The organism is Cupriavidus sp. KK10 (assembly GCF_018223725.1).
Taxonomy (GTDB): domain Bacteria; phylum Pseudomonadota; class Gammaproteobacteria; order Burkholderiales; family Burkholderiaceae; genus Cupriavidus; species Cupriavidus necator.
In genome coordinates, this window is record NZ_CP073677.1 from 1,735,432 (window position 1) to 1,850,774 (window position 115,343).

The 115,343-nt window shown below is 66.5% G+C and carries 96 protein-coding genes, 3 rRNA genes and 2 pseudogenes (1 of these 101 running past the window's edge); 39 read left to right on the top strand and 62 right to left on the bottom strand.

All coding sequences use genetic code 11. The features are described 5' to 3' along the window. From KB879_RS08455 to KB879_RS08485, 7 genes are all read left to right on the top strand, one after another. Positions 1-160 carry the 3' portion of an efflux RND transporter periplasmic adaptor subunit gene (locus KB879_RS08455; RefSeq protein ID WP_013956648.1) on the top strand. Its footprint begins 992 nt before the window's first position, so the window shows 160 of its 1,152 coding nt (coding positions 993-1,152); its start codon lies beyond the left edge, outside the window; its stop codon occupies positions 158-160. A gap of 27 nt (positions 161-187) precedes the next feature. Beyond that, positions 188-3,349, top strand: a complete 3,162-nt coding sequence (locus KB879_RS08460; RefSeq protein ID WP_013956649.1) for an efflux RND transporter permease subunit — start codon at positions 188-190, stop codon at positions 3,347-3,349. Continuing rightward, positions 3,346-4,809, top strand: coding sequence for an AdeC/AdeK/OprM family multidrug efflux complex outer membrane factor (locus KB879_RS08465; protein WP_211981001.1), 1,464 nt, complete (start codon positions 3,346-3,348; stop codon positions 4,807-4,809). Before KB879_RS08460 ends, KB879_RS08465 begins: the two co-directional genes overlap by 4 nt. Positions 4,810-5,051: 242 nt before the next feature. Then, complete coding sequence (locus tag KB879_RS08470; RefSeq protein ID WP_211981002.1) at positions 5,052-7,376, top strand: molybdopterin cofactor-binding domain-containing protein; 2,325 nt, start codon at positions 5,052-5,054, stop codon at positions 7,374-7,376. Beyond that, positions 7,345-7,809: a (2Fe-2S)-binding protein gene (locus tag KB879_RS08475; protein ID WP_013956652.1), complete on the top strand. Its 465-nt coding sequence runs from the start codon at positions 7,345-7,347 to the stop codon at positions 7,807-7,809. Before KB879_RS08470 ends, KB879_RS08475 begins: the two co-directional genes overlap by 32 nt. 113 nt (positions 7,810-7,922) lie before the next feature. Next, the gene (locus tag KB879_RS08480; RefSeq protein WP_249221263.1) at positions 7,923-9,809 is read left to right on the top strand and encodes a preprotein translocase subunit YajC; all 1,887 of its coding nucleotides are present in this window, start codon (positions 7,923-7,925) and stop codon (positions 9,807-9,809) included. Continuing rightward, positions 9,806-11,410 carry a GMC oxidoreductase gene (locus tag KB879_RS08485; protein WP_211981003.1) on the top strand — a complete coding sequence of 535 codons (1,605 nt, stop codon included), beginning with the start codon at positions 9,806-9,808 and terminating at the stop codon, positions 11,408-11,410. The genes KB879_RS08480 and KB879_RS08485 overlap by 4 nt, the downstream gene beginning before the upstream one ends. A gap of 46 nt (positions 11,411-11,456) precedes the next feature. Here the strand turns inward: KB879_RS08485 and KB879_RS08490 are convergent, their stop codons facing one another. Beyond that, on the bottom strand, positions 11,457-12,980 hold the full coding sequence (locus KB879_RS08490) for an amidase (RefSeq protein WP_211981004.1): 1,524 nt from the start codon (positions 12,978-12,980) through the stop codon (positions 11,457-11,459). Between the two features lie 27 nt (positions 12,981-13,007). Then, positions 13,008-14,006 carry a tripartite tricarboxylate transporter substrate binding protein gene (locus KB879_RS08495; protein WP_153954788.1) on the bottom strand — a complete coding sequence of 333 codons (999 nt, stop codon included), beginning with the start codon at positions 14,004-14,006 and terminating at the stop codon, positions 13,008-13,010. A 169-nt stretch (positions 14,007-14,175) separates the two neighbouring features. Between KB879_RS08495 and KB879_RS08500 the strand changes: the two genes are divergently transcribed. From KB879_RS08500 to KB879_RS08510, 3 genes are all read left to right on the top strand, one after another. Beyond that, positions 14,176-15,096, top strand: coding sequence for a LysR substrate-binding domain-containing protein (locus tag KB879_RS08500; RefSeq protein WP_211981005.1), 921 nt, complete (start codon positions 14,176-14,178; stop codon positions 15,094-15,096). A 154-nt stretch (positions 15,097-15,250) separates the two neighbouring features. Next, complete coding sequence (locus KB879_RS08505) at positions 15,251-16,495, top strand: FAD-binding oxidoreductase (protein ID WP_211981006.1); 1,245 nt, start codon at positions 15,251-15,253, stop codon at positions 16,493-16,495. A gap of 34 nt (positions 16,496-16,529) precedes the next feature. Further along, positions 16,530-17,456, top strand: coding sequence for a DUF4922 domain-containing protein (locus tag KB879_RS08510; RefSeq protein ID WP_153954785.1), 927 nt, complete (start codon positions 16,530-16,532; stop codon positions 17,454-17,456). A 2-nt stretch (positions 17,457-17,458) separates the two neighbouring features. Here KB879_RS08510 and KB879_RS08515 read toward each other — a convergent pair whose 3' ends face one another. Then, on the bottom strand, positions 17,459-18,754 hold the full coding sequence (locus KB879_RS08515; protein ID WP_228772494.1) for a DUF3422 family protein: 1,296 nt from the start codon (positions 18,752-18,754) through the stop codon (positions 17,459-17,461). A 107-nt stretch (positions 18,755-18,861) separates the two neighbouring features. On the opposite strand from KB879_RS08515, the gene KB879_RS08520 reads away from it, so the two are divergent. Further along, positions 18,862-19,713: a LysR family transcriptional regulator gene (locus tag KB879_RS08520; protein ID WP_013956661.1), complete on the top strand. Its 852-nt coding sequence runs from the start codon at positions 18,862-18,864 to the stop codon at positions 19,711-19,713. Between the two features lie 239 nt (positions 19,714-19,952). Here the strand turns inward: KB879_RS08520 and KB879_RS08525 are convergent, their stop codons facing one another. From KB879_RS08525 to KB879_RS08535, 3 genes are all read right to left on the bottom strand, one after another. Further along, the gene (locus KB879_RS08525) at positions 19,953-20,927 is read right to left on the bottom strand and encodes a tripartite tricarboxylate transporter substrate binding protein (protein WP_013956662.1); all 975 of its coding nucleotides are present in this window, start codon (positions 20,925-20,927) and stop codon (positions 19,953-19,955) included. 88 nt (positions 20,928-21,015) lie between these two features. Continuing rightward, positions 21,016-21,774, bottom strand: a complete 759-nt coding sequence (locus tag KB879_RS08530) for an SDR family oxidoreductase (protein WP_211981007.1) — start codon at positions 21,772-21,774, stop codon at positions 21,016-21,018. Between the two features lie 47 nt (positions 21,775-21,821). Then, positions 21,822-22,775 (bottom strand): 2-hydroxyacid dehydrogenase, encoded by a 954-nt coding sequence (locus tag KB879_RS08535; RefSeq protein ID WP_013956664.1) that lies wholly within the window; start codon positions 22,773-22,775, stop codon positions 21,822-21,824. 108 nt (positions 22,776-22,883) lie between these two features. On the opposite strand from KB879_RS08535, the gene KB879_RS08540 reads away from it, so the two are divergent. Continuing rightward, positions 22,884-24,038, top strand: a complete 1,155-nt coding sequence (locus KB879_RS08540) for a citrate synthase family protein (RefSeq protein WP_153954783.1) — start codon at positions 22,884-22,886, stop codon at positions 24,036-24,038. 32 nt (positions 24,039-24,070) lie between these two features. Here the strand turns inward: KB879_RS08540 and KB879_RS08545 are convergent, their stop codons facing one another. Both KB879_RS08545 and KB879_RS08550 read right to left on the bottom strand, forming a co-directional pair. Continuing rightward, on the bottom strand, positions 24,071-24,634 hold the full coding sequence (locus KB879_RS08545) for a cytochrome c (RefSeq protein WP_228772493.1): 564 nt from the start codon (positions 24,632-24,634) through the stop codon (positions 24,071-24,073). A gap of 88 nt (positions 24,635-24,722) precedes the next feature. Then, positions 24,723-26,453, bottom strand: a complete 1,731-nt coding sequence (locus tag KB879_RS08550; protein WP_013956667.1) for a PQQ-binding-like beta-propeller repeat protein — start codon at positions 26,451-26,453, stop codon at positions 24,723-24,725. A gap of 354 nt (positions 26,454-26,807) precedes the next feature. On the opposite strand from KB879_RS08550, the gene KB879_RS08555 reads away from it, so the two are divergent. Next, the gene (locus tag KB879_RS08555) at positions 26,808-27,488 is read left to right on the top strand and encodes an ankyrin repeat domain-containing protein (RefSeq protein WP_153954781.1); all 681 of its coding nucleotides are present in this window, start codon (positions 26,808-26,810) and stop codon (positions 27,486-27,488) included. 11 nt (positions 27,489-27,499) lie between these two features. On the opposite strand, the gene KB879_RS08560 is transcribed toward KB879_RS08555, so the two are convergent. Further along, positions 27,500-28,564, bottom strand: a complete 1,065-nt coding sequence (locus KB879_RS08560) for a beta-propeller fold lactonase family protein (protein ID WP_013956670.1) — start codon at positions 28,562-28,564, stop codon at positions 27,500-27,502. A gap of 37 nt (positions 28,565-28,601) precedes the next feature. Next, entirely contained in the window at positions 28,602-30,923 is a 2,322-nt protein-coding gene (locus KB879_RS08565; protein WP_153954779.1) for a TonB-dependent receptor, read from the bottom strand. A 218-nt stretch (positions 30,924-31,141) separates the two neighbouring features. On the opposite strand from KB879_RS08565, the gene KB879_RS08570 reads away from it, so the two are divergent. The 4 genes from KB879_RS08570 (at position 31,142) to rrf (ending at position 37,418) form a co-directional block, all read left to right on the top strand. Then, on the top strand, positions 31,142-31,906 hold the full coding sequence (locus KB879_RS08570) for an NADPH-dependent F420 reductase (RefSeq protein WP_153954778.1): 765 nt from the start codon (positions 31,142-31,144) through the stop codon (positions 31,904-31,906). Between the two features lie 535 nt (positions 31,907-32,441). Continuing rightward, positions 32,442-33,973 (top strand): 16S ribosomal RNA (locus KB879_RS08575). Between the two features lie 325 nt (positions 33,974-34,298). Further along, positions 34,299-37,179: ribosomal RNA gene (locus KB879_RS08580) — 23S ribosomal RNA — on the top strand. A gap of 126 nt (positions 37,180-37,305) precedes the next feature. Then, positions 37,306-37,418 (top strand): 5S ribosomal RNA (rrf, locus tag KB879_RS08585). Together the 16S, 23S and 5S rRNA genes form the textbook arrangement of a ribosomal RNA operon. Positions 37,419-37,496: 78 nt before the next feature. Here rrf and KB879_RS08590 read toward each other — a convergent pair. The 8 genes from KB879_RS08590 to KB879_RS08625 form a co-directional block, all read right to left on the bottom strand. Beyond that, a complete protein-coding gene (locus KB879_RS08590) occupies positions 37,497-38,645 on the bottom strand; it encodes an MFS transporter (protein ID WP_013952404.1) in 1,149 nt (382 codons plus the stop codon). A gap of 283 nt (positions 38,646-38,928) precedes the next feature. Continuing rightward, positions 38,929-39,936 carry a tripartite tricarboxylate transporter substrate-binding protein gene (locus KB879_RS08595; protein WP_211981008.1) on the bottom strand — a complete coding sequence of 336 codons (1,008 nt, stop codon included), beginning with the start codon at positions 39,934-39,936 and terminating at the stop codon, positions 38,929-38,931. A gap of 174 nt (positions 39,937-40,110) precedes the next feature. Beyond that, positions 40,111-42,840: a nitrate reductase gene (locus KB879_RS08600; protein ID WP_013952406.1), complete on the bottom strand. Its 2,730-nt coding sequence runs from the start codon at positions 42,838-42,840 to the stop codon at positions 40,111-40,113. Positions 42,841-42,885: 45 nt separating this feature from the next. Then, positions 42,886-44,127: an NAD(P)/FAD-dependent oxidoreductase gene (locus KB879_RS08605; RefSeq protein ID WP_013952407.1), complete on the bottom strand. Its 1,242-nt coding sequence runs from the start codon at positions 44,125-44,127 to the stop codon at positions 42,886-42,888. A gap of 58 nt (positions 44,128-44,185) precedes the next feature. Then, positions 44,186-44,569: a nitrite reductase small subunit NirD gene (nirD, locus tag KB879_RS08610; RefSeq protein ID WP_041228566.1), complete on the bottom strand. Its 384-nt coding sequence runs from the start codon at positions 44,567-44,569 to the stop codon at positions 44,186-44,188. A gap of 26 nt (positions 44,570-44,595) precedes the next feature. Further along, the gene (gene nirB, locus KB879_RS08615; RefSeq protein WP_153956619.1) at positions 44,596-47,157 is read right to left on the bottom strand and encodes a nitrite reductase large subunit NirB; all 2,562 of its coding nucleotides are present in this window, start codon (positions 47,155-47,157) and stop codon (positions 44,596-44,598) included. 65 nt (positions 47,158-47,222) lie between these two features. After that, positions 47,223-48,542, bottom strand: coding sequence for an MFS transporter (locus KB879_RS08620; protein ID WP_013952410.1), 1,320 nt, complete (start codon positions 48,540-48,542; stop codon positions 47,223-47,225). A gap of 318 nt (positions 48,543-48,860) precedes the next feature. After that, positions 48,861-49,346: a helix-turn-helix domain-containing protein gene (locus KB879_RS08625; RefSeq protein WP_211981009.1), complete on the bottom strand. Its 486-nt coding sequence runs from the start codon at positions 49,344-49,346 to the stop codon at positions 48,861-48,863. 78 nt (positions 49,347-49,424) lie between these two features. Between KB879_RS08625 and KB879_RS08630 the strand changes: the two genes are divergently transcribed. Continuing rightward, entirely contained in the window at positions 49,425-50,006 is a 582-nt protein-coding gene (locus KB879_RS08630) for a GNAT family N-acetyltransferase (protein ID WP_153956620.1), read from the top strand. Positions 50,007-50,015: 9 nt separating this feature from the next. On the opposite strand, the gene KB879_RS08635 is transcribed toward KB879_RS08630, so the two are convergent. Together KB879_RS08635 and KB879_RS08640 are read right to left on the bottom strand one after the other, a co-directional pair. Further along, the gene (locus KB879_RS08635) at positions 50,016-50,891 is read right to left on the bottom strand and encodes a DMT family transporter (RefSeq protein WP_211981010.1); all 876 of its coding nucleotides are present in this window, start codon (positions 50,889-50,891) and stop codon (positions 50,016-50,018) included. 131 nt (positions 50,892-51,022) lie between these two features. Beyond that, positions 51,023-51,445, bottom strand: coding sequence for a Fur family transcriptional regulator (locus KB879_RS08640; RefSeq protein WP_153956622.1), 423 nt, complete (start codon positions 51,443-51,445; stop codon positions 51,023-51,025). A gap of 99 nt (positions 51,446-51,544) precedes the next feature. On the opposite strand from KB879_RS08640, the gene KB879_RS39255 reads away from it, so the two are divergent. The 3 genes from KB879_RS39255 to KB879_RS08650 are packed head-to-tail and all read left to right on the top strand — an operon-like array spanning position 51,545 to position 54,587. After that, positions 51,545-52,549 carry a TonB-dependent siderophore receptor gene (locus KB879_RS39255; protein ID WP_249221264.1) on the top strand — a complete coding sequence of 335 codons (1,005 nt, stop codon included), beginning with the start codon at positions 51,545-51,547 and terminating at the stop codon, positions 52,547-52,549. Continuing rightward, positions 52,495-53,367, top strand: a complete 873-nt coding sequence (locus tag KB879_RS39260; RefSeq protein WP_249221265.1) for a TonB-dependent siderophore receptor — start codon at positions 52,495-52,497, stop codon at positions 53,365-53,367. Before KB879_RS39255 ends, KB879_RS39260 begins: the two co-directional genes overlap by 55 nt. A gap of 2 nt (positions 53,368-53,369) precedes the next feature. Next, entirely contained in the window at positions 53,370-54,587 is a 1,218-nt protein-coding gene (locus tag KB879_RS08650) for a DUF1624 domain-containing protein (RefSeq protein ID WP_211981011.1), read from the top strand. Between the two features lie 27 nt (positions 54,588-54,614). Here KB879_RS08650 and KB879_RS08655 read toward each other — a convergent pair whose 3' ends face one another. From KB879_RS08655 to tnpA, 6 genes and pseudogenes are all read right to left on the bottom strand, one after another. After that, positions 54,615-56,420: an efflux transporter outer membrane subunit gene (locus KB879_RS08655; protein ID WP_041228568.1), complete on the bottom strand. Its 1,806-nt coding sequence runs from the start codon at positions 56,418-56,420 to the stop codon at positions 54,615-54,617. 39 nt (positions 56,421-56,459) lie between these two features. Further along, positions 56,460-58,421, bottom strand: a complete 1,962-nt coding sequence (locus tag KB879_RS08660; protein WP_211981012.1) for a glycosyltransferase — start codon at positions 58,419-58,421, stop codon at positions 56,460-56,462. A gap of 2 nt (positions 58,422-58,423) precedes the next feature. Continuing rightward, a complete protein-coding gene (locus KB879_RS08665) occupies positions 58,424-59,776 on the bottom strand; it encodes a hypothetical protein (RefSeq protein WP_211981013.1) in 1,353 nt (450 codons plus the stop codon). A 27-nt stretch (positions 59,777-59,803) separates the two neighbouring features. Beyond that, on the bottom strand, positions 59,804-61,195 hold the full coding sequence (locus KB879_RS08670; RefSeq protein WP_211981014.1) for an HlyD family secretion protein: 1,392 nt from the start codon (positions 61,193-61,195) through the stop codon (positions 59,804-59,806). A 633-nt stretch (positions 61,196-61,828) separates the two neighbouring features. Continuing rightward, a pseudogene (locus KB879_RS08675) lies at positions 61,829-62,920 on the bottom strand (IS5 family transposase). Between the two features lie 132 nt (positions 62,921-63,052). Beyond that, a pseudogene (tnpA, locus tag KB879_RS08680) lies at positions 63,053-63,352 on the bottom strand (IS200/IS605 family transposase); the annotation flags it as partial. Between the two features lie 51 nt (positions 63,353-63,403). On the opposite strand from tnpA, the gene KB879_RS08685 reads away from it, so the two are divergent. After that, the gene (locus tag KB879_RS08685; protein WP_211982147.1) at positions 63,404-64,564 is read left to right on the top strand and encodes an RNA-guided endonuclease TnpB family protein; all 1,161 of its coding nucleotides are present in this window, start codon (positions 63,404-63,406) and stop codon (positions 64,562-64,564) included. 145 nt (positions 64,565-64,709) lie between these two features. Here KB879_RS08685 and KB879_RS08690 read toward each other — a convergent pair whose 3' ends face one another. The 4 genes from KB879_RS08690 to KB879_RS08705 all read right to left on the bottom strand — a co-directional run bounded on the left by KB879_RS08690 (position 64,710) and on the right by KB879_RS08705 (position 68,175). Continuing rightward, entirely contained in the window at positions 64,710-66,176 is a 1,467-nt protein-coding gene (locus tag KB879_RS08690; RefSeq protein WP_153955053.1) for an MFS transporter, read from the bottom strand. Between the two features lie 180 nt (positions 66,177-66,356). Beyond that, complete coding sequence (locus tag KB879_RS08695) at positions 66,357-67,058, bottom strand: intradiol ring-cleavage dioxygenase (protein ID WP_153955054.1); 702 nt, start codon at positions 67,056-67,058, stop codon at positions 66,357-66,359. Positions 67,059-67,125: 67 nt separating this feature from the next. After that, on the bottom strand, positions 67,126-67,335 hold the full coding sequence (locus tag KB879_RS08700; RefSeq protein WP_041228569.1) for a hypothetical protein: 210 nt from the start codon (positions 67,333-67,335) through the stop codon (positions 67,126-67,128). A gap of 372 nt (positions 67,336-67,707) precedes the next feature. Further along, the gene (locus tag KB879_RS08705; RefSeq protein ID WP_041228570.1) at positions 67,708-68,175 is read right to left on the bottom strand and encodes a nucleoside deaminase; all 468 of its coding nucleotides are present in this window, start codon (positions 68,173-68,175) and stop codon (positions 67,708-67,710) included. A 265-nt stretch (positions 68,176-68,440) separates the two neighbouring features. On the opposite strand from KB879_RS08705, the gene KB879_RS08710 reads away from it, so the two are divergent. Then, complete coding sequence (locus tag KB879_RS08710; RefSeq protein ID WP_153955055.1) at positions 68,441-69,112, top strand: ankyrin repeat domain-containing protein; 672 nt, start codon at positions 68,441-68,443, stop codon at positions 69,110-69,112. Positions 69,113-69,187: 75 nt separating this feature from the next. Beyond that, positions 69,188-69,718, top strand: a complete 531-nt coding sequence (locus tag KB879_RS08715) for a MarR family winged helix-turn-helix transcriptional regulator (protein ID WP_013952430.1) — start codon at positions 69,188-69,190, stop codon at positions 69,716-69,718. Positions 69,719-69,757: 39 nt separating this feature from the next. Here KB879_RS08715 and KB879_RS08720 read toward each other — a convergent pair whose 3' ends face one another. From KB879_RS08720 to KB879_RS08765, 10 genes are all read right to left on the bottom strand, one after another. Next, a complete protein-coding gene (locus KB879_RS08720) occupies positions 69,758-70,273 on the bottom strand; it encodes a nuclear transport factor 2 family protein (RefSeq protein ID WP_228772516.1) in 516 nt (171 codons plus the stop codon). 35 nt (positions 70,274-70,308) lie between these two features. Continuing rightward, positions 70,309-71,598: an aromatic ring-hydroxylating dioxygenase subunit alpha gene (locus KB879_RS08725; RefSeq protein ID WP_013952432.1), complete on the bottom strand. Its 1,290-nt coding sequence runs from the start codon at positions 71,596-71,598 to the stop codon at positions 70,309-70,311. 10 nt (positions 71,599-71,608) lie between these two features. Beyond that, positions 71,609-72,889: an NAD(P)/FAD-dependent oxidoreductase gene (locus KB879_RS08730; protein ID WP_211981015.1), complete on the bottom strand. Its 1,281-nt coding sequence runs from the start codon at positions 72,887-72,889 to the stop codon at positions 71,609-71,611. Between the two features lie 11 nt (positions 72,890-72,900). Then, on the bottom strand, positions 72,901-73,206 hold the full coding sequence (locus KB879_RS08735) for a non-heme iron oxygenase ferredoxin subunit (protein ID WP_013952434.1): 306 nt from the start codon (positions 73,204-73,206) through the stop codon (positions 72,901-72,903). Between the two features lie 82 nt (positions 73,207-73,288). Then, the gene (locus KB879_RS08740; protein ID WP_211982149.1) at positions 73,289-74,335 is read right to left on the bottom strand and encodes a branched-chain amino acid ABC transporter permease; all 1,047 of its coding nucleotides are present in this window, start codon (positions 74,333-74,335) and stop codon (positions 73,289-73,291) included. Beyond that, positions 74,335-75,219, bottom strand: coding sequence for a branched-chain amino acid ABC transporter permease (locus KB879_RS08745; RefSeq protein WP_013952436.1), 885 nt, complete (start codon positions 75,217-75,219; stop codon positions 74,335-74,337). The genes KB879_RS08740 and KB879_RS08745 overlap by 1 nt, the downstream gene beginning before the upstream one ends. Positions 75,220-75,229: 10 nt before the next feature. Then, the gene (locus KB879_RS08750) at positions 75,230-75,967 is read right to left on the bottom strand and encodes an ABC transporter ATP-binding protein (protein WP_211981016.1); all 738 of its coding nucleotides are present in this window, start codon (positions 75,965-75,967) and stop codon (positions 75,230-75,232) included. Further along, positions 75,964-76,770, bottom strand: a complete 807-nt coding sequence (locus tag KB879_RS08755) for an ABC transporter ATP-binding protein (protein WP_211981017.1) — start codon at positions 76,768-76,770, stop codon at positions 75,964-75,966. The genes KB879_RS08750 and KB879_RS08755 overlap by 4 nt, the downstream gene beginning before the upstream one ends. Positions 76,771-76,777: 7 nt before the next feature. Then, a complete protein-coding gene (locus tag KB879_RS08760; RefSeq protein WP_211981018.1) occupies positions 76,778-77,995 on the bottom strand; it encodes an ABC transporter substrate-binding protein in 1,218 nt (405 codons plus the stop codon). Positions 77,996-78,165: 170 nt separating this feature from the next. Then, positions 78,166-79,770 carry an MFS transporter gene (locus tag KB879_RS08765; protein ID WP_211981019.1) on the bottom strand — a complete coding sequence of 535 codons (1,605 nt, stop codon included), beginning with the start codon at positions 79,768-79,770 and terminating at the stop codon, positions 78,166-78,168. Between the two features lie 439 nt (positions 79,771-80,209). Here KB879_RS08765 and KB879_RS08770 point away from each other — a divergent pair, with 439 nt between their 5' ends. The 8 genes from KB879_RS08770 to KB879_RS08805 are packed head-to-tail and all read left to right on the top strand — an operon-like array spanning position 80,210 to position 88,924. Continuing rightward, a complete protein-coding gene (locus KB879_RS08770) occupies positions 80,210-81,172 on the top strand; it encodes an amidohydrolase family protein (protein WP_013952441.1) in 963 nt (320 codons plus the stop codon). A 21-nt stretch (positions 81,173-81,193) separates the two neighbouring features. Continuing rightward, complete coding sequence (locus tag KB879_RS08775) at positions 81,194-81,946, top strand: Asp/Glu racemase (protein ID WP_013952442.1); 753 nt, start codon at positions 81,194-81,196, stop codon at positions 81,944-81,946. Positions 81,947-81,955: 9 nt separating this feature from the next. Further along, positions 81,956-82,783 (top strand): alpha/beta fold hydrolase, encoded by an 828-nt coding sequence (locus KB879_RS08780; protein ID WP_211981020.1) that lies wholly within the window; start codon positions 81,956-81,958, stop codon positions 82,781-82,783. A gap of 16 nt (positions 82,784-82,799) precedes the next feature. Further along, positions 82,800-83,855, top strand: coding sequence for a 2,5-dihydroxypyridine 5,6-dioxygenase (locus KB879_RS08785; RefSeq protein ID WP_153955059.1), 1,056 nt, complete (start codon positions 82,800-82,802; stop codon positions 83,853-83,855). A 2-nt stretch (positions 83,856-83,857) separates the two neighbouring features. Then, a complete protein-coding gene (locus KB879_RS08790; protein WP_153955060.1) occupies positions 83,858-84,484 on the top strand; it encodes an N-carbamoylsarcosine amidohydrolase in 627 nt (208 codons plus the stop codon). A gap of 33 nt (positions 84,485-84,517) precedes the next feature. Further along, positions 84,518-86,914, top strand: a complete 2,397-nt coding sequence (locus KB879_RS08795; protein ID WP_371827395.1) for a xanthine dehydrogenase family protein molybdopterin-binding subunit — start codon at positions 84,518-84,520, stop codon at positions 86,912-86,914. Between the two features lie 3 nt (positions 86,915-86,917). Further along, entirely contained in the window at positions 86,918-87,745 is an 828-nt protein-coding gene (locus KB879_RS08800) for a xanthine dehydrogenase family protein subunit M (RefSeq protein ID WP_211981021.1), read from the top strand. 9 nt (positions 87,746-87,754) lie between these two features. Continuing rightward, positions 87,755-88,924 carry a 2Fe-2S iron-sulfur cluster-binding protein gene (locus KB879_RS08805; RefSeq protein WP_211981022.1) on the top strand — a complete coding sequence of 390 codons (1,170 nt, stop codon included), beginning with the start codon at positions 87,755-87,757 and terminating at the stop codon, positions 88,922-88,924. 35 nt (positions 88,925-88,959) lie between these two features. Here KB879_RS08805 and KB879_RS08810 read toward each other — a convergent pair whose 3' ends face one another. Then, positions 88,960-89,556, bottom strand: coding sequence for a helix-turn-helix domain-containing protein (locus KB879_RS08810; protein ID WP_013952449.1), 597 nt, complete (start codon positions 89,554-89,556; stop codon positions 88,960-88,962). A gap of 104 nt (positions 89,557-89,660) precedes the next feature. On the opposite strand from KB879_RS08810, the gene kbl reads away from it, so the two are divergent. After that, positions 89,661-90,860: a glycine C-acetyltransferase gene (kbl, locus tag KB879_RS08815; RefSeq protein WP_013952450.1), complete on the top strand. Its 1,200-nt coding sequence runs from the start codon at positions 89,661-89,663 to the stop codon at positions 90,858-90,860. Then, a complete protein-coding gene (locus KB879_RS08820) occupies positions 90,860-91,816 on the top strand; it encodes an L-threonine 3-dehydrogenase (RefSeq protein ID WP_211981023.1) in 957 nt (318 codons plus the stop codon). Before kbl ends, KB879_RS08820 begins: the two co-directional genes overlap by 1 nt. A gap of 4 nt (positions 91,817-91,820) precedes the next feature. Here KB879_RS08820 and ccmI read toward each other — a convergent pair whose 3' ends face one another. The 20 genes from ccmI to KB879_RS08920 form a co-directional block, all read right to left on the bottom strand. Further along, the gene (ccmI, locus tag KB879_RS08825) at positions 91,821-93,026 is read right to left on the bottom strand and encodes a c-type cytochrome biogenesis protein CcmI (protein ID WP_211981024.1); all 1,206 of its coding nucleotides are present in this window, start codon (positions 93,024-93,026) and stop codon (positions 91,821-91,823) included. Continuing rightward, a complete protein-coding gene (locus tag KB879_RS08830; protein ID WP_013952453.1) occupies positions 93,023-93,493 on the bottom strand; it encodes a cytochrome c-type biogenesis protein in 471 nt (156 codons plus the stop codon). Before KB879_RS08830 ends, ccmI begins: the two co-directional genes overlap by 4 nt. Beyond that, positions 93,486-94,028 (bottom strand): DsbE family thiol:disulfide interchange protein, encoded by a 543-nt coding sequence (locus KB879_RS08835; RefSeq protein ID WP_013952454.1) that lies wholly within the window; start codon positions 94,026-94,028, stop codon positions 93,486-93,488. Before KB879_RS08835 ends, KB879_RS08830 begins: the two co-directional genes overlap by 8 nt. Further along, a complete protein-coding gene (locus KB879_RS08840) occupies positions 94,025-96,043 on the bottom strand; it encodes a heme lyase CcmF/NrfE family subunit (RefSeq protein ID WP_211981025.1) in 2,019 nt (672 codons plus the stop codon). The genes KB879_RS08835 and KB879_RS08840 overlap by 4 nt, the downstream gene beginning before the upstream one ends. Further along, complete coding sequence (gene ccmE, locus KB879_RS08845) at positions 96,040-96,513, bottom strand: cytochrome c maturation protein CcmE (protein ID WP_013952456.1); 474 nt, start codon at positions 96,511-96,513, stop codon at positions 96,040-96,042. Before ccmE ends, KB879_RS08840 begins: the two co-directional genes overlap by 4 nt. Then, positions 96,510-96,653: a heme exporter protein CcmD gene (gene ccmD / locus KB879_RS08850; RefSeq protein ID WP_013952457.1), complete on the bottom strand. Its 144-nt coding sequence runs from the start codon at positions 96,651-96,653 to the stop codon at positions 96,510-96,512. Before ccmD ends, ccmE begins: the two co-directional genes overlap by 4 nt. Next, on the bottom strand, positions 96,650-97,441 hold the full coding sequence (locus KB879_RS08855; RefSeq protein WP_013952458.1) for a heme ABC transporter permease: 792 nt from the start codon (positions 97,439-97,441) through the stop codon (positions 96,650-96,652). The genes ccmD and KB879_RS08855 overlap by 4 nt, the downstream gene beginning before the upstream one ends. Continuing rightward, positions 97,438-98,115, bottom strand: coding sequence for a heme exporter protein CcmB (ccmB, locus tag KB879_RS08860; protein WP_013952459.1), 678 nt, complete (start codon positions 98,113-98,115; stop codon positions 97,438-97,440). Before ccmB ends, KB879_RS08855 begins: the two co-directional genes overlap by 4 nt. Next, the gene (gene ccmA, locus KB879_RS08865; protein WP_013952460.1) at positions 98,112-98,792 is read right to left on the bottom strand and encodes a cytochrome c biogenesis heme-transporting ATPase CcmA; all 681 of its coding nucleotides are present in this window, start codon (positions 98,790-98,792) and stop codon (positions 98,112-98,114) included. Before ccmA ends, ccmB begins: the two co-directional genes overlap by 4 nt. A gap of 3 nt (positions 98,793-98,795) precedes the next feature. Continuing rightward, the gene (locus KB879_RS08870; RefSeq protein WP_041228817.1) at positions 98,796-99,383 is read right to left on the bottom strand and encodes a NapC/NirT family cytochrome c; all 588 of its coding nucleotides are present in this window, start codon (positions 99,381-99,383) and stop codon (positions 98,796-98,798) included. A gap of 12 nt (positions 99,384-99,395) precedes the next feature. Then, positions 99,396-99,884, bottom strand: a complete 489-nt coding sequence (locus KB879_RS08875) for a nitrate reductase cytochrome c-type subunit (RefSeq protein ID WP_013952462.1) — start codon at positions 99,882-99,884, stop codon at positions 99,396-99,398. Positions 99,885-99,908: 24 nt separating this feature from the next. Continuing rightward, positions 99,909-102,404, bottom strand: a complete 2,496-nt coding sequence (gene napA / locus KB879_RS08880) for a periplasmic nitrate reductase subunit alpha (RefSeq protein ID WP_013952463.1) — start codon at positions 102,402-102,404, stop codon at positions 99,909-99,911. Then, entirely contained in the window at positions 102,401-102,739 is a 339-nt protein-coding gene (locus KB879_RS08885; RefSeq protein ID WP_013952464.1) for a chaperone NapD, read from the bottom strand. Before KB879_RS08885 ends, napA begins: the two co-directional genes overlap by 4 nt. 107 nt (positions 102,740-102,846) lie before the next feature. Further along, positions 102,847-103,014, bottom strand: a complete 168-nt coding sequence (napE, locus tag KB879_RS08890; protein WP_013952465.1) for a periplasmic nitrate reductase, NapE protein — start codon at positions 103,012-103,014, stop codon at positions 102,847-102,849. A gap of 119 nt (positions 103,015-103,133) precedes the next feature. After that, positions 103,134-103,970, bottom strand: coding sequence for a hypothetical protein (locus tag KB879_RS08895; RefSeq protein WP_211981026.1), 837 nt, complete (start codon positions 103,968-103,970; stop codon positions 103,134-103,136). Between the two features lie 246 nt (positions 103,971-104,216). Further along, positions 104,217-105,434 carry a phosphoglycerate dehydrogenase gene (gene serA, locus KB879_RS08900; RefSeq protein ID WP_013952468.1) on the bottom strand — a complete coding sequence of 406 codons (1,218 nt, stop codon included), beginning with the start codon at positions 105,432-105,434 and terminating at the stop codon, positions 104,217-104,219. A gap of 110 nt (positions 105,435-105,544) precedes the next feature. Beyond that, positions 105,545-106,078, bottom strand: a complete 534-nt coding sequence (locus tag KB879_RS08905; protein WP_211981027.1) for a hypothetical protein — start codon at positions 106,076-106,078, stop codon at positions 105,545-105,547. A 128-nt stretch (positions 106,079-106,206) separates the two neighbouring features. Next, the gene (locus KB879_RS08910; protein WP_013952470.1) at positions 106,207-106,401 is read right to left on the bottom strand and encodes a hypothetical protein; all 195 of its coding nucleotides are present in this window, start codon (positions 106,399-106,401) and stop codon (positions 106,207-106,209) included. Between the two features lie 108 nt (positions 106,402-106,509). After that, positions 106,510-107,178, bottom strand: a complete 669-nt coding sequence (locus tag KB879_RS08915) for a hypothetical protein (protein ID WP_013952471.1) — start codon at positions 107,176-107,178, stop codon at positions 106,510-106,512. Positions 107,179-107,212: 34 nt separating this feature from the next. Further along, positions 107,213-108,433, bottom strand: a complete 1,221-nt coding sequence (locus KB879_RS08920) for a helix-turn-helix domain-containing protein (protein ID WP_211981028.1) — start codon at positions 108,431-108,433, stop codon at positions 107,213-107,215. Positions 108,434-108,531: 98 nt separating this feature from the next. Between KB879_RS08920 and KB879_RS08925 the strand changes: the two genes are divergently transcribed. Both KB879_RS08925 and KB879_RS08930 read left to right on the top strand, forming a co-directional pair. After that, a complete protein-coding gene (locus tag KB879_RS08925) occupies positions 108,532-109,308 on the top strand; it encodes a DUF899 domain-containing protein (protein ID WP_013952473.1) in 777 nt (258 codons plus the stop codon). Between the two features lie 8 nt (positions 109,309-109,316). After that, entirely contained in the window at positions 109,317-110,153 is an 837-nt protein-coding gene (locus KB879_RS08930) for a DUF2182 domain-containing protein (RefSeq protein WP_211981029.1), read from the top strand. Between the two features lie 10 nt (positions 110,154-110,163). On the opposite strand, the gene KB879_RS08935 is transcribed toward KB879_RS08930, so the two are convergent. Continuing rightward, entirely contained in the window at positions 110,164-111,030 is an 867-nt protein-coding gene (locus tag KB879_RS08935) for a LysR substrate-binding domain-containing protein (protein WP_041228576.1), read from the bottom strand. A gap of 243 nt (positions 111,031-111,273) precedes the next feature. Here KB879_RS08935 and psrA point away from each other — a divergent pair, with 243 nt between their 5' ends. The 3 genes from psrA (at position 111,274) to phnY (ending at position 115,279) form a co-directional block, all read left to right on the top strand. Then, the gene (gene psrA / locus KB879_RS08940) at positions 111,274-112,365 is read left to right on the top strand and encodes an iron-containing alcohol dehydrogenase PsrA (RefSeq protein ID WP_013952476.1); all 1,092 of its coding nucleotides are present in this window, start codon (positions 111,274-111,276) and stop codon (positions 112,363-112,365) included. A 77-nt stretch (positions 112,366-112,442) separates the two neighbouring features. Further along, a complete protein-coding gene (locus KB879_RS08945) occupies positions 112,443-113,747 on the top strand; it encodes an MFS transporter (RefSeq protein WP_153955064.1) in 1,305 nt (434 codons plus the stop codon). A gap of 86 nt (positions 113,748-113,833) precedes the next feature. Then, positions 113,834-115,279, top strand: a complete 1,446-nt coding sequence (gene phnY, locus KB879_RS08950) for a phosphonoacetaldehyde dehydrogenase (protein WP_153955065.1) — start codon at positions 113,834-113,836, stop codon at positions 115,277-115,279. Positions 115,280-115,343: the final 64 nt, after the last annotated feature.

Consider the following 115,343-nt stretch of genomic DNA (forward strand, 5'->3'; position numbering starts at 1 on the left):
CAAGTGGCTGGTTTCCGAGGGCCTCGGAGCCGGCGACCGCGTCATCGTTGAGGGCCTGCAGTTCGTGCGGCCAGGCGCGAAAGTGCGCGTCGCCCAGGCCGGGAGCGGCGCGGGCGCCCCGGTGGCCGCCGCGTCGGCCCCGTCCGCGGCCAAGCCCTGAGCGCGCTGCCAGGGCAAGGGAGTAGCCATGTCCAACTTCTTTATCGATCGGCCCATCTTCGCGTGGGTGATCGCCCTGGTCATCATGCTGGCCGGCGTGCTGTCGATCCGCGCGCTGCCCATCAGCCAATATCCGGCCATCGCGCCGCCCACCATCGCGATCTCGGTCAACTACCCCGGCGCCTCGGCCGAGACGGTGCAGGACACCGTGGTGCAGGTGATCGAGCAGCAGCTCAACGGCCTGGACCGCCTGCGCTACATCTCCTCGGAAAGCAATGCCGACGGCAGCATGACGATCACGGTGACCTTCGAGCAGGGCACCAATCCGGATATTGCCCAGGTGCAGGTGCAGAACAAGCTGGCACTGGCGCAGCCCCTGCTGCCGCAGGAAGTGCAGCAGCAAGGCATCCGCGTGACCAAGTCGGTGCGCAACTTCCTGGTCATCGTGGGCCTGATTTCCACTGACCCCAAGGTCACGCGGGAAGACCTGTCGAACTACATCGTCTCGAATCTCCAGGACCCGCTTTCGCGCACCTACGGCGTGGGCGACTTCCAGGTGTTCGGCGCGCAGTATGCGATGCGGGTATGGATCGACCCGGCCCGGCTCAACAGCTACCAGCTCACGCCGCTGGATGTGAGCACTGCCATCAGGGCGCAGAACGTCCAGGTGGCCTCCGGCCAGCTGGGCGGCCTGCCGGCGGTGCGGGGCCAGCAACTCAATGCCAGCGTGATCGGCAAGACCCGGCTGCAGACCGGCGAGCAGTTCGGCAACATCCTGCTCAAGGTCAACCCCGACGGCTCCCAGGTGCGCCTGAAGGACGTGGCAGAGGTGGGCCTGGGCGGGCAGGACTACAACATCAACGCGCAATACAACGGCCAGGCCGCCTCGGGCATTGCCGTGCGGCTGGCAGCGGGGGCCAACGCGCTGGAGACCGTGCGCGCCATCCGCAAGACGCTGGACGGGCTGGAGCCTTTCTTCCCGCCCGGGATGAAGGTGGTGTTCCCGTATGACACCTCGCCGGTGATCGCGGGCTCCATCCATGAAGTGGTGAAGACGCTGATGGAAGCCATCGTGCTGGTGTTCCTGGTGATGTACCTGTTCCTGCAGAACGTCCGCGCCACGCTGATCCCCACCATCGCCGTGCCGGTGGTGCTGCTGGGCACCTTCGGCGTGCTGGCGGCGTTCGGCTACACCATCAACACGCTGACCATGTTCGGCATGGTGCTGGCCATCGGGCTGCTGGTGGATGACGCCATCGTCGTGGTGGAGAACGTCGAACGCGTGATGGCGGAGGACGGCCTGCCGCCCAGGGAGGCCGCAAGGCGCTCCATGGGCCAGATCCAGGGCGCGCTGGTGGGCATTGCCATGGTGCTCTCGGCGGTGTTCCTGCCTATGGCGTTCTTCGGTGGCTCGACCGGCGTGATCTACCGGCAGTTCTCCATCACCATTGTCTCGTCCATGGTGCTGTCCGTGCTGGTCGCACTGATACTGACGCCGGCCCTGTGCGCGACCATGCTCCAGCCCATCGAAAAGGGCGACCATGGAGAGAACAAGGGCGGCTTCTTCGGCTGGTTCAACCGCAAATTCAACTCGACCGTCCAAAGCTACGAGCGCAGCGTGTCGGGCATCCTGAAGCGCCGCCTGCCTTTCCTGCTGATTTACGTGGCCATCCTGGTGGTGATGGGCTTCCTGTTCACGCGCATCCCCACATCGTTCCTGCCGGAGGAAGACCAGGGCGTGCTGTACGCCCAGGTGCAGACGCCGGCCGGCGCCACGGCCGAGCGCACGCAGAAGGTACTCGACCAGATGCGAGAGTACATGCTGAAGGAGGAGGGCGGCGTGGTGAGCTCCCTGTTCACCGTCAACGGCTTCAACTTTGCCGGTCGCGGCCAGAACTCGGGCCTGGCCTTCATCCTGCTCAAGCCATGGGAGCAGCGCAGCGGGGACAGCACCAGCGTGTTTGACCTGGCCGCGCGCGCGCAGCGCAAGTTCATGACCTTCCGCGATTCGATGTCGTTCGCGTTCGCCCCGCCCGCGGTGCAGGAACTGGGCAATGCCATCGGCTTTGACCTCTACCTGCAGGACCAGGCCGGCATTGGTCACGTGGCGCTGATGAACGCGCGTGACAAGTTCCTGGCGCTGGCCTCGCAAAGCCCGGTGCTGCAGCGCGTGCGTCCCAATGGCCTGAATGACCAGCCGCAGTACCAGCTGGTGATCGACGATGAAAAAGCGCGCGCGCTTCGCGTTTCGCTGGCAGACATCAACAGCACGGTGTCGATCGCGTGGGGTTCCAGCTACGTCAACGACTTTATCGACCGCGGCCGGGTCAAGCGCGTCTACGTGCAGGGCCGCCCGGATTCCCGGATGAATCCGGACGATATCGACAAGTGGTTCGTGCGCAACGACAAGGGCGAGATGGTGCCGTTCTCCGCCTTTGCCGACGGCAAGTGGGCCTATGGCTCGCCCAAGCTCCAGCGCTACAACGGCGTGGCGGCGGTGGAACTGCTGGGGGAGCCCGCGCCCGGGCGCAGCTCCGGCGAGGCCATGGCGGCGATCGAGGAGATCATGAAGCAGATGCCGCCGGGCGTAGGCTATGCCTGGACCGGCCTGTCCTATGAGGAACGGCTGTCGGGCTCGCAGGCGCCGGCGCTCTATGCGCTCTCGCTGCTGGTGGTGTTCCTGTGCCTGGCCGCGCTGTACGAGAGCTGGTCGATCCCGTTCTCGGTGATGCTGGTGGTGCCGCTCGGCGTGATCGGCGCACTGCTGGCCACGCTGGGGCGTGGCTTGTCCAATGACGTGTTCTTCCAGGTGGGCCTCTTGACCACAATCGGCCTGTCCGCCAAGAACGCCATCCTGATCGTGGAATTCGCCAGGAGCCAGTACGAACAGGGCAGGGGCCTGGTCGAGGCCACCGTGGAGGCGTGCCGCATGCGCCTGCGCCCCATCGTGATGACCTCGCTGGCCTTCATGCTCGGCGTGTTTCCGCTGGCCGTGTCGACCGGCGCCGGGGCCGGCAGCCAGCACGCCATCGGCACCGGCGTGATCGGCGGCATGATCACTGCCACGGTGCTGGCGATCTTCTGGGTGCCGCTGTTTTTCGTCGTCGTCACCTCCATGTTCGGGCGCAAGCGCAGGCCGGAGCCGCCGGGGCCGCATGTGGCCTCCCTGGAAGAAGAGGCGCTTGAATGAAGAAGACCTTGCTCTGCGCTGCCGCCATGGCCATGCTGGCCGGCTGCAGCCTGATCCCCAAATTCGAGCGGCCGGACTCGCCGGTGGAGGCAGCCTACCCGCAGGGCCCGGCCTACCTGCCTGCCGATGCCGCAGCCGATGCCGGCCAGGTGCCCGCGGTCGAGCTGGGCTGGCACGATTTCTTCGCTGATCCGCGCCTGCGCCGTTTCATCGAACTGGCGCTGCAGAACAACCGTGACCTGCGCGTGGCCGCCCTCAACGTGGAGGCGTTCGGTGCACAGTACCGCATCCAGCGCGCCGACCTGTTTCCCGCCATCGGCGCGGCCGCACAGGGCACGCGCCAGCGCATTCCCGCCGACCTGTCTCCCACCGGACAGCGGACGATCGGCAGCCAGTACGGCGTGTCGATAGGCACCACGGCATGGGAGATCGACCTGTTCGGCCGCCTGCGCAGCCTCAGCGAAGCCGCGCTCGAGCAATATTTCGCCAGCGACGAAGCGCGCCGCAGCGCCCAGATCTCGCTGGTGGCGAGCGTTGCCAGCGCCTACCTGACCCAGCGCGCCGATGAAGCCCTGCTGCAGCTCACCCGTGAAACGCTGGCCAATTACGAGCGCAGCTATGGCCTGACCCGGCGCAGCTACGAGGAAGGGATCGCTTCCCGGCTGGACCTGCGCCAGGCGCAGACCGCCGTGGAAACCGCCCGCGCGAGCCTTGCGCGCTATACCCGGCTGGTTGCCCAGGACCAGAATGCCCTGGTGCTGCTGCTCGGCACGTCCCCGCCCGCGGACCTGCCGGAAGGCCTGCCGCTGGAGCAGAAGCTGTTTGCCGATGTGCCGGCCGGACTGCCCTCAGACCTGCTGCAGAACCGTCCCGACGTGCTCGCGGCCGAGCACCGGCTGCGCTCCGCCAACGCCGACATCGGCGCCGCGCGTGCGGCGTTCTTCCCCAGTATCAGCCTGACCGCATCGGCGGGCACCGCCAGCAGCCAGCTTTCGGGCCTGTTCGCGGCAGGCTCCGGCACGTGGCTGTTCCAGCCGCGGATCAACCTGCCGCTGTTTACCGCCGGCAGCCTGCGGGCCAGCCTGGACTTCGCCACCATCCAGAAGGACGTCAACGTCGCCCAGTACGAGCGTACGGTGCAGACCGCCTTCCGCGAGGTCGCCGACGGGCTGGCGGCACGCGGCACCTACACCAGCCAGCTCCAGGCCCAGATCCGCTTCGTGGAAGCCGCCCAGGACGCCTATGGTCTGGCCGACCGGCGCTACCGCACCGGTGTCGACAGCTACCTTGCCGTGCTGGACGCGCAGCGCTCGCTTTACAACGCGCAGCAACTGCTGATCCAGGCACGGCTCGAGCAGCTGACCAGCGAAGTCAACCTGTACAAGGCCCTGGGCGGCGGCTGGCACGAGCCGACCGGCAAGCGCGCCGATACGTCTGCGGCAGCCGTCGGACCAAGCTGACGCGCTGGCCGGGCGGCCAGCCTGCGCCGTCGCGCGAGCATCGGCACGAACGGTCGGTGGCCTGCGTTGCACAGCCAATCCTGGTGCCGGACCCGCGATGGCGCCCAGGGAAGCGGGGCAAGTGTTGCGCGATAGCGCCAACCACGTGTTCGCATTCGCGCTGCGGCACTTCCCGACCTAATATAGGCCATGCCATCGGCGGCACGGGGCCTTTCTATGATGATCGATCCGCCAGTCTTGCCATGTTGACGCGCAGAGCCTTCCTGCTCGGCGGTGCGGGCGCTGCCGGTGCGCTGGTGATCGGATGGGCCTGGCTGCCGCCGCGCCAGCGCCTGGCGGGCGGCGAGCCGCTGGCCGTGCGCGACGGGCAGGTCGCGCTGAACGGCTGGGTCAAGGTGGCGTCCGACAACACCGTCACGGTTGTCATGAACAAGGCCGAGATGGGGCAGGGCGTGCATACCGGCGCGGCGATGCTGCTGGCCGAGGAGATGGAGGCCGACTGGTCGCAGATCCGCGTCGAGCCGTCGCCTGTCGACAACCTGTACAACAACATCGAGGGCGTGGTCGCCAACCTGCCATTCCGTCCGGACGATAAGGGGTGGCCCAGGCGCGCCGCCGAATGGTTCACGCGCAAGGGCGTGCGCGAGGTGGGCCTGATGTTCACCGGCGGCTCTACCAGCATCAGAGACCTGTGGACGCCGATGCGCGAGGCCGGCGCCGCTGCGCGCATGATGCTGTGCGCGGCAGCGGCGAAGCAGTGGGACGTCAAGGCGGAGGCGTGCCGCGCGCAGGCCGGCAAGGTGATGCATCCGTCGGGGCGCAGTGCCACCTTCGGCGAACTGGCCGCGGCAGCTGCGCGTGAGCCTTTGCCGCGCCAGGTCGAACTGAAGGATCCGGCCAGCTACAGGCTCATCGGCACCCGCGCGGCGCGCCTTGATGCCGCTGCCAAGCTCCATGGCACGGCCAGTTTCGGTATCGACGTGGTGGCGGACGCGATGGTCTACGCCAGCGTGCAGATGTGTCCGACCCTGGGCGGCACGCTGCAGGGATCCCCGCCCGACGACGTCAAGAAGTTGCCCGGCGTGCTCGACGTGGTCGCGCTGCCTCCGCTCCAGGGCGGCAGCGGCGGCGTGGCGGTGATCGCCAGCGATGCGTGGATCGCCATGCAGGCGGTGGAGAAGGTCCAGTGCAAGTGGGACGAGGGCGGGGCGCGGACCCTGTCGAGCGACGGCATCCGCGATACGCTGGTGAAGGCGCTTGACGCCTCCAACCCGCGCGTCTGGTACGAGCATGGCAATGGGCGCGCCATGAAGCAGGGCAAGCCCGCCATTCAGGTCTTGTACTCGGCGCCTTATCTCGCTCACGCCGCGCTGGAGCCGGTCAACTGCACGGTACTGGTCCAGGAGGACCGCGCCATCGTGTGGGCCGCCACGCAGATGCCCGGACTGGCTCGCCGCTGCGTGGCGAAGACGCTCAGGCTGGACACGGACAAGGTCGAAATGCGCCAGCAATCCATCGGCGGCGCCTTCGGGCGCCGGCTCGAAGTCGATTTCATCTGCCAGGCGGCCGCCATCGCCGCGCAGCGCAAGGGCGTGCCGGTGCAGACGATCTGGTCTCGCCCCGAGGACATGCGGCATGACTTCTACCGTCCGGCCAGCGTGTCGCGCTTCGAGGCCTGGCTCGACGGGAACCGCAAGGTCATTGCCGTGCGCAATATCTCGGCCAGCCAGTCAGTGCTGGAGGGCGTCGCGAAGCGCAACTTTGGCCTGCCCGACATCTTCGTGTCGCGGCTGGACAAGTCCACGGTGGAAGGCGCCTTCGACCAGGCTTATGACTGGCCGGACGTGTGGGTCGGCCACCAGACGGTGGACCTCGCCATCCCCGTGGGCTACTGGCGCTCGGTGGGGCACTCGCACCATGCCTTCTTCATGGAGAGCTTCGTCGACGAGCTGGCGGTGGCGGTCGGGGTGGACCCGCTCGACTACCGCATGAGCCTGCTCAGGGATGAGCGCCAGCGCGCGGTGCTGGAGCAGGCAAGAAAGATGTCGGGCTGGGGCCAGCCCCTGCGCAAGCAGCCTGGTGTGGTGAAGGTGGGGCGCGGCGTGGCCCTGCACGAGTCGTTCGGCAGCGTGGTGGCGCAGGTCGCCGAGGTGTCGGTGGACAACGCGGGGCAGGTCCGCGTGGATCGCGTTTACTGCGCCATCGATTGCGGCATGCCGGTCAACCCGACCCTGATCGAGCAGCAGGTCGAGGGCGGCATCGTGTTCGGGCTGTCGGCGGCGCTGTGGCAGAAGATCACGCTGAAGGCAGGTAAGGTGCAGGAGGACTACTACACCGCCTTTCCGGCCATGCGCCTGCGAGACTGCCCGGACATCCAGGTGCACGTGTTGCCTTCGATGCGCTCGCCACAGGGCGTGGGCGAGTCCACCACGCCGCCGATCGCGCCGGCGGTGGCGAACGCCTTGTTCCATGCGACCGGCGAGCGCTTGCGCGACCTGCCGCTGCTGAAGACCCTACCGCCTTCCGGAGCCTGCGATGCCCGACAATCAGATCAGTGTCAACGGTAAGAGCGTCGAAATCCGCTCGGACGGCTGCACGCCGCTGTTGTGGGTGCTGCGCTGCGAGCTCAAGCTGACGGGCACCAAGTTCGGCTGCGGCGTGGGGGTGTGCGGCGCCTGCGCGGTGCATGTCAACGGCAAGATGCTGCTGTCGTGCCAGCACCACGCGAGCGAGATGGAAGGGAAGAAGATCGTCACCATCGAAGGACTCGACGGCCCCGAGGCGAGCGCCCTGCGGGCGGCCTGGCTGAAGCACGAGGTGGTGCAGTGTGGCTACTGCCAGAGCGCGCAACTGATGGCGGCGAGCGCGCTGCTCAAGCGCACACGGAATCCGAAGGAGACGGAGATCGCCGACCAGATGAGCTGCGTGATCTGCCGGTGCGGCACGTACCCGCGGATCAGGCGGGCGATTGCGGAAGCGGTGGGGATGTTAAGGGGATGATGGTGGAACATTCCGGGTCAGCACCAGCGTCGCTATATCCGGGTGGTTCGCAAGCGGCGACCGATGCTGCCGGCTCCGCGGCGATCCCTTCCGCATCTGCTGCGACCGGGCGCGTGGAACTCTACACCCAAAGAACAATGGTGAACTGGCTGAGCCCGCTACAGCTGCCGTTCACCGCCATGCGCGTCGCCGTGGCGATGGCAATCGGCGCCTTTGCCGACCAGCGCATGGTGCAGGCGGCACTCACCACACTGAATCCGAATCCACCGCTCCCGGTGCCCGCTGACGAGCACGGCGGTGTCTGGGTCGACTATCTGGCCGACACCGGCGACGGTTGGAACTCGACCTACTCCATGGCCTTGTGCGTCAGTCACGCGGTGACGCTGCGCGAGCAAGGTGTGACGCTGCCGCGGGCAAAGGTGCTGTTGCTGGGCGGCGACCAGGTGTATCCGACGCCTGCTCATGATGGCTATCGGACGCGCTTCGTCGATCCTTTCCGGGCGGCGTTCCCTGCGCCAGTCGAGGCTGTTCACCCCGTGTACAGCGACCAGACGATCAAGTTGCCGCTGGACGCGCCGTGGATGGTCGCCACGCCTGGCAATCACGACTGGTACGATGGCTTGCGTGGCTTCGCCCGCTTGTTCTGCAGCGGCAAGCCCGTGGGCGGCTGGGAGACACGCCAGCGCACCGGCTACTATGCCTTGCAGCTGACCGGCGGCTGGTGGATCTGGGGCCTGGACCTGCAACTGGAGTCGGAAATCGACCGGCCGCAGCGCGAGTACTTCCAGAAGCTGTGCACGGCGCTGCAGCCCGGTGACCGCGTGGTCTTGTGCGCGCCCGAGGCGAGCTGGATCGACGAGATGGAGCGCGTGCGCCGCGGCGAGCGGCGGGCCATGCCTTCGATCGAGACCAAGACCCCGCGCTTTCGGAGCCTGAGCGAGATCGAGGGGATGCTGGGCGATCGGCTCGCACTGGTGCTGGCCGGCAACTCGCACCACTACGCGCACTACGTGCCGCGAGCGGGCACGGCGGGACCGCATCGCATCACCTGCGGCGGCGGCGGCGCATTTCTTCACGGCACACACCTGCTGCCGGATCCACCGAGGCCTATCGTGGTGGGTCCGGCCAGACAGTTCTACGAGCTGAAGTCGGCGTATCCGGAAAAGGCGACCGCCCGGAAATTGCGCAATCGCGCGTGGCAACTGCCTGCGCGCAACCTCTCGTTCTGTGCGCTGGTGGCGATCCTGTATTTGTTGTTCGACTGGAGCATTCAAAGCGCGAGCCTGGTATCTGTTCCCGGGCGCGATCAACGCGGCTTCGTGGGCAGGCTGGCCGGCCTCGAAGTGACATTCGGGAATATCGGCGAGATGTTCCACCAACTGTTCCGGGTCATGGCGCACAGTCCGGCGTCGGTGGTGTTCGCAGCGGCCATCGTCTTTAGTTGTGCTGCGCTGTCGACCAGGGATGTCAGGCGCGGCGTCCGGCTGGCGTGCGTTGTCGGCGCGTTGCACGGGCTGCTGCACCTGGCACTGGCAGTCGCGCTGCTATGGCTCGTCTTGCGCCTCAACTTCCATGTCTTTGGCGCCGACAACGCGCCCCCCGTCTTGCTGTTCGTGGTCGAGGCCATGCTGCTGGGCGGCGCCCTCGGCGGCCTGCTGTTTGGCGTCTGGATGGTGTTGGGCAATGCCCTGTGGCGTCTGCACCCCGAGGAGGTGTTCTCCTCCCAGCGCATCGCCGATTACAAGTGCTTCCTGCGGATGCGGTTCGAGGGGGGGCAATTGACAATCTACCCGCTCAAGCTGGAGAAGGTTTGCCGCCATTGGCAACTGGGCGAGGGCGTCGCGCGCCTGGCGAAGGTTAACAGCACCTGGCGCGTGCGCGCCCAGCCCGGCGCAGCCGGCCCCCGCTTCGTGCCGGCAGACGGCCAGGTATCGCCGCCGGAGGCGGTGCGGATGATTGAGGAGAAGCCAATCATCATCCAACGACAGGGAGCGTCATGATGAGCCATGCCCTGGCCTACGATGTCGTCGTCATCGGCAGCGGCTTCGGTGGTGCGGTCTCGGCGTGCCGGCTCGCGCAGGCCGGCCGCAAAGTGCTGGTGCTGGAGCGCGGCCGGCGCTGGAGCCCAGCGACTTACCCGCGCGACGAAAGTGATCCCTGGCTGTGGAACCAGGAGCGCGCCAATCGCTTCAATGGCTGGGCCGATATCCGGACATTCTCTGACGTATGGGTCATCGCCGGGGCCGGAGTCGGTGGCGGCTCGCTGATCTACGCCAACGTTTCCGTGGAAGCCAGGCCGGAAGCCTTTGAGCACGGCTGGCCGAAAGAGGTGACCTATGCCGGCCTGCAGGCCCACTACGAGGAGGTCGGGCGCATGCTCGCAGTGAGCGAAGTGCCGGATAACCAGTTGAGCGAGCGAACCCGGCTATTGCGCGAGGGCGCGGAAGCCTGCGGATGGGGCGGGCGCTTCCGTAAATTGCCGCTGGCGGTGACATTTTCCGAGCATTGGGACCCCACACGGCAAGACCCCCGCGATGACCGTCATTCGGAGAGATTCCTGAACCAGCACGGCAGGTGGCAGGGCACTTGTGTCCATTGCGGCAACTGCGACGTGGGGTGCCAGGTATCGGCCAGGAATACGCTGGACCTGAATTACCTGGCGGTGGCTGAAGACAATGGCGCCGAGATTCTCCCGTTGCACCTGGTAGACAGGATCGAGCCGCTGCAGCCGGGCTGGCGGGTCTGCTTCAGGAAGATCGACCCGGAAAACGAAACGACGAGCCCTGGCACAGTCACGGCCGCCAGGGTGATACTGGCCGCCGGCTCCATCGGCAGCACCGAGCTACTGCTGCGCTGTCGGGATGAGCATCGCACGCTGCCCGCTCTTTCACCAAGGTTGGGATTTGGCTGGGCCCACAATGGCGACTTCGTGACGCCAGCCTTCTATGGCAACAGGACGATCTCTCCTTCTCATGGCGTGACCATCTCCGCCGCGATCGACCTGCTGGACCACGACGGCCCGAACGGACAGGCGCTCTTCGTCGAGGACGGCGGCATCCCGAACCTCGCAGGCAACTTTATTCGACGCCATATGAAGAGAACGCGATCCCGCAAGCTGCGCGCCGTGTGGAAGGAGGTCGGAGGACTGTTTGACGACGGCGATCCGGTCGAGCGGATGATGCCCTGGTTCGGGCAAGGCGTGGACCCTGGCGATGGCCAGCTGAAGCTGGGCCGCAGGTGGTACGCGCCGTGGCGTCGGGTGCTGCGGCTCGACTGGTCGTATCAGGCATCGGTGGCCATTATCGAGGCCATGATTGCAGCGCATACGCAGCTCTCGGAAGCGACCGGCGGGGATCCGTGGGTGCCGCTCACCTGGCGACGGTGGCACAACCTGATCACCCCGCACCCGCTGGGAGGCTGCAACATGGGAACCTCCGCCGCGGACGGAGTCGTCGATGCATGGGGCCGGGTATTTGGCTACAAGGGTCTCTATGTCATGGACGGTGCGATCGTCCCGCGCCCGCTCGGCCTGAACCCTTCGCGCACCATCGCTGCGCTCGCGGAGCGTAACGTGGCGATGCTCTTGCGCGAGCAGGATTGATGCGGGGGCCGCGACGCTCGCATTCCTGTGTCTTCAGCCCCTTTGCCTATACCGCAGAAACGCCGCCCGATTGCTGCGCTGTGCCAGAGGCCGGCGGCGCGGTGACAATCGAGCGCAGCGACGGGTTGGCGGGCCTGAGGGCGGCGAGGTCGGGAACGGGGCGGCGCAACGCTGGCAGCATGGCAAACGCAGCTTCCATCGCCTGGGCCGCGCCCAGCGTTTCCAGGTCGCCCCGGAAGCGGCCGGTCACCTGCAGCCCGAACGGCATGCCGGCCTCGTCCGTGCCGCACGGCAGGGAAATGGCAGGGTGCGTAGTCAGTGTCACGACATAGGTCAAGGCCAGCCAGCGGTAATAATTTTCCTGTTTCTCGCCATTGATGGTGTCCGCGAACAGCCTGGTCCATGCGAAGGGCGATACCGGCGTGGTTGGCGACAGGATCAGGTCGTATTCCTGGTAGGCCCCCTGGAAGCGCTGCAGGATACGGGTCTGCTCGGCCTGCGCCCATGCGCTGTCGCCCAGTGACATCTTCGCGCCGAGCTCGTAGTTGGCGCGGGTATTGGGGCCGAGAGAGGCGGGGTCGCGCTGGTAGGCGTCATGCAAGCCGGCGACAAAGCTCTCGGCGCGCAGGACATCGAAGCAGCGGTGCACATCGCCAAGATCGAAGCGGACCTCGTCGCATTGCCGGAACAGGTGGCGCATCTCTGCGATCCTGGCGCGGAACACGCGGCGGACACCGTCGTCGACCGCGCAGCTGCCGAAGTCTTCGGTCCAGCCGACCCGCAAGCTCGACAGGTCCACCGGTGCCGGCGACAGGTACGCTGCGGCGTCCACCGCGTAGCTCAAGGGATCGGTCACCGACACCCCGGCCGAAGCCGCCAGCTGCAGGCAGGTATCGGCAACGGTGCGTCCCATCGGCCCGACCACCGAGATCGGCGTCCAGCCCAGCAGTTTGCGCGAGTTGGGGACGATGCCCGGCGAGGGCCGGAATCCGACCACGCCGCACTTGGCCGCGGGAATGCGCAGCGAGCCACCGGTGTCCGACCCGGTGCAGACCGGCAGGAAGTCCGCGGCCAGCGCCGCGGCCGAGCCGCCGGAGGAGCCGCCCGCATTGAGGTTCGGGTTGAAAGGATTGCCGGTCGCGCCCCAGACCGCGTTGCGCGAGTTCGCGCCGGCGCCCATTTCGGGAATATTGGTCTTGCCCACCACGATGGCACCGGCCGCCCGCAGCCGTTTCACCAGCACGTTGTCGTCGGTTGGCACGTGGTTGCGGAACAGCGGCGAGCCATAGGTGGTCAGCAGGCCCTCGGTGGCCTCCAGGTCCTTGACCCCTAACGGCAGCCCGTGCAGCAGCCCGAGTGGTTCGCCCCGCAGCATGGCCTGTTCGGCGGCGCGCGCTTCCTTGCGGGCGCGCTCGAAGCAGGTTGCCGTGATGGCATTGATCAGCGGGTTATAGGTCTCGATGCGCGCGATGCACGCCTCCAGCAGTTCTACCGGCGAGATTTCCCTGGAGCCGATCAGTCGTCGGAGTTCGACCGCCGAGGCCGAGGTCAGTCTGTCTTGCGTGGTCATGGAACAGGTGTCTCCGGGGCCTTGCTGTCAGTCAAGCTTGATATGGGCGCGTTGCGCGATGGCACGCATCTGCGGGATTTCCTTGTCGATCATGGCCGCGACCTGCTTGCCGGGCGCGTAGAAGGGCTCGATGCCGTTCTCCGCCAGCTGGCTGCGCGTTGCCGGATCGGCGATGGTGTCTGCCAGTGCCTTTTCCAGCCTGGCCCGGACCTCCGCTGGCAGGCCGCGAGGCGCGACCAGCGCGATCCAGGTACTGGTGTCCATGCCCGGATAGCCGCTTTCGGCGACGGTCGGCACATTCGGCAGCAGCGACGAGCGCTTCGCCGTAGTGACCGCAATGGCCTTGATCTTGCCGGACTTGAGCTGTGGAATGGCCGCAGCCACCGTATCCACGCTGAAGGGGATCTGGCCCCCCATCAGGTCGGTCATCGCCGGCGCGCTGCCCTTATAGGGCACATGCAGCAGTTTGGTGCCGGTGAGGTTCAGCAGCTCTTCGCCGGCAAAGTGGGCAGTGGTGCCGGCGCCGAATGAGCCGTAGGAATACTTGCCCGGGTCTGCCTTGACCGCGGCGACAAACTCCTTGAGGTTGTTCACCGGCACGTCGCGGTTTGCCAGAAGGATCAAGCCGGTCGACCCGATCATGCCGATGGGCTCGAAGTTCTTCTGCGGGTCGTAGGGCAGCTTTGCATAGACCGCCGGATTGACCGTGAACGTGGTGCCGGACGTGGCCATCAGCGTGTAGCCGTCCGGTGCCGCTTTGGCCACGTAGCTCGCCGCGACAATGGTGCCGGCCCCGGGCCGGTTCTCAACCACCACGGTCTGGCCAAGACGCTCGCCGAGTCTGCGGGCGATGGTGCGGCCGACGATGTCTGTGGCACCGCCTGGCGGAAACGGCAGGACCAGCTGGATCGGCTTGGATGGATAGCCACCCTGTGCAGTGGCAGGGGCGGGCGCCAGCGCGGTTCCGGCAGCCACGCTGCAGGCCGTGAGGAGGAGGAACAAGGTGCGGTGGGCGGGGGATCGCATGTTGATGCTCCGGCAGGGTAGGTATCGCGCAGCGCAGTAGGTGGGGGCACCGCGTGATCTCATCGTACGATCAATCCGGCGTGACATCGTCGCAATGTTTCGAAAGCTTGATTGCCGAAAAGGCAATCCATAAAATGAATCTGACCTTGGCTTCGCTTTCGCCCCGACCATGTCGTATCGCATCCTGCAGGAAACCGCCGTCCGCTACTTCCTTGAGGTCGTACGCACCGGCTCGGTCAAGGACGCCGCCCTCAAGCTGAACGTGGCGCCATCGGCGGTCAGCCGGCAGATCGCCAAGCTGGAGAGCGAGCTGGACACATTGCTGTTCGACCGGCGCGCGCGCGGCCTGGTACCCAATGCGGCGGGGGAGATGCTGGCGGCGCACGCCAAGCGCGCCCAGCAGGAGATCGATCGCGTCACGGGTGACATCCAGGCACTGCGTGGCTTGCGCGTGGGGCAGGTCCACCTGGCAAGCGTCGAGGGCATCGCGCACGATTTCCTTCCGGCTCTGGCCGCCAGTTTCCGGGAGAAATACGATGGCATCCGCTTCGACCTGGACGTGTGCCCGCAAGGCGACATTGCCAAGCGCATTCGCGACGGCGAGGCGGATATCGGCGTCACGCTGAGCGGCCTCCCCGAACTCGATATCGAGGTGGAACTGCGCCACCCGGCCCCGGTGCTCGCGGTCATGGCGCCGGACCACCCGCTGGCGGGCCAGCGCCAGATCTCGCTGTCGCAGGTCATCGGCTATCCGCTCGCGCTGCCGCCCAAGGACAGTTCACTGCGGCAGTTGCTGGACACCAGTTGCAGCCGCCAGGGGCTCAGCTACCAGACCGTTTTTTCCAGCAATCACCTGGACTCGCTGGTCGGATTCGCTGCGGCGGGTGGCGATGTAGTCACTTTCTATGGGGAGCTTTCGGTCCGGCGGCGGTTGAAGGAAGGGTCCATTGTCGCGGTGCCGCTGCGCGACCGGGAAATGAACGAGCGCTATATCGAGATTCAGACACTGGCCCGGCGCAACCTTCCGCCCGCGGGGCGCGCGTTCGTGCAGCACCTGGCCGATGCCATCACGCGCATAGGCGACCCATGATTGCCGGATCGGCAACCATGGATTCCAATAATTGATTGCGACGGATATTCCGCCCGGATGCGCCGGCATTGCAGAATCAGGGCATTAGCATCCATTGCCTGACCCCCCATGACCCGGACCGCAAACCTGCCGTCCTCCAGGATCCGCATCTGCCATGGCTTCTAAAGACATCCTGGTACTTGGTGCCGGCATGGTCGGCGTCTGCACGGCGCTGGCGTTGCGCCAGCGCGGCCATGCGGTCGTGCTGGTCGACCGACAGGCGCCCGGCAGGGAAACATCCTATGGCAACGCCGGCATCATCCAGCGCGAAGCGGTGCAGCCCTACGCCTTCCCGCGCGAGTGGATGGCGGTCCTTCGCGTCATCACCCGCCAGGGCAACGATGTCCACTATCACCCCGCGGCACTCGCCAGCCTGCTGCCCGCGCTGGCGCGCTACTGGCGTGAATCGGCGCCTGACCGGTACGCGGCCACCGTCACGGCATACAGTGCCCTGATCCGGCACTGCCTGACTGAGCACGAGCGGCTGATCGCGCTGGCCGGCGCACAGGACCTTGTGCGCAGATCGGGATGGCTGCAGGCGTATCGCAGCGCTGCGCCGTTCGACCAGGCGGCGCGCGCTGCGACGGAAGTCGCGCAGCGGCACGGACTCGATTGCCGGATTCTCGACCAGGCCGGGCTGATCGCTACCGAGCCAGCGTATTGCGGGCCAGTGGCCGGCGCCATTCACTGGCGCGATCCCTGGACCATCGTTGATCCCGGCGAGCTGGTAAGCCGCTACGCGGCGCTGTTCAGCAAGGAGGGCGGAATCTTTAGCCGCGGTGATGCCGCAACGCTGAAACAGACGGAAGGCGGCTGGACCGTGGAGACGGAAGATGGCCCGGTCAAAGCTGCCGAGGCCGTGATTGCACTTGGGCCGTGGGCCACGACCCTGACCAGACCGCTTGGCTATCGTTTCCCGCTATTCGTCAAGCGGGGATACCATCGCCACTATGCCGCTGAGCCGATGCCGTCCATGCCGCTGCTCGATGTCGAGAACGGCTATATGCTGGCGCCGATGCAGCGCGGCCTGCGCCTGACCACGGGGGCCGAGTTCGCGCACCACGATGCCACGCCGACCCCCATCCAGCTGCAGAATGCCGAGCGCCACGCCCGCGAGCTGGTGCGCCTCGGTGCGCCAGTCGAAGACACGCCCTGGCTCGGCGCCCGGCCATGTGTCGCCGACATGCGGCCGATCGTCGGCAGGGCACCGCGCCATCGTGGCCTCTGGTTCAACTTTGGACATGGCCACCAGGGGTTCACGCTCGGCCCCGTCACGGCCCGGCTGCTTGCCGAACTGATGGACGGTGAGCAACCGTATGTCGATGCCCGCCCGTATGATCCGATCCGCTTCGGCGCGTGAGACGGCTATGCTGAAAGGGGAGTGAAAGCGGATCATGCACCCTCGACACCTTCAGCCCGGCACGCTGTGGCCGGCAATCACGCAGCGGACGGCGCACGCCCTGCAGAGCGGGGCGTTGTGCCCGATCGAAACCTCCCAGGCGGCAATTGAGGACGGCGGTGTGCGGTTCCTGGTCCGCCAGGTGTCCAGCCTGGCGCGCAAGGACAAGGCACGCGGGACGAGCAGTGCCGGGGGCAATCCATTCCTGCCGTATGACCCGGATCTGTTTGTCGCGGATATCTCCGACACCCATGTGGCCTTGCTCAACAAGTTCAATGTCATCGAGCATCATCTGCTCATTGTCACCCGGCACTTCGAGCCGCAGGAATGCCTGCTGGTCGTGGCTGACTTTGAAGCGCTGCTGGCTTGCATGGCGGAATTCCCGAGCCTGGGCTTCTACAACGGTGGGGCAGCCGCGGGAGCGAGCCAGGGCCACAAACATCTGCAGATCGTGCCGTTGCCGCTCGCCGAGGGTGGCCCGGCGCTGCCGATCGGCCCCTTGCTGGCGTCGGCGCGGATCGCCGGCGCCATCGGCGTCGTTCCCGGCCTGGCATTCGCGCATGCGTTCGCGCCGCTGGATCTGTTTGCGGCGCCCGTCGAAGAGGTGGCGCGCACGGCGTGCGAGCGCTACCGCGCGCTGCTTGATGCGGTTGGCGTGCGGGCGGTGGATGTCGAGGGCGGCCTGCGCCAGTCGGCGCCGTACAACCTGCTGGTCATGTCCGCAGGGCTGCTGCTGGTGCCGAGAACCAGGGAGTGCGTGGAAGGCATATCGATCAATGCCCTGGCGTTCGCCGGCTCGCTATTTGTCCGGGATGCTGCGCAGATGCAAACCATTGAGAACCTTGGCCCGATGCGTCTCCTGCGGCGAGCCGCGGCAGGGGCGGGGCAGGGCGGGACAGCCGCCTGGCTGCCCCTGACGTGACCCTACGCAGCCTGATTCGCAGCCGGCTGCCGCGCGGCCGCTTTTTGCCCGGCATGCTTGCTGCGCCGAGTTGCACGCAGCACCAGCAGCACTACTGGCAGGATCAGGACACCCTTGATCAGTTCCGGGTCCAGCGGGAGATGCACCGCATGCAGCGCCTTGAGCCCCGTACCCGCCAGCGACAGCACGTAGTAGGAAATGGCCGCGACCGACAGGCCTTCGACCGCGTGCTGCAGCCGCAGCTGGCTGCGCGCGGTCTGGTCCATGCCTTCGAGCAGGCGCGTGGTGTCCTGCTCCTGCGCGAGGTTGACGCGCGTGCGCAGCAGGTCGAGCGCGCGCGCCACGCGGCCGGCAAACTGCTCGTGCCGCGCCCAGACCGACCTGCACGTCTCCATGGCAGGCGCGAAGCGGCGCTCCATGAATTCGGCGATGGTCGGTATGCCTTCGATGCGCTCTTCACGCAATTCCTGGATGCGCGCCAGCACCAGCTTCTCGTAGGCGCGCGACGCGCTGAAGCGGTTGCCGGATTCCGCCAGTGCCTCGATGCGGACCGCCAGGTGCGTCAGCCGCTCCAGCAACTCGGCATCGTGGCGGCCGCCCTGGCTGGTGTCCATGCTGCGCATCAGCGGCGCGAGCGAGCGCTGCAGGTTGTCCACGCTGCGGCCCAGGTCACGCGCCACCGGCAAGGCCAGCAGCGCCATCATCCGGTAGGTCTCGATTTCATACAACCGCTGCAGCAGCCGTCCGCCTTGGACTTCGCGGAAGCCGTTGTCGATGACCAGGAAGCGCGAAAAGCCGTCGGGCGGGATGGTCCAGTCGCAGAACACCTCACCGCCGCCCAGAACGTGGCTGCCCGCCAGGATGGGGCCGTCGATCCATTGCCTCACGTTGTCGCGGGCATGGGCTGCGGCCTCGCCCGAGACCAGTTCCATGCGCAGCGCCACCAGGCGTTTGCCGGCGAAGCTGTCGAACCAGTCGGCCGGGATATGGGAGGTGGCCAGGTCGGAGAAGTAGTCCGCGTCACCACGCCGCGCCACGAACGTGAAGGTGGAGAACTCGGTGTGCCGCTCCCACTTCAGCTGCTTGTCATCGCCCCATCGTCCTGAATAGTGGGTCACGCCGTCGGCCGGGTCTTCCAGCCCGGTCAGCCGGCACAAGGAGGCCAGCAAGGCATGGTGGACCGCGGTATCGCCGTCCGCATAGATGGCGAAGTGCGTCAGCGAGGCGGAGCCGCCAATGCGCAGGAAGGGGCGGGCATGCAGTTCGCGCGCAAGGCTGTCGCGCAAGGGGTGGTCCATGATCGGCTGTGGCATAGGTCGTCAACGTTTCTGGCCAGTATGCCCGAGGGCCCTTGATTAAGAAAAACGCGTAAAATTGATCTGTTGCTTCAGTTTTTCTGATACCAATGAAAGCGCTTGACCTCGATGTGCTGGCCATGATGGTGGCGGTTGCCGATACGGGCAGCATTTCCCGTGCGGCGGAACTCGTGCATCGGTCGCAGTCGGCAGTCAGCATGCAGATCAAGGCGCTAGAGCGGGCTTTGGGCAAGCCACTGTTCGTGCGCAAGCCGAGAAACGTAGTGCTGACCCCGGAAGGCGAAGTCCTGCTGGGCTTTGCGCGCCGCATGCTGGCCTTGCGTGACGAGGCCTGGGCGGCCGTGGTCCGCCCCGACGTGACCGGGCGTGTGGTGCTCGGCATGCCGGACGACTATGCCTCATCCCTGCTGCCCACGATCCTGAAGAAATTCTCCGCGACTTACCCCAAGGTCGAGATCCAGGTCATTGGCTTGCCGAGCGTGGCCCTGGCGCCCATGGTCAAGGACGGATCGGTCGACTTGGTCTGTGCAACGAGAGTGAAGGGGCTGTCCGGGGAGTTCATCCGGCTGGAACCGATGGTGTGGGCCGCCTCGCCGGCGGCGCACGAGATCTGGAACGAGCGGCCGCTGCCCATTGCCGTGTTCCAGTCGGGCAGCGTCGCCCGCGACATTGCGATCCGCAGCCTGGAGCAGGCCAGGATCGCTTATCGCATGTCCTATGAAAGTCCCAGCCTGCTCGGCCTGCTCAGCATGGTCGAAGCGGGACTGGCGGTGGCGCCGCTCGCGCGATGTGCTGTCCCGGCGCATTTCACCATCCTTGGCCAGGCCCAGGGGCTGCCAGAGTTGGCCGGGCTGGAGCTGGTGCTGGCGCGCAGCGCAAAGTCGAAGCGGCCGCCTTGTGACTTCCTTGCCGAACAGATCCTGGCGGAGCTGCAGCGCTGACAAGCGTAGAGTGGTGCTCGACATCGTGCAGCGGCGGCCTAGGGGCGACTGAAGCAATGCGCGAATCGCGATACCAGGGTAGCGGCTATTTTGCGTGCAGGATGACGGTCCCCTCCGAAATCGCCGGCGGGCTGGCGCTGGTGCCGGCGGCATTCGCAGCGATCCAGTCCTTTGCCTTCTGGACGCTCTCGTCCACGCCCGCCTTGTCATTGCAGGTCGTGACCGAGAAGCCGCCAGTACTATTCCGGCTGAATCCCCGCCTTCTTGACCACATTTCCCCACTTCGCCAGGTCAGACTTGATCAGCGCCGCGTAAGCCTGCGGCGTGCCGCCCTGGGCCTCGATCCCGGCCGCTTCCAGCTTGGCGCGCACCTCGGGCAGCTTCAACACCGCATTGATCTCGGTGTTGAGCCTGGCAACGATCTCCTTCGGCGTCCCCGCGGGCGCCAGGAAGCCCCCATTGGTGTTGGCGTCATATCCCTTGAGTCCTTGTTCTTCGGCAGTCGGCACATTGGGCAGGGCCTTGGAGCGCTTTCGGGTCGATACCGCGACGGCGCGCACGTTACCAACCTTGAGCTGCTCCTGTATGGCGCTGAGGGAGTCGATGTAGAGGACGGTGCGGCCGGCCAGCAGGTCGGGGTGGGCGGCGGATGATCCCTTGTAGGGGACCAGCAGCATGGGCGCACCGCTGACCATGCGGAACATTTCGGCGGCCATTTCCTGGGCGCTACCGCGGCCGGAGGTGGCGACCTTGGCCTCGCCGGGATTGGCCTTCATCCAGCTGACCAGTTCGGGCATCGTTTTGACCGGGAGTTTCGGGTAGACCGCGAACACCAGGGGGATTTCGTGGGTGTAGACGATGGGCTCGAAGCTCTTTTCCGGATCCCAGCCGAGGTTCTTGAAGAGGAATTTGTTGATGTTGTGGCTGCCGCCTACGATGCCGATCGTATAGCCGTCGGGTTTGGCGTTGGCCAGTATCGCGGTGCCCAGGTTGTTGGACGCGCCCGGACGGTTGTCGACAATAAAGGGCTGCTCAAGCTTGATTGAGAGCTTTTCTCCCACCACGCGGGCAATCAGGTCGATGCCGCCCCCGGGCGGCGCCGGGACGATGATGGTGACGGGTCGGGTCGGGTAGTTCTGTGCCGACGCCAGGCCGGGTGCCAGTAGCAAGGCGGCCGGGACGGCCAGGAATTTGATCCGCTTGGTAAATTGCATCGTTGTCTCCGTTTGCATTTGGTCAACTTGTGTCGACTCTGATGACACACCCACGATTGCCAGGGAGGCCGGGGCGCGGTAGCGGCTGTCAGCCGCGCCCGACGAACGGCATGGCGCTCGCCATGACGGTCATGGTCAGCACGTTGGCATCCAGCGGTAGCGAGGCCATGTGCCGCACGGCGTTGGCGACATGGCTGGCATCCATCATGGGTTCTGGCGCGATCGTGCCGTTGGCCTGCGGCACGCCCCGCGTCATCCGTTCGGACAGTTCGGTCAGCGCGTTGCCGATGTCGATCTGGCTGGCCACGATATTGAAGGCGCGGCCGTCCAGCGCCAGCGCCTTGGTCAGGCCAGTGACCGCGTGCTTGCTGGCGGTGTAGGGCGCCGTGAAGGGGCGTGGAGTGTGCGCGGAGATCGAGCCGTTGTTGATGATGCGGCCGCCCTGCGGCGACTGGCGGCGCATGAGCCCGAAGGCCGCACGCGCGCAGAGGAAGACGCCGGTGACGTTGGTGTTGATGACGCTGAACCATTTGTCGAGCGGCAGCTCGTCCATCGGCACGGCAGGGGCATTGACGCCGGCGTTGTTGAACAGCAAGTCCAGTCGGCCAAACTCGCGCTCGATGGTGTCGAACAAGGCTTGCACGCTGCAGGGGTCGGTGACGTCGGCGGGCACGGCCACCGCAGTCTGGCCGCGCGCGGCAGCCTCGGCTGCCAGGGATTGCAGGGGATCGGTGCGGCGGCCGGCCAGCACCACCGTCCAGCCGTCATTGAGCAAGGCAATCGCGGTGACGCGGCCAACGCCGCTGCCGGCTCCGGTGACGAGGGCGATCTTGCGGGAAGCGGTCAAGCGAGGTCTCCTAAAGTAGTGTGAGGTCGCGGAACTCGGCCGTGCATTCAGGTGGTCAGGCTCATGGTCGGACGCTCGCCGGCCAGGGCCTGGGCGACGCTGTCGAGCACCATGTGCGCCATGGCGGTACGGGTTTCCCAGGTCGCGCTGGCGCGGTGGGCCTGCAGCGTCGTGCGGTCGGACTGGCGCAGCGTCAACGGCACGCGCGGCTCGTCGACGAACACGTCGAGTCCAGCGCCCGCGATGCGGCCGGCGGCCACGGCCTCGGCCAGGTCAGATTCGTTGACCAGCCGGCCACGCGCCACGTTGACGAGATAGCCGCGCGGGCCCAGCGCGTCCAGCACCGCGGCATCGACGATGCCTTCGGCCTTGTCGGCCGCCGCGCACAGCACCAGCGCATCGCTGTCGCGCGCCAGGTCCTGCAGGTACGGCACGAACGCATGCGGCACGTCATCCATGCGGCGCAGGTCGGTATAGCGGATGGGGCAGCCAAAGGCTGCCGCCCGCGTCGCGACCGCGCGGCCGACGCGCCCCATGCCGACGATGCCGAGGCGCATGCCACTGAAGCGCCGGGCCAGCGGGATGGCGTTGGGCTGGGGGTGCAGTTCCCACTGGCCCGCGCGCACAAAGCGGTCGCCGGCGCAGAGGTTGCGGCAGGCTGCGATCAGCAAGCCGATGGCCAGGTCAGCCACGTCTTCGGTCAGCGCCCCCAGTGTCGCCGTGACGGGCAGGCCACGGCCACGGCAGTAGGCCAGGTCCACCGCGTCGGTGCCGACGCCATTGACGGCCACCACCTTCAGTGCGGGCAGCTGTTCCAGCATCGCCCGCGAGATCCCGGTGTGTCCGCCGGTAATGACGGCCTCGATGGCAGCACCATGTTGCCGCAGCCAGGCCGCCTGGTCTGCGATCTCGAAGTACTTGTGCACCTCATAAAGTGCGGCGAGCTTGTCGTTGACCGCCGGGATCAGGATGGGATTGAGTTGCAGGATCTGGGGCTTCATATCCGTGGCAGGAAGGGCGCGTTGAACTTGACTGCATAGTAAGTAATAGTTGATTGACAAGGCAATATTGATCTATAAAATCAATATAAAATCTTGCAACAAGTCATCATGGGATCCTGGATATCGATGGACGAGGCCTGCAGCCGCCTTGGCGTGCGCCCGCAGACGATCTACGCTTACGTCAGCCGAGGCAAGCTGGAAGTCATTTCCGATCCGGCCGACACGCGCCGCAGCCTCTACCGCGCCGAAGATGTCGCCACCCTCGCCAAACGCAAGCAGGCCGGGCGCAAGCACGAGACCGTGGCGACCAATACGCTGTTTGGCGCGGAACCCAGCATCCCGACCGCTCTCTCCACGTTCGTGCGCGAGCGCTTGTACTACCGCGGACAAGACGCGGTGACCCTGGCCGGCTCGGCCAGCCTGGAGGAGGTGGCGCAATTGCTGTGGGACGCCGAGCAAGCCGTCGACTTTTCATGCTCGGCACGCATCGGCAAGCCGCCCGGGCGCGTGGCGGCGTTCACGGGCCTGGCTACACTGGCCGCCACCGGACACTCCACGCACGGGCGCATGACACGCGTCCTGCACCAGGAATGCCAAAGCCTGGTGGGCCAACTGGCCAATGCCTTTGGTGCGCACGCGGGGCAACAACCCTTGCACCTGCGTCTTGCGCAAGGGTGGAAACAATCCCTGCAGGTGGCAGAGCTGCTGCGGACCGCCATGGTGCTACTGGTCGACCACGAACTGACGAGCTCGGCCTTTGCCGCGCGCATCGCGGCGTCCACTGGCGCATCCTTGCCGGCCTGCCTGCTGTCCGGCCTGACCACGCTGTCCGGGCCCTTGCATGGCGATGCCTCGGGCCGCGTCAAGGCGCTGTTCAACGAAGTGGAACGGCAAGGCGAGGATCAGGTGATCGCCCACCATCTGTCCACCGGATTGCCCCTGGCAGGCTTCGGACATCACCTCTATCCCGATGGCGATCCTCGCGCGGCAGCCCTGTTGGCCCTGTTCGACCCACCGGAAGTCATTCGGCGCTTTATCGAGAAGGCAACCAAACTGACCGGCTTGCAGCCCAATATGGACGTGGCCCTGGCGGCCCTCGTCACACACTATGGGCTGCCGGACGATGCCGCGTTCGGGATGTTTGCCACGGCACGCAGCATTGGACTGCTGGCCCACAGCCTGGAGCAGTTGGGCGTGGGGCAGGTGATACGTCCGCGGGGGCGCTATGTCGGGACGATGCCTGAAAAGGTTGGCGAGCGTTGAATCACAGGTAGCGGCCGGGCCTGATTGGCAGATCAATTCAGGCCGGTAATGTAGTTGGCGAGATTCCTGATGTCGTCATCACTTAGGTTGCGCGACACGCTGGTCATGCTCCCCGCGTCATTGGTACGCCGCCTGGCGCGGAAATCCTCCAGCTGCTTGACGATATACGCGTACTGCTGCCCGGCTACCCGCGGTATTTCGTTCTGCCCGGCAAATCCTCCGAGGTGGCACATCGTGCACAGCACTTCTTCGGACTTGCTGCGCCCGGCGGCGACCCGCGCTGCGTCGACCTTGTAGGTCGACGCTGTCGGCGTCTGCGCGGCAAAGTAGTCGGACAGGTCCTGCATGTCCTCTTTTGACAAAGGCGTGGCCATTGGCGACATGGCAGGGTCGCTGCGCCGTCCTTCCTTGAAGTCACGCAACTGCAGGTAGAGGTAGCGCGCGGTCTGTCCCGCCAGATGCGGATAGGCAGGATTGGTGGAATTGCCCTGCGGACCATGGCAGGCAACGCAGACCTGCGCCTTGGCCTGCCCGGCGGCCGCTTCGGCACGGGTATTGCCGCTTGCGGCCAACAGTGCCAGCAGTGCAGTCACCATGGCGGGCACCGCGGCGCGCCGCGCCGCGGGAAGGCGGCGGCGCGGACGGAGCGGGATAGTCGGCATTCCGGGATCGCTTTCGGCGAACCTATTGCACCGCAAAGACAAAGATGCTGTTGCCACGCTTGAAGTCGAGCTGGGTGTTGCCGCCGGCCGCGACGGCAATGTACTGCTTGCCGCCGACGGTATAGGACACTGGCGGCGAATTCACGCCGGCCCCGCACTGGAACTGCCACAGCATCTTGCCGTTGGCCGCATCGAATGCCTTGAACAGACCGTTGCCTTCGCCAGTGAAGACGAGGCCGCCGGCCGTTGCCAGCACGCCGCCGATCAGCGGCTGCTCGGTCTTGTAATCCCACGCCACCTTGCCGCTATCGATATTGACCGCCGAGAGCTTGCCCCACTGCTGCTCGCTCGGGATGACCTTGAAGGCGCCGCCCAGCCACAGCTTGCCGCCTGGATAGGGGACATCTTCGACCTGGTAGGTCATTGGCTGATGCAGGTTGGCGGCATAGGCAAGCCGCATCTTGGGGTTGAACGCCATCGGCGACCATTCCACTCCCCCGTTGGCGCCCGGCAGCATGCGCGCACCTTGCGGGGTGGGCAGGGTCCACATGTTCTCCTGCGGGATCATTGCCTGCGAGAAGCGGATCAGTCGGCCGTCGCGGCGGTCGTGCACATAGACGTGCCCGGTCTTGCCGCCGTGGATGACGCCCGGGATCATCTGGCCTTTTTCATCGCGCACGTCGACGAGGATCGGCGGACTGGCTGCATCCAGGTCCCACACGTCATGGGCGATATATTGCGAGTGCCACTTGTAGGCGCCGGTGTTCAGGTCGACCGCGACCAGGGAATCGGTGTACAGGTTGTCTCCGGGACGGATCGCGCCGTACAGGTCGGGCGACGGATTGCCCACCACGAAGATCGCCAGCTTGTTGGCGCGGTCGACCGCCGGGGCCATCCACACGCCACCACCAAGCGTCTTGTAGAAGTCGCCGCCCTTGTCGGCCAGCATCTTCTTCTCGGCGGCGATGTCGCGCTTCATGTCGCGCCCGGTGGCGTCCTTGGTGGCCCACACCCCTTCATGGCCCTTCTCGGGGATGGTGTGGAAGGTCCACAGCAGCTTGCCGTCGGTCGTGCTGAACGCCTTGACGAAGCCGCGGATGCCGTATTCGCCGCCATTGGTGCCGATCAGGACCTTGTCGTCGACGACCACCGGCGCCATGGTCTCGGAGTAGCCGAGTTCCGGGTCAGCGATCTGGGTTTCCCACAGCAGCTTGCCGGTCCTGGCATCAAGCGCGACCAGCTTGGCATCGAGCGTGCCCATGTAGAGGCGATCGCCGCTGATTGCCACGCCACGGTTGTTAGGCCCGCAGCAGAACGTGGTGACCGGTCCCATCTTGTGCTTGTAGTGCCAGAACTCCTTCCCCGTCACCGCGTCGATGGCATAGACGTGGTTGTAGGAAGTCGTCAGGAACATGACGCCGTTTACGACGATCGGCGCAGTCTCCATCGACTCCATCACTGCCGTCTGGAAGATGAAGGCGGGGCGCAGCCTGGCGACGTTCTTCGTGTTGATCTGCGCCGCTGGATGGTAGCGCATCTGCACGTACGACCCGTTGGAGTGCAGCCAGTCGTTGCCGTTGGTGCCTGCAGCATCCAACTGTGCCTGGGTGACCGGGCGCAGCGCACTGGACATAGGCGCGCCTGGCGTGGTCGCGCTGCCCTGGATATCCTCGGCGGCGAGCGCGGCGGATGCATGGAAGGCGAGGAACAGCAAGGGGAGGGTGTGCCGGGAGAGGCGAGAGAATGAGAGCATGGGGCGCTCCTTATTCGATTCTTGTCGACCTGGCCGCTTGGGTGAGCGACACGCACAAGCCGATGCGTATCGTGGCGAGGCAAAGCAGGCCCTGCCGCGCGTCGAAGCGGCCCCGAGGTGAAGTGCAGTATAGGCAAGAACCCAAGCAAAACAACAAGCACATGCAGCGCGGCTTTCTGCACTGCAAGGACATCGTTGAACCGATGCATCGCAGCATGAAAAGGCCGCTTGAATTTGTGCTTCCTGCGCACCAGACTTAGCGGGCGGGTAAGCAGAAGACACCGGGAATTGCCTTGCGTTGCGGTACCTGTCTTGCGCAATGCATCGCGCCGGTTGTCATCGGAGGAGCCAGATATGAATCGTGATCTGCGAAGGATTTCAATGGTGTGCGTGTGCGCGCTTGGCCTGCTTGCAGCTCGGGCACTTGCCGATGACGACATCAGCCTGAACGCGCGGTTGCTGGCTTCGGCGCGCGCCGGGGACGAGGCCGGGGTGCTCGGCGCGCTGAAGCAGGGCGCCGCGCCGGACTCGCGCAGCCGCATCGGCGACACGCCATTGCTGACGGCATCAAAGCGCGGCCTGACCGGCATGGCGCGTGTGCTGGTGGAACACGGCGCTAACGTCAGCCTGCCGAACGTGCAAGGCGTGACGCCGCTGATGGCGGCTGCGTTTGGTGGCTACCAGGAGATCACCGCGATGCTGCTGGCGCGTCATGCCGAGCTGAACGCCACCGACCGCGTCAGCAAGACCGCCATGATCTACGCAGCGGGAGAGGGCCGCACGGCGGTGGTGAGGCAGTTGCTCGATGCCGGCGTCGATATCAACGCGCGCTACGCACATGGCCTGACGGCACTGATGTGGGCGGCCGGCTATGACATGAGTGACGTGGTCCAGTTGCTGCTCTCGCGTGGCGCAAATGCCTCGTTGCGGGATGATCGCGGGCTGACTGCGCGCGAGATTGCCGAGCAGGCTGGTGCGAAGAACGTGGCCGCCGCGCTGGCGGGCAGCCAGACCGCAGCGGCACCGGCGAAGTAGCGCCGCTGCGCTTACGGCGAATCGATCGAACCCACGCTCTTGGGATAGGTCACGATGCCCCAGCTCAGCGGCAGCCCGTCGAACTGGCGCACCGGCTCGTAGGTGCGTGCGTCGATGACATAGACCGCATTGGAGCGCCCGCAGGCCACCAGCAGCCGCGCATCGTCCGGCGTGAAGCTGAAATGCCAGCAGCGCTTGCCTATCGCGATGTCGGCCAGCGACGCGAAGGTCTGCGCATCGAACACCTGCAGCGTGTCGGCGCGCGAGGCGGCGACGAACAGGCGCTCACCGGCGCGATCGAACGCCACCCCGTAGGGACCCGTGCGCGTCGGCACGGTGCGCAGCACGCGGAAGTTCGTGGCGTCGAGCACGACGAAGGCATTGGCTGATTCCAGCGTCACCACATAGCGGTTGCCGTCCGGGCTTGCCTTGATGCCGCGCGGGCGCGAACCGGCGGGCATTGGCAGCAGCTTTACTTGCCTGCCGCTGGCGTTCTCATAGACCGTGACGGTGTCGTCGCCTTCATTGGTGACCAGCATCAGCTTGCCGTCGCGCGAGAACTCAATACCTTCGGTTTCCAGCCCGCTGCGGATCCTACGGTTTACGCGCCAGTCCTTGAGGTCGATCACGGCGATTTCCGCCGGCAGGGGCTTGTCGTCATCGCTTTTACCCTTCGCGGATGGGGGCGGCGCGGCCCCGGGCGGGCCGGAGCGCTCGCCCGGTTCGTAGGTGACGAAGGCCTGGTTCCCGGCCACGCGCACGAACTCCGGGTTCTGTCCGATCGGCACGCGGCGAACCAGCTGCCCCGTGGCAAGGTCAATTACCGACAGGTCGCCCGTGCCCTTGTTGGCCGCCAGCAGGTATTTGCCATCCGTGGTCACAGCCAGTCCGCGCGGCCCCTTGCCCCCGGCCGGGAGGCTGGGCATGACTTCGAGCCGGTCCAGGTCGATGACGGCGATGCCGCCGCCTTCGGTCGACACATAGGCCTGCGCTGCGTCGGCGGCGACCGGGCACACCAGCGCCAGGAGGCCAGCGGCCAGCATGTGTCGCGTACGGGATGGAAGGTGCGAAGGCATGACGTTCTCCTCGTTGCCCGGATGCATGGCGGCCCGCTCAGGGCCCGCCCCATTCATAACGCACGCCGACCAAGAACAGCCGGGGCGCGCCCGGTGCCACAAAGCGCTCGACGGGTACGGCCGCGCCGGGCAACAGCAGCGTGCCGCCCGGGAACAGGTTGTAGCCCGCCTGTCCGTAAGTCTCGTAGCGGCGGTCGAACAGGTTGTCGATGCGCCCATAGAGTTGCCAGCGCGGCGAGAACTGCCAGCTGGCGCGCAGGTTCAGTAGCAGGTAGCCAGCGGTGCGGGCAAGGCCGGGGTTCTGCGCGCTGAGCGCGCCATCCTCGTTACCCGCGACTGGACGCGATGACGATACGATCACGTCGCCGCCCACGCTGATGGTGGCAGTCGCGCGCCAGTCTGCGCCGAGCTTGAAGCTGTGCAGCGGGATTCCTGCCATGCGCGTGCCCGGATGCACCGCCACCGGCGCAGCGAAGGGGGTCTGCAACTGGCCGTCCGCCTGGTAGGTCGCTTGCGTGTAGCCGTAGCCGGCGCGCAGCGTCAGCCGGCCCAGCCGCTGCCGCAAGCCCAGCTCAAGGCCCTGGTTGCGGGTCTTCGGGAAGTTCGAGAAATAGCCCAGCGGACTGAACGGCGAGCGCTGAAAGATGATGTCGTCGGTGTTGTTGCTGCGGTATAGCGCCAGGGTCAGTTCAGTGGTGTCAGCCGGCTGCCAGCGTCCGCCCAGCTCCAAGGTGCGCGTGACCACCTGGCGCAGGGGGGGATCGGCCTGCAGGCCGGTAGGAAGCTGGCAGGCATTTGCAGGGTCCGCGCAACCCAGCTCGATCGCCGTGGGCATGCGTGTGCCCTGCGAAGCGGAGCCGAAGATCGTCAGGCTGTCGAGCAGCGCGTGCGATGCGCCCACCGACGGGTTGAGCCGTGTGAACGTGAAGCGTTCGTCCGATGGCGTGGGCGCGCCCAGCACTGTATGCCGTCGCCCTTCGTTCCAGCGGGCGGCCAGCGTCAGGAAGGTCTGGGGAAGCAGTCGGATGGTGTCGGTAGCGTACAGCCCCACCGTGCCGTCGTGGCCGTCCAGCAAAGCATTGGTGACCACTGGCGCATTGGGATCGCCAAGCGCCCTGCGCGCTGCGTCGAAGCTGGCCAACTGCGTCGTTTGCGCGTAGCGCGACTGGTTCAGGTCCAGCGCGGCACCCAGTGCGAAACGGTGCGTCTCGCCATCGTGCGACCACTGCGCAGACACGCCATAGCTGGTCTCGCTCACGGTGGAGGCGTTGAGCACGGCATTGGCGGGCGCCTCGTCCGCTTCGCAGCCTGCGGCGCCGGGGGTGCCCTGGCAGTCGCGCAGGGTGTCCAGGTAGTCGTCGTGGATATCGCCGCTGTTGGTGCGCGAGCGCGTGCGGCGCACATAAGCCGTTAGCAGTAGCTGGTCCTGCGCATTGAACTGGTGCGCACCATTGAGCGTCAGCTGCAGCGATTTCGCGCGCGTGACATCGGGCGCGGTGTAGATGGCGCTTCGGTCGGCGCGGTAGATGCTATCCGGCGTCAGGCCGTTGCCCGACAGCCGGCTGTTGCTGCCGAGCAGGCTGAGGCTCCATTGGGTGGCGCTGGTCGAGCGGCCCAGCTTGAAGAAGAGGTTGCCCAGATCGCTGTCGGAGCTGTCGCGCCAGCCATCCTCACGCCAGCCGGTGCCGCCAAAGTAGGCGTGCCAGCCGTCGCCCAGCGACTTGCCCGTGCTGACATCGAGCCGCGCTCGGCCATGGCTGCCGATGCTTAGGTCGGCCTCCACGCCCTGGTGCGTTTCGCCCGACTTGGTGACCAGCGCAAGCGCGCCGCCCAGCGTATTGAGCCCGTACAGCGGGTTGCTGCCCGGCACCAGCGTTACCGTGCTGATGGCGGCCTCCGGCATGCCGGCCCAGTTGATGACGTCGCCCAGGGCCGCGTTCTGGCGCACGCCGTCCAGGTATAGCGACAGCCCTTGTGCCGAACCCAGCGTCGGCGAGAGCCGGTAGCCGCGATACAGGATGTCCTGCGCGAACGGATTGCCCTGCGCGTCATTGACCACGATGCCGGTCATGTTCTCCGCCAGGAAGGACGGGAGGTTGACGGACTTCGCGCGTTCCAGGTCGCCATCGGTGGCGGTCTGGACGTTGGCGGGAAAAGCCTGGCGCTCGATGGTGAAGCCGGGCAACGGCGTCGGGGCGACCACAGTGACCTCCTTCAGGTTGTGGACCTGGTCCGCCAGCCTGCCCGCGTCAGGCTGGCTGGCCTGCTGCGCCGCGACAGGCGCGGCCGCCACCAGCGCAATGGCGACCATGCCTGGCGCATGCCGGGGCGGGCGGGTGCGGCGGCGGGCGCAGGCCATGAGGTTCCCCTCTCGTGCAGCATCGCGTGGGCAGCTGTGGCTGTGATGGAGACTTCCTAGAGTGGCGCAAATGCTACCTAATCTAGTCCAGCGCGCAGGCGGTGCCAAGGATTGCCCGGCAGGTCGTTTTTTCGCCTAGAGTTTTTTGGGCGGCCAGTGTGCAGGAGGAGATCTTGCGTACTGGCCGCAGGGCCAGGCAATCCTCGCAGGAGCGCGCGATGCAAGATCCGGCAGTTGTCATCGATCCTGAACGCCGCCGCATGCTGTTGCGGGTGGGCGCACTGGCCATCCTGGCGCTGAGCCTTCCGCCGCTGGGCGCCTGCGCTCAGGGAGCGGGCGCCGCGGGTCACGCGGGGCCGGCGCGCATCGGCGTAATCGGATCGGGGCGCATCGGCGGGACGGTCGGAGGGCTCTGGGTCAAGGCAGGGCACCCGGTCCTGTTCTCGTCGCGTCATCCTGAATCGCTCAAGCCGCTGGTCGACGGCCTCGGCCCGCTGGCTCGGGCGGGCACGGTCGCGGAGGCCATCGCCTTTGCCGACGTGCTGTTCCTCGCCACCCCCTACGGCGCGTTGCCGCAACTCAGCCAGGAGAATGCCGGGGCATGGTCAGGCAAGATCGTGCTGGATGCCACCAATGCCATTCCCCAGCGCGACGGCGCGATTGCCGAAGAAGCCCAGCGCAACGGCATTGGCATCACCACGGCGAAATACCTGCGCGGCGCACGTGTGGTGCGGGCGTTTAATTTCATGGGGGCGACCAACTTCGCCAGTGAACATCACCGGCCCGGCGGCCTGATTGCCGTGCCGATTGCCGGTGACGACCAGGTGGCGCTGCAGGTGGCGGCACAACTGGTTCGCGATGCGGGTTTCGAGCCGGTGATGGTGGGACCGCTGGCCAGCGCGGACAGGTTCGCGCCGGGCGGGCCGCTGTTCCGGCAGATTGGCACCGCCGAGGAATTTCGCAGGAAGATGAGCGGGAATTAGGGGCTAGTCCCGGTGCTCGCCGATGTGTTCACCTTTCGGGTCGCAGGGGAGGGCACTTAAGTGGCAAAAGAGGCGCTTTCAGGTTTTCCTCAAAAACGCTTGCAAGGCAGGCATCCAGGCATTAAGATTCGCCCCCTCGTTCGCAAGGCACCGCGCAACGGGGGTGGGAAAAGACTTGCAAGGATTAACTCGGTTCGAAAGAGCGAGCCTTCCAGAATAAAAGAATTTCTCGAAAATGATTGATTAATCGCAGAAAGTTCTTTATAGTCTCGTTTCTCCGCTGCAAACAAAACGCAGCGACGCAAACGGCAAAGCCGGATGCGGTGCCCGAAAGGGCGGGTTCTTTAACAACCAAACAACCGATAAGTGTGGGCGCTTGATAACGGATGCGGAAGACTTCGGTCTTTTAGCTTTACAAGTTATACAGTGCTCGCACAGCAAAACGTGACTGGGTCTTCGGATCTGGTCAGTCAGTTTTCTGAGAGTGAGCGACCGCTCGAAAGAGCGAGGACCCGCGAGGGTCCACACAGAGATTGAACTGAAGAGTTTGATCCTGGCTCAGATTGAACGCTGGCGGCATGCCTTACACATGCAAGTCGAACGGCAGCACGGGCTTCGGCCTGGTGGCGAGTGGCGAACGGGTGAGTAATACATCGGAACGTGCCCTGTAGTGGGGGATAACTAGTCGAAAGATTAGCTAATACCGCATACGACCTGAGGGTGAAAGCGGGGGACCGTAAGGCCTCGCGCTACAGGAGCGGCCGATGTCTGATTAGCTAGTTGGTGGGGTAAAAGCCTACCAAGGCGACGATCAGTAGCTGGTCTGAGAGGACGATCAGCCACACTGGGACTGAGACACGGCCCAGACTCCTACGGGAGGCAGCAGTGGGGAATTTTGGACAATGGGGGCAACCCTGATCCAGCAATGCCGCGTGTGTGAAGAAGGCCTTCGGGTTGTAAAGCACTTTTGTCCGGAAAGAAATGGCTCTGGTTAATACCCGGGGTCGATGACGGTACCGGAAGAATAAGCACCGGCTAACTACGTGCCAGCAGCCGCGGTAATACGTAGGGTGCGAGCGTTAATCGGAATTACTGGGCGTAAAGCGTGCGCAGGCGGTTTTGTAAGACAGGCGTGAAATCCCCGAGCTCAACTTGGGAATGGCGCTTGTGACTGCAAGGCTAGAGTATGTCAGAGGGGGGTAGAATTCCACGTGTAGCAGTGAAATGCGTAGAGATGTGGAGGAATACCGATGGCGAAGGCAGCCCCCTGGGACGTCACTGACGCTCATGCACGAAAGCGTGGGGAGCAAACAGGATTAGATACCCTGGTAGTCCACGCCCTAAACGATGTCAACTAGTTGTTGGGGATTCATTTCTTCAGTAACGTAGCTAACGCGTGAAGTTGACCGCCTGGGGAGTACGGTCGCAAGATTAAAACTCAAAGGAATTGACGGGGACCCGCACAAGCGGTGGATGATGTGGATTAATTCGATGCAACGCGAAAAACCTTACCTACCCTTGACATGCCACTAACGAAGCAGAGATGCATTAGGTGCCCGAAAGGGAAAGTGGACACAGGTGCTGCATGGCTGTCGTCAGCTCGTGTCGTGAGATGTTGGGTTAAGTCCCGCAACGAGCGCAACCCTTGTCTCTAGTTGCTACGAAAGGGCACTCTAGAGAGACTGCCGGTGACAAACCGGAGGAAGGTGGGGATGACGTCAAGTCCTCATGGCCCTTATGGGTAGGGCTTCACACGTCATACAATGGTGCGTACAGAGGGTTGCCAACCCGCGAGGGGGAGCTAATCCCAGAAAACGCATCGTAGTCCGGATCGTAGTCTGCAACTCGACTACGTGAAGCTGGAATCGCTAGTAATCGCGGATCAGCATGCCGCGGTGAATACGTTCCCGGGTCTTGTACACACCGCCCGTCACACCATGGGAGTGGGTTTTGCCAGAAGTAGTTAGCCTAACCGCAAGGAGGGCGATTACCACGGCAGGGTTCATGACTGGGGTGAAGTCGTAACAAGGTAGCCGTATCGGAAGGTGCGGCTGGATCACCTCCTTTCAGAGCGTGCATCCCAAGTCGAGCGTTCACACTTATCGGTTTGTTTGTGGTTAAGGCCAGGTGGCCAAATGAAAGTGCTTCGCGAGAGCGTTTTCATTTGGCATTGCCAAGCGATCTAACGATCGGCTGTTCTTTAAAAATATGGGATGTAGTAAAGGTGTCGCGAAGCGTTGATGAGACGCTGCAGTACAAAACGCGATACCGGGTTGTGATTGTATCAACCAAAATGTATTTAAGTGATCGAAAGATGACTTGGAATACGGCACAAATGCGAGAACTCATCCTGTAGCGACTGTTTCGAGCAATCGAGACACACTCGTTATAGGGTCAAGCGAACAAGTGCATGTGGTGGATGCCTTGGCGATCACAGGCGATGAAGGACGCGGTAGCCTGCGAAAAGCTTCGGGGAGCTGGCAAACAAGCTTTGATCCGGAGATGTCCGAATGGGGAAACCCGGCCCGTATGGGTCATCCCTGACTGAATACATAGGTCAGGGAAGCGAACGCGGCGAACTGAAACATCTAAGTAGCTGCAGGAACAGAAATCAACCGAGATTCCCAAAGTAGTGGCGAACGAAATGGGAAGAGCCTTGTACTCTTTAGCAGCATTGTTAGCAGAACGGGATGGAAAGCCCGGCCATAGCAGGTGATAGCCCTGTATGCGAAAACAGCGTTGTGGAACTAGGTGTACGACAAGTAGGGCGGGACACGTGAAATCCTGTCTGAAGATGGGGGGACCATCCTCCAAGGCTAAATACTCGTGATCGACCGATAGTGAACCAGTACCGTGAGGGAAAGGCGAAAAGAACCCCGGGAGGGGAGTGAAATAGATCCTGAAACCGCATGCATACAAACAGTCGGAGCCTCGTAAGGGGTGACGGCGTACCTTTTGTATAATGGGTCAGCGACTTACATTCAGTGGCAAGCTTAACCGATTAGGGAAGGCGTAGCGAAAGCGAGTCCGAACAGGGCGTTGAGTCGCTGGGTGTAGACCCGAAACCAGATGATCTATCCATGGCCAGGTTGAAGGTGCGGTAACACGTACTGGAGGACCGAACCCACTAACGTTGAAAAGTTAGGGGATGAGCTGTGGATAGGGGTGAAAGGCTAAACAAATCTGGAAATAGCTGGTTCTCTCCGAAAACTATTTAGGTAGTGCCTCGTGTCTCACCTTCGGGGGTAGAGCACTGTCATGGTTGGGGGGTCTATTGCTGATTACCCCGCCATAGCAAACTCCGAATACCGAAGAGTGCAATCACGGGAGACAGACATCGGGTGCTAACGTCCGGTGTCAAGAGGGAAACAACCCAGACCGCCAGCTAAGGTCCCCAAATATAGCTAAGTGGGAAACGAAGTGGGAAGGCTAAAACAGTCAGGAGGTTGGCTTAGAAGCAGCCACCCTTTAAAGAAAGCGTAATAGCTCACTGATCGAGTCGTCCTGCGCGGAAGATGTAACGGGGCTAAGCTATATACCGAAGCTGCGGACGCACAGTAATGTGCGTGGTAGGAGAGCGTTCCGTAAGCCTGTGAAGGTGTCTTGTAAAGGATGCTGGAGGTATCGGAAGTGCGAATGCTGACATGAGTAGCGATAAAGGGGGTGAAAGGCCCCCTCGCCGTAAGCCCAAGGTTTCCTACGCAACGTTCATCGGCGTAGGGTGAGTCGGCCCCTAAGGCGAGGCAGAGATGCGTAGCTGATGGGAAGCAGGTTAATATTCCTGCACCGTCGTATGATGCGATGGGGGGACGGATCGCGGAAGGTTGTCCGGGTGTTGGAAGTCCCGGTCCCTGCATTGGAGAAGGCGCTCAGGCAAATCCGGGCGCGGAATTCAAGGATGTGGGGCGAGCGGCCTAGTGCTGCGAAGCAATTGGAAGTGGTTCCAAGAAAAGCCTCTAAGCTTCAGTCATACGAGACCGTACCGCAAACCGACACAGGTGGGCGAGATGAGTATTCTAAGGCGCTTGAGAGAACTCGGGAGAAGGAACTCGGCAAATTGGTACCGTAACTTCGGGATAAGGTACGCCCTGGTAGCTTGACTGGCCTGCGCCAGAAGGGTGAAGGGGTTGCAATAAAATGGTGGCTGCGACTGTTTAATAAAAACACAGCACTCTGCAAACACGAAAGTGGACGTATAGGGTGTGACGCCTGCCCGGTGCCGGAAGATTAAATGATGGGGTGCAAGCTCTTGATTGAAGTCCCGGTAAACGGCGGCCGTAACTATAACGGTCCTAAGGTAGCGAAATTCCTTGTCGGGTAAGTTCCGACCTGCACGAATGGCGTAACGATGGCCACACTGTCTCCTCCCGAGACTCAGCGAAGTTGAAGTGTTTGTGATGATGCAATCTCCCCGCGGCTAGACGGAAAGACCCCATGAACCTTTACTGTAGCTTTGCATTGGACTTTGAACCGATCTGTGTAGGATAGGTGGGAGGCTTTGAAGCGTGGACGCTAGTTCACGTGGAGCCGTCCTTGAAATACCACCCTGGTTTGTTTGAGGTTCTAACCTTGACCCGTGAATCCGGGTCGGGGACAGTGCATGGTAGGCAGTTTGACTGGGGCGGTCTCCTCCCAAAGTGTAACGGAGGAGTTCGAAGGTACGCTTGGTACGGTCGGACATCGTACCTAAAGTGCAATGGCAAAAGCGTGCTTAACTGCGAGACCGACAAGTCGAGCAGGTGCGAAAGCAGGACATAGTGATCCGGTGGTTCTGAATGGAAGGGCCATCGCTCAACGGATAAAAGGTACTCTGGGGATAACAGGCTGATACCGCCCAAGAGTTCATATCGACGGCGGTGTTTGGCACCTCGATGTCGGCTCATCTCATCCTGGGGCTGTAGCCGGTCCCAAGGGTATGGCTGTTCGCCATTTAAAGAGGTACGTGAGCTGGGTTTAAAACGTCGTGAGACAGTTTGGTCCCTATCTGCCGTGGGCGTTGGAATCTTGACGGGGGCTGCTCCTAGTACGAGAGGACCGGAGTGGACGTACCGCTGGTGTACCTGTTGTCTCGCCAGAGGCATCGCAGGGTAGCTATGTACGGAAGAGATAACCGCTGAAAGCATCTAAGCGGGAAACTCGCCTGAAGATGAGGATTCCCTGGAGGCTTGACCTCCTTGAAGGGTCGTTCGAGACCAGGACGTTGATAGGCTGGGTGTGGAAGCGCAGTAATGCGTTAAGCTAACCAGTACTAATTGCCCGTAAGGCTTGATCCTATAACCAGTGTGTTTTGCCTGGTGTGTGATCGTGACTGTGCCGAAACAGTTGACACAAGACGCACAACCCCAACTACATCCCTATTCGCAGCGTTGACCTCAACCTCAGCGCTGCAACCCCTTATGCCTGGTGACCATAGCGAGCTGGAACCACCCCTTCCCATCCCGAACAGGTCCGTGAAACAGCTCCGCGCCGATGATAGTGCGGATACCCGTGTGAAAGTAGGTCATCGCCAGGCTCTTATACCGCAGAACCCCCAGCCCAAAAGGCTGGGGGTTTTTGCTTTGGCGCGGCGGAATATCGCACCCGCGCCACCTCATGCCGTCATCCGCCGGTCCGCGACAGTCAGTGCAACGCCGGCCAGGCAGCAGCCTCCAACCAGCAATGCGGCTGGGACGGTGCCGTGCACTGCCAGTGAGCCGGCCGCGATCGGTATCAGCATCAGCACAGCCAGGTTGTTGATGCTTTCCGAGACGGCCAGGACCTGTCCCTTTGCCGTCGCAGCCCGCCGAGCCAGTATGGCGGTGCTCGATGGTGCCGCGATGCCGAGTGCCGCGCCCCATGCCAGCAGGCAGCCAAGCGACCCGGGCAACCCCAGGATGGCTGTCGTGAACAGGGTCATCGCCACGGCGACAAGCGCGGTGGCTACCATCAGAACACTTTCCTCGCGCACGAAGCACTGGCTGGCACGCCCTGCCAGCAGATTGCCGACGCCCAGGCCGAGGCCGAACACTGACAGTGCCGCGCCGACACCGGCCACGCCGAGCCCGTAACGCAGTCGCAGCACTTCCCCCGCCAGTACATAGCCCGCCACGGCGCTTCCATTCCAGGCGCCTTTCGCGATCAATGGCAGCAAGATGCCTGAAGATGTCGCGGTGTTCCTGAGTTTTTCCTGGGAATCGCCGCTGCGCGGCAGATTGCACGGAAGTACGTGGCAGCCGGCAAGAAATGCGGCCAGGCAACCACCGGCAGTGACAAGGAAAGGTGCGCGCCAGCCCAATCCATCGGCCAGCACCCCAGCCACTGCCGGGCCTGCGGCAATGCCAGCGCTCATGCCCAGCATGACGCTGCCCATGGCGCCGGCCTGTCGCGCCGGGGGAAGCAGATCTGCGATCAATGCAAAGGCTGTGGGAATCGTGGCCGCGGCGGCGAGTCCGCCGAGGATACGCAATGCCATGGCGACATGCAGCGTAGGCGCGAGCGTAAGGACGATGCCATCCAGCGCGAACAGCAGCAATGCAGCCAGCAGCACGCGGCGCCGACCGGCACGATCGGAGAACCAGCCTATCAGCGGCGCGGCGACGGCATAGGAAAGGGCATAGGCAGATACCAGTCCCGATGCGCGAGCCGGGGTGGTGGCAAAGGCGCCTGCAAGTGGCGCCAGCATCGGTGACAGCATGAATTCGGCAGCGCCGACCATGCACACGGCGAGGGCAAGCACGGGCAGCAGGCAGGGAGATGGCATGGGGAAGCCTCCTCGGACTTCAACATTGAGGGGACGTGGCGATACCGGCCGAGACGCGCAAAACGCGACGCAACAAGACGGCATTACCGCCTAACAGTGGGTAAATCCGGAAAATGAATGCGCCGCTGAGTCGGGCGCGAAGAGGCGGTGCGAGCTGGCACCGGCTACTGCGAGAATGGGCAATTCAGAACGATCGCCGGAGAAGTCGGGGATGATTCTATAACGTAATGCCAGCAATTAGGGCCACCGGTGCCTGGCACCGGCGGCATGACCGACAAGAAGCTTAGTCGGCTTCGATCTGCATCGACTTCAGTAGCGGCTGCCACTTGTCGCTCTCGGCCTTGAGCAGCGTGCGCAGGCCTTCCGGCGTCTGCTTGTCGACCGGCACGATTTCCGCGCCCAGGCCATCGAGCTTCTTGATCACCACGGGATCTTGCAGCCCCTTCTGTAGGGCCTTGGTCAGCCGCGCCACCACAGCGGGCGACGTGCCCTTGGGCGCGTAGATGCCATGCCAGACCTTGACGTCAAAGCCCTTGAGACCGCCTTCCTGCAGCGTTGGCGCACTGGGCAGCGCCTTGATCCGCGCCGGCGTGGTCACGCCGAACAGGCGTACGCGGTCGGCCTGGATATGCGGCAGCGTGGCCGTGGTCTGGTCGCACAGCAGGTCGACCTGGCCGCCCAGCAGCGCGGTCAGCGCGGGGCCGGCGCCCTGGTAAGGGATCGCATTGAGCTTTACGTGGACCGATTGCTCGAACAGCACGCCGCATAGCTGCGATACGGCGCCCAACCCGGCATTGGCCAGCGACACCTTGTCCTTGTTCTGCGTCACGTAGCGGATCAGTTCCGGTACGGTCTTGGCTGGCAGGTCCTTGCGGCCCATCAGGGTCATCGGCACGTCCGCCACCTGGCCGACATACGCGAAATCCTTCAGCGGCGCGTAGGACAGCTTCTTGTACAGTGCCGGCGCGGTCGCCATGCCGTTATGGTGGATCAGCAGCGTATAGCCGTCCGCCTGTGCGCGGGCGACAAAGGCGGCAGCCACAGTGCCGCCGGCGCCGGTGCGGTTTTCCACCACCACGCTCTGGCCGAGATCCTGCGACATCGCCTGCGCCAGTGTGCGTGCCACGACATCGGTCGGGCCGCCGGCGGAGTAGGGGACGACCAGCGTGATCGGCTTGCCGGGGTAGGCGTCAGCCGCCGCCGCGCCGCTTGTGCCAGCTAGCGCCGAAGCCATCACCATCACGCCCGCCAGCCATCGTGGCGCGGCGTGCAAATCCTTCGCATCCTTCATGCTGTCTCCAGATTGGTGCCGCACCGTGAGTCCGGGGCGGCTTGTCGGGGGGTGCGCGGCTAGCATGGGGGCATGCCGCGGCGACCACAATCTGGTTCTCGTGAAGGGTGCCTAATCCCTGATGAAAGATCAGGCCGGCTGGCTGCTAACCCAGTTGCCTCGCTACCGCACCGCTCAGGCGACTTCGGCCACGCGCACTTCCACCAGCAGCTTTTTCAGTTCCGGCACGCACGAGCCGCAGTTGCCGCCGGCCTTGACGCAGGCGGTGATCTCCGCAGGCGTCTTCAGGTCGTGCTTGCGCACGGCGTCGCAGATGGTGTTGCGGCCCACGCCAAAGCACGAGCACACCGTCGGGCCGGTGTCGGCGCCTTTCTCCATCGGCTGGCCGAGCAGCAGGCCGATGCGGTCGGCGTCTTCCAGCTGCTCGCGGCCGAACAGGCCGGCGAGCCACGCGCGCGAGGGCAGCTCGGGCCGCGTCGACACGTAGACGCACGCTTCAAGCCGGTCGTTGACGACATAGCCCGCATGGTAGACGCCGGCGGTGCGGTCCTCGTACTCGAGCCAGTCGGCGTCCGGGTCGGTCACGCCGAGCAGCGCTCGGGCCCAGGCGGTGCGGTCGGCCACGGTGTCGCGGCCGGCGAATTCATAGCGCTGGAACTGTCGGCCCTGCACGCGCGTCCAGTAGGTCAGCGCTTCGGCGGGCAGCGCGCCGCGGCTCAGCACGAAGCCATGCCAGTTCACGCCGAATGGCTCCACGCGTACCGGCGTGTGCTTGAATTCGGGCTCGCCGGAAACGGGATCGACCACAGGATTGACCAGCGCGCCGACGCGTGCGTCGGAGCTGAACTGGCCGTTCCAGTGGATCGGCACGAACACGCTGCCGCGCGGGATGCCACCGCCATGGCGCACGCGTGCCACCATCGCGCCCCAGCGCGTGCTGACGCGCGCGAGCTTGCCTTCGCCCACGCCGGACAGCAGCGCGTCCTGCGGGTGCATGTCGACGAAGGGCTCGGGCAGGTGGTCGGCCAGCTTGGCCGACTTGCCGGTGCGCGTCATGGTGTGCCACTGGTCGCGCACGCGGCCGGTGTTGAGGATCAGCGGGAAATCGTCGTCGGGCGCGTGGGCCGGCGAGCGCGGCGGCGTGGCGACAAAGCGGGCCAGGCCGTCGGCATGGGCGTAGCGGCCATCGGCAAACAGGCGCTGCGTGCCGGCGCCGGCCGGAGCGCCCGCGGGCAGCGGCCATTGCACGGGCTCCAGCGCGTCATAGTGCGCCTGGTCCAGCCCGGCCAGCGCGCCGATGTCGAACACGCGCGGTGCGGCATCGTTGCGCCAGGCGCTCAGGCGCGCGTGCTCGTCGAAAATTTCATGCACGCCCGCATAGTCGAAGCCGTCAAAGCCCATGCGGCGCGCGACGTCGCACAGGATCCGCCAGTCGGCGCGCGCCTCGCCAGGCGCGGGCAGGAAGGCGCGTTGACGGGAAATGCGCCGTTCCGAGTTGGTAACGGTGCCGTCTTTCTCGCCCCACCCCAGCGCGGGCAGCAGCACGTGCGCAGCGGCGTTGGTGTCGGTGCGCTCGATGATGTCGCTGGTGACCACCAGTTCGCACCTGGCCAGCGCGCGGCGCACCTGGTCGGCGTCGGGCAGGCTCACCACGGGGTTGGTGGCGATCACCCAGACCGCCTTGACGCGGCCGGCTTCGATGGCCTCGAACAGTTCCACCGCCTTCAGGCCCGGGCGGTCGGCCACCATCGGCGATTGCCAGAAGCTTTGCACGACGTCGCGATGCAGCGGGTTGGCCAGTTCCATGTGTGCGGCCAGCATGTTGGCCAGGCCGCCGACTTCGCGCCCGCCCATTGCATTGGGCTGGCCGGTGAGCGAAAACGGGCCCATTCCCGGGGCGCCGATGCGGCCGGTCAGCAGGTGGCAGTTGATGATGCTGTTGACCTTGTCGGTGCCGGCCGACGACTGGTTGACGCCTTGCGAGAAGGCGGTCACGGTCTTTTCGGTCTGCGCGAACAGCTGGTAGAACGCCAGCACGTCCTGCACGTTCAGCTTGCAGGCGCGGGCCACGGCAGCGGGATCGGCGCAGGCCGCATCCGCGGCCTGCAGGGCTTCGTCCAGCCCCGCGGTGCTGGCGGCGACGAAGGCGGCGCTGGTGCGGCCTTCGCGCGCGAGGTAGCTCAGCAGCCCGTTGAACAGCCACACGTCGGTGCCCGGGCGGATCGCCAGGTGCAGGTCGGCCAGTTCGCAGGTGGCGGTGCGGCGCGGGTCGATCGCCACGATCTTCATCTCGGGGCGCGCTTCCTTGGCCTGGGACAGGCGCTGGAACAGGATCGGATGGCACCACGCGGTGTTGGAGCCCACCAGCACCACCAGGTCGGCCAGTTCCAGGTCTTCGTAGTTGCCCGGCACCAGGTCTTCGCCGAAGGCGCGCTTGTGGCCGGCCACGGCCGACGACATGCACAGGCGCGAGTTGGTGTCGATATTGGCGCTGCCGATGAAGCCCTTCATCAGCTTGTTGGCGATGTAGTAGTCCTCGGTCAGCAGCTGGCCCGAGACATAGAGCGCGACCGAATCCGGGCCGTGGCGGCGGACGATGTCCGAGAAGCCTTGCGCTACGGTGTCCAGCGCATGGTCCCAGGAGACTTGCTGCAGCGAGCCGTCGGTGCCGCGCACCTTGGGGTGGAGCAGGCGGCCTTCCAGGTCCACGGTTTCACCGAGCGCCGAGCCTTTCACGCACAGCCGGCCGTGATTGGACGGGTGCTGCGCGTCGCCCGCGATCTCGACCTGGCCGTCGGCACGCACGGTGGCGCGCACGCCGCAGCCGACGCCGCAGTACGGGCAGGTGGTGGCGGTGGTGGTGGTCAGTGTCGCCGAGACGACCGGGATGTCGGACAGGTTCACGCGTTCTCCGTGCGGGGGCGTTGTATAGCTTACTTACGGTGATGCTTATGCGGCGAGCGCTTCGCACTGCGCCTGACCGAACAACAGGCGCTGGCGCAGCGCGCCCACCGGCGTGCGGCGTTGGATCATGTCGAAGTACCAGGGGCCGTCCTGCACGTCGCCGTACAGCACGGCGCCGACCAGATAACCGTCCTGCAGCACCAGGCGCTTGTAGACGCCGCGGCGCGGATCGCGCAGCACCAGGTCTTCACTGCCTTCGGCGCCGATGAAGTCGCCGGCAGAATACAGGTCGACGCCGGTCACTTTCAGTTTAGTCGCGGTGGCCTGCTGCACGTAACGGCGATGGCCGGCACCGGCGAGGTGCGCGGCGCACACGCGCGCCTGGTCCCAGATCGGCGCCACCAGGCCGAAGGTGGCCTGGCGATGCTGCACGCACTCGCCCACGGCGTAGATGCGCGGATCATAGGTCTGCAGCGTGTCGTCGACGACGATGGCGCGCTCGCAGTGCAGGCCGGCGCCGGTGGCCAGTTCGATATTGGGGCGCACGCCGGCGGTCATCACCACCAGGTCGGCGGGGATCTCGCTGCCGTCCTTGAAGCGCACGCCGGTGACGCGGTCGGTGCCGAGGATCTCCGCGGTCTGCGCGCCCAGCAGGAAGCGCAGGCCTTTGCGTTCGAGCGCGCTCTGGAGCAGCGTGGCGGCGGGCTTGTCGAGCTGGCGCTCCATCAGGCTGTCGGGCAGGTGCACCACGGTCACGTCCATGCCCTGGCGCAGCAGCCCGTTGGCCGCCTCCAGCCCAAGCAGGCCGCCGCCGATCACCACCGCATGGCGGTGGTCGCGCGCGGCTTGCTGCATGGTCTCCACGTCCTGGATATCGCGGAAGGCGATCACGCCGTCGAGCTGGTGACCCGGCACCGGCAGGATGAAGGGCTTGGAGCCGGTAGCCAGCAGCAGGCGGTCGTAGCGCACTTCGCGCCCCGAGGCTGAACGCACGATGCGGCGCGGGCGGTCGATGGCCACCACCGGATCGCCGGCAAGCAGTTCGATGCCACGCTCGGTGTACCACTCGCGCGTATTCAGCATGATGTCCGCCACCGACTTTTCGCCGGCCAGCACCGGCGACAGCAGGATGCGGTTGTAGTTGCCGTGCGGCTCGGCCCCGAACACCGTGATGTCGTACAGGTCCGGGGCGAGCCTGAGCAGCTCCTCCACAGTGCGCATGCCGGCCATGCCGTTGCCGACGACGACCAGGCGCGGGCGGGCTTGGGGGTTGGCGGAAGGCGTCATGCCGGCATCTCCGTTGGCGTGGCTTGAGGACAGGGGGAACATCAAATGGGCGCCGGTGTCAGGCGGCGAGTTCTTCCTCGGCCTCGCTCACGGCCACGCCGGCGGCAATCCAGATCTTGCCGTCATAGACGCGTGCGGCGTAGGCATTGACCGAATGCTCGGGGGCTTCCAGGCACTCGCCGGTGCGCAGGTCGAAGTGATGCTTGTAGATCGGCGAAGCCACCACCAGGCGCTCGCCCAGGTTGCCGACCAGCCCGCGCGACAGCACCGCGGCCTGCGAGTTGGGATCGAAGTTGTCGATGGCGTAGACCTCGTCGCCACGGCCGATGCGGAACACGGCGACCTGCTTGTCGTCCACCAGCGCGCACACACCAGTGTTGGGCACGATATCGCGCACGGTGCAGACGGCGGTCCAGGTCTCAGGATGGTGGGGATGGCTCATCACGTTCTCCTTGTTTGCGGGCACGGTCAGGCTGCTTTCGCGGGCATGGACACCACGGGAATGTGGCTCAGGCGGGAACGATGCAATTTCCGTTCCTCCGGCGTGGCCGGGCGGATCTGCCCGCGCTCTTCGATGAAGGCGACGTTGTCGTCGCGGCGGTCGCTGTTGACGAAGTGGCGGAAGCGCTTGCGTGTCTCGGGATCGGTCACGGCCTTCTTCCACTCGTCTTCGTAGGTGTCGACCACGTGCTGCATCTCGGCTTCCAGTTCGGCGGCGAGGCCCAGCTTGTCGTCCAGCACCACGGCCTTGAGGTAGTCCAGGCCGCCTTCCAGGTTGTCGCGCCAGACGCTGGTGCGCTGCAGGCGGTCGGCGGTGCGCACGTAGAACATCAGGAAGCGGTCGATGTAGCGCACCAGGGTGTCGTGGTCGAGGTCGCTGGCCAGCAGCTCTGCATGGCGCGGCTTCATGCCGCCGTTGCCGCACACGTACAGGTTCCAGCCCTTGTCCGTGGCGATCACGCCAACATCCTTGCCTTGCGCCTCGGCGCATTCGCGGGTGCAGCCGGACACGCCGAACTTGATCTTGTGCGGCGCGCGCAGGCCCTTGTAGCGGTTCTCCAGTTCGATCGCCAGGCCCACCGAATCGCCCACGCCATAGCGGCACCACGTGGAGCCCACGCACGACTTCACCGTGCGCAGCGCCTTGCCGTAGGCATGGCCCGATTCAAAGCCGGCGGCGATCAGTTCTTCCCAGATGAAAGGCAGTTCCTCGGCACGTGCACCAAAAAGGTCCACGCGCTGGCCGCCGGTGATCTTGGTGTAGAGACCATATTTCTTTGCCACCTGGCCGACCGCGATCAGGCCCTCGGGCGTGACTTCGCCACCCGGCATGCGCGGCACCACCGAGTAGGTGCCGTCCTTCTGGATGTTGGCCAGGTAGTAGTCGTTAGAGTCCTGCAGGCTGGCGTGCTCTTCCTTGAGCACGAACTCGTTCCAGCACGAGGCCAGGATGCTGCCCACTGCCGGCTTGCAGATATCGCAGCCCATGCCCTTGCCGTGCGCTTCCAGCAGCGCATCGAAGGTCTTGAACTTGCCCACGCGCACCAGGTGATACAGCTCCTGGCGCGAGTACGGGAAGTGCTCGCAGAGATGGTTGTTGACGGCCATGCCCTGCTTCTTCATCTCGGCCTTCATGATCTGCGTGACCAGCGGCACGCAGCCGCCGCAGGCGGTGCCGGCCTTGGTGCAGGTCTTGAGCGCGCCGATGCTGGTGGCGCCGTCGCACACGGCCGAACAGATCTCGCTCTTGGAGACGTTGTTGCACGAGCAGATCTGGGCAGTGTCGGGCAGGGCGTCGGCGCCCAGCGCGGGCTTGGCCTTGCCGCTGCTGTCGGGCAGGATCAGGAATTCGGGCGACTCGGGCAGCTCGATCTTGTTCAGCATCATCTGCAGCAGCGTGCCGTACTCGCTGGCGTCGCCGATCAGCACGCCGCCCAGCAGGTACTTGCCGCAGTCGGACACCACCAGCTTCTTGTAGACCTCCTTGCGGTCGTCGCAGAACTGGTAGAAGCGCGCGCCCGGCACGGTGCCGTGCGGGTCGCCGATGCTGGCCACGTCCACGCCCATCAGCTTGAGCTTGGTGCTCATGTCGGCGCCGGCAAACTCGGCGGCTTCGCCCTGCAGGTGGCGCGCGGCGACGCGGGCCATGTCATAGCCCGGCGCCACCAGGCCGTAGATCTTGCCTTGCCACAGCGCGCATTCGCCGATGGCGTAGATGTCGGGGTCCGAGGTGAGGCACTGGTTGTCCACCACGATGCCGCCGCGCTCGCCCACCGCCAGGCCGCTGGTGCGCGCCAGTTCGTCGCGCGGGCGGATGCCGGCCGAGAACACGATCATGTCGGTGTCGAGGTGGGTGCCGTCGGCAAACACCATGCGGTGGGTGCCGTCTTCGCCGTCGATGATCTCCACCGTGTTCTTGCCGGTATGCGCGGTCACGCCCAGGCCATGGATCTTCTGGCGCAGCATGCGGCCGCCGCCTTCGTCGACCTGCACCGCCATCAGGCGCGGCGCAAACTCCACCACGTGCGTCTGCAGGTCCATGTCGCGCAGCGCCTTGGCGCACTCCAGGCCAAGCAAACCACCGCCGACCACCACGCCGGTCTTCGAGCGCGCACCGCATTCGCGCATCGCTTCCAGGTCTTCGATGGTGCGATAGACAAAGCAGTCCTTGCGGTCCTTGCCCGGCACCGGCGGCACGAAGGGGTAGGAGCCGGTGGCCAGGATCAGCTTGTCATAGGACAGGGTCTCGCCGGTCGATACCTTCACCGTGCGCGCGGCGCGGTCGATCTCTACCGCACGCGCATTCAGGCGCAGCAGCATGTTGTTGTGCTGCTCGAAGAAGCCGGCGGGCACCAGCGACAGGTCCTCGGCTGACTTGCCGGCGAAGAACTCGGACAGGTGCACGCGATCGTAGGCGGGACGCGGTTCTTCGCACAGCACGGTCACTTCCACGTTCTGCGCGCCGGCTTCCGCCAGGCATTCCAGGAACTTGTGACCCACCATGCCGTGGCCGACGATGATCAGTTTCATGATGCTTTCCTTGTCCGGTAGTCAGTCTTTGCTGCTTGTTGTGCTGTGGGAGCGATGCTTCAAAATCAGTTGGCCATTGCGCTGTCGTACAGCGCCTGCTCCTGGGCCTTGTGCTCGGCGCTGAAGCGGATGGCGATGGCGCAAAGGGCGGCGATGGTGGCCAGCACGCCCAGCACCGTCAGCGTGTGCTGCAGGTCGCCCAGGCCCTTGAGCAGGAAGCCCGCGGCGACGGCGCCCACGTTGCCGCCAGCGCCGATGATGCCGGCCACGCCGCCCAGCGCCTTGCGGTCGATAAAGGGCACCAGGGCGTAGGTCGCGCCGCAGGCCATGTGGGTGAACAGGCCGAACAGCAGCATCGCGACCACCGCCAGCGTCACGTTGCCGGCCTGCGCGAACCACAGCAGGCCCAGGCCTTCGCCCAGAATCAGCACGAACAGCAGCGTGGCGCGTGCGTCCAGGCCGCGGCGGCGCGCCGCCTTGTCCGACAACCAGCCACCCAGGGCGCGGGCAAACAGCGCCAGCAGGCCGAAGCTCGCGGCGGCCATGCCGGCGGCCTTCAGGCTCAGGCCGAAGCGGTCGACGTAGTACGAGGCGGCGATGTTGTGGATGAAGATCTCCACGCCGAAGCAGGCGCCGTAGGTGATGAACAGCAGCCACACGCGATAGTTGGCGCTGGCGGCGCGGAAGCTGGCCCAGCCGCCGCCCTTGCCGCCGTCCTTGCCGGTGATGGCGATGCCGCGGGCGCGCAGGTCCGAGTAGTTGCCTTCCGGGCAGTCCTGGGTGAAGCGCCAGTAGACGACGGCCATGATCAGCATCAGCACGCCCGGCACCAGCAGGGCGAAGCGCCAGCCGAACGCGTGGTCGGCGCCGAGCATCAGCACGGCGGCCAGCAGCAGCGGCATGATGGCTTGCGCGGCGCCGCCGCCGGCATTGCCCCAGCCGGCCGCGGCTGCGTTGGCGGTGCCGACTACGTTGGGCGCGAACATCACCGATGTGTGGTACTGCGTGATCACAAAGCTGGCGCCGACTGCGCCGATCAGCAGGCGGAAGGTCAGGAAGGTCTCGTAGTTCTGTGCCAGCGCCACGCCCAGCACCGGCAGCGCGCCCAGCGCCAGCAGGCCGGTATAGGTCTTGCGCGGGCCGAAGCGGTCGCACATCGGGCCGATCACCAGGCGCACCAGGATGGTCACCGCCACCGCCGCGATATTGATGTTGGCGATCTGGCCCGGGGTCAGGCCGAACTCGCCCTTGAGCACCGGCATCAGCGGCGCGCAGGCAAACCACGCAAAGAAGCAGACGAAGAACGCCATCCAGGTCAGGTGGAAGGCGCGCATCTGCGGGGTCTTAAAGCTCAGCAGCTCGATGCGGGTGGCTTTGGCGGTCATCGTCCTTGGCTCCAAAAACAAATGGCGTCCCGCAAACCAGGCCATTCAGGCCAGTTCTGGGGACGCCGTTGTCCTGACAGCCACTACATGGAATAGAGGCTGCGTATGTGGGGTGGGCCGGTCGCCGTTGACGGACCCGTACCCTGTTACGCAAGGGGTGTGCCAGGCCGGTATGTGACGGTGAGTGGGGGTTTGTTGCGCTGAGGTGCGGCGGAGTGATGCCGGGATGCGCTGTGGTGGGGCGGCCGCCGGGCTGGCGGCACACTCATGGTGCAGTGCGGTGGGCTGCGCTGGTGCGGTGCAATACCGCGCTCGGTGCTACTGGTCCGAAGCCGGGGACTGGGCGTTGACGGGGACGATCCGCATATCTCGCGGCGATACTTCCGCGCCGTCCTCGTCGACCAGTGCCGCGCGTACCAGCTTGCCGCTGGCGCGCGAGCGGATCTGCACCGGGCCTTCGCCGGACGGGGCCATGTGGCTGTCGCCCCACTGCATCAGGCCGACCAGCACCGGCAGCAACTCCACGGCGGCGCGGGTGGGGCGGTATTCGGAGCGTTCGCGCTCGCCGGGCTCGCGGTAGCCGACCTTGCGCAGCAGACCGGCGTCGGTCAGCGTCTTGAGGCGCGCGGACAGCACCGCGGGCGAGCATTCCAGCCGGCGCAGGAAGTCGTCGAAGCGCGTCACGCCGTGGAAGACGTCGCGCAGGATCAGCATTGTCCACTTTTCGCCGATCAGCGACAGCGTGGCGGCAATCGAGCAGTGGCGGAGGTCGGACGCATTGGGGGTCATGATGCGGGCAAGCATAGCATGCTGACTTCATTTGCAAAAGTCAGGTTATCTCCTATACTCTGACTACAAATTTTGAATCCAGATGGTGCCAGGATGGATGATCAAAGCGAAGCCCGCACGGGCAAGGCGGAAAGCTGGATGGTGGGACGGGGCGTGCAGGTCACGCTGCGCCGTACGCGGCCACAGGATGGTGGGGCGCTGCGCGCGCTGGTGGACGGGCTTTCGCGTGAGAGCCGTTACTTCCGCTTCCTGAGCGGCGGGCGCGTGGTGGACGCGATTGTCGACGGCCTGGCCGCGCCAGGCCCTGGCGGGGTGGCGCTGGTGGTGGAGGCGCCCGACGCAGAGGGCGTATCAGCCATTGTCGCCAGTGCGGAATACGTGGTGTCCGGGCAGGTCGGGGAATTTGCCGTGGTCGTTGCCGACGGCTGGCAAGGGCAGGGACTGGGGCGGCGCCTGATCGCCAGGCTGTGCGAGCTGGCCCGCGCGGCCGGCCTGCGCACCCTGCGCGGCGACGTGCTCAGCGAGAACCGCCGCATGCTGGCCATCCTGCGCGGCCTCGGTTTTGCCAGCCGCCGCAATCCGGAGGACAGCTACCTGCATGAAGTCACGCTGGCGCTTGGCCAGCCGGCGCGCAGCGAGCTGCGGCTGCCGGCGGACTGGTTCAGCGCGTCCTGAGCCCAGCGGTCAACCGGCTTCGCGCTTGCCGCGCGAGGTCATGGTGCAGCCGACCGAGGCGGTGATGATGCTGGCGATCGCCAGCCATTGCAGCGCGTTCAGCTGTTCATGCAGGAACGCCAGCCCGGCCAGCGCGCCCATCGCCGGCTCCATGCTCAGCAGGATGCCGAAGGTGCGCCGGTGCAGCCGCTTGAGCGCCACCATCTCCAGCGAATAGGGAATCGCGCTCGACAGGATGCCCACCGCCAGCCCGAACAGCAGCAGCGTCGGGCTGAACATCGCGGTGCCCGCATGCGCCAGCCCGAACGGCAGCACCACCAGGGCCGCTATGGTCAGCCCCAGCGAGGTGGCCTGCCCGCCGTGGGCGTTGCCCGCCATCTGCCCGAACACGATATACAGCGCCCAGCCCACCCCCGCGGCAAGCGCATAGCCGATGCCCACAGGATCCAGCGTGCCGGCGGCATCGCCCACCGGCAGCAACAGCAGCAGCCCGGCCACGGCAAAGGCGATCCACAGGAAATCGATCGCGCGCCGCGACGACAGCACCGCGACCGTCAGCGGCCCGGTGAACTCGATCGCGATCGCCAGCCCCAGCGGGATGGTGCGCAGCGACATGTAGAACAGCAGGTTGGTCGCGCCCAGCGCCGCACCGTACAGCGCGATCGCGCGCGCGTTGGCCCGCGTCAGCGGGATGCGCCACGGGCGCCAGACGCACAGCAGGATCAGCGCCGAGAAACTCACCCGCAGCGCCGTGGTGCCCTGTGCCCCGAGCGCCGAGAACAGGCTCTTGGCAAACGAGGTGCCGATGCACAGCGAGGCCATCGAGCCGGTCAGGGCCAGCACGGCGATCAGGGTCGAGCGACGGTGGGCGGCGGTTTGCGGCAATTTGGAGATCCTGTTTGATGGCGTGGCCTGTGCAATGCTGCCGCATCATGCGGCAAGCACGGCGCAAGCGCCATATACAGGTGTGGACCAGCGGCTCAGTACAGTTGGCCGTGCCCCGAACACGCCGCTGTTCAGTGGTCCCGCGCCGCCGCCTTGCGCCGCTTGCCGGACTTGCTGGCGCAGTCCGGGCAACGCCCCAGCAGCGTCAGCTCGTGGTGCTCCACCTCGAAGCCCGGCGGCGTGATCTCTTCCATGTGCCCGGGACACCCTTCCAGCGGAAATACGCGATCGCACGTCAGGCACTGGAAGTAGTGGCGGTGCGTCACGGCGCCGGGTTCGCCCGCCAGTTCATAGCGGTCGGGCTGGCCCGGCAGTTCCACCGCATGCACCTGCGCATCGTCCAGCAGGGTGCGGATGTTGCGATAGACCGTGGCCAGACCCAGGGACGGCACCTGGCGCTGTGCCGCGGCCAGGATTTCGGCCGGGCTCAGGGGCCGGCCAGCTTCGCGCAGCGCGTCGATGACGGCGCCGCGTTGACGGGTCATGCGTTCCATGCCTAAAATTTTAATGAGAAATTATTATCATTAGTGAGTCGCTGCGGTTTGCCAGTCGGATGGCCGCCGCCGCGACTCGTTTTTATTGGGGTGTTCCTTATGCTGCTTGCGCAGCCCAGCCGTGCCCGGCACCGCATGCCGTTTTCGTTCCTGCCTGCTGTACCAGACTTGCGCCCGGTCCAGGCGCGCTCATTGCGGCCGGTGGCCGCCCTGATGCTGGCGATGTCCGGCCTGGCCGAGGCGGCGGATACCGCCGAGGCCTCCGATATTACGCTGCCGGCGGTGTCGGTGGTCGGCACGGCCTCCGCATCATACAACCCACCCGACGCCTCCGGCGCGACCCGCACCGACACGCCGCTGCGCGAGATTCCGCAGTCAGTGCGCGTGGTGCCGCGCGCCATGCTGGACGACATCGCCGCGACCCGTTTCGACCAGTCCTTCGACTATGTCAGCGGCATCGCGCGCCAGAACAACTTCGGCGGCCTGTGGGACAACTTCGCCATGCGCGGCTTCACCGGCCATGAGAACACCGGCGCGGGCTACCTGGTCAACGGCTTTGCCGCCAACCGCGGCTATACCGCGCCGATGGATGCGGCCACCATCGAGCGCGTGGAAGTGCTCAAGGGCCCCACGTCATCGCTGTACGGCACCAGCGAGCCGGGCGGCACCTTCAACGTGGTCACGCGCCAGCCGCAGTTCCGGCCCGCGCAGCGCTATGGCTTCGAGCTTGGCACGCGCGACGGCTATCGTGTCACGGCCGACGTCACCGGCCCGCTCGGCGAGAACGTGGCCGGCCGGCTGATCGCCGTGGCCGACCACCAGGGCAGCACGCGCGACTACATCAACAGCCAGCGCTACCTGGTGGCGCCGTCGTTCACCTGGACGCTCGGTAACGACACCGTGCTGCAGTACGCGGCTGAATTCCAGCGCTACACCACGCCGATGGACCGCGGCGTGGTGGCCGTCAACGGCCAGCTGGGGCGCATCCCGCGCTCGCGCTTCCCGGGCGAGCCCGGCGACGGCGACATGCGGCTGGACAGCAGTGGAACATGGACACGTACGAGCGCCAGCGCAATCTCGGCGCCTACTTGCAGGACCAGCTGAGCCTGGGCGAGCGCTGGCGCGTGCTGGCCGGCGTGCGCTTCGACGCCGTCGACCAGTCGCTGGACAACCACCTGCGCGGCACGCGCACCACGCAGCACCAGAACGCGGTGTCGCCGCGCGTGGGCGTGAGCTACCTGGCCAGCCAGAACGTGTCGCTGTTTGCCAATGCCAGCCAGTCATTCCGCCCCAATGCCGGCGCCGACGCCGCGGGCCAGCCGTTCGACCCCGAGCGCGGCCGCGCCGTGGAGGCCGGCATCAAGTTCGACAGCGAGGACCGCCGCACCGGCGCCACGCTGGCGATCTTTGAGATCCGCAAGCGCAATGTGCTGGCCGCCGACCCGTCCGATCCGTCCTTCTATATCGCCGCCGGCGAAGCGCGCAGCCGCGGCCTGGAGCTGGACGTGGCCGGGCAGCTTGGCACCCACTGGCGCGTGTCGGGCAGCTTTGCGCTGACCGATGCCGAGATCACGCAGGACACGCGACTTGCCGCCGGCACGCCGCTGTCCAACGTGCCGCGCACCAGCGGCAGCTTGCTGGCGGTGTACGAGGATGCCGCGCCGGTGGGCCAGCGCTATGGCGTTGGTGCCCGCCTGCGTTACGTGGGGCGGCGTCCGGGCGATGTGCAGGACAGCTTCTCGCTGCCAGCCTATGTGCTGGTGGATCTGCATGGCTACTGGCAATACAGCCGCAATGTGCGTGTGTCGCTCAATGTGGGCAACCTGTTCGACAAGACCTACTACGCCAGTTCGTACAGCAGCCTGTGGATTGCGCCGGGCGCGGGCCGCAGCGTGCGGCTGGGCGTGCAACTGAGCTATTGACGATGCTGCCAGCCAAGTCGCGCACTGCCGCGCCCCTGTCTTCTCCGACAGTCTTCCCTTCTGCCGCGGGCACGCGGCCGGCCGGCGGCCGGCTGCCGTCCATTGATGCTCTGCGCGGACTGGTGATCCTGACCATGCTGCTGGACCACGTGCGGGATATGTTCTTCCTGCACGTCCAGGTGGCCGATCCCATGGATGTCGCCACGACCTCTCCGGCACTTTTCTTCAGCCGGCTCGCCGCGCATCTGTGCGCACCGGTTTTCATCTGGCTGGCCGGCGTATCGGCGTGGCTCTACGGTGCCGCCGGCCACGACCGGCGCGCCGTCAGCGGCTTCCTGCTCAAGCGCGGCGTGTTCCTGGTGCTGCTGGAGGTGACGCTGGTCGGCTTTGCCTGGACCGGGACCTTGCCGCCGCAGGTGATCTACTTGCAGGTGATCTGGGCCATCGGCCTGAGCATGATGGCGCTGGCGGCACTGGTATGGCTGCCGCGGGCGGTGCTGATTGCCGCGGGCATTGCGCTGGTGGCTGGCCACAACCTTCTGAGCCCGCTGCATTTCCCGGTGGACAGCGCCTGGCACGTGCCCTGGGCCATCCTGCACGACCGCACCTGGATCGAGGTGGCTGACGGCTTCAGGGTGCGCACCTCATACCCGGTGCTGCCGTGGATCGGCGTGATTGCGCTGGGCTATGCGGCGGGGCCGTGGTTTGCCGCCACGGTGCCTGCCGGGGTGCGGCAGCGGCTGCTGGCTGGATGCGGGCTGGCGGCGCTGGCAGGCTTTGCGGTGCTGCGCGGGCTGAACGGCTACGGGCAGGAGCAGAAGTGGATCTCGGGCAGCGACGCCTTGCACACCGCGATGAGCTTCCTCAACGTCACCAAGTACCCGCCGTCGCTGCTGTTCCTGCTGCTGACGCTGGGAGTGGGCTGGTTGCTGCTGGCGTGGCTGGAGCGTGCGCAGGGCGGCTGGATCGCGCGGCGCATGGCCGTGTTCGGCGCCGTGCCGATGTTCTTCTACCTGCTGCACCTCTACGTGCTGCAGGGGCTGTACCAGGCCTGCGTGCACCGCTGGGGACTGAACCAGGGCAAGGTGTTCGGTCTCGACCACGTCTGGCAGCTGTGGCTGGGGGCGGCCGTGCTGGCCCTGGTGCTGTGGCCGACGGTGCGCTGGTTCGCGGCGCTGAAGGCAAGGCGGCGGGACTGGCGCTGGCTGAAGTACTTCTGACCAGCGCCTGGGTCCCGCACGCCCGGCTCAGCGCGGCGTAGCCGCGACGGGTGCCGGCTGTGCCGCCGCCGGGGATTGCGCCGGAGCCTGGGGTTGCGCTACGGCCTGGGGCTGGGCTGCGGCCTGAGCCGGTGCCACGGCTTGCGGCTGTGCGGCGGCTTGAGGCTGTGCGGCAGCTTGAGGCTGCGCCACGGCCTGGGACCGCGCTACGGCTTGAGGTTGCGTCACGGCTTGAGGCCGTGCTGCCGCCTGGGGCTGTGCCGCGGCTTGCGGCCGCGCGGCGGGTGCCTGGCGTGCGCCGCCATTGGCCGCCGGGGCGGCCTCGGTCACCTCGCGCCAGCCGCCGCCCAGCGACTTGTACAGCGATACGCGGCTGGTCAGGCCGGCCAGCTTGTACGTGATCAGCGCCTGCTGCGCGGTGTAGAGCTGGCGCTGCGCGTCGAACACGCCGAAGTAGTCGTCCACGCCGTTCTTGAAACGCATTTCCGACAGCCGCCGGGTCTCGCTGCCTTCGCGCACCAGGGCTTCCTGCGCCTGCACCTGGCGCTCGTAGGTGGCGCGTGCCGCCATGCTGTCGGCCACTTCGCGGAACGCGGTCTGGATGGTCTTCTCGTAGTTGGCGACGTTGATGTCCTTGCGCACGTTGGCCGCATCCAGCCCGGCACGGTTACGCCCGGCGTCGAAGATCGGCACGGTCAGCTGCGGCGCGAACACCCACGCCATGCCGCCGGAGAACAGCCCCGCCAGGCTGCTGCTGGCCACGCCCAGCGCGCCGGTCAGCGAGATGCGCGGGAAGAAGGCCGCGCGCGCCGCGCCGATATTGGCGTTGGCCGCCTTGAGGCGGTGCTCGGCGTTGAGGATGTCGGGGCGGCGCACCAGCACGCTGGACGGCAGCCCTTCGGGGAACTCGCTCACCAGGGTGCGCGCGTCCAGCGGATCTTGCGCGGCCGCGTTGGCGTTGGCAGTTGCCGCGCCGGCATCGGTCACGGATTTCGGCAACGGGCCGCCGATCAGCAAGGACAGCGCGTTCTCATCCTGCGCCACCTGCCGCGTGTATTGCTCAACGCCCACCTGCGAGGTCTGCACCTGGGTTTGCGCGCGATGCTGGTCCAGTTGCGCCATCGCACCGACCTGGCGCCCGCGCCGCACCATCTCTGCCGCGTCCTGCTGCGTCTTCAGCGTGTCCTGCGACAGCTTCAGCAGCGCGCGGTCGGCCAGCAGCGTCAGGTAGGCGTTGGCCACCTCGGACACCAGGCTGATCTGCGCGCTGCGGCGCGCTTCTTCCGTGGCCATGTATTCCTCGAGCGCGGCATGCTTGAGGCTGCGCACCCGGCCGAAGAAATCAAGCTCGAACGCGGTGAAGCCGATGCCTGCGTTATAGGTGGTGATCTGCGGCGACTGGCCCGCCGCGCGCAGCCGTTGCGGCAGCCGCTGCGAGACCATGCCGGCATTGCCCTCCACCGTGGGGAATTGCGCCGCGCGCTCGATCTGGTACAGCGCGCGCGCTTCGTCAATGGCAAGCGTGGCCATGCGCAGGTCGCGGTTGTTGGCCAGCGCCAGTTCGATCAGCTGCCGCAGTTGCGGGTCGATGAAAACATCGCGCCATCCCAGGTCCGCGGCCGAAGGGCCGGCGGGTTGGGCCGGCTGACCCGGCTGTGCCGCACTGGCCTGCGGGGTGCGGTAGGCAGCGCCCTCCGGCCACGCCGACGGGACCGGCGCGTCGGGGCGCTGGTATTGCGGTTCGAGCGAGCAGGCCGCAAGGGCCAGCACGAGCGCGGCGGGCAGCAGCAGGCGCGGCGGGGGCAGGGTACGGGGGCGTGGCAAGCTTCGCATGGATGGTTCCGGAGAGTGGGGATTGTTATCTGGCATGGTTCAGCCCAGCAGCGCGCGCCGCACAAAGCGCGACAGCGCCAGCTTGGGCCGCCCCTGCCGGGCGATGTTGTGTGCGGGATCGGTGAACAGCAGCCGGATCAGCGCGTGGCGCGCCGCCATGCCGGCGTTCAGGGCGATGCCCAGCAACTGCCCGTCGCGGCGCACCACGCGGCACGGGATCCAGCCGGTTTGCTCCAGCCACAGCGCGCCCTCGGTGCCGGCGAGGATGGCTGGCGCCAGCGGCGTGGTGACGGCAACGCCGTTGCAGGACAGGTCCCTGGTGGTCACGCGGTATTCCTTGCCATCCACGCGCAGCAGCGCTGCCGCGCGGTGCGGGAAGCGCTCTTCCTTGCGCGGGCGCGGCAGTTCCACGCAGACCAGCAGCGAGGCCAGGTACAGCATCAGCGCCACCCCGGTCCAGATCGTGTTGAAGGCGAGCCCTTGCGCATCGGGGTCCACCACCAGGGCGCGGCCCAGTCCCAGCGCGGAGAAGCCCAGCAACCCCGCGTACAGCACAACGAACTTGCCGTGGATCACCAGCTTGGAGCGGTCCAGCCCCTTGTTTGTCACCTTGAATGGCCGCCCGAATGGCTTGAACATCGCGCTCACCAGCGATGCGGTGACGGCCAGCGCCGCCACGATCTGCGTGACTTCGGTGAAGATCGGCAGCGCGCGCTGGCCGGTGATCCAGATGCTGTACGCCCAGTACGCCACCAGCGCCGGCAGGCCGTAGGCGAGGAACTGCAGCGGCTCGCCGTACAGCGTAGAGACGCCGAGGTACCAGTACAGCAGCGGCCCTGCCAGCAGCATCAGCGTGAACGGCCGCGACAGCCAGTGCAGCAGGCCGTGCACGTAGTGCAGCCGCTGCATCCCGGTGTAGCCGCGCCCGCGCAGTGGCCCGTCCGCGGTCAGCGCCACCTGGATCGTGCCCAGCCCCCAGCGGCTGCGCTGGCTGATGTACTCGGGCAGGCCTTCGGCGGACAGCCCCACGCTCAGGCGCTCATTGAGCCAGCGCGTGAGATAGCCGTGCGGCAGCAGCCGGTAGGTCAGGTGGATGTCCTCGGTCACCGTGCCGGTGGGAAAGCCGCCGATCAGGTCGATCAGATCGCGCCGCACCACGAACGAGGTGCCGATGCAGAACGCCGCGCCCCAGGCGTCCTTGGCTGGCTGCATCACGTCGAAGAAGGCGCGTTGCTCATCGACCCAGCATTCGGTGGCGCGCAGGTTGTACTGGATCGGATCCGCGTTGTAATAGAACTGGGGCGTCTGCACTACGCCCACGCGCGCATCGCTGAACAGGCCCACGGTTCGCAGCAGGATATTGCGATGCGGCGCGAAGTCGGCGTCCAGCACCAGGATGTAGGGCGCGCCGCCGGCCGCGGCGCTGTGGCGCAGGCCGTTGTTGAGATTGCCGGCCTTGGCGTGGGCATTGTCCGGGCGCGTCACGTAGCGCGCGCCGACGCGTTCGCAGAACTCGCGCAGCCAGTCGCGGCGGGTGTCGTCCAGCACCCAGACGCGGAAGTCCGGGTAGTCGATCGCCAGCGCCGAGACAATGGTCTTCTCCAGGATGTCCAGGCCTTCGTTGTAGGTGGCGATGAAGATGTCCACCGGCGGCACCTGCTTGGCGCGGCGCAAGGCGGCCTCGCCCGCGTCGGCGTCTGGGGTGTGGTTGCTGGTGCGCGCCAGCACCACGATCGACAGCAGCGTATAGGCCAGCGTCATGCATTCGAAGGTAAAGAACACATGGGCCCACACGCTGGCGAAGGTCATCTGCCAGTCCGGCAGTGTTTCGCGGATGCGCCAGGTCAGGTACACCGCCAGCAGCAAGGCGGCGACGCCGCCGAACAGCACGCGGTCCGCCGGCCGGTCATGCCGGCACAGCATCGAGAGCAGCACCATCGCCAGCAGCACGCCGCCGTTGATGACCAGCAGCGTCTGGTTTTCCAGGAAGAGGGCGAACATCGTCAGTCCTTGGTGGTGTTGGTGCTTGCATTGGCCGGCGCGGCCGCAATGGCCGGCGGCGGGCAGGATGGTTCCAGGCATCCGCCCGGACGGAAGGGGTTCCAGCGCGCCGCGGCCAGCACGGCCCATGCGGTGGCGCCCAGGTGGGGCAGGTGGAAGTAGTGGAAGTCCTCCGTGGTCGAGGTGGGCCCGATCGACAGCCCGGTGCTGATGCGTGCCTCGGGCGTGGCGTAGAGCATCCCGGACGGCGCCCGCTGCGACAGCAGCAGCTGCCACAGTGGCTGCGCCTGTTGCGCCTGCCCGGCGGCCTGCAGCACCAGCGCGGCCTGCCCGGTGCCTTCGGTCCAGATGCCGTCGGGGCCGCCCTTGAAGCCGTAGCCTGCGCCGGCGCGGTGCTTGGCCTCCACCCACGCCAGGTTGCGGCGCCAGTCCTGCGGCGGGTCCGGGATCGCGATCAGCGGCCACAGCACCGCATCCAGCGCGGACGGGCCGGAGTTTGGCGCGCGCCCATCGTCGCGCGTGCCGATGATGAAGCGGCCCTCGCGCGCCTGCCACATGGCGCCGACAAAGCCGCGCGAGCGCGCCGCGCCATCGCGCCAGCGCGGATCGTTGCGCTGGCTGGCGAGCCAACTGAAGGCGGCATAGGTATCGACGTTGTGCTCGGTCGATTTCCACCCCTGGCGGGTCTGCTTCGGCTCATGGCCGAAGAAGCCGCCGATATAGCCGGCGGGCGCGCCCGTGTCGGGCACGGTGGCATGCACCCAGCCCATCAGCGCGGCGGCGCCATCCAGGTAGCGTGGATCGCGCGTGGCGTCATGCACGGCCAGCAGCAGCAGCGCGGCCCAGGCCACGTTGCCGGTGGCGGTGCCGGCCTGGTAGGCATCTTCAAACCAGCGCTTGCTGGGTTCGTCCCACCAGCCTGGCAGCGGCACCGGGCCAGCCGGTAGCGGGCCGGCGCGGTAGGCGTTGCGCAGGCGCGCATCGCGGAAGTGGCGGTCCTGGCGGGTCGCCTGCAGCACGGCGTCGGCAATGCGGCGCGCTTCGGCGGGGCGCTTGCAGGCCACCAGCGCGATGCCGGCCAGCGCGTTGTCGTAGACGAAGGCGGCATTGCGCAGCGCCGGGGCCAGCGGCTCGCCGCCCGGCGCGGGTTCATAGCTGGCGAGGAAGACGGGGCCGTTGCCGCTTTCACGGCTGACGCGCTCGGCCAGCGTCTTGCAGCCGTCGGCCAGCAGTGTCTGCTGGGCAGGCTCGGCAGCGCGCGCCGCGCATGGCGCCAGCGCGAGCATGGCGGGAAGCAGCGCGCCGGCAACCAGGCGGGGCAGGCGTAGGCGTGCGGTCGGGATCGGCAGTCGCATCCGGGTCTCCTTTGCCTGCGTCGGCGGTTATATCAGCGATGCCCGCAGCTGGCCCAGCCAGCTCTGGTTCAGCGTCACGCGCGCCCAGCGGCCCATGCCGCAATGGCCGGATTGGCTTGGCCCTGCCGCTGCCCCTGCCGCTGCCCGTGTTGCTGTCCCTGAGGCAGCAGCCTTGCCCGGCACGTTGTCCAGCGGGCGGTCGAGCTTGGCGATCACATAGATCTCGTTCTTCTCGATCGGCGGGAATGGCACGAAGTAACGCGCCTGGTCGCCGTCCGGCGCGCGCGGCAGCACCTCTGCCACCGATGCCGGCAACGCCGTGGGCACGCCGTCGACATGCACGTTCAGCCGTGCACCGGGCAGCAGGTTGTCGCTGAGGCTGCGCGGGAACACCGCCACCACGCGCGTCTGCGCGCAGTTGCTGGCGCGCGCCAGGGTGGCGCCGGCGGCCACGCGCATGCCAGGCTGCGCGATCAGGTCTTCGATGGTGCCGGGTTCAGTCGAGCGGATCTCCAGGTTCGAGAGCCGGTCGAGGCGTTCCTGTTCCGTGGCGATCATCTCCTCGACCGACTTGCCATAGGCCTCCAGTTGTTCCAGCTCTGCCGTCAGCTGTGCCGATTCCGCGCTCAGCACCTGGCGCCGCTGGGCCAGCGTGGCACTGGGACCGTCGGTGGACGAGGCATAGACCTTGTTGCGCGCGGCCTCGCTCACGCCGACGGCGTTATCCAGCTCGGCCTTGGCCGCAGCTTTGGCATTGGAGAGCATCGACAGCTGGTAGCGCGAGGCATTGGTGTAGGCCTCGCTGACCGCGCCGGCCCACTGCATGCTCTGGTTGCGGTTGACCACTTCCTGCTGCTGGTCTTCCTGTGCCTTGGCCGATGCCAGGCGCGCCTCCAGCGCGCGTACGCGCGCCCCGTGCTCGCGTTGCGCAGCGCTGTTGTAGCGCTGCAGGTCCTGCTCGGTGGCGGCCATCAGCCGGCGGTTGCTTTCCAGCCGCGCCTTGGCAGAGTCATAGCGCTGCTGGTTGTCGAGCTTCTTGCCGGTCAGGTCGACCAGCAGCGAACGGTCGATGTTCGGGTTCTGCACGATCATCAGCGCCTGGTTGGCCGAGAACGGCTGGTCCGCGGCCACCATCTGCTTCATCACGATGCCTTCCACGGGAGACGTCACCAGGCTGACCGGGCTGTTCACCACGGCCCGCTCCGACGAGCGCGTAAACACATTTGGAAACATGATTGTCAGTACGGCCCAGATGATGAACAGCACCACGCCGTAGCCCGCCATGCGCGGCACGATGTGCCACAGCGGCACCGGAACGGGCTGCGGGCGTTGCACCAGGCCGTCGCCGTGGGGCTGGCGCAGCGGTGCCGGTGTCAGCGGGTGTTGTCTGGGTGGCGGATTATTGCGCTGGTCGGCCATGGTGTTGTTCTCCGGCAAGCAAAGTCAAAAAAGCGTCCCAGCCGGCATGCACAGGGTGCAGGTCGGATGAGCGAAATTCCAGGCAAGCAGGTAGCGTCGCGCAAGGGCTGTCGCGCGGTGCCCGGCTTGCATGTCCCCAATTCAGTTTGTTGTCTGCAGCACGCGCGATGTGGCCAGGCCGTATCGGCGCACCTTGCAATTGGGCCGACAAGCAGCCCGTGGATTAGCCCGGCTTCATCCGGGCAGAGTTGAACAATGGCCAGTCAATGACCACGAAGTGGCAGCCCGCTGACGCAAAGATTCATGCACTCAGGCCGCCGTGTGTGAGTTAAAGGCTAGTCAGTTGCCCCGTCCCTTGCTGTAAAAATGTGTAAGGGGAGGCTGTAGCACTGCTTAACACGGCGGTAACATGGCATGCGATGAACGACGAATGCAGCACACATTGACGGGGTTTTGACCAGGTGCGCGGCAAGCCTCGGCGTTTAGCAGGCTGCTGAAGTACTCACCATGGAAGCGGCGGAGCTTCCCCCAAAAGGGCTGGTGTGTTCGCTACATTTCACATCCGGAAGCCGGGCTTCACTGCGTCGTTTTTTTTTCGCGTTTTGGCGCTCATTTCCGGCCTCATTACCGCGATTACTGCAACTGCGGACGGATTTTTCCCAGCGAGCGCATGCGCACGAGGTTGTAGGCAGCCATGCTCAGCACAAACATCTGGTCGACCTTCTTGAGTCCGCGCACCATCACCTGACGCATGCGGCCAACGGTCTTGATCCATCCAAAGCCTTGCTCGATCAGCTTGCGCTTCTGCTGCGAGACGGCATAACCGGCGCTGCAAGCAATGGCATCAGGAACGGCCGAGCACCGCCCCGAGGTGTTCTGTGCCACGTGGGGAGTCACCTTCATTTCCAGGCACGCCTGGATGAACTCCTGCGCGTCGTAGCCCTTGTCCGCGCCGACAGTCACTTCCACATTCGGGTCTTCAGTTACCTGCCTGGCATCGTTGAGCATGACCTTCGCGGCCTCGCGTTCGGCGTGTCCGTCCGCATTGGTCACCATGGCGCTCACCACCAGGCCGTGGCGGTTGTCGCTCAGAGTATGGCCCATGTAGCGCAGCTCGCAGGCGGTCTTGCCCTTGCGGTACAGCTTGGCATCGGGATCGGTCTTGGACTCGTGCGTCTCGTTGCTGCGTTTGCGACCCCTGAAGTCGCCGCTATCGTCGTCGCTGCCATCCTTGCGCACGAAGCTCTTGTGACCTGCCTACGCCTGAATCAGCGTGCCGTCCACGCTGAAGTGCTCGCCAGACAGCCAGTCCTTCTTCTGCGCAATGACCATCACCTCGTTGAAGAACTCGATCACGGCATCGTGCTTGATCAGCCGTTCGCGGTTCTTGGTGAAGACCGTAGGCACCCAAACTCTGTCGTCCATCGACAGCCCGATGAACCAGCGAAACAGCAGGTTGTACTGCGTCTGCTCCATGAGCTGGCGCTCGGAGCGAATGCTGTAGAGCACCTGCAGCAGCATGGCTCTGAGCAGCTTTTCCGGCGCGATGCTGGGCTGGCCACCTTTGATATCGGCCTCGTACATCTGCGCGAACAACCGGTCCATCTTCACCAGCGCCTGGTTGGCCATGGTGCGGATAGAGCGCAGCGGGTGGGACTTCGGCACGAAATCTTCCAGCCGCCTCATGGTGAATAAGCTTTCCGTGAAGGTGTCAGCGCCGCGCATGAATCTGGGGTTGGGTGGAGTTCTCAGATCAACGCTTCAGCCTGTCGTGGCGCCGACATTCCCTGGAGGTATTTCAGCGGCCTGTTAGGCCGGGGAAGGATAGCGCGGACGCCGTCGGCGTCCTTTCGGCGGCTAATGCGGCGTCTGTTGTTGCTCAATGTATTGGCGGATGATCTCGATGGGCGCACCGCCGCAGCTCCCTGCGAAGTAAGACGGCGACCACAGCGCACCGCCCCATAGCTTCCTGCTGATGCTCGGGTAGTTCTTCTTTCGGATCATACGGCTGGATACCCCTTTCAAGCTGTTTACCAGTGCGGACACCGCGACCTTTGGCGGGTAGTTCACAAGAAGGTGAACGTGATCGTCCTCCCCATCGAACTCCACCAGTTCAGCTTCGAAATCTGCGCAAACGCCGGTAAATATGTCGCGCAGGTCCTCTGCCGGTCATTGTCGTCGCTCATAGGCCAAGAGTATGATTGGGCCATGCAGCGTCTTCAAGCCTTCAAATACGAATTGATGCCGAACGGCGAGCAGCAGCGCAACATGCGCCGTTATGCCGGATCGTGCCGGTTCGTCTATAACAAGGCGCTGGCGTTGCAGAAACAGCGTTACGATCAAGGCGAAAAGAAGCTCAGCTATGCCGGTCTGTGTAAGCAACTCACGGGGTGGCGCAACAGCACGGAAACAGCATGGCTGGCCGATGCACCAGTCCATCCTCTTCAACAGACGCTCAAGGACTTGGAGCGGGCCTACACAAATTTCTTCGCAAAACGGGCCGACTTCCCGCGTTTCAAGAAGAAGGGTCTGGGCGACAGTTTCCGCTATCCCGACCAGAAGCAAATCAAGCTTGATCAGACCAACTCGCGTATCTTTTTGCCCAAGCTGGGCTGGCTGCGATACAGGAACAGCCGCGACGTACTCGGTGAGGTACGCAATGCCTGCGTCAGTCTTTCGGGCGGCAAGTGGTTTGTTTCGATCCAGACTGAGCGGAAGGTCGAGCGACCTGTGCCGAAAGCCACCAGCGCCATCGGCATCGACATGGGCATCGCTCGCTTTGCCACCATGAGCGATGGCACTTTCCTCGCGCCGCTCAACAGCTTTAGGAAGCACGAAGCCAGACTGCGCCGTGCGCAGCGGGCGATGAGCCGCAAGACGAAATTCAGCAACAACTGGAAGAAGTCCAAGGCCCGAATCCAGCGTATCCACGCACGCATCGGTAACGCCCGCCTCGACTACCTGCACAAAGCCACGACCACGATCAGCGAAAATCAAGCGATGGTGTGTATCGAGGACCTGAAGGTACGGAACATGTCCAAGTCAGCGGCCGGTTCAAGCGGGCAACCGGGCAAGAACGTCAGGGCCAAGTCCGGCCTGAACAAGGCCATCCTCGATCAGGGTTGGTACGAGTTCGGGCGTCAACTGGAATACAAGCTAGCGTGGAATGGCGGCTGGCTAATAGCTGTGCCGCCACAGCACACCAGTCGCACGTGCCCTTGCTGCGGGCATGTATCTGCCGAGAACCGGCAGAGCCAGGCGAGCTTCGCCTGTGTGGCATGCGGCTATGCGAATCACGCCGACGTGGTCGGCGCGATCAACATTTTGGCGCGGGGGCACCGCGTTGCAGCCTGTGGAGAGTCGGCGTAGTCAAGCCGCTCTACGAAGCAGGAACCCACCGAAGTGACTACGTAGAGCATCACGTAGCGCCGTAGGAATCCTCGTCCTTTCCGCCATAAGGCGGCAGCCGAAGGCTGAGGACGGGGAGGATGTCAACAGCGCTGCGGTGATGCGGCTAATCGTCGGCAGCGAGCGGCGGCGCGATGTGCTCCAGCGGCCGGCGTTCGGCGTCGATGCCGAAGCGCAACGCCAGCAGCCCGGCAACGATCACCAGCACCGCGCCGAAGCCGTAGCCTGCCGCCACGGCTTCGCGGCTGCCGCTTTCAATCAGCGCGCCCAGCAGCACCGGCGCGATAAAGCCGCCGGTGCCGGTGCCCACGGCATAGAAGACCGAGATCGCCAGCGCGCGCATTTCCAGCGGGAATACTTCGCTGGCGGTCAGGTAGGCGGAACTGGCCGCGGCCGAGGCCAGGAAGAACACCGCTGACCAGCACAGCGCCTGGGCGCGCGCATCGAGCCAGCCTGCAACGAAGGCCCAGCCGGTCAGCGCCAGGCCGATGCCGGACAGCACGTAGGTGGCGCCAATCATGCGCCGGCGCCCGATGTGGTCGAACAGCGGGCCAAGCAGCAGCGGTCCCAGGGCGTTACCCAGCGCAAAGGGAAAGATATACAGCGCCACGCGCGCTTCCGGCACGGCATAGAAGCGCGTCAGCACCAGCGCATAGGTGAAGAAGATCGCGTTGTAGAAGAAGGCTTGCGCCACCATCAGCGCCAGCGTGATCACGCTGCGGCGGCGGAAGCGCCGCAACAGCAGGCGCATGACTTCGCCCACGCCCGGCGCGGCGCGCCGGCGCATGGTCATCGCCACGCAATCGGGTGCCACCGGCGGCAGTGGGCCGTGGCGGGCGCGCACCTCGGCCTCGATCGCGGCGATCACGCGCTCGGCCTCTTCCAGGCGGCCGTGAGTGGCAAGCCAGCGCGGGCTCTCCGGCACATGCCTGCGCACCAGCACGATTGCCACGGCCAGCACCGCGCCCAGCGCGAAGCAGACGCGCCAGCCCCAGACCGGGCCGAACACGCGCGCATCGAGCAGCACCAGGCTCAGCCCCGCGCCGAGCGCCGCGCCCAGCCAGAAGCTGCCGTTGATGGCCAGGTTGACGCGCCCGCGCACGCGCGCGGGGATCAGTTCGTCGATGGCGGAGTTGATGGCCGCGTATTCGCCGCCGATGCCAAGGCCGGTGAAGAAGCGGCAGGCCGCAAAGAAGGCAAAGCCGGGTGAGAACGCGGTGGCCAGCGTCGCCACCATGTAGACCGCGAGCGTGGCCAGGAACAGCCGCTTGCGCCCGAGGCGGTCGGCCATGCGCCCGAACACCAGCGCCCCGAGCACCGCGCCGGCGATATACAGCGACCCCGACCAGCCCACCTGCGTCGCGGTTAGGCCCAGCGTATCGGGGCGCTCCAGCACGGCGCCGACCGAGCCCACCAGCGTGACTTCCAGGCCATCGAGCACCCAGGCAACACCCAGCGCAATCGCCACGCGCCAGTGCCAGCGCGACCATGGCAGGCGGTCCAGCCGCCCGGGAATGTCGGTGCGGAATGCGGTGTCGACGGGAAGGCTGGCGAGGGCGGTATCGGTTGGCATCGCCAAGCAGTATAGGAAACGGGTGCCGCCGCGCTCAGCGGTACAGCACCGTGGGCTGCCAGAGGCCGATGCCGGGGAAGACGTAGAGCAGCAACGGCCAGCACACCATGGCGCTGGTCTTTGCGCCCGCGCACGTTTTAGGCGGAATCCGCCGATGCCGCGGATACGGGCCCGGGCGGCTCAGGGGCGGGCGATGCCGACCGTGAACTCGGCCTCCAGCAGCCCCGCTGCATCAGCGGCCTGGCGCACGCGCATCTGGTTCGGGTGGGATCCCGCGATCGGGTCCTGCGCGGTGGCGCGCGACGGCACGCCGTGCGCGCGGTAGGCCGGGTGGCTGCTCAGCACCTCGCGGTTTAGGGTATCGCTGAAGTACAGCTGGCTGGTCAGAGCTTCCGACTGCCCGAGCAGCACCTTGAAATGGATATGGATGGCGCGCGGCGCGTACCAGCCGGGATAGATCGACATGAACGTTGCCACGCCGTCCTGGCTGGTGGGCTGGACGCCGCGCAGGAACCGCGCCTGGCGGTTGCCGCGGCCTTCGCCGCTGTAGCTGCCGTCAGCATCGCAATGCCAGATGCTGACCAGCGCCCCCGGCACTGGCGTGCAGCCGCGCCCGGCATCCACTACCCGGATGCGCAGGCGCAAGGGTTGTCCGGGCCGGTCGTCGCGGATGTCGGCGCGTACCTGGGCGTCGTCAAGATAGAAGGGGCCTTCGGTGGCGGCGGGCGTCAGCAGGCAGGCGGCGGGGGTGGCTGCTGCCGCTGCCGCGCCGGGCGCGATGCCGGCCGCGGCAAGCAGGCCGCCCAGCTCATGCAGGAATCGGCGGCGCGCCGCGTCAGTGTCTGCCGTGCCGTCGGCGCCAACTGCTGGGCGCTCCGTCATCGTGGGCTCCGTGGTGTTCCGGGTGCGCCTTGCGGCGCGTGGTGCTGCCGGGCTGGCTTTGGGGGCGTCAGCGTCTCATCGCCTTGAGCATCGAGTAGCCGTGGCTGGTGATGCGCGGCTCCTGCCGGCTGCCGTGCAGGATGTCAAGTTGTACGAGTTGCTTTTCGACCAGTGCCTTCAGGTCGATGGGATCGATCTGGCGGGAATCGCTGGAATCGAGGGAATCCGGACCATCGCTCAACAATAGTAGTGTGGCAAGTTCATGCGGGCTCAGCACGTTCGTCTCCTTGGCTAGAGGGGGGCGTTTGCTGGGAGTCTGCGCGGCGCAGCGGCGCCGACGCGGGCGCGGGAAGAGGTCAAAAAGTCCTGGAGACGATGCAGCACATGCCGCGTGCATGTGCTGCGCCGCGGTGGAATGCTGCGGCGCCGCATCCTGTCTCCGGCGACTAATTTGTTTGACGAGGCCGGCAGCACGCGGTTCCGTGCAACGGCTCAACGTTACATGTGACCGGGCGTAGCACCGCCGGCATCGTGATTCACTATTAACCTGTCACGATGACAATGTGATGGCCATGCCGATGCTGTGCAATCGGGGCGGCAGCCTCCCGCCCTTTGCACCGGCTGCACCGCTTGCGCCGCATGGTGGCGTCTATTGGCCCTGCTGCTCGCGCCACGCCTCGTACAGGTCGATGCCCTCGTCGCGCGCCGGCACATAGGCCAGCGTCATCTCCCGTTGCTCCAGCGGCCGGGCCAGTTCGATATAGCCGCGCTCCGCGGACAGGTCGTAGGGTTCGCCGTCTTCATTGGAGTAGGCGTAGTAGACCGCCTTCACGCCGGCCAGGTACATCGCCGACAGGCACATCGGACAGGGGTAGCCGCTGGCGTACACCGTGCAGCCGCTCAGGTCCGGCTTGCCCAGCGCCCGGCTGGCGGCGCGCACCGCCTGCATTTCGGCGTGCGCGCTCGGGTCGCAGTTGGCCTCCACCTCGTTTACCGCGCGGGCCAGCACCTTGCCGTCCCTGACGACCACGGCGCCAAAGGGCCAGGTATTGCGTTCGCGCACGTTCTCCATGGCGAGGCGGATGGAATCAAGCAGATAGGCTTCTGTCGTGGACACGCGTTGTCTCCAGTGAGGCCTGGCCCGTGCAGGCGGACGATGGTTCGGGCCTCGGGAATATAGGCCAGCGCGCGCCGGCATGGTGGCGTGGGTTGTTATAGGGCGTATTTGGGCCGTGCGCGTGCAGTACCGGCTATTGGCGATGGCACTGGCGCGCATTCGAATCCATCACTTCGCGCGGCGTGGCCGGCATGACAGAATGCACCCGACCGCATCGATAGCCTGATACCCCTTGCACCTGACGCATCCGCACGGAGGAAAGAACATGCTGGCGGCGCGCCTGTCCATCTGCCTTGCCCTGGTCATTGCCATGCTGACACCCACCTTAGCCGCCGCCGGCGGCCCGCCCGAACAACAGCTGCGCGAGGCCGCGGCCAGCGGCAACGCCGCGCAGGTCACCGCATTGCTTGGCCAGGGCGCCAGCATCGATGACCGCGATGCGCAGGGACGTACGGCGCTGCTGCTGGCCACGCACCACAATCGCGTGCAGGCGGCCAGGGTCCTGATCGATGCCGGTGCCGACGTGAATGCGAAAGACGCCATCCACGACAGCCCCTACCTGTACGCCGGCGCGCGCGGCTACAACGAGATCCTGCGCCTGACGCTGGCCCATGGCGCGGACCTGCGCAGCACCAACCGCTACGGCGGCACCGCGCTGATTCCCGCCGCCGAGCGCGGCCATGTCGAGACCGTGCGCACGCTGATCGCTGCCGGCGTGGCCGTGAACCACGTCAACAAGCTCAAGTGGACGGCCTTGCTCGAGGCCATCATCCTCGGCAACGGCGGGCAGGCCCATACCGAGATCGTGCGCCTGCTGGTCAAGGCGGGCGCCGACGTGAACCTGGCCGACGGCGACGGCGTCACGCCGCTGCAGCATGCGCGCCAGCGCGGCTATACCCGGATCGAGCAGATTCTCAGCGCCGCCGGTGCACGCTGATCCTTGCGCCGCAAGGCGGCTCGCTCTCGTCTGCCTCATATATACTGTCAGTGTGCATACAAAATGGTGAGAGCGATGTCTGCGAGAGCGAAACGCAACGCAACGAGCGGCAGTAGTGAGGCGGCGGATGCCGTGCCGGAAGCCGATCCGGCAAAGGAGTTGCTCTGGGCACGTCCGGGGTTCCTGGTGCGGCGCTTGCACCAGATCCACGTCGCGATGTTCTTCGAGGAGTGCAAGTCGCCGAACATCACGCCCGTGCAATATGCCATCCTGACGGTGCTGTCGGTGCTGCCGGGGCTGGACCAGACCTCGCTCGGGCAGGAGGTCGGCCTGGACCGGACCACGACCGCCGATGTCGTGCGCCGGCTCGAAGAGCGCGGGCTGGTAGAGCGCCGCGACAACCCCGCCGACCGGCGCACCCGCCATGTCTACCTGACGCGGGAAGGCAAGAGCGTGGTCACGGCGCTGCGTGCCGACATGGCGCGTGCGCAGGAGCGCATGCTGGCGCCGCTGAAGCCCGCTCAGCGCGAAGTGTTCATGGACCTGCTGGCGACGCTGGTGGAAGCCAACAACCAGTACAGCCGCACCGTGCTGCGCAGCATGTAAGCCCGACGGCGGGCGCAAGGCCCGCCGTGCGCAGGCGCATCAGACCGGGTAGACCAGGTCGTTGGCGATGATGGTGGTGTCGTAGACGACCTGCCGCTCGCGCAGCAGCAGCCTGCCACCCTGGCGGCGGAACCGGTCGTAGTAGGTCCCCGCCAGGTGGATCGTGGTGGGGCCCTCCACCAGCGTTTGCAGCAGCATGTAGTTGGCCTGTGCCAGGATATCGCCGTCCGCGGTTTCGTCGCTGACGCGCGTGTTGGTCACCAGGTGCAGGTTGTAGCGCGGCGCGAACATCTGCGTATTGGCAATCGCAGCGGCGCGGTCGCGCATCATGCCCACGCCTTCGGCGTAGACCAGCCCCACCGGCAGGTTGCGCTCGGCATTCTCGCGCGCGGTGATCCGGTAGAGCGCGTCCTCGGTGAAGAAGCGGGGCCATTGCTCGACCAGGCCGGCGTCGAGCACCGCGCAGTATTCCGCGTGGAAGGCCTCGATCTCCAGCCGCAGTTCAATGGCGCGCGCGGTGCCGAGGGCGCTCTCGCAATAGAGGGAATAGTTCATCGGTTTCATATTCTGGGAATCCCGTTAGCCGCCGTTCAGAACCCCATCACGCCGCGGTAGTACTGGTACATCGCACGGATGGCGGATTCGGAGATCAGGGAGTTGGAGGTGCCGACCTGGTCCGGATCCAGCTTGAGCACATTGAGGTCGCTGCTGGAGCGGCGCACGCCTTCCTGCACGAACTTCATCGCCTCGTTGTCCTCCAACCCCAGGAAGCCTGCGGGGCCCATCAGGTTGCCCTGGCGCAGGCGGTGCTGCGTCATCTCCTCGGTATCGTCCTCGTAGCCGAACATGGTCCACAGCATCAGCATGCTGTCGGGGCCGTTGGGCACGATCTGGCGCACGCCGAGGGTGTTCATTTCGCGCTGCACGATCAGGTTCGGCCAGATCGTCTGCATCGTCACCGACCACGGCGAATCGAACTCTTTCACATACTCCAGGAAGCGTTCGTCTTCCAGGCGCATGCCCTCATGGTATGAGCGCATCTCCTTCTTGTTCTCGTCGCTGACGGCCGCGTACTTGTCTTCCTTTTTCGCCGACGCCATGGTGCCGTGCCGCCCGTGCACCGGATCGGCGATCATGGCACTTTCATTGCCCGCCACCAGCAGCCCGAACACCACCAGGAAGGAGTGCAGCAGCGTGGCGTGGTACGGGTCCTTGAGGTTCTCGTGGTACATCTTCCAGTTGCACGGGAGTTCGTTCTTGTAATACCCGAGCACCTTGAGCGGCTTGCCGTTGAAGACGATGTCGAAGTCCTTGAGGATCTCCGGCGTCAGATAGTCTTCCAGGCTTTCCATGTCCGCCGCGTACGAGGCGAAGACCACGCCGTTGCGCGTGGCCACGTTCAGCTTGACCAGGCCGTGGTCCTCGTTGCGGAAGTCCCTGGGCATGCCGCCCGCACGATTGACGCCGCGCTTGAACGGAACGCCCTGCAGGTTGCCCTTGAGGTCGTAGGACCATTGGTGATAGGGGCAGACGAATTCCTTCGCATTGCCCTGGCTGTGGCGGCAGAACTCGGCGCCGCGGTGCGCGCAGCGATTCTCGAAGACGTTGACCGAGCCGTCTTCGGCGCGCGACACCACCACCGGCGTCGCGCCGACATAGGAGCGCTTGTAGTCGCCGGCGTTGGGGATCTCCGCTTCGAGCGCGACGTAGTTCCAGGAGCGTCCGCGAAAGATCTTCTGCAGCTCGAGGTCATGCACCTCCTTGCTGGTGTAGACCCAGTCCGGGATGTAGTGCAGGCTGTCTTCGGGCCAACGGCAGTCGGCCAGGCCGGCGTCTTTCTTGCCCAGCGTGTGCTGGATCACCGCTTGTGTCTGGTACATGTGGGAGTCCTCAGAGTGTAGTGGGGCTGGCCGCTGCCGTCGGGAGGTCGCGCACCAGCTGTCGCAGCGGCAAGGCGTCATCGCACAGCCGTGGTAGCAGGTCTTCGACGGCATGGCCGAAGAGCGCGCGCAACGGCCGCAAGTCGCCGCCGGCATTGATGGCAATGGCGTGGCTGAGCCGGCCGTGCCGGGTGCCGAGCAGCATGAACCTGGGGGAGGGCGCGTCGCTGGCGGCGATGCCGCGCCAGGCGTAGCGGGTATCGGGAGTGGCCGCGCCGAGCATCTGCACGTTGCAGCCGAACTGGTCGGTCCAGAACCACGGCATCGCCGCGGGTTCGGCCTGCACGCCCAGCATGGCCGCGGCGGCGATGCGCGCCTGCTCGTTGGCGCTTTGCCAGGATTCCAGCCGCATGTGGGCGCCGAACAGGGGCTGGTACTGGCTGCAGCAGTCGCCCGCGGCATAGATGCCGGCCGCGCTGGTGCGGCCCTGCTGGTCGACCTGGATGCCGCCGTTGGCGGGATCCAGCGCCAGGCCGGCGGCGGCGCCGAGCGCCACCTCGGGCGTCAGCCCGATCGCGACCACCACCAGCGGCGCCTGCAACGCCGCGCCATCCGCCAGCCGGACCTGCACGCCATCGGCCTGCGACACCAGGGCCGCGATGCCGCAGCCGAGCCGCAGTTCAACGCCTTGCGCTAGCACGCGCTGCGCCAGCCAGCTGCCAAGCTCGGGCGGCAGCGCGCGGCCGAGCAGCCGGTCGGCGCTTTCGATCAGCGTGACCCGGAGGCCGATGCCGGCCGCGGTCGAAGCCGTTTCCAGGCCAAGGAAACCGCCGCCGATCACGATCACCTCGCGCGCACGCTGCATGGCATCGCGCAGGCGGGCGGCGTCGTCGAGTGTGCGCAGGTAGTGCACATGGGGCGTGCCTGGCGGCAGCGCGGGCAGGACGCGCGCATTGCCGCCGGTGGCGAGCAGGCAGGCGGCGTAGCGAATGGCCTCGCCATCTGCGCAGTGCGCCACGCTGTGCGCGGGGTCCAGCGCGGTGACCGTGGTGCCAAGCCGTAGCTCGATGTCCTGCCCGGCATAGAAGCCGGCGGGGTGCACGCCGATCTTGCCGTCCTGTGCGGCGTCGGCGAGCAAGGACTTGGACAGGGGCGGGCGTTCGTACGGTGCATGGCGCTCGCCGCCGGCCATGACGATGCGGCCACGATGGCCGAGCCTGCGCAGTTCGGCAGCGGCCATCGCGCCAGCCTGGCCGGCGCCGACAATCAGGATGGGCGTGTCTTGTGGCATGCTCGGCTCCTTCAAAGCTCGACCCACACCCGGCTGTCTTCGAACTTGACCGGGTAGGTGCGGATGTCGCTGGTGGCAGGCGCGCACATGGCCTTGCCGGAGCGGATGTCGAAGCGGGCCTGGTGCAGCGGGCACTCGATGCAGCCGTCTTCCAGGTAGCCGTCGGACAGCAGCGCGTACTGGTGCGTGCAGACGTTGTCGGTGACGAAGTACTGGTCGTCGCTGCGATAGACGGCGAGCTGGCGGTCCCCCAGCGTGAGCGGCATGACCTCGTCGTTCTGCAGGCCGTGCGCGGCGTCGATTTCAATCCATGCCATGGCGATCTCCGTGAATTGTATTTGTCAGTATGCTGAATATTTAAGATCAGTGTACTGATGTTTTTCGCTCGCAGTATTCTGGTTAACCCTGGCCGGGGTTGGCCGCGCCGGATCTGGCTGGCCCCACCGCGGGCGCGCCGGCCTGCAGCGACGGGCGGGCCTGCCAGCGAGCCAGGATCTCGCCCATGATGCCGCGGCGGAACGTCAGCACGCACACCACGAAGATCAGCCCTGTCACCATGCTGACCGATTCGCCCAGCGCTTCGAACCAGCCGATGCCGGTCATGGCCGCGAGCGCGTTGCCGGCGTCGCCCAGCTTATTTTCCAGCGCCACGATCACCAGCGCGCCGACCAGCGGGCCCGACAACGTGCCCATGCCGCCGACCAGCGTCATCAGGATGACCGTGCCCGACATCATCCAGTGCACGTCGGTGAGCGTGGCAAAGCCCAGCACCAGGGTCTTGAGCGCGCCCGCCAGCCCGGCCAGTGCCGACGACAGCACGAACGCCAGCAGCTTGAAGCGGTCCGCGTCATAGCCCAGCGAGATGGCACGCGGCTCGTTCTCCTTGATCGCGCGCAGGATCTGCCCGAACGGCGAGTTGACGATGCGCATGATGCCGAGGAAGGCCGCGGCGGTGATCAGCAGCACGACGTAGTACATGGTGTGGTCCGACGCCAGCGGCAGCACGCCGAACAGGTCGCCCCGCGGCACCGCCTGGAGGCCGTCTTCGCCACCGGTCGCGGGCGTCTGCAGGCAGAAGAAGTAGAACATCTGCGCCAGCGCCAGCGTGATCATGGCGAAGTAGATACCCTGCCTGCGTATCGCCAATGCACCAAACACCAGGCCGAGCAGGGCCCCGAACGCGGTGCCGGCCAGCAGGCCCAGCTCCGGCGTCAGCTGCAGGGACTTCATCGCATAGCCGCAGGCATAGGCGGCGCCGCCGAAGAAGGCCGCATGGCCGAACGACACTAGCCCGGTGTAGCCCAGCAGCAGGTTGAAGGCGCAGGCAAAGAGCGCGAAGCACAGCAGCTTCATCACCAGCACCGGGTAGGCGCCCAGCCAGGGCGCGAGTAGCAGGACCGCCAGCAGCAGTCCGTAGGCGAAGGTTGCACGCTTTCCGCTTGCCATCATTTTTCCTTTCCAAAGAGCCCGGCGGGGCGCACCAGCAACACGCACACCATGGCGACGAAGACCACCGTCGCGGAGGCTTCGGGGTAGTAGACCTTGGTGATGCCCTCGAAGACACCCAGCCCAAGTCCGGTGAAGATCGAGCCCAGGATCGAACCCATGCCGCCGATCACCACCACGGCGAAGACCGTGATGATCAGGTTCTGGCCCATCAGCGGCGAGACCTGCATCACCGGCGCGGCCAGCACGCCCGCCAGCGCGGCCAGGCCCACGCCGAAAGCGTAGGTCAGCGTCACCAGCAGCGGCACGTTGACGCCGAACGCCTCGACCATGCGCGGATTCTCGGTGCCGGCGCGCAGGTAGGCGCCCAGCCGGGTCTTCTCGATCATGAACCACGTGGCAAAGCACACCGCCAGCGACGCCAGCACCACCCATGCGCGGTAGTTGGGCAGCACCATGAAGCCCAGGTGGCTCACGCCAGACAAGGCTTCGGGCGTGGGGTAGGGCAGGCCGGAGACGCCGTAGACCGAGCGCAGCGCGCCTTCGATCAGCAGGCAGATGCCCAGCGTCAGCAGCAGCCCGTACAGGTGGTCGAAGCGGTAGAGGTGGCGCAGCATGGTGCGCTCAAGCACCACGCCGAGCGCGCCGGCCACCACCGGTGCCAGCACCAACATCAGCCAGTAGTTCAGCCCGAGGTAGTTCAGGCCCATCCAGGCCAGCACCGCGCCGAGCATGAACAGCGCGCCGTGCGCAAAGTTGATCACGTTGAGCAGGCCGAAGATCACCGCTAGCCCCAGGCTCAGGATCGCGTAGAACGAGCCGTTGACAAGCCCCAGCAGCAACTGGCTCAGCAGCGCGGGCAGGGGCACTCCAAACAATTCCATGCAAATCTCCTTAAACGCCCAGCAAGGCGCTGAGCGTGGGCATCTTTCGTTCGAGCTCATTGGCGCCGAGCGCCTCGACGATGCGGCCGTGCTCCATCACGAAGAAGCGGTCCGCCAGTGGCGCGGCAAAGCGGAAGTTCTGCTCCACCATGACGATGGTGTAGCCGCGGCTGCGCAGCATGGCGATCATCTTCGCCAGCTTCTGCACGATCACGGGCGCCAGGCCTTCCGAGATCTCGTCGAGCAGCAGCACGCTGGCACCGGTGCGCAGGATGCGGGCTACCGCCAGCATCTGCTGCTCCCCGCCCGACATGCGCGTGCCCTGGCTCTTGCGCCGCTCATGCAGATTGGGGAACATCTCGTAGATCTCGCCCAGCGTCATCGGCTCGCGCAGTCCGACTGCGCCCGGGGTGCAGGCGAATTGCGGCGGCAGCAGCAGGTTCTCCTCGCAGGACAGGCTGGCGAAGATGGCGCGCTCTTCCGGGCAGTAGCTCAGCCCCAGCGGCGCGATGCGGTGCGTCTTCATGCCGATCGTTTCCTGGCCGTGCACGCACACCGAACCCTTGCGCATGCCGACCAGGCCCATGATGGCGCGCAGCGTGGTGGTGCGCCCGGCGCCGTTGCGGCCGAGCAGCGTCACCACCTCGCCCGGGTTGACGGTCAGGTCCACGCCGTGAAGGATGTGCGATTCACCGTACCAGGCGTGCAGGCCGCGCAGTTCGAGGGCAGGGGAGGCCGTCCTGGTCATGATGCCTCCGCGCTCAGGGCCGCCGCGGCTGCATGGCGGTCTTCGGGTTCGTCGGTGGTTCCCATATAGGCTTCCCTTACCTGCGGATTGCGTGCGATCTCGTCATAGGTGCCTTCTGCCAGCACCGCGCCGCGCTGCAGCACGGTGATGCGGTCCACGATGGACGACACCACGCTCATGTTGTGCTCCACCATCAGCACCGTCCGCCCTGCCGAAACGCGCTTGATCAGGGCGGTGACGGTCTCCACGTCTTCATGGCCCATGCCTTGCGTCGGTTCGTCCAGCAGCATCAGCTCCGGATCGGTCGCCAGCGTGGTGGCAAGCTCCAGCGCGCGCTTGCGCCCGTAGGCCAGCTCCGCCGTGCCCAGGTCCGCGAAGCCTGCCAGGCCGACCGCATCTAGCAGTTCCATGGCGCGGCCGTCCAGCCGCGACAGGGAGCGCTTGCCGCGCCAGAAATGCCAGGACGTCCCGAGCCGGCGCTGCAGCGCGATGCGCACGTTCTCCAGCACCGTCAGTTGCGGAAATACCGCCGAGATCTGGAACGACCGGATCACCCCCATGCGGGCGATCTGGGCCGGGCGCAGCGCGGTGATGTCCGTGCCGTTGAAATGGATCGAGCCGGACGAGGGGGCATGGAACTTCGTCAGCAGGTTGAAGCAGGTGGTCTTGCCGGCGCCGTTGGGCCCGATCAGCGCGTGGATCGAGCCCCGCCGCACGGACAGGCTGACATCGCTGACTGCGGTAAAGCCCTTGAACGCCTTGGTCAGTCCCTGCGTCTGCAGGATTACATCGGTGTCAGGCATGGCGCGCTCACTTCTTTACCAGGGGGCATTCGCTGGCCGACAGCGGTCGGAAGGCCTCGTCGCCGGGGATCGTGCCGATATACCTGACCAGGTCCCACGGGCCCTTGGACTCGGCCGGGGTCTTGGCCTGGGCCAGGTACATGTCATGCACCATGCGGCCGTCGACACGCACCTTGCCGTTGCGCACGAAGGCATCGTTGACGGGCAGCGCGCGCATCTTCTCCGCCACGGCCGGGCCTTCCACGGTCTTCGCTGCCTCCACCGCCTTCAGGTAATGCAGCACGCCGGAGTAGACGCCGATCTGGCCATGCGTGGGATAGGCCTTGTGGCGCTTGTAGTAGCGCTCGACGAAGTCCTTCGACTTGCCATCCAGGTCGAGCTTGAACGGGTCGACATAGGTCAGCCCCTGCGCGGCGTTCAGGCCCAGGCTCTTGAGATCGGTGATGAAGGTGGAGGGCGTGATCACGGTCTGGCCGGCCTTGATCAGGCCGAATTCGCCGGCTGCCTTGACGCCGTTGATCATGTCGTTGCCGGCGTTGGCCAGCACCACCACCTTGGCCTTGGAAGCCGAGGCGGCCACCACCGGGCTGCTGAAATCGCTGGCGTTGAGCGGATGCCGGGTAGCGCCCACGTTCTTGCCGCCGCCGGCGTCCACGGCCTTGCGGAAATCTGCCTCCAGCGACTGGCCGAAGGCGTAGTCTACGGTGATGTAGTACCAGCTGTTGCGGCCCTGTTCGATCATGCGGCGCACCAGCGGGTAAGACACCGAATACGTGTCCCAGGCCCAGTGAAAGCCGGTGGGCGAGCAGTTCTGGTTGGTCAGCGCCATGGCGCCACCGGTCGAGACGATGTCGATCTTCTGCTTCTGCCGCGCCACCTCCTGCACCGCCAGCGCGGTCGAAGAGTTGGGGAAGTCGATCACCATGTCGACGCCATCGGTATCGAACCAGCGGCGCGCCAGCGACGACGCGATATCGGCCTTGTTCTGGTGATCGGCGGAAAGCACCGTCACCGGTTTGCCGAGGGCCTTGCCGCCGAACTCTTCCACGGCCATCTGCGCGGCAAGCACGGAGCCCTTGCCGGAGAGGTCGGCATAGGAGCCGGACATATCGGTGATGACGCCGATCTTCACGCCATTGGTGTCGGCCAGTGCGGGCGTGGCGGCGGCCAGGCCCAGCAGGGCGGAGGACGCAGCGAGGGTGCGGAGGATGCGAGAGGTGGCCATCAGGGGCTCCAGGTTGTCTACGCGAAAGATTCGAATGGTTGCGATGGCTGCGTCGGCAGACCGCGGCGCCATCGCTGCGCCGCAGTAGCGCGGATAAACTCAGTATGCTGAATAGTTGGCCGGGAAAAAGGGCGGAGAGATCCGCCCTTCAGCTTCACCCGTAGTGCCGCTCAGGTGGCCAGGTCGCGGCCGCGCGTCTCCGGCACGAACAGCATGCCGATGACGAAGGCCAGGCCGGCGATGATCACCGGGTACCACAGGCCGAAGTAGACGTCGCCGCTGGCCACGTTCATGGCCGTGACCACGAAGGACAGCATGCCGCCGACCCAGCCCGCGCCGAGGTGGAAGGGCAGGGACAGCGAGGTGTAGCGCACCCGGGCCGGGAACAGTTCCACCATGAAGGCCGCCATGGGCCCATACACCATGGCCAGGAACAGGATCGGGACCAGCAGCAGCACGAATACCATCGGCGTGTTGATCTTCGAGGGATCGGCGCGCTCCGGCCAGCCGGCCGCCACCAGCGCGCCCTTGATGGCGTCGCGGTCAAAGCCCTGCAGCGTGCGATCCGCGATGCGCACTTCCGCCTGCGCCGGATTGCTGGCCGGCATGAAGGTGTAGCCCACGCCCAGGTCGGTCAGGTAGCCGCGGATCTTGTCGCAGGCGGATACCGGCTCGCCGAACAGGCGCGCCTTGCAGTCGCCGGCCGTCACCTGCACGGCGCCTTGCTGCTGGAATTGCTCGAGTGCCGGATTGGCATAGTGCGTCAGGCCCTTGAACACCGGCTGGATGCACACCGCCGCCAGCAGGCAGGCGGCCATCATGATGTACTTGCGGCCGATGCGGTCGGACAGCCAGCCGAACAGCAGGTAGCAGGGCGTGGCCACCACCAGCGCGATCCCGATCAGCTTGTGGACCGTTTCGAGCGGCACGTGCAGCGTCTTGTTGAGGAAGAACATCGAGTAGAAGTGGCCGGTGCCGAAGATGGCGCCCAGGCCCGCCGCCACCACGAACAGCAGCAGCACGGACCTGAGGTTCTTCCAGTTGGTGAAACTCTCGCGGATCGGCGCCCTGGAGGTGGTGTTGGCGGCCTTCATCCGGGCAAAGACCGGCGATTCATGCAGCTTGCCGCGGATGTAGACCGAGATCACCAGCATCACCAGCGACACGATAAAGGGAATGCGCCAGCCCCACTCACGGAATTCGGCCTCGGTCAGGAAGGTCTTGAGCAGGTAGACGACCAGCAACGAGGACAGCAGGCCCAGCGTTGCCGTGGTCTGCAGCGAACTGGTGTACAGCCCGCGCTTGTGCACGGGGGAGTGCTCGGCCACGTAGGTGACCGCGCCGCCGACCTCGCCGCCCAGCGCCAGGCCTTGCAGCAAGCGCAGCAACACCAGCAGCACGGTGGCGGTGATGCCGATCTGCTCATACGTGGGCAGCACGCCAACGCCGACGGTGGCAACACCCATCAGCAGGATGGTGACCAGGAAGGTGTACTTGCGCCCGATCAGGTCGCCCAGGCGGCCGAACAGCAGCGCGCCCACCGGCCGTATCAGGAAGCCTGCGCCGAAGGTAGCCAGGCTGGCCAGGAAAGCGGCAGTCTCATTGCCCTTGGGGAAGAACAGTGCGCCGAAGTACACCGCCAGTGCGGCGTAGATGTAGAAGTCGTACCACTCCATCAGGGCGCCGAAGGAAGAGGCAAGGATGACCTTGCGCTCCTCGGCTGTCATGCGGGAGGCGGGGGCGCGTGTCTCGCTGCGAGTCAGGCTGATCGTCATGGCGGGGGTCCTTTGGTGTAGCTATTGTCTCTATATGTCTGCTCGTCCCGGCGGTGCCGGCGCCGCTGGCCAGGGCCTGTCGGTCCCTCGCGCAGTGCAGCGCCGCATCCTTCCGGTGCATCAGTCAGTATGCTGATGAGAAACGCAGTATGCTGAGCAAAATGCGGGGCCAGTCCACAATGTGCCGGAATGCCCGAAATCGCCTATTTAAATGGTCTTTTAATATCGTCAGCATACTGAGCATCTGGGCTCAGTGTACTGAGGGTGTATGGCCATCGTTATAGGTGTTAACCCTCCGCGCCGCTTCTAGACTTTTGGAATTTCGCTGACTAGAATCCGAAACTAATCAGTGTACTGAGCAATTGCATGGGCGCACGCCGCATGCCGTGCGGGACGCGCCCGCAGCGAAGCGATTTCACCAATCAGGAGCCCCACCAGCATGACCAAAGTGAAGAAGATCGCCCTCGAAGAGCATTTCATGACGCCGGGTTTCCAGGCCTATTCCAAGGCGTTCACGCAGCATATCGATCCAGCAGTTTTTGCCGAACTGGGCCGCCGCCTGGCCGATTTCGACGAGGACCGCCTCGCCGAGATGGACCGCGCCGGCATCGACATCACGGTGCTGTCGCAGACTGGTCCGGGCGTGCAGGGCGAGTCCGACTCCGGCCTTGCCGTGGCGCGGGCACGCGAGAGCAATGACTTCCTGGCCGCGCAGATCGCGCGCCACCCCACGCGCTTTGCCGGCTTTGCCGCGCTGCCCATGCACGACCCGGAGCAGGCCGCGCGCGAGCTGGAACGCGCCGTGCGCGAGCTTGGCTTCAAGGGCTCGCTGGTGAACGGCCATACCCACGGGCGCTACTACGACGACCCTGCATACGATGCTTTCTGGGAACGCATGCAGGCGCTGGACGTGCCCATGTACCTGCACCCGACCGATGCGCTGGTTCAGCCGCAGGTCCTGGCGGGCCACCCCGAGCTGACCGGCGCGGCGTGGGGCTGGGGCGTCGAGACCGCATCGCATGCGCTGCGGCTGCTGTTCGGCGGCGTGTTCGACCGCTTCCCGCGCCTGAAGATCATCCTCGGCCATATGGGCGAGGGCCTGCCGTACCAGCGCTGGCGCTTCGACAGCCGCTTTGCGGTCTATTCGCACGGGGTCCGGCTGGCGCGCGCGCCTTCGGAATATATCGGCACCAATATCGTCATCACCACCTCGGGGGTGTGCTCGCACGGTGCGCTGGCCGGTGCCATTGCCGAGCTCGGCGCGGAGGCCGTGATGTTCTCGGTCGACTATCCCTACGAATCCACCGAAGTCGCGGCGAAGTTCATCGAGGACGCGCCGCTCGACGACACCACGCGCGCGCTGGTCTGCCACGGCAACGCGCAACGCCTGCTCAAGCTGTAACCGTACAACCCGAGGACCCTCATGCAAAAAGTCTTTCGCATCGGCCAGATCGTTCCCAGCTCGAACACGACCATGGAAACCGAGATTCCCGCCATGCTGCTGGCGCGCCAGCAGCTCCGTCCGGAGCGCTTTACCTTCCACTCCAGCCGCATGCGCATGAAGAAGGTGGTCAAGGAAGAGCTGGCCGCCATGGATGCCGAATCCGACCGCTGCGCGGTGGAGCTCAGCGACGCCCGCGTCGACGTGCTCGGCTACGCCTGCCTGGTCGCCATCATGGCCATGGGCCACGGCTATCACCGCAAGTCGGAGCAGCGCCTGAAGGCCCACACCATCGAGAATGGCGGCGACGCGCCGGTCATCACCAGCGCCGGTGCGCTGGTGGATGCGCTGCGCGTGATCGGCGCGCGCCGCATCGCCGTGGTGGCGCCATACATGAAGCCGCTGACCGAGCTGGTGGTGGACTACATCCGCAACGAAGGCTATGAGGTGGTGGACTACCGTGCGCTGGAAATCCCGGACAACCTGGAGGTCGGCCGCCACGATCCGGCGCGGCTGCCCGGCATCGTGTCGCAGATGAACCTGGCGGATGTCGATGCCATCGTGCTGTCGGCCTGCGTGCAGATGCCGTCGCTCCCGGCCGTGGCAAAGGTGGAGGCGATGACGGGCAAGCCGGTCATCACCGCGGCCATCGCCACCACCTACGCCATGCTCAAGGCGCTGGACCTGGAGCCGGTCGTGCCGGGCGCCGGCGCGCTGCTGTCGGGCGCCTACTGAGGGTATGCCATGACCACCTTCCTTTATGGCGGCCACGTCCATGCCAACGGCATTCGCCAGCACTACCTGCGCTATGGCGGCAACGACGGTGCGCGTGCCGCGCGCGATCCCGTGATCATCGTGCCGGGCATCACCAGCCCGGCAATCACCTGGGGCTTCGTCGGCGAGCGCTTTGGCGCCAGCTTCGATACCTATGTGCTGGACGTGCGCGGGCGCGGCCTGTCGTCGGCTGAGGCCGGGCTGGACTACAGCCTCGACGCCCAGGCCCGCGACGTGGTGGCCTTTGCCGAGGCGCTCGGCCTGCGCCGCTACAGCGTGGTTGGCCATTCGATGGGCGCGCGCATCGGCGTGCGCGCCGCGGCGGGCCGGCCTGGCGGCCTGGCCAGACTGGTGCTGGTCGATCCGCCGGTGTCGGGGCCCGGGCGCCGCGCGTATCCCGCGCAACTGCCGTGGTATGTGGATTCCATCCGCCTGTCGCGCCAGGGCACCGACGTGGAAGGCATGCGCTGCTTCTGCCCGACCTGGACCGACGAGCAGTTGCGCCTGCGCGCCGAATGGCTGCATACCTGCAACGAAGACGCCGTGATGCACAGCTTCGAGGATTTCCATCGCGGCGACATCCATGCCGACATGCCCAGGATCACGGTGCCGGCGCTGCTGGTGACTGCCGGGCGCGGCGACGTGGTGCGCGCCGAGGACGTGGCGGAGATCCGCACGCTGCTGCCGGGGGTGCTGGTCAGCCACGTTGCTGGTGCCGGCCACATGATCCCGTGGGATGACGAAGCGGGCTTTTACGCGGCGCTGGGGGACTTCCTCGGCGCGCCGCTGACGCAATGACCAGCAAGGAGCGGACATGCCGGTAAGTGACCACCAGATGATCGAGGCCTGGCGCAAGGTGCTGAAGCTGTCCCGGCTGGAGCCGGGGCAGACCGTCACCATCCTGACCAGCGCCGCGACCCACCCGCAGACCCTTTCCACCGCGCTGATCGCCACGCAGGCGATGGGTGCCATCGTCAACCGGCTCGACCTGCCGCCCGTCAACGGCGAGAAGGCGCTGAGCCGCGACGCGCTGGCCTACCTGGGAACGACCCCGCTCACGGGCAACCGAGCCGCGATTGCCGCGCTCAGGGAAAGCGACCTGGTGCTGGACCTGATGACGCTGCTGTTCTCCCCCGAGCAGCACGACATCCTGAAGGGCGGCACCAAAATCCTGCTGGCCGTCGAGCCGCCCGAGGTGCTGGCGCGCCTGGTGCCTTGCGAGGCCGACCGCGAGCGCGTCAAGGCCGCCTCCGAGCGGCTGGCCGGCGCAAAGGAAATGCATGTGGTGTCGCCGGCCGGCACCGACCTGCGCTGCCCGCTGGGCGAGTTCCCGGCCATCAGCGAGTATGGCTTTGTCGACGAGCCCGGGCGCTGGGACCACTGGCCCAGCGGCTTCGCGCTGACCTGGCCCAACGAGGGCTCGGCCAACGGTACCATCGTGCTGGAGCGCGGCGACATCCTGCTGCCGCAGAAGACCTACGTCACCGAGCCGGTCATGCTGACGGTGGAGGGCGGCTTTGCCACGCGCATCGAAGGCGGCCTGCACGCCGAGTTGCTGAGCGAGTACATGGCCTCCTTCAACGATCCGCAGGCCTATGCCATCTCGCATATCGGCTGGGGGCTGCAGCCGCGCGCCCACTGGTCCACGCTGGGGCTGTACGATCGTGAGGCCACCATCGGCATGGACGCGCGCGCCTTCGAGGGCAACTTCCTGTTCTCGCTCGGCCCCAATAACGAAGCCGGCGGCAGCCGCACCACGGCTTGCCATATCGATATTCCCGTGCGCAACTGCACCGTCCGCCTGGACGGCGTGGATGTGGTGACCCGCGGCAAGGTCACGGACGGGTTCCGCTACCCGGAGGAGAAGTAGCCATGCACAAGGAGATCGGCGCGTACCAGCGCCAGGGCTTCGGCAACGACCTGGAACTGGCGGGCCCGTTCGGGCTGCTGGTGGTCGATTTCGTCAACGGCTTTGCCGATCCGGAGGTGTTCGGCGGCGGCAATATCCGCGAGGCCATCGCCAACACCGTGCCGCTGCTGGCCGTGGCACGGCGCGAAGGCTGGGCGATCGCGCACAGCCGCATCGTCTTTGCGGACGATGGGTCGGACCACAACATCTTCTCCATGAAGGTGCCGAACATGCTGTCGCTGAAGGAGCGCGAGCGCAACAGTGCCATCGTCGAAGAACTGGCGCCACGGGCGGGCGAGCTGGTGGTGCGCAAGACCGTGCCGTCGGCATTCTTCGGTACGTCGCTGGCCGCGTGGCTGACGCAGCGCGGCGTGCGCACGCTGGTGGTGGCCGGCGCCGTGACCAGCGGCTGCGTGCGCGCCAGCGTGGTGGACGCCATGCAGTACGGCTTCCGGCCGCTGGTGCTGTCGGATTGCGTCGGCGACAGGGCGCTCGGCCCGCATGAGGCCAACCTGTTCGACATGGGGCAGAAGTATGCGACGGTGGCCTCGCGCGCAGAGGGGCTGGCTGCTATCGGGGTGCGCGAATGAGCGCTTGCATGAATCATCGGGACGGATAAGACAATGACATCGTCGATGGAACCGGATCATTCGGAAGAAGGACGCGGCCAGGGCGTGGGAGCCCGGGTGGCGCGAAAGGAAGACGCCAGGCACCTGCATGGCAAGGGGCGCTTTGTCGCGGACATTGCCATGCCGGACCTGCAGGAGGTGGCTTTCCTGCGCAGCCCCGTGGCGCATGCCAGGCTGTTGTCCGTGAGCAAGCCCGCGCGCCACGCGCAAGCGGTGATCGTGCGCGAGGACATGGCGGCGGCGCGCGACATCGTCGCGGATTCGGCGTTCCCGTCCTACCAGCCGTCGGCGCAGGCGCCGCTGGCCAGCGGCAAGGTGCGCTTTGTCGGCGAGCCCGTTGCCATGGCCTTTGCCCCGACGCGCGCCGAAGCCGAGGACATCGCCGAGCAGGTGGTGGCCGAGTTCGACGAGCTGCCCGCGCTGACCGACGTCGCGCAGGCCCGCCAGCTCGCCGGCGAGGTGCGCGTGCACGAACACTGGCGCGACAACACCTTCCTGACGCTGAATATCGACAAGAACTTCGAGGCGCGCCAGCGCGAGGCCTCCGTCGTCGTCCACCGCAAGGTCAACCTGGCGCGCCAGTGCATGGTGCCGATGGAAGGCAAGGCGGTGCTGGCCTACTGGGACCACCAGTTCGACCAGCTGGTGGTGTACAGCGCCACCCAGGTGCCGCATATGATCCGGACCATCCTGAGCCATTGCCTGGACCTGGACCAGGCGCGCGTGCGCGTGATCTCGCCGGACGTGGGCGGCGCCTTCGGCTACAAGTGCGTGCTGCAGCAGGAAGAGCTCTGTATCGCCTGGCTGGCGCTGACCTACAAGCGGCCGTTCCGTTTTGTCGAGGACCGGCGCGAGCACCTGACCGCCGGGGCCAACTCGCGTGAGCATCACTACGAGCTTACCGCCTATGCCGACCAACGCGGCCGGCTGCTGGCGCTGGACGCGAAGATCGCCATCGATGGCGGTGCCTATTCGGTCTGGCCATTCACCGTCGGGCTGGAGCCGGGACAGGCGATCGGCAACCTGCCCGGCCCTTATGCCTTTGACGGGTACCGCTGCGAAACTACTTGCGTGGCCACCAACAAGCCAGGTTTCGTGCCGTATCGCGGCGTGGCCCGGACCGGCGTCTGCTTCGCCATGGAACTGATGATGGACGCGATCGCGCGCGAGGTGGGGCGCGAGCCGTGGGAAGTGCGCTGCGAAAACCTGGTGCCGCCGCAGGCCATGCCTTACGTCAACGTGACCAACAAGCACTTCGACGGCGGCGACTACCCGGCCAGCGTGCGCCAGGCGATGGAGATGATCGACCTGCCCGCGATCCGCGCGCGGCAGCAGGCGGGTCCGCAGGGCAGCCGCTATGTCGGCGTGGGCTTTGGCACCTACACCGAGCAGTCGGCCCACGGCACTTCCGTGTTCGCGGCCTGGGGCACGCCGGTGATCCCCGGCTTCGACTCGGCCACGGTGCGCATCACGCCGGATGGCGGGCTCGAAGTGCGGGTCGGCGTGCATTCGCACGGGCAGGGCATGGAGACCACGTTCGCGCAGATTGCCCACGAGATCCTGGGCATCGACATCGGACGGATCAAGCTGGTGCACGGCGATACCGGGCTCACGCCGTTCTCGACCGGCACCTATGCCTCGCGCTCGCTGGTGATGTCGGGCGGCGCGGTGTCGCGGGCATGCAAGGCGCTGCTGCCGCGGCTGCAGAAGATTGGCGCGCATATGCTGGGGCAGCCGGTGGAGGCGGTAACGCTCGAAGCCGGCGCGGTTCGTGCAGGCGATGCCACCGTCATCGATATCGGCCGCATTGCCGACGCCTGGTACATCAATCCCCACCTGTTGCCGCACGACGTGGATGCGCAAGGGCTGGAGGTCACCATGGGCTTCAAGCCCGCGGTCGATACCGGCAGCTTCACCTACGCCACGCATGCGGTCGCGGTGGAAGTCGACATCGATTCTGGCCATGTCGAGATCCTGGACTATGTGGTGGTGGAAGACTGCGGCACCATGATCAATCCGATGGTGGTCGAGGGCCAGACCTACGGTGGTGTGGCGCAGGGTATCGGCACAGCGATGTTCGAAGAGATGCGCTATGACGGCAACGGGCAGCCGCTGGCCTCCACGCTGGCGGACTACATGCTGCCCGGGCCGACCGAGATTCCATCGATCCGCATCCATCATTTCGAGACGCCGTCGCCGCACACGGAATTCGGCGCCAAGGGGATGGGCGAGGGCGGCGCCATTGCACCGCCGGCGGCGATCTTCAACGCGGTGAACGACGCCTTGCGCGACTTCAGTGTCGAACTGCAGGAAACGCCGCTGACCCCGAGAAAGATCCTTGAAGCGCTGGATGCGGCAGTGGCCGGCGCACAAAGCAAGAAGGCAGCCTGACCCATGAAAGCCGTCGCTTTTTCCTATCATGCGCCCGGCTCGCTGCCGGAGGCGCTGGCCCGCCTTGGCGCGGGCATAGATGTGGCCAAGACCATGGGCGGAGGCCAGTCGCTCGGCCCGATGCTGAACCTGCGGCTGACCCGTCCCGACACGGTGGTCGATGTGTCGGGGCTGGCCGAACTGCGGCAAGTCGCGCCCACCCCCGATGACATCCGCATCGGCGCCTGCGTGACCCATGCGCAGATCGAGGACGGCGTGTTCGCGCCGCTGCAGGGCACCATGCTGCAGGCCGTGGCGGGCGGCATTGCCTACCGCGCGATCCGCAACCGCGGCACCGTGGGCGGCAGCCTGGCCCATGCGGACCCGGCCGCGGACTGGGTGGTGGTGATGACCGCGCTGGGTGCGCGCATCGAGATTGCATCCGGCATCGGCACGCGCGATGTGCCCATGGAAGCATTCATGATCGGCGCCTACACCACGGTGCTGGCCGACGGCGAGCTGATCGCCGCCGTGCGCGTGCCGCATGCCACCGCGCACAGCCGCTGGGGCTACCAGAAGCTGTGCCGCAAGACCGGCGAGTTCGCCGAAGCCAGCTGCGCCGCGTACTTCGATGCCAGCCGCCGCTTTGCACGCATCGTGCTCGGCGCGCTGGACGGGCCACCGGTGGTGCTGCCTGGACTCACGCGCGCGGTCGCCGCGCAAGGCGCCGCGGCGCTCACGGCCAGTGCCGTGGACGAAGCGGTGGCGCAGGCCGCGCCGGGCAAGGACGCCATCGACCGCAAGCTTTACCGTACCGTCGTGATGCGCTGCGTCACGCAAATGCTGAACTGAGGAGCGCCCGTGCAGACCATCGAATTCAATGTCAACGGCCGCCGGGTTTCTGGCGCGTGCGCGGACCGGACGCACCTGGGCGACTTCCTGCGCGACACGCACAGCCTGACCGGCACCCACCTCGGCTGCGAACACGGCGTGTGCGGCGCCTGCACCGTGCTGCTCGACGACAAGCCGGTGCGGTCGTGCATCACCTTCGCGGCTGCCTGCCAGGGCGCTGACATTGTCACCGTCGAAGGCTACCAGGACGATGCCGTGATGGCCGACCTGCGCGCGGCGTTCAACCAGCATCATGCCCTGCAATGCGGCTTCTGCACGCCGGGTATGCTGGCGACCGCACGCGACATCGTGCTGCGCCTGCCCGATGCGGACGACGCCGCCATCCGTCACGAGTTGTCGGGAAACCTGTGCCGCTGCACCGGCTATATGGGAATCGTCGCCGCCATCCGCTCGGTACTGGACGCACGCCGCGACGCAGCCGGCGTGATTGCGCGGCACGTCGCGGGCGCGGCGCCGGCCGAAGCGCCGTTCACCGGTTTTGCCGTTGCCGACGAAGCGCTCGGCACGCTGCCGCACCTGGCCGCCGGCACCGGCGCCGAGGCGGAACGGTCAGCCGACCGCAAGGGCTGGTCGCGCATCGAAGGCAGCTTCACCGTCCCCTACGCGCTCGACTCGGTTTGGGCCTTCATGGCCGACCTGCCAGCCGTCGCGGGCTGCCTGCCGGGCGCGGTGCTCACTGAAATTGCGGGGGAGAAGGTCAAGGGTCATATCGCCATCAAGTTCGGCCCGATGTCCGCCAGGTTCGACGGCGCCGCGCGCCTGCAGCGCGACGACGCGCTCAAGCGTGGCGTGCTGAAGGGCGCAGGCCAGGATTCGCTCAGCAACTCCAAGGCCGCCGGCGACGTCGCCTACCAGCTGAAGGCGCTCTCCGCGCACGAGACCGAAGTCGCGGTCGACCTGCAGTACTCGCTGCAAGGGCCGCTGGCGCAGTTCTCGCGGTCGGGGCTGGTGCGGGATTTCGTGCGGCGCATGATTGCCGATTTCGGCAAGTCGGTGGCGCGCCGGATGGACCCGACGCTGAGCGATGCCGAACGCAACCAGCCGGTACGCCTCAATCCGGTGGCGATGTTCTTCGGCGTTCTGTGGGAGCGGGTCAAACGATGGTTCGGCGCCCGCTGAACCCGCCCGCCGGGCTGTCGCAACCCTTGCCCGCGTCAGCCCGGATGCACTACAACCAGTAGTGCGGTGGCAGTGGTCTTGCCGCCATTGGAGATCGCATGTGCGACATCGGCCGCATAGCGCGCGGTCTCGCCGTGCCTCAGCTTCTTCTCATCGACGCCCGCGCGCACCGTCATCGATCCGCTCAGCACCGACAGGTGTTCCTGGGTGCCGGCTTCGTGCGGCTCGGAGGCCAGCACGCCGCCGGCCTGGATGGTCAGCTCATACCACTCGAAGCGGCCGGCCAGGTCGATCGGGCCCAGGATGCGCAGGTCGCAGCGGGTATCGGGGCTTTTCAGCGATGGCGTGGCATGTGGCTGGATCACGGTGATGCCGCCGCCCGGCCGCTCTGCCGCGCCGCCGGCCAGGAAATCCGTCAGGCTGACGCCAAGCGCATTGGCCAGGCGCCACAGCACCGCCACGGTGGGGTTGGCCAGGTTGCGTTCGATCTGCGACAGCATCGACTTGGATACGCCGGCACGGCGCGACAGTTCATCGAGCGACAGGCGCTGCTGCTGGCGCAGCGCCTGCAGCGCCATGCCGACGGCGGGCGGCCCGTCGGCCTGCGGCATTTGGGCAAGGGCTTGCGTCATGGGGGAATGTTCGTTATATTGCGCAAAACGTTCGATATAGAGAACGCGTTCGATTTATCGATCGAATCCTAGCATATCCCTCGCACACCAACGGGAGCCAAGCCATGTCGAATGCCGAGGCATTCTATGCATCCATCCGTACCGAACTCGAAAGCATCCGCGCGGCGGGGCTGTTCAAGAATGAGCGCGTGATCGCCACGCCGCAGGGTGCGCGGGTGCGCACCACCGACGGCCGCGAGGTCATCAACCTGTGCGCCAATAACTACCTTGGCTTGTCGTCGCACCCGCAGGTGATCGAGGCCGCGCACGAGGCGCTGCGCACGCATGGCTTCGGGCTGAGCTCGGTGCGCTTTATCTGCGGCACGCAGGACCTGCATAAGACGCTGGAGGCGCGGCTGTCGGCCTTCCTCGGCACTGAGGACACCATCCTCTATGGCTCGGCCTTCGATGCCAATGGCGGTTTGTTCGAAACGCTGCTGGGCGCGGAAGACGCGGTCATCAGCGATGCGCTCAACCATGCCTCGATCATCGACGGCATCCGCCTGTCCAAGGCACGCCGCTACCGCTACCAGCACAACGACATGGACGACCTGCGCGTGCAGCTGGAGCAGGCGCGGGCCGACGGTGCGCGCTACACGCTGGTGTTTTCCGACGGCGTGTTCTCGATGGACGGCACCGTGGCGCGGCTGGACCAGATGCGCACGATCTGCGATGAGTACGACGCGCTGCTGGGCATCGACGAATGCCATGCCACCGGTTTCATGGGCCAGCGCGGGCGCGGCACGCATGAGGCGCGCGGCGTGTTCGGCAAGATCGACATCATCACCGGCACGCTGGGCAAGGCGCTGGGCGGCGCCTCGGGCGGCTTCACCAGCGCGCGCAAGGAAGTGGTGGCGCTGCTGCGCCAGCGCTCGCGGCCCTATCTGTTCTCCAACACGGTGGCGCCGGCCATCGTGGGCGCGTCGATCGCGGTGCTCGATATCCTGGAAGCCAGTACCGAGCTGCGTGACCGGCTGGAGGGCAATACCAGGTTCTTCCGCGCGGGACTGGACCAGCTGGGATTCGACGTCAAGGCGGGCGACCACCCCATCATCCCGATCATGGTCTACGACGCCGACAAGGCGCAGCAACTCGCGCAGCGCCTGCTGGAGCTGGGCGTGTACGTGGTCGGCTTCTTCTACCCGGTGGTGCCCAAGGGGCAGGCGCGCATCCGCGTGCAGATGAGCGCGCTGCATGACGAAGCCGCGCTGCAAGAGGCGCTGGAAGCCTTTGGCCAGGCTGGCCGCGAACTGGGGCTGATCTGATGGAAGATGGCAAACCGAAGATCCTGATCGTCGGCGCCAACGGCCAGATCGGGTCTGAACTGGCACTGGCGCTGGCCGAGCGCTACGGGCGCACCAACGTGATCACCTCCGACGTGGTGCCCACCGGCCGGCACGTGCACCTGACGCACGAGATGCTCAACGCGACCGACCGGGGCGAGCTGGCCGCCGTGGTCGAGCGCCATGGCATCACCCAGGTCTACCTGCTGGCCGCCGCGCTGTCCGCCACCGGCGAAAAGGCGCCGCAGTGGGCCTGGAACCTCAATATGACCAGCCTGCTCAACGTGCTGGAGCTGGCACGGCAGACCGGGCTGGAGCGGGTGTTCTGGCCAAGCTCGATTGCAGCCTTTGGCCCGACCACGCCTGCCGGACAGACACCGCAGAAGACCGTGATGGAGCCCACCACCGTCTACGGCATCTCCAAGCAGGCGGGCGAGGGCTGGTGCCGCTGGTATCACGCCAACCACGGCGTGGATGTACGCAGCGTGCGCTATCCGGGCCTGATCTCTCACAAGACCCCGCCCGGCGGCGGCACCACTGACTATGCGGTCGACATCTTCCATGCGGCGGTGAAGGGCGAGCCCTACACCTGCTTCCTGAAGGAAGACGAGGCCCTGCCGATGATGTACATGCCCGATGCCATCCGCGCCACCATCGAACTGATGGAAGCGCCGGCGGACAAGCTCGGCGAGCGCGGCAGCTACAACATTGCCGGGATGAGCTTCACGCCCGCGCAGACTGCAGCGGCCATCCGCGAGCAGGTGCCGGGCTTCCAGATCCGCTATGAACCCGACTATCGCCAGGCGATTGCGCAGGGCTGGCCGGATTCGATCGACGATTCGGTCGCACGCGCGGACTGGGGCTGGAAGGCCGAGTACGGCTTGAAGGAGATGGTGGCGGACATGCTGGCCAACCTGAAGGCGACGCTGCCCGCCTGAGCCACTATGGCGCGATCGTGCCGTCGATAGCGATGCGGATGCCCTCGGTGCCGACTGCCACCGGTCCGGTGCGCCCTACCAGGTCCCCGGCCTTCGGCAAGGCGCTGCCGCTGGCCGAGATCCGCGCTTCAAGCATGACCTGTTGCTGTCCGGACAGCCGGTGATCGGGCCGCATCGCCATCGCATCCTCCAGCGTGAACGACAGCGGCAAATCGCGCGCCTGCCGGCGCAGTACTGCCAGCGGCATGCGTGAGCCGTCAGCGGGCAACGCGTAGACAAAGAGCGTGTCGCCCGGTTGCGGCGTGCGCCCGGCCTTTTCGCTGAGCGTGACCATGCCGGTGATCTTCGGGGTTTGCGCCGCGGCAGCCGTGCCGCGCGCGGCCGCAAGGTTGGCGGCGATGCGCGCCGCTGTCTGCGAATCCGCGGGCAGCAGCCGGTACAGGTGCTCCCAATATCCGATCGCCGCCTGCTTATCGCCGCGTTCGGCCGCGGCGCTGGCCGCAAGCGCCAGCGCTTTGGGGTCGTCCCGGTCCAGCGCCAGGGCCTGGCGCACTTGCGCCATGGGCGGGCCTTCCAGCGAGCCGCCGTGCAGGCTGGCCAGCACATCGGCGTAGTCGGAGCGCAGCGCGGCCACGTCCGGCGCCAGTTCAACGGCCCGCGCGTAGGCCGCGGCGGCGTCGGCATGGCGTTCCATCACGCTGTATGAGCGCGCCAACATGGCCCAGCCCTGCGCGTCGCCGGGCGACTCGCGCAGGCGCTGCGCGAGCTGGTTCACCATGCCCTCGACCTGCGCGCCGCTCAGCTGGTGCTGGTTGCCGGTGCTTTCGGGCAGGTCGTCGGCGCGCCAGAGCGCGACCGGGTTGCCAAGGTGCAGGTAGAGCAGGATGGCGGCGCTGGGCAGTACTGCGAGCAGCAGCGCGGCGAGCAGCGGCGAGGTGCCGGCCCGTCCCGTGCCGGTGGCGGCGCCGGCGGCGTCATCGAGCAGCCGGCGGCCGAGTTCGTCGCGGGCTTCGGCGTGGCGCGCCGCGGTGAGGGTGCCGCCGCGCAGGTCGGTGTCCAGCTCGCGCAACTGGTCGTGGTACAGGTCAACCAGCAAGGTGCGTTCCGGCGTGCCCGGGTCTGGCACCGCCCGGCGGCGCAGCAGCGGCCACAGCAGGCAGGCCGTGGTGGCGGCGATCAGGGCGGCGGCGAGCAGCCAGAAGGTGGTCATGGCTGGCGGTGCTCCACGGATGTTGTGGCCGATTCGTCCAGCAAGTCCGCAAGCTGGCGCTGCGCGCTGGCGTCCAGCGTCGCATCCGCCTGGCGATTGCGCGAGCGCGCACGCACGATCGCGGCCGCCACGCCGGCCACCAGCAACAGCGGGCCGAACCACAGCAGCCACGTCAGCGGCCGCAACGGCGGCTTGTACAGCACGAAGTCGCCATAGCGCTGCACCAGGTAGTCCTTCACCGCCTCGTCGCTGGCGCCGCCGCGCAACTGCGCGCGGATCTGGCGTCGCAGGTCGACGGCAAGGTCGGCGTTGGAGTCGGCCAGGGTCTGGTTCTGGCAGACCAGGCAGCGCAACTCGTTGGACAGCGCGTGCACGCGGGCATCGAGTTCCGCTTCCGTCAGCGCCGTCGCCTGCAGCGAAACGCAGCAAAGCCACACGGCAAGCATCGTGCGGATCCGGCTACGCATGGCTGCCTCCCTGCCGTTCCAGCTGCTCGATCAGCGGGATCAGCTTGCGCTCCAGCACCTCGCGCGTGACCGGGCCCACCTGGCGGTAGCGCACCACGCCGTGCTGGTCGATGACAAAGGTCTCGGGCACGCCGTAGACGCCGTAGTCGATGCCGACGCGGCCGTCGGCATCGACCAGCGAAGCCGCATAGGGGTTGCCCAGCCGCTGCAGCCAGTCGCGCGCGGCGCCGGTCTCGTCCTTGTAGTTGAGGCCATACAGCGGCACCGGCGAGCGCGCGGCAAAATCCACCAGCAGCGGATGCTCGGTGCGGCAGGCCGCGCACCACGACGCCCACACATTCAGCAGCCAGACCTTGCCGCGCATGTCGGCGCTGGCCAGCGTGCGGCCTTCGGGTTCGAGCAGCGGCAGGCGGAACGCCGGCGCGGCCTTGCCGACCAGCGGCGAGGGCAGTTCGCGCGGGTCGTGGCGCAGCCCGGCGGCCAGCGCGACCGCAAGGGCGAGGAAGGCGGCCAGCGGCAGCAGGAAGCGCGTCATGCGGGCGTCTCCTCATGGGCGGAGGCCAATGCCGGCACTGCGGGCACATCCGGCGCGGCTGGCGCGGTGGCAGGATTGGCGGCACGGCGGCGAAGCCGGTAACGCTTGTCGCAGACGGCCAGCAGCCCGCCCAGCGCCATCAGCACGCAGCCGGCCCAGATCCAGTCGACAAAGGGCTTGACGTGGATGCGCACGGCCCAGGCGCTGCCATCGACGTTCTCGCCCAGCGCCACGTAGAGGTCGCGCGCCACGCCGCTGTCGATCGCGGCCTCGGTGGTGGGCATGTCCTGGCTGCGGTAGATGCGGCGCTCGGGGTGGAGCAGTGCTACTCGCTTGCCATCGCGCGCGGCCACCAGCGTGCCGCGCAGCGCGTCGTAGTTGGGCCCGCCGGCCTGGGTCACGCCGGCAAAGCGGAAGTCATAGCCGCCCACGCTGACGCTCTCGCCGGCACGCATCGGCAGTTCGCGCAGGCTTTCCTGGCCGGCTACCAGCGTCACGCCGGCGATGAAGACGCCCACGCCGGCGTGGGCGAGCAGCATGCCCCAGTAGCTGGGTGTGAACTGGCGCAGCGCGGCCAGGCGGCGCCCCTGTTGTTGGCGCAGCCGCGCCGCCAGGCTGGTCACGGCGCTCAGCACGCACCAGGCCGCCAGCAGCAACCCCAGCCCGCTCAGCGCCGAGGCATTGCGCAGCACCAGCAGCAGCCCCAGCCCGATGGCCGCGCTGGCCACGGCGCCCCAGCGCAGGCGGCGCGCCATGTCGGGCAGGCTGCCGTGGCGCCAGCGCGCCAGCGGCGCGGCGCCCATCAACAGCACCGCGGGGGCCATCAAGGGCACGAAGACCTGCTCGAAGTAGGCCGGGCCGACCGAGATCTTGCCCAGCCCCAGCACATCGACCAGCAGCGGGTAGAGCGTGCCCAGCAGCACCGTGGCGGCGGCCACCGCCAGCAGCACGTTGTTGGCCAGCAGCATCGACTCGCGCGAGACCGCCGCGAACGCCACGCGCCGCGCCAGTCGCGGCGCGCGCCACGCATACAGTGCCAGGGCCAGCCCGGTAACCAGCCCCAGCAGCGCCAGGATGAAGATGCCGCGCTTCGGGTCCACGGCGAAGGCGTGGACGGAGGTCAGCACGCCGGAACGGACCAGGAAGGTGCCCAGCAGGCTCAGCGAGAAGGTGAAGATGGCGAGCAGCACGGTCCAGGCGCGCAAGGCGCCGCGCTTCTCGGTGACCGCCAGCGAATGCATCAGCGCGGTGCCGGCCAGCCACGGCATGAACGAGGCGTTCTCGACCGGGTCCCAGAACCACCAGCCGCCCCAGCCCAGCTCGTAGTAGGCCCAGGCGCTGCCCAGCATGATTCCCAGCGTCAGGAAGGCCCACGCCACCGTGGTGCACGGCCGCGACCAGCGTGCCCAGGCCGCATCGACGCGCCCGGCCAGCAGCGCCGCCACGGCAAAGGCAAAGGTCACCGAGAAGCCCACGTAGCCCATGTAGAGCAGGGGCGGGTGGAACACCATGCCCGGGTCCTGCAGCAACGGGTTGAGGTCGCGGCCTTCCATTGCGGGCGGCAGCAGCCGCACGAAGGGGTTGGAGGCGAACAGCAGGAACGCCAGGAAGCCGGCGCTGATCGCGCCCATCACGGCCAGCACGCGGGCCACGGCGGCCAGCGGCAGCTGCCGGCTGCACGCGGACACCGCCAGCGACCACAGGCCCAGCATCAGCGTCCACAGCAGCATCGAGCCCTCGTGCCCGCCCCAGACCGCGGCGATGCGGTACGCCAGCGGCAGCGCACTGTTGGCGTTGGCGGCGACATAGCGCACGCTGAAGTCGTTGCTGACGAAGGACCAGGTCAGTGCGGCGAAGGACAGCGCCACCAGCAGGCACTGCACGCGCGCGGCGGGGCGCGCCAGCGCCATCCACGCCAGCTGGCCGCGCGCGGCCCCGGCCAGCGGCACCACGGCCTGCACCAGCGCGACCAGCAGCGCCACGATCAGCGCGAAATGGCCGAGTTCCGCGATCACTGGCGTACTCCCTGTGCCGGCGCGGCTTCGGCCATGCGGCGGTTCACCTGCGCGGCCTGCTTGAGCGCGTCGGCGGCTTCAGGCGGCATGTAGTTTTCATCGTGCTTGGCCAGCACCTCGCTGGCGATGAAGGTGCCGTCCGCCTGCAGCTGGCCGCGCGCGACCACGCCCTTGCCTTCGCGGAACAGGTCGGGCAGCAGGCCGCGGTAGCGCACCGGCACCTGGCGCGCCGTGTCGGTGACGACGAAGCGCACCGTCATGCCGTCGCCCTCGCGCCGGATCGAGCCGGGCGCCACCAGCCCGCCCAGCCGGAAGCTGCGTGCCACCGGCGCTTCCTGCGCGGCGACCTGGCTGGGACTGAAGAAGAACACCAGGTTGGAGCGGAAGGCATTGAGCACCAGCGCCGCCGCGATGCCGCAGCAGGCCAGCGCCGCGGCCAGCAGCCCGAAGCGGCGCTGGCGCGGCGTCATTGGCCGGCTTCCTGGCGCGTGGCACGGCAGCGGCGGGCCAGCAGCACCAGCTCCAGCGCCAGCAGCAGCGCGCTCACGCCGAAGGCGCCGGCGATGAAGATGCCGTGATGCCCGTAGGGCAGCAGCGAGGACAGCGTCATGAGGTCTCTCCGGGAACCATGGCAGGGCCGTGCGGCACCTCGCCGCGCTCGCGCAGGATGCAGCGCACGCGCACCAGCGCCACCGCCACCGTGTACATCCAGCACGCCATCGTCATCAGCAGCATGCCAGCCAGCATGGTGGCCGCCATCGACGGCGCCGCGGTCAGGCTGACCGATGCGCCCTGGTGCAGCGTGTTCCACCACTGCACCGAGAAATAGATCACCGGGATATTGACCACCCCCACCAGCGCCAGCACCGCGCAGGCGCGCTCGGCCCGGCGCGGCTCGTCGATGGCCGCTTCCAGCGCGATAAAGCCGAGGTACAGGAACAGCAGGATCAGCTCGGAGGTGAGCCGCGCATCCCAGACCCACCAGGTGCCCCAGGTGGGCTGCCCCCACAGCGCACCGGTCCACAGCGCCAGCGCGGTGAAGAGCGCGCCGGTGGGCGCCAGCGCCGAGGCCATCATCGACGACAGCCGCGTGCGCAGCACCAGTGCCAGCGCGCAGTAGCCGGCCATGACCAGGTAGATGAACATCGACATCCACGCCGCCGGCACGTGGATGAAAATGATGCGGTAGACCTCGCCCTGCTGCGCATCGGTGGGGGCCACGCCAAAGCCGAGCCACAGTCCCGCCAGCGCGAACAGCGCCGCCGCGGCAAAGAACCATGAGGCCATGCGCCCGGCCAGCGGATAGAAGCGCACCGGCGCGGCATAGGCCAGCCAGCCGCCGCGGACCGGGGGCCGCGGCGCGGCAGCGGGGTGGACGGATGGCAGCGGCTGGCTCATGCCGGCGTCTCCATGGCAATGCGCAGCCCGGCGGCGGTGGCCAGCGGGCACAGGAACAGCGACAGCGCCAGGCAGGCGCCCAGCAGCGAGAACTGCGGCATCACGTCAAGCCCGGCATCGGCAGCGGCCGCGGCGCTGGCGCCGAACACCAGCACCGGCACGCACAGCGGGAGCACCAGGATGCACAGCAGCACCGCGCCGCCGCGCACGCCCAGCGTCAGCGCCGCGCCGACCGCGCCGATCAGGCTCAGCGCCGGCGTGCCCACCAGCAGCGACGCCGCCAGCAGCAGCGATGCGCCCAGGGGCAGCCCATACTGCTGTGCCAGCAGCGGTGTCAGCAACAGCAGCGGCAGGCCGCTGGTGAGCCAGTGCGCGGCGATCTTGGCCAGCACCAGCAGCGCCAGCGGATGCGGCGACAGCAGCAGCTGGTCCAGGCTGCCGTCGGCATGCTCCTGCGCGAACAGCCGCGACAGCGACAGCATCGACGCCAGCAGTGCCGTCACCCACAGGATGCCGGGAGCCAGCGCGCGCAGCTGCTGCGGCTCGGGGCCGATTGCCAGCGGGAACAGGCTGGCGGCGATGACAAAGAACACCACGCCGCCGAGCAGGCTGCCGCGCCGCCGCCAGGACAGCGAGACATCGTGCGCGACGATGGCGGCGAGCATGCGCATCATGCCGGCGCCCCCAGTTGCAGCACCGCGCCGCCCGCGGGCAGCAGCTGGTGCGTGGCGATCACGGCCATGCCGCCGGCGGCGAGGTGCGTGCCGAGCTGCGCATCGAAGCGCGCGCAGGCATCGGCATCCAGCGCGGTCACTGGTTCATCCAGCAGCCACAAGGCGCGCTGCGCCAGCGACAGGCGCGCCAGTGCGACGCGCCGCCGCTGCCCTTGCGAGAGCGTGCGCACCGGCGCGTTTGCGAGCCGCTCCAGCCCTTGCGCGGCGAGGGCGCGCGCGACGCCATCGGCACTGTCGTCCGATCCGGCGAGGCGCGCGGCAAAGCGCAGGTTTTCCGCCGGGCTCAGGTCAGGGTCGATGCCATTGGTGTGGCCGACATACGCCAGCGCCAGCTGATAGTCAGGGTCGGCGGCGCGCACCGGGCGGCCGCGCCAGTGCAGCGTGCCGGCATCGGCCATGGCCAGCCCGCACAGCACGCGCAGCAGACTGGTCTTGCCGCTGCCGTTGGGGCCGAGTACCTGCAGCAGGCCGCCGGGGGCGAGGTCGAGGTCGATGCCGCGCAACACCGGGCGTCCGGCGCGCGAGATGGCCAGCCCGCTCGCGCTCAGCACGGGGGCGGCGCAACGTGGGGATTCAGGCGGAAGCTCGGATGGCGGCGCGGGCGAGCGGACTGGCACGCGTCATTTCTCCTCGGCCTTGGAGATGTCGGGAAGATGGTGCGCGATGCCCTTGTGGCAGTCGATGCAGGTCTTCTCCTTGTTGGCCAGGTGGGTGGAATGCATGGCCTGCGCGCGCGGGCTCTGCCGCGTGAAGTCCATCGACTGGTAGTCGTGGCAGTTGCGGCATTCCAGTGAATCATTGGCCTTGAAGCGCGCCCACTCGTGCTGCGCCAGCGTGAGCCGGTGTGCCTGGAACTTTTCGCGGGTGTCGACGGTACCGAAGATCTTGGCCCAGACCTCCTTGGACGCCTGCATCTTGCGCGCCATCTTGGTGGTCCAGTTGTGCGGCACGTGGCAGTCCGAGCATTTGGCGCGCACGCCGCTGCGGTTGGTGAAGTGGATGGTGCCCTGCAGCTCCTGGTAGACGTTGTCGCGCATCTCGTGGCAGCCGGTGCAGAACTGCTCGGTATTGGTCAGCTCCAGCGCGGTGTTGAACGCGCCCCAGAACACCACGCCGGCGACAAAGCCGCCGAGCGTCAGGAAGCCCAGGCTGAAATACGCGCTGGGCCGGTTGATGGTTCGCCAGTAACGCTTGATCAGGTCGAGCATGGCGCGCATCCGCTAGTTGGATGAGCCCTTGACGCCGGGCTTGCGCTTGAGCATCTGCTCGACGTCAACGAAGGTGTTGCCCACCAGCGGCTTGGCGTCGGCCTGCGGCACATGGCATTGCGTGCAGAAGTAACGGCGCGGCGAGACGTCGGCCAGCACGTTGTTGTCGCGGTCCATGTAGTGCGTGATGCTGACTGGGATCGCCTGGGTTTCCTCGGTGCGCGTGCGGGCGTGGCAGAACATGCAGCGGTTGAAGTCCTTGTCGACCTGGTAGCCGTCGATCTTGTGCGGGATCGTCGGCGGCTGCATGGTGTAGTTGCGGGTGCGGCGGATGTCCTTGTTCTCGGTCGGGTACATGATGGGTGCCTTGGTCTCGCTGGCGATGGGTGTGGGCCCGCGCATCGCGTCGACCAGGCCCTGGGCGTGCGCCGGCATTGCCAGCACGGCCAGCAGCAGCGCACACAGGGCCAGCAGGGGCTTCCAGGATCGGCTTGGTTTCATGGCGTCTCCCTGTTCGATTCCGGGCTAGACCTTGACGATCTTGACCGCGCACTTCTTGAAGTCCGTCTGCAGCGAGATTGGGCAGGTGGCGTCCAGCGTCACCTTGTTGATCAGCTGGCTGGCATCGAACCACGGCACGAACACCAGCCCGCGCGGCGGCGCGTCACGCCCGCGGGTCTCCACGCGCGAGCGCATGCGCCCGCGCCGCGACACCACTTCCACCTCAACGCCGCGGCGCAGCCCCATTGCCTTGGCGTCTTCCGGATGCATGAACACCACCGCGTTGGGGAAGGCGCGGTACAGCTCCGGCACGCGCCGCGTCATCGAGCCGGAATGCCAGTGCTCCAGCACACGGCCGGTGGCCAGCCAGAACGGATATTCCTTGTCGGGCGATTCGGCTGCCGGCTCGTAGGGCAGGGCGAAGATCACCGCCTTGCCGTCGGGGTTGCCGTAGAACTGGTAGCCGGTGCCGGCCTTGACGTAAGGGTCGCTGCCCTCGCGGTAGCGCCAGCGGGTCTCCTTGCCGTTGACCACCGGCCAGCGCAGCCCGCGCGCCTCATGGTAGGCGTCGAACGGGGCCAGGTCGTGGCCGTGGCCGCGGCCGAAGCTGGCGTACTCTTCAAACAGGCCTTTCTGCACATAGAAGCCGAAGGCCTTGGCCTCGGCGTTGTGGTACTCGGCGTTGACTTCCTTGAGCGGGAACTTGTCGACCTGGCCATTGCGGTAGAGCACGTCGAACAGGGTCTTGCCGCGGTACTCCGGCTTCTTCGCGATCAGCTCGGCGGGCCAGACGTCCTCGACCTTGAAGCGCTTGGAGAATTCCATCAGCTGCCACAGGTCAGAGCGCGCGTCGCCCGGCGCATCGACCAGCTGGTGCCAGAACTGCGTGCGGCGCTCGGCATTGCCATAGGCGCCTTCCTTTTCCACCCACATCGCGCTGGGCAGGATCAGGTCGGCGGCCAGCGCGGTCACGGTGGGATAGGCATCGGACACCACCACGAAGTTCTGCGGGTTGCGGTAGCCCGGCAGGCCTTCTTCCATCAGGTTGGCGGCGGCCTGCATATTGTTGTTGACCTGCACCCAGTAGGCATTGAGCTTGCCGTCCTTGAGCATGCGGTTCTGCAGCACGGCGTGGTAGCCCGGCTTTTCGGGGATGGTGCCAGCCGGCAGCTTCCAGATGCGCTCGGCCTCTTCGCGGTGCTTGGGGTTGGTTACCACCATGTCGGCCGGCAGCCGGTGCGAGAAGGTGCCAACCTCGCGCGCAGTGCCGCACGCCGACGGCTGCCCCGTCAGCGAGAACGGGCTGTTGCCCGGCGTGGCGATCTTGCCGGTCAGCAGGTGCAGGTTGTAGACCATGTTGTTGGCCCAGCTGCCGCGCGTATGCTGGTTGAAGCCCATGGTCCACAGCGACATCACCTTGACGTTGGGGTCGGCATACAGTTCTGCCAGCTGGTCCAGCTTGGCCTTGGGCACGCCCGACAGCTTGCTGACGTAGTCGGCGTCGTACTTGGCCACGAAGCGTGCGAAGTCATCGAAGGTGATCGGGCGCGAGGCACCGGGATCGGCAGCGTTCTTGGCCGCCTTCTGCAGCGGATGTTCCGGGCGCAGGCCATAGCCGATGTCGGTCACGCCTTCCTTGAAGACCGTATGCTTGTTGACGAAGTCCTTGTTGACCTTGTTGTTCTTGATGATGTAGTGGGCGATGTAGTTCATCATCGCCAGGTCCGTCTGCGGCTTGAAGATGACCGGGATGTCGGCCAGGTCGAAGGAACGGTGCGTGAAGGTGGACAGCACCGCCACGCGCGTCTTGGGGTAGCTCAGGCGCCGGTCGGTGATGCGGGTCCACAGGATCGGGTGCATCTCGGCCATGTTCGAGCCCCACAGCACGAAGGCATCGGCGGCCTCGAAATCGTCGTAGCAGCCCATCGGCTCGTCCATGCCGAAGGTACGCATGAAGCCCTGCACTGCCGATGCCATGCAGTGGCGCGCGTTTGGGTCGATATTGTTGGAGCGGAAGCCCGCCTTGTAGAGCTTGGACGCGGCATAGCCTTCCCACACCGTCCACTGGCCGGAACCGAACATCCCCACCGCGGTCGGCCCTTTTTCCTTCAGCACGCGCTTGAACTGGCGTTCCATCTCGTCGAAGGCGCGCTCCCACGTGACCGGGGCGAATTCGCCGTTCTTGTCGTACTTGCCGTTCTTCATGCGCAAGAGCGGCTTGGTCAGCCGGTCCTGCCCGTACATGATCTTCGACAGGAAATAGCCCTTGACGCAGTTCAGACCCTTGTTGACCTCGGCCAGCGGATCGCCCTGCGTGGCCACTACCTTGTTGTCCTTGACCGCCACGGTCACGCCGCAGCCGGTGCCGCAGAAGCGGCAGGGCGCCTTGGACCACTTCAGCTTGGTCATGTCGCTGTCAGTGACAAAGTTGGCGGCCCCGGCCGGCAGCGTCACGCCGGCGACCGATGCGGTCGCGGCGACAGCGGTCTGCTTGATGAAATCACGACGAGAGATGGTCATGTGCCTGCCTCCTCGTTCATTGCCGGGTCCATCGCTTCGTGCATTGCCTCGGCGTCTTCGTTGTGCTGGTAGACGAGCGCGGCCGACAGCACGCCCTCGAGCTGGTGCAGGTACGTCAGGTGCGCGGCAATGGCGCGCGAGGTGGGCGCTTCGATGGTGACCACGAGCTTGCCGGCATCGCTGGCAGCGTGGACTTCGGCGCCGGTAATGGCTTCGATCGCGGCGCGCACCTGCGCCAGGCTGTCGGGAATGGCATGCACGACGATGCCGGCGATATGCCACTCTTCGCTCGCGGGCAGCGGCTGGATGGGGATGGCACGTCTTGCTGCGGGCATGCGCAAGCTCCGGTTCGATGCCGTTTCAGTCTGTGCTGCAGCTTGTTTTTATTTGTCAAATGCCGCCCCGGTCGCGGCAGTATTGCGCACCGGGCTTGCCGGGCCGCTCAATGCGACGGCGGACCGCTGATCAGTTGGGTCATCCAGACAATGAACCCATAGCCCGCCACGATGATGACGGAGAGTACCGGCACCATCACGGCGGTCAGGAAAAGGAAGCTGCGCAGTTCTTCTTGCTTGCGCTGCGGATCGTGGGCTTCACCGGTTTCCATCATGGCTTGAAGTAATCGGCAAAAGTGATCGGGCAAGACACCTGATGCGTTACACCATTAAAGGAAGCAGGAGCCAAGGTGTCAAGACTGCACTCGCTTATCCGTGCCTACGGCTCACGGGATCAGGCCGCGCGCGCGGCCCAGTGCCACCGCTTCTGTGCGGCTTTGCGTCGCACAGCGGTGCGCTCAGCTGGCCCAGCACGCTGGTTTCCAGCAGGAAGGCGCGGCACGCGTCGGACTGCCGCGCCAGGATGTCCCAGTTCCAGGTGGGTGCCGGAAAACGCGGTGACAAAGGCGGCGTGGTCGCTGCGCTGCTGCAGCGACAGCGCGGCGAGGTAGATCGCGGTGGCCCAGCCTTCGGTGCGGCGGTGCAGCGCGACAATGTCGCTGTCGCGCAGCGGCAGGCCGCAGCTTCCGCGCAGCAGTTGCGTAGCCTCGTCGACGGAAAAATGCAGGGCGGCGGGCGGGATCTCCAGCAACTGTCCGCGCGCACGCAGCCGGCCCGGGCCGATTTCCGGCGCGGTGCGGGAGCCGATGGGCGGCATCACCTCGATCAGCTGCTGCACCAGGTCCAGCGCCGGCGGGCTCTGCAAGGTCTCGAAATCATCCAGCACGATCGCGAACGGCTGCGCCGCGGCGCCCACTTGCCCCAGGATGCGGTGCGCCAGGCGCGGTCCGCTGGCCGGCTCCTGCACTGCCGCCCCGCGCCGCTTGCCGCCGCGCAGCGCGGCCAGGCCGGCGTCCAGGTGGACCAGCAGCCGTTCCAGGTCATTGTCGCCCGCATCCAGGCGCAGCCATACCGTGGCGTGCTGCTGCGCTGCGCAGGACTCCGCGTATTGCTGCATCAGCGTGGTCTTGCCAAAGCCGGCCGCGGCCCGCACCAGGATCACGCGGGCCGCGCGGTCCTGCGCCATGCGCGCGACCAGGTGCGGCCGGCCGATCGTGGCGGGGTGCGCCACGGGGGGGCGCGAGCTTGGAAGCGAGCACCGTCGGCAGCGGGCCGCCGCTCACGGCGTGGTTGGCAAAGGGATGCAATGCACTCTCCTTGGGGGCGATGCCCGTCACCGCCACCCTTGCCCGCCTGCGGCGGACAGGATCATAAGTGCTGTATCGGCAATATTTCTGCGGAAGGGCGTCAGGTCGGGGCGATCTTCTTAAGGGTTATGACACTTTTGTGACAATTGACCTTGGGGGCGGCCGCTGTCCTATCGCAGGATCAGCCGCGAGCGGGCAAAGCCTGCGTGAGTGCGCAGCGCCTGCATCAACTGGTCTGACGGCACGCGGTCGAGGTCGGTGACCACATAGCCGGTGTGGCCGCGCGTCTGCAGGTGCTGGCCGGTGATATTCACGCTCTCCTGCGCCAGCAGCGTGTTCAGTGCCGCCAGGGCGCCCGGCGCATTGCCGTGCACGTTGAGCAGCCGCGCCGGCGCGTGCAGCGGGCCGGGATCGACCTCGGGGAAATTGACGGCGCCGATGGTGCCGCCGGTGGCCAGGAAGTGCGCCAGCTTGGCCGCCACTTCGGTGCCGATATTCTCCTGCGCCTCTTCGGTGCTGCCGCCCACGTGCGGGGTCAGCAGTACGTTGGGCAGGTTCTGCAGTTCGCTGACGAAGGGGTCGTTGTTGGTCTTCGGCTCCTCCGGGAACACGTCGATGGCCGCACCGCCCAGGCGCTTCTCGCGCAGCGCCGCGGCCAGCGCGGCGATGTCCACCACGCTGCCGCGCGAGGCATTGATCAGGATCGCGCCCGGCTTGCAGGCGGCCAGGATGCGCGCATCGATCATATTGCGCGTGCGCGGCGTGGCTGGCACATGCAGGGTCACCACTTCGGCCTGCGACACCGCTTCTTCCAGCGATCCCGCAGCGCGCGCAGAGCCGTGCGAGAGCCGCGCCAGCACGTCGTAGTACACCACGCGCATGCCCATCGATTCGGCCAGCACGCCCACCTGCGAGCCGATATTGCCGTAGCCGACGATGGCAATGGTCTTGCCGCGCGCCTCGAACGCGCCGGCGGCGCCCTTGGCCCACTTGCCGGCGTGTGCCAGGGTGTTCTTCTCCGGGATCCGGCGCAGCAGCATCACCGCTTCGGACACCACCAGTTCGGCCACCGAGCGGGTGTTGGAGAAGGGCGCGTTGAACACCGGGATGCCGGCGGCGGTGGCGGCTTCCAGGTCCACCTGCGAGGTGCCGATGCAAAAGCAGCCAACCGAGAGCAGCCCGGGCGCGCTGCGGATGTCGTCGGCGCGCAGGTGGGTGGCAGAGCGGATGCCGACCACGTCGTGGCTGGCCAGCACCTGGCGCAGTTCGGCACCGGCCAGGGCGCCGGTGCGGCGCTCGACCTGTAGGCCGGCTTCAGTCAGCCGGGCGTTGGCGCTCTGGTGGATGTTCTCGAGCAGGATCGCAGTGGTCACGTTCGTTTTCCGCATGGAGGGTTGGCGGCGGTTGCCGCATCGCCACCATTCTGCGCGCAAAAAGGCCCGTGGGCCGGGGAGCCCCTGCTGCCGGCAATGGCACCGGCTGCCTCGCCGGCCTCGCTTCAGCGCGAGTGGCGCGAGTCGCCGCCGAGCGGGTCGACGATGATCATGGTCTGGCGCAGCACGCCGGCGTCATCGAAGTAGCAACTGAAATGCGCGGTCTGCAAGCCAGTCTTGTACATGCGCCAGGACCAGGCTTCACGCTTCATCAGGGGGTAGTACTGGATGGGCTCGCGCGGCAGGCCAAAGCGCTCCTGCACATCCTTCTTGGTCCAGGTCCCGACCTGGGCGCGGTAGATCTCCGTCTCGGTCAGCATCTGGCGATAGTCGGTGAGCTTGCCGCCGGCGTCGAAATCAGCGGCATAGACCTCATGGCCGAGGGGCTGGCGCGACCAGATCCAGCGGGTGGTGCCGTCGGCGAGGCGGTAGGTCTCGGTGGGGGATCCGAATGTACTGCGTACGGCACTTTCAGGGCTGCCGATCATTTGCTTGCCGGTCTGTTCCGGCTGCAAGGTCGCACAGGCCCCAAGCGAGCCGAGCACGACAGCGGCAACGCACAGTTTGCCGATATACCAGAATGGCGTGCGGGATTGCATGGCGCTCTCCTGCGGGCGAGATGCCCGCATCTCGCCATTCTCCGTCCGTCAGGCCGGCCCGTGCAACACCGGCTGGCGCCAGGCGGCGCCAGCCTGGACCGGCCGCTCGGTGCGGGGCCGGCGCTGGCTCAGCAGCGGCCTTTCTTGGCCTGGCCCGGCGGGCAGAAGGACTCGTTGCCGTACGTGTCGACACGGCAGTTGCCCTTCTTTGCCTGCCCCGGCGGGCAGCCCTGGTGGCCGCTGCCGTAGTCGTCGTAGGGGGCTACCACGCAGCCGCCTAGCAGTGCGCTGCAGGCGACCAGAAGGGCCAGAGCGGATTTCATCGCATTCTCCTTGTTGTGGGGGATTCCGTTTGCGACAGGAGAATAGATGGTGGCAGCGCCTTTGTCTGTAAGGAATAGTGAACGTTGTCCGCTCGGCGTGAATGCCGGCTACTTGCCCGCGGCGTCGGCGGGGCGCTTCCCGGCTGGCCTGGGCCGGCGCACCGCGCGGATCTTGCCGCTGTTGCCGCCGCCGCAGAAGAACTGGTCGCCGCCGTCGGACTCCAGCCCCGACACGCCCGCGCCGGCCGGCATGGTGACCGATTCCAGCACCGCGCCCGATTGCGGGTCGATGTGCCGCAGCTCGCTCTGGTCGCCTTCCCAGGTGCCGTGCCAGAGCTCGGCATCGACCCAGGTGACGCCGGTGACAAAGCGGTCGGACGTGATGGTGCGCAGGATCGCCCCCGTCTGCGGATCGACCTGGTGGATCTTCCGCTCCCGGTACTGGCCCACCCACAACGTGCCTTCGGCCCAGGCAAGCCCCGAGTCGCCGCCGCCGCCCGGAGCAGGGATCGTGGCCAGCACGCGGCCGCTTTGCGGATCGATCTTCTGGATGCGGTCTTCGGCAATCTGGTACAGGTGCTGGCCGTCGAAAGCCGTTCCGGCATGGGCGGCGACATCGAGCGAGCGCAAGGTCCTGCCGGTGAGCGGGTCCAGGGCATTGAGCTTGTCTCCGCTGGCAAACCAGACCCGCTGGCCGTCATAGCTGACACCATGGACGTTCTCGACCCCGGGGAAGGGACCATACTCGCGAAGCACTTCGGCTTGTGATCGTTTCATGCTGTCATCCTGGTGGCTTGGGGATGGCTACATGCTAGTCAATCGGCAGCGGCGAGGGGAGTAACAAGGCCGTCGTGAATCCCGGCACCGGCGGCGTCATCCAGCGGCGCGCGCGCCCGTGGCCAAGGGACTGGATCTTGCCCGCGGCCGCCAGCGTTTCCAGTGCCCGTTGCACCGAGCGCTGGCTGGCACCCAGCGCCAGCGCGAGGGCAGAGCTGGACCATGACTCGCCATCGGCCAGCAAGGCGAGCACCGCCGCGTGCTTCTCTTCCACCGGCCGCGCCAGCACCACCACCTCGCGCGCGCGGTCCGGCACCAGCGCGAAGCCGCGCCCGGTTGCGGTGACGCCGGCAAATGCGCCAAGCACCGCGCGCAGCCGCCCGATCTCGACACGCAGCCGCGCGCGGTGCGAAGCATCGGCATGCCTGGTGCGGAAGGCGTGCGCAATCAGCGTGTCCCGGGGCACGTCGGCGGGCCAGGCTTCGGCCAGCGCGCGCGCCAGCGTGAACAACACCGGCCGCCTGGCGAGCGAGACCGTGGTGCCAGCGCAGCGCACGGCATAGCGACACGCATCCACGACCAGCGCTTTCGACGCCAGCAGCGCTTCGACTTCCTCGAGCAGCAGCGGCCGTTCCTCGCCGCGCGCGATGCGGCGTGCCGCGGGGCTGTGCAGCGCCTGGGCCGCGCTTTCGACCTCGGCGCGCAAGGATGGGATACCGGCGCGCTGCGCCGCGCGCGCGGCCTGTGCCAGTGCGGTGCGCGCCGGCCGGGTCTGCACGCGCCGTATCGCAATGCCCGCCACGATCAGGGCATGGGTTGTGCGCAACGCGGGCGGGAAGGGGGCGGGGTCAAGCCCGGCAAGCGCCTGCTCGGCTTCGTCGATGCGGCCGATCAGCAGCAGCCGGCGGATCGCCAGATAGCGCGCATGGGCGGCGTTGACCCAGTCGCCGTGCGCTTCAAGGGTGGCGCGCGCGCTGTCCAGCGTCTTTGCGGGCCAGCCCAGGTCACGCGAGATAAAGGCGATCTCCGTTTCGGCCACCACGCACCTGGCGCGCGCTACGGCTTCGCGCGGACCGAAGGCGCGCGCCGCGCTGCGCAACAGTGCCCGGGCGCGGATGAAGTCGCCAAGCTGCGCCATGGCGATGCCGCGCAGCGCCAGCGCCGGCGGATCATCGCGCAGCGCAACCCGGTTCAGCGCGCCAAGCGGATCACCCGCGGCGAGCGCGAGCGCCGCGGCGGCAATGCGTGAGTCCATCCGAATCCCGCCAGAAATCCCGCCACACTTGTCACTCCCACCGTTGGAAGCCGGCGCCTAATCTAGCACACGAACACCAACCAACGGAGGGATGCGCGATGACCACACACAGCACCGGAACCCGTGAAGCATGGCTGGCCGCGCGGCGTAAACTGCTCGAGGCCGAGAAGGATCTCACCCGACGCAGCGATGAACTGGCACGGCAGCGCCAGGCGTTGCCGTGGGTTCGAATCGACAAGCCCTACCGGTTCGAGACCGCGGCCGGCAGCGCCTCGCTGGCAGACTTGTTCCAGGGACGTTCGCAACTGCTGGTCTACCACTTCATGTTCGGCCCGGACTACCAGGCCGGGTGCCCGTCCTGCTCCGCGATTGCGGACGGGTTTGACGGCTTTGCCGTCCATCTGGCGCATCACGATGTCACGCTGGCCGCGGTGTCGCGGGCACCGTTGGCGAAATTGCTGGCGTACCAGCGGCGCATGGGCTGGACCTTCCCGTGGGCGTCTTCGCAGGGCAGCGACTTCAACACGGACTTCAACGTCTGGTTCAGCGAAGCGCAACAACGCCAGGGCGATATCGACTACAACTACCGGCGCGAGGCGGCATTCGCCTGGCGCCCCGAGCTGGAGGCCGGCGGCGCTGCGGCCGAGGCCCGCTTTGCTGCCATGTGCGGCACCGATGCCGCGACGTACCAGCGCGACCGGCCGGGTATGAGCGCCTTCGCACTGGAAGATGGCGTTGTGTACCACACCTATTCCACCTATGCGCGCGGGCTGGATGGCCTGTGGGGCATGTACCAGTGGCTGGATCGCGCGCCGCGCGGACGCAACGAGGCCGGGGTCTGGTGGCGCCGCCACGATGAGTACGAGCCGGGCTGAGGCAGGTCGTGTCCAGCGTACTCACCGCGCACAGGCCGGCGCGCTCACGCAGCGCCGGCCCGCGCCTTGCCTTCTTTGGCATCCTTGCCGTGCTATTCATCGCCGGCGTGGCGGCGACACTCGCCTGGCATGCGTCCATGCCCGCAATGCGCGCGATGCCGATGCCAGGCGGCTGGACCATGTCAATGGCGTGGATGCGGATGTGCGGCCAGACCTGGGGCCGCACGGCGATGGCCTTCCTCGGCATGTGGATCGCCATGATGGTGCCGATGATGCTGCCCTCGCTGGCACCGATGCTGTGGCGCTACCGCCAGGCGCTGGCGGCGGCAGGGCAGGTGCGCCCGGGCATGTCGACGGTATTGGCGGGCGCCGGCTACTTCTTCGTGTGGGGCATGGTGGGCCTCGCCGTTTTCCCGGTTGGCGCTGCGCTGGCAGCAATCGCCACGCAGGCGCAGGGCCTGGCGCGCGCGGCGCCGCTCGCTGCTGCGGTGGTCTTGATGATGGCAGGCGTGCTGCAGTTCGCCGCGTGGAAAGCACGGCAGCTTGCCTACTGCACCAGCGCAGCGGGCCGCACGCGCGCACTGCCGGCGGATGCCGGCTCGGCGTGGCGCCATGGCCTGCGGCTGGGCCTGCACTGCATCCGGTGCTGTGCGGGCCTGACCGCGGCATGGCTCGTCATGGGCGTGATGGACCTGCGCGTGATGGCAGCGGTGACATTGGCGATGACGCTCGAACGATGGATGCCGGCGGGTGCGCGCGTGACCAGGCTTGCGGTACGGCTTACCGGGGCCGTCCTGGTCGGCGTGGGCGTGGCTACGCTGGTACAGGCAGGTTGGGGCGGATGACGGGGTGGTGCTAGCCCAGCGCGACCGCGAACAGCGCCGCAATCAGCGGCCGCTCCTTGCGCACCTCCAGGCAGCACAGCGAATAGTCGATCGACAGCAGCGGCTCGTCGACCGGCACCACCTGCAGGCCCGGCAGCGGGATGCATTCGATCTGCGTGACGAAGCTGATGCCCATGCCATTGGCCACCGCATGCAGGATGGCCTCGCGGCTGTTGATCTCCATCACGCAGTTCAGCGCTACGCCATGCTGTGCGCACGCGCGTTCAACCCGGAGCCGGGTCTTCGATCCCGGCTCGCGCACGATCACAGCTTCGCCGGCGACGTCTTGCACCGTGATCGAAGGGCGCGCGGCCAGCGGATGGCCGGCCGGCATCACGGCAACGATGCGCTCGCGGCGATAGGGCGTGATGTGCAGGCCCTCGACGGGATCGGGTTCCGCCAGGATGCCGACGTCGATGTCGAAATCCTGCAACCCGTGCAGCACCGATGCCTCTGAGCCGATGGTGACCGTCAGTTCCAGCGAAGCATGCGCGGTGCGGAAGCTTCGCGCCAGCCCCAGCGCGATCGGCGGCGACACCGCGCCCACGCGCACCAGCCCGGTCTTGAGCTTGTGCGCGCTGTGCAGGAACTGCATGGCCTCTTCTTCCTGCCCGAACAATCCCTGGGTGATGGCGTAGAGCCGCTCGCCGGTGTCAGTCAGGCGCACGGTGCGGCCCGCGCGCAGGAACAGCTCCACGCCGAAACGCGTCTCCAGCGCCTTGACCTGGTCGGTCACGGTCGGCTGCCCAATATGCAGGTATTGCGCCGCGGCAGTGAAGCCGCCCGTCCGGGCGACCGCGTGGAAGCAGCGGATCGACTTGTAGTACTGGTGGAACATGGGGTCTCGATGGGGGCTGACGCCATTCAGCGCGGCGTGTGCGGCGAGTCTCCCACAGACGCGTGCCGATGCGTACAGGGTTTCCCCGAGGCCGGCAGCGTCCCGGCGATCCATCGGTTTTGGCGCACCTCGCCGTCAAAGATGCGATTGGACCGGGGGGTTGGCGTCTCCCACACTTCAGGCACCAGGGAACGCGGCACAAGCCGCCGTCCAGGCTACCCAGGAATGAAGTGAGGAGACCCCATGATCCATGCCTACCACAACCCCGTGTCGATCCATTGCGGGGCTGGCAGTCTTGACCAGCTTCCGGCCTTGCTGCACGGCCGGCGCGTCGTCGTCGTGACCTTTCCCGAAGCGCGCGCGCTGGGACTGGTGGCGCGGCTTGAAGCCCTGCTGGGCGCAGACCTTGTCGGGATGATCGAAGACGTGCGGCCGAACCCGGATGTCGCCCAGTTGTCCGGCCTGTACGACCGCTTCTGGGAACATGCCGACGCTTGCGACGCCATCGTTGCAGTCGGCGGCGGCAGCGCCATCGATACCGCCAAGGCGCTGATGGTAGGGACCAGGACGGGGCGGTTCGATTCGCTGATCAGCCTGCTGGCAGCGGGAAAGCCGTTCACGCCGGCGCAGGTCAAGCCGCTGATCGCGGTGCCGACCACGGCCGGCACGGGCAGCGAAGTGACGCCCTGGGCGACTATCTGGGACGCCGCGAAGCAGAAGAAGTACTCGCTTCACCTGGAGGCAACCTGGCCCGAAGCGGCCATCGTGGACGCGGAGCTGATGATGTCCGTGCCGCGGGGCACCACGATCTCCACCGGGCTTGATGCCCTGTCGCACGCGCTGGAATCGATCTGGAACGTCAACGCCAACCCGATTTCCGATACCTTCGCGATTTCGGCGGTGGAGGACATCTTCGACACCTTGCCGGAACTGGTGCGCAACCTGGACGACATTGCCTTGCGTGAGCGCATGGCGCTGGCCGCCCTCAAGGCCGGACTGGCGTTCTCCAATACCAAGACGGCCCTTGCGCACTCCATCTCCTACGAAATGACGCTGCGCCATGGCCTGCCGCACGGCATCGCGTGCTCGTTCACGCTGCCGATGGTGCTGGAAAAAGCCTGGGCACGCCGCCCCGACCGCGACCGCACGCTGCAACGCTTGTTCGGGCCGGTGCTGGACCACGGGCAGCAACGGCTGCGCGCCTTCCTGCAGGGCCTGGGCGTGAAGACCGAGTTTGCCGACTACGGCGTCACCGACGACGAGGCCGGCGCCATGATCACACGTGCGCTGGACGGCGCCCGGGGCAAGAACTTTATCGGCGCCGTGTCTGCCTAGCGGCACGACCCCGGCCGACGGTACCGCCGGCCAACACGAGCCCGCAATACGGGCCGACAATACAAGAGGAGACAAAAATGGAAACTGCCGATCGCATCCAGGTAGGGGCGTTCGTCGCCCCGGCCGAGCTATCGTTCCGGCGAGCACAGTGGCGCATGCTGCTGGCCGCGATGTTCTGCTACTTCTTCTTCTACACGGGGCGGCAGACCTTTGGCTTCGCCATTCCCGGCATCCAGCAGGAATTCGGGCTTTCCAAGGAGACGCTGGGATGGGCCTCGACCTGCCTGCTGTGGTGCTACGCCATCGGGCAGGCCATCAACGGCAACCTGGGCGACAAGTTCGGCGGCCGCCGCGTGATGACCGCCGGCGCGATCCTGTCGTGCGCGGCCAACTGGGTGGTCAGCTTTGCCGTGGGCTTCAAGACCCTGGCGATTCCATGGGGCATCAACGGCTACTTCCAGGCGCTCGGCTGGGCGCCCGGCAGCCGGCTGCTGTCGAACTGGTGGGGCGCCGGCGAACGCGGCAAGGTCTACGGCTTCTATGTGTTCGCGGCTGGCTGCGCTTCGGTACTGTCGTTCGTCACCTCGATCGTGGTTGTGAATATCCTGCACCTGGACTGGCGCTGGATCTTCCGCCTGCCGGTGCTGCTGATGCTGGTGGGTGGCATCACCTTCTTCCTGATCGTGCGCGAGCGTCCGGAAGACCTGGGCTTCAGGTCGCCCGACACCGGCGCCGCCAAGGCCGACGATGCGGACAAGGCCGCGGCGGTCGAAACCGACGCCAATGAAAGCTCCTGGTCACGCTACAAGGCCGTGCTGTGCAACCCGCGCCTGCTGATCGCGGGCCTGTCGATCGGCTTCCAGAACGCCGCGCGCTATGGCCTGATCGTCTGGGTACCGGTCCACTTCCTGGGCAAGAACTGGAAGAGCGCCGAGACGCTGATCGACCCGGCGTGGATCTCGGTGGCACTGCCGGTAGGCATGGCGTTCGGCGCGCTGAGCAACGGCTGGATTTCCGACCGCCTGTTCGGCTCCAGCCGCAGCAAGGCCATCATGCTGTACATGGTGCTGGGTGCGGTGGCGTCAATGGTCATGTACAAGCTGCCCACGGGCATGGGCGCCATCGTCGCGCTATTCCTTGCCGGCTTCTTCGTCTACGGCCCCGCGTCGTCGTTCTGGGCGCTGTGCCCGGACCTGGTTGGCGCCAAGCGGGCCGGCACCGCTACCGGCATCCTCAATTTCTTCTCCTACCTGCTCGCCGGCCTGGGCGAACCCCTGATCGGCCGCATGCTGGATCACTCGGGCAATACCTCGCTGGTGTTCCCGATCGTGGCAACCAGCTGCATCATCAGCGCCGTGATCGCGGCCTTCATTCGCCGCTGAGTGCGCCGGGCCGGCACGATGCCGGCCCGCCCGCCACGGCTGCAACCCGTTTCCCCACACTGCACAAGACCCGAGAGGGCAAGCCCATGACCGCATTGCATGCCATCCCCGAAATCCGCCACGAAGCGCTGCGCATCGCCGGCGAGAAGATCTACCGCGAAGACGTGATCGAGGTGACCTATCCGTACACCGGCGAAGTCATCGCCACCGTGCCGAAGGCCACGCTCGACGACGTGCGCCGCGCCTACCGCATCGCGCGCGACTACCAGCCCACGCTGACGCGCTATGACCGCTACAAGATCCTGATGCGCGCCGGCGAGATCATCGCCTCGCGCCTGGATGAGATCTCGCGCACGATCACGCTGGAATCCGGCCTGTGCCGCAAGGATTCGCTGTACGAGGTGGGCCGCGCCTCCGACGTGCTGCTGTTTGCCGCCAACCAGGCGCTGGTCGACGACGGCCAGGTGTTCTCGTGCGACCTGACCCACCACGGCAAGAGCCGCAAGGTCTATACGCTGCGCGAGCCGCTGCTGGGGGTGATCACCGCGATCACGCCGTTCAACCACCCGCTCAACCAGGTGATCCACAAGGTGGCGCCGTCGGTGGCCACCAACAACCGCATGGTGCTCAAGCCCAGCGAGAAGACCCCGCTGGCAGCCTGCCTGCTGGCCGATATCCTGTATGAGGCCGGACTGCCGCCGCAGATGCTGTCGGTCATCACCGGCGACCCGCGCGAGATTGCCGACGAGATGCTGACGCACCCGGACGTGGACCTGGTGACCTTCACCGGCGGCGTGCCGATCGGCAAGTACATTGCCGCCACTGCCACCTACAAGCGCCAGGTGCTGGAGCTGGGGGGCAACGACCCGATCATCGTGATGGAAGACGCGGATCTGGAAGAGGCCGCCACGCTGGCCGCCAGCGGCTCCTACAAGAACTCCGGGCAGCGCTGCACGGCGATCAAGCGCATGCTGGTGCATGAGTCGGTGGCGGACCGCTTTGTCGACCTGCTGGTGGCGAAGACCGAAGCGCTCAGCTATGGCGATCCCATGGACCCGAAGGTGGACATGGGCACCGTCATCGACGAAGCCGCCGCGATCCAGTTCGAAGCCGTGGTCAATGAAGCGATTGCCGCCGGGGCCACGCTGCGCTACGGCAATATCCGGCGCGGCGCGCTGTATTCGCCGACGGTGCTCGATCATGTCGATCCCGGAATGACGGTGGCCAGGCACGAGACCTTCGGGCCGGTGTCGCCGGTGATCCGCTTCAGGGACATTGAAGAGGCGATCCGCATTTCCAACGGCACCGCCTACGGGCTCTCGTCGTCGGTCTGCACCAACCGGCTCGACTACATCACGCGCTTTGTGCGGGAGCTGAAGGTTGGCAGCGTCAACGTGCGGGAGGTGCCGGGGTATAGGCTGGAGCTGACGCCGTTCGGCGGCATCAAGGACTCTGGCCTGGGCTACAAGGAAGGCGTGCTGGAGGCGATGAAGAGCTTTACCAATACCAAGACGTATTCATTGCCCTGGTGAGCGGCCCGGCGCGTAGTTTCTGCTGGTGTCTCTGGTAGCCAGGACCAGGTGGGTTCTCCCGCAC

Bases quoted from the DNA above. Each gene is read 5' to 3' on its own strand.
- KB879_RS08555 (WP_153954781.1), top strand. From the start codon at position 26,808: ATGAATCGTGATCTGCGAAGGATTTCAATGGTGTGCGTGTGCGCGCTT.
- KB879_RS08735 (WP_013952434.1), bottom strand. From the start codon at position 73,206: ATGGCATGGATTGAAATCGACGCCGCGCACGGCCTGCAGAACGACGAG.
- KB879_RS08660 (WP_211981012.1), bottom strand. From the start codon at position 58,421: ATGTTCGCCCTCTTCCTGGAAAACCAGACGCTGCTGGTCATCAACGGC.
- KB879_RS08460 (WP_013956649.1), top strand. From the start codon at position 188: ATGTCCAACTTCTTTATCGATCGGCCCATCTTCGCGTGGGTGATCGCC.
- KB879_RS08760 (WP_211981018.1), bottom strand. From the start codon at position 77,995: ATGGCCACCTCTCGCATCCTCCGCACCCTCGCTGCGTCCTCCGCCCTG.
- KB879_RS08710 (WP_153955055.1), top strand. From the start codon at position 68,441: ATGCTGGCGGCGCGCCTGTCCATCTGCCTTGCCCTGGTCATTGCCATG.
- KB879_RS08475 (WP_013956652.1), top strand. From the start codon at position 7,345: ATGCCCGACAATCAGATCAGTGTCAACGGTAAGAGCGTCGAAATCCGC.
- KB879_RS08775 (WP_013952442.1), top strand. From the start codon at position 81,194: ATGCAAAAAGTCTTTCGCATCGGCCAGATCGTTCCCAGCTCGAACACG.
- KB879_RS08650 (WP_211981011.1), top strand. From the start codon at position 53,370: ATGCTGCCAGCCAAGTCGCGCACTGCCGCGCCCCTGTCTTCTCCGACA.
- KB879_RS08605 (WP_013952407.1), bottom strand. From the start codon at position 44,127: ATGACGCCTTCCGCCAACCCCCAAGCCCGCCCGCGCCTGGTCGTCGTC.
- KB879_RS08565 (WP_153954779.1), bottom strand. From the start codon at position 30,923: ATGGCCTGCGCCCGCCGCCGCACCCGCCCGCCCCGGCATGCGCCAGGC.
- KB879_RS08545 (WP_228772493.1), bottom strand. From the start codon at position 24,634: ATGGTGACTGCACTGCTGGCACTGTTGGCCGCAAGCGGCAATACCCGT.
- KB879_RS08830 (WP_013952453.1), bottom strand. From the start codon at position 93,493: ATGCGTAGCCGGATCCGCACGATGCTTGCCGTGTGGCTTTGCTGCGTT.
- KB879_RS08910 (WP_013952470.1), bottom strand. From the start codon at position 106,401: ATGAAATCCGCTCTGGCCCTTCTGGTCGCCTGCAGCGCACTGCTAGGC.
- KB879_RS08540 (WP_153954783.1), top strand. From the start codon at position 22,884: ATGGGATCCTGGATATCGATGGACGAGGCCTGCAGCCGCCTTGGCGTG.
- KB879_RS08590 (WP_013952404.1), bottom strand. From the start codon at position 38,645: ATGCCATCTCCCTGCCTGCTGCCCGTGCTTGCCCTCGCCGTGTGCATG.
- KB879_RS08935 (WP_041228576.1), bottom strand. From the start codon at position 111,030: ATGTTCCACCAGTACTACAAGTCGATCCGCTGCTTCCACGCGGTCGCC.
- KB879_RS08495 (WP_153954788.1), bottom strand. From the start codon at position 14,006: ATGCGATCCCCCGCCCACCGCACCTTGTTCCTCCTCCTCACGGCCTGC.
- KB879_RS08920 (WP_211981028.1), bottom strand. From the start codon at position 108,433: ATGGACTCACGCATTGCCGCCGCGGCGCTCGCGCTCGCCGCGGGTGAT.
- napA (WP_013952463.1), bottom strand. From the start codon at position 102,404: ATGACCATCTCTCGTCGTGATTTCATCAAGCAGACCGCTGTCGCCGCG.
- KB879_RS08525 (WP_013956662.1), bottom strand. From the start codon at position 20,927: ATGCAATTTACCAAGCGGATCAAATTCCTGGCCGTCCCGGCCGCCTTG.
- KB879_RS08670 (WP_211981014.1), bottom strand. From the start codon at position 61,195: ATGGCCGACCAGCGCAATAATCCGCCACCCAGACAACACCCGCTGACA.
- ccmI (WP_211981024.1), bottom strand. From the start codon at position 93,026: ATGACCACCTTCTGGCTGCTCGCCGCCGCCCTGATCGCCGCCACCACG.
- KB879_RS08470 (WP_211981002.1), top strand. From the start codon at position 5,052: ATGTTGACGCGCAGAGCCTTCCTGCTCGGCGGTGCGGGCGCTGCCGGT.
- KB879_RS08800 (WP_211981021.1), top strand. From the start codon at position 86,918: ATGAAAGCCGTCGCTTTTTCCTATCATGCGCCCGGCTCGCTGCCGGAG.
- KB879_RS08695 (WP_153955054.1), bottom strand. From the start codon at position 67,058: ATGACGGAGCGCCCAGCAGTTGGCGCCGACGGCACGGCAGACACTGAC.
- KB879_RS08785 (WP_153955059.1), top strand. From the start codon at position 82,800: ATGCCGGTAAGTGACCACCAGATGATCGAGGCCTGGCGCAAGGTGCTG.
- KB879_RS08835 (WP_013952454.1), bottom strand. From the start codon at position 94,028: ATGACGCGCTTCCTGCTGCCGCTGGCCGCCTTCCTCGCCCTTGCGGTC.
- KB879_RS08630 (WP_153956620.1), top strand. From the start codon at position 49,425: ATGGATGATCAAAGCGAAGCCCGCACGGGCAAGGCGGAAAGCTGGATG.
- KB879_RS39255 (WP_249221264.1), top strand. From the start codon at position 51,545: ATGCTGCTTGCGCAGCCCAGCCGTGCCCGGCACCGCATGCCGTTTTCG.
- psrA (WP_013952476.1), top strand. From the start codon at position 111,274: ATGATCCATGCCTACCACAACCCCGTGTCGATCCATTGCGGGGCTGGC.
- KB879_RS08665 (WP_211981013.1), bottom strand. From the start codon at position 59,776: ATGCGACTGCCGATCCCGACCGCACGCCTACGCCTGCCCCGCCTGGTT.
- KB879_RS08745 (WP_013952436.1), bottom strand. From the start codon at position 75,219: ATGGAATTGTTTGGAGTGCCCCTGCCCGCGCTGCTGAGCCAGTTGCTG.
- KB879_RS08765 (WP_211981019.1), bottom strand. From the start codon at position 79,770: ATGACGATCAGCCTGACTCGCAGCGAGACACGCGCCCCCGCCTCCCGC.
- kbl (WP_013952450.1), top strand. From the start codon at position 89,661: ATGTCGAATGCCGAGGCATTCTATGCATCCATCCGTACCGAACTCGAA.
- KB879_RS08810 (WP_013952449.1), bottom strand. From the start codon at position 89,556: ATGACGCAAGCCCTTGCCCAAATGCCGCAGGCCGACGGGCCGCCCGCC.
- KB879_RS08500 (WP_211981005.1), top strand. From the start codon at position 14,176: ATGTCGTATCGCATCCTGCAGGAAACCGCCGTCCGCTACTTCCTTGAG.
- ccmE (WP_013952456.1), bottom strand. From the start codon at position 96,513: ATGACGCCGCGCCAGCGCCGCTTCGGGCTGCTGGCCGCGGCGCTGGCC.
- KB879_RS08780 (WP_211981020.1), top strand. From the start codon at position 81,956: ATGACCACCTTCCTTTATGGCGGCCACGTCCATGCCAACGGCATTCGC.
- KB879_RS08550 (WP_013956667.1), bottom strand. From the start codon at position 26,453: ATGCTCTCATTCTCTCGCCTCTCCCGGCACACCCTCCCCTTGCTGTTC.
- nirB (WP_153956619.1), bottom strand. From the start codon at position 47,157: ATGAAACTGATCATCGTCGGCCACGGCATGGTGGGTCACAAGTTCCTG.
- KB879_RS08655 (WP_041228568.1), bottom strand. From the start codon at position 56,420: ATGCGAAGCTTGCCACGCCCCCGTACCCTGCCCCCGCCGCGCCTGCTG.
- KB879_RS08755 (WP_211981017.1), bottom strand. From the start codon at position 76,770: ATGCCTGACACCGATGTAATCCTGCAGACGCAGGGACTGACCAAGGCG.
- KB879_RS39260 (WP_249221265.1), top strand. From the start codon at position 52,495: ATGGACACGTACGAGCGCCAGCGCAATCTCGGCGCCTACTTGCAGGAC.
- KB879_RS08795 (WP_371827395.1), top strand. From the start codon at position 84,518: ATGACATCGTCGATGGAACCGGATCATTCGGAAGAAGGACGCGGCCAG.
- ccmB (WP_013952459.1), bottom strand. From the start codon at position 98,115: ATGATGCGCATGCTCGCCGCCATCGTCGCGCACGATGTCTCGCTGTCC.
- KB879_RS08640 (WP_153956622.1), bottom strand. From the start codon at position 51,445: ATGGAACGCATGACCCGTCAACGCGGCGCCGTCATCGACGCGCTGCGC.
- KB879_RS08685 (WP_211982147.1), top strand. From the start codon at position 63,404: ATGCAGCGTCTTCAAGCCTTCAAATACGAATTGATGCCGAACGGCGAG.
- KB879_RS08570 (WP_153954778.1), top strand. From the start codon at position 31,142: ATGCAAGATCCGGCAGTTGTCATCGATCCTGAACGCCGCCGCATGCTG.
- KB879_RS08595 (WP_211981008.1), bottom strand. From the start codon at position 39,936: ATGAAGGATGCGAAGGATTTGCACGCCGCGCCACGATGGCTGGCGGGC.
- KB879_RS08790 (WP_153955060.1), top strand. From the start codon at position 83,858: ATGCACAAGGAGATCGGCGCGTACCAGCGCCAGGGCTTCGGCAACGAC.
- KB879_RS08885 (WP_013952464.1), bottom strand. From the start codon at position 102,739: ATGCCCGCAGCAAGACGTGCCATCCCCATCCAGCCGCTGCCCGCGAGC.
- nirD (WP_041228566.1), bottom strand. From the start codon at position 44,569: ATGAGCCATCCCCACCATCCTGAGACCTGGACCGCCGTCTGCACCGTG.
- KB879_RS08490 (WP_211981004.1), bottom strand. From the start codon at position 12,980: ATGACCACGCAAGACAGACTGACCTCGGCCTCGGCGGTCGAACTCCGA.
- KB879_RS08945 (WP_153955064.1), top strand. From the start codon at position 112,443: ATGGAAACTGCCGATCGCATCCAGGTAGGGGCGTTCGTCGCCCCGGCC.
- napE (WP_013952465.1), bottom strand. From the start codon at position 103,014: ATGATGGAAACCGGTGAAGCCCACGATCCGCAGCGCAAGCAAGAAGAA.
- KB879_RS08535 (WP_013956664.1), bottom strand. From the start codon at position 22,775: ATGAAGCCCCAGATCCTGCAACTCAATCCCATCCTGATCCCGGCGGTC.
- KB879_RS08905 (WP_211981027.1), bottom strand. From the start codon at position 106,078: ATGCAATCCCGCACGCCATTCTGGTATATCGGCAAACTGTGCGTTGCC.
- KB879_RS08855 (WP_013952458.1), bottom strand. From the start codon at position 97,441: ATGAGCCAGCCGCTGCCATCCGTCCACCCCGCTGCCGCGCCGCGGCCC.
- KB879_RS08505 (WP_211981006.1), top strand. From the start codon at position 15,251: ATGGCTTCTAAAGACATCCTGGTACTTGGTGCCGGCATGGTCGGCGTC.
- KB879_RS08715 (WP_013952430.1), top strand. From the start codon at position 69,188: ATGTCTGCGAGAGCGAAACGCAACGCAACGAGCGGCAGTAGTGAGGCG.
- serA (WP_013952468.1), bottom strand. From the start codon at position 105,434: ATGCGGAAAACGAACGTGACCACTGCGATCCTGCTCGAGAACATCCAC.
- KB879_RS08925 (WP_013952473.1), top strand. From the start codon at position 108,532: ATGACCACACACAGCACCGGAACCCGTGAAGCATGGCTGGCCGCGCGG.
- KB879_RS08510 (WP_153954785.1), top strand. From the start codon at position 16,530: ATGCACCCTCGACACCTTCAGCCCGGCACGCTGTGGCCGGCAATCACG.
- ccmD (WP_013952457.1), bottom strand. From the start codon at position 96,653: ATGACGCTGTCCTCGCTGCTGCCCTACGGGCATCACGGCATCTTCATC.
- KB879_RS08485 (WP_211981003.1), top strand. From the start codon at position 9,806: ATGATGAGCCATGCCCTGGCCTACGATGTCGTCGTCATCGGCAGCGGC.
- KB879_RS08820 (WP_211981023.1), top strand. From the start codon at position 90,860: ATGGAAGATGGCAAACCGAAGATCCTGATCGTCGGCGCCAACGGCCAG.
- KB879_RS08915 (WP_013952471.1), bottom strand. From the start codon at position 107,178: ATGAAACGATCACAAGCCGAAGTGCTTCGCGAGTATGGTCCCTTCCCC.
- KB879_RS08690 (WP_153955053.1), bottom strand. From the start codon at position 66,176: ATGCCAACCGATACCGCCCTCGCCAGCCTTCCCGTCGACACCGCATTC.
- KB879_RS08515 (WP_228772494.1), bottom strand. From the start codon at position 18,754: ATGGACCACCCCTTGCGCGACAGCCTTGCGCGCGAACTGCATGCCCGC.
- KB879_RS08740 (WP_211982149.1), bottom strand. From the start codon at position 74,335: ATGGCAAGCGGAAAGCGTGCAACCTTCGCCTACGGACTGCTGCTGGCG.
- KB879_RS08520 (WP_013956661.1), top strand. From the start codon at position 18,862: ATGAAAGCGCTTGACCTCGATGTGCTGGCCATGATGGTGGCGGTTGCC.
- KB879_RS08465 (WP_211981001.1), top strand. From the start codon at position 3,346: ATGAAGAAGACCTTGCTCTGCGCTGCCGCCATGGCCATGCTGGCCGGC.
- KB879_RS08725 (WP_013952432.1), bottom strand. From the start codon at position 71,598: ATGTACCAGACACAAGCGGTGATCCAGCACACGCTGGGCAAGAAAGAC.
- KB879_RS08730 (WP_211981015.1), bottom strand. From the start codon at position 72,889: ATGCCACAAGACACGCCCATCCTGATTGTCGGCGCCGGCCAGGCTGGC.
- KB879_RS08750 (WP_211981016.1), bottom strand. From the start codon at position 75,967: ATGACCAGGACGGCCTCCCCTGCCCTCGAACTGCGCGGCCTGCACGCC.
- KB879_RS08875 (WP_013952462.1), bottom strand. From the start codon at position 99,884: ATGAAACCAAGCCGATCCTGGAAGCCCCTGCTGGCCCTGTGTGCGCTG.
- KB879_RS08870 (WP_041228817.1), bottom strand. From the start codon at position 99,383: ATGCTCGACCTGATCAAGCGTTACTGGCGAACCATCAACCGGCCCAGC.
- phnY (WP_153955065.1), top strand. From the start codon at position 113,834: ATGACCGCATTGCATGCCATCCCCGAAATCCGCCACGAAGCGCTGCGC.
- KB879_RS08620 (WP_013952410.1), bottom strand. From the start codon at position 48,542: ATGACCGCCAAAGCCACCCGCATCGAGCTGCTGAGCTTTAAGACCCCG.
- KB879_RS08770 (WP_013952441.1), top strand. From the start codon at position 80,210: ATGACCAAAGTGAAGAAGATCGCCCTCGAAGAGCATTTCATGACGCCG.
- KB879_RS08625 (WP_211981009.1), bottom strand. From the start codon at position 49,346: ATGCTTGCCCGCATCATGACCCCCAATGCGTCCGACCTCCGCCACTGC.
- KB879_RS08720 (WP_228772516.1), bottom strand. From the start codon at position 70,273: ATGAACTATTCCCTCTATTGCGAGAGCGCCCTCGGCACCGCGCGCGCC.
- KB879_RS08560 (WP_013956670.1), bottom strand. From the start codon at position 28,564: ATGCCTTCGCACCTTCCATCCCGTACGCGACACATGCTGGCCGCTGGC.